Origin of the sequence: Streptomyces sp. NPDC047974 (assembly GCF_040653375.1) — a bacterium.
Taxonomy (GTDB): domain Bacteria; phylum Actinomycetota; class Actinomycetes; order Streptomycetales; family Streptomycetaceae; genus Streptomyces.
Map to the genome: position 1 here is coordinate 69404 of NZ_JBEZNU010000005.1, position 113383 is coordinate 182786.

102 protein-coding genes and 1 pseudogene (1 of these 103 only partly in view) are annotated in these 113383 nt (G+C 72.5%); 48 read left to right on the forward strand and 55 right to left on the reverse strand.

Annotated elements, in window-relative coordinates; translation table 11 throughout:
* Positions 1-983: MFS transporter (locus AB0E19_RS09690; RefSeq protein WP_362175929.1), on the reverse strand; the 983-nt coding region annotated here is incomplete at its 3' end.
* A 98-nt stretch (positions 984-1081) separates the two neighbouring features.
* Between AB0E19_RS09690 and AB0E19_RS09695 the strand changes: the two genes are divergently transcribed.
* On the forward strand, positions 1082-1534 hold the full coding sequence (locus AB0E19_RS09695) for a helix-turn-helix domain-containing protein (RefSeq protein WP_362175932.1): 453 nt from the start codon (positions 1082-1084) through the stop codon (positions 1532-1534).
* Positions 1535-2145: 611 nt separating this feature from the next.
* Here the strand turns inward: AB0E19_RS09695 and AB0E19_RS09700 are convergent.
* The 4 genes from AB0E19_RS09700 to AB0E19_RS09715 all read right to left on the reverse strand — a co-directional run bounded on the left by AB0E19_RS09700 (position 2146) and on the right by AB0E19_RS09715 (position 5051).
* Positions 2146-2625: a diadenosine tetraphosphate hydrolase gene (locus tag AB0E19_RS09700; protein WP_362175935.1), complete on the reverse strand. Its 480-nt coding sequence runs from the start codon at positions 2623-2625 to the stop codon at positions 2146-2148.
* A 117-nt stretch (positions 2626-2742) separates the two neighbouring features.
* Positions 2743-3180 carry a hypothetical protein gene (locus tag AB0E19_RS09705; RefSeq protein WP_362175938.1) on the reverse strand — a complete coding sequence of 146 codons (438 nt, stop codon included), beginning with the start codon at positions 3178-3180 and terminating at the stop codon, positions 2743-2745.
* A 279-nt stretch (positions 3181-3459) separates the two neighbouring features.
* Positions 3460-4026 carry a GNAT family N-acetyltransferase gene (locus AB0E19_RS09710; protein WP_362175940.1) on the reverse strand — a complete coding sequence of 189 codons (567 nt, stop codon included), beginning with the start codon at positions 4024-4026 and terminating at the stop codon, positions 3460-3462.
* A gap of 74 nt (positions 4027-4100) precedes the next feature.
* On the reverse strand, positions 4101-5051 hold the full coding sequence (locus AB0E19_RS09715) for a MerR family transcriptional regulator (RefSeq protein WP_362175942.1): 951 nt from the start codon (positions 5049-5051) through the stop codon (positions 4101-4103).
* Positions 5052-5583: 532 nt separating this feature from the next.
* Here AB0E19_RS09715 and AB0E19_RS09720 point away from each other — a divergent pair.
* Positions 5584-6096, forward strand: coding sequence for a cupin domain-containing protein (locus tag AB0E19_RS09720; protein ID WP_362175945.1), 513 nt, complete (start codon positions 5584-5586; stop codon positions 6094-6096).
* Complete coding sequence (locus tag AB0E19_RS09725; RefSeq protein WP_362175948.1) at positions 6093-6494, forward strand: VOC family protein; 402 nt, start codon at positions 6093-6095, stop codon at positions 6492-6494. The genes AB0E19_RS09720 and AB0E19_RS09725 overlap by 4 nt, the downstream gene beginning before the upstream one ends.
* Before the next feature lie 193 nt (positions 6495-6687).
* Here the strand turns inward: AB0E19_RS09725 and AB0E19_RS09730 are convergent, their stop codons facing one another.
* From AB0E19_RS09730 to AB0E19_RS09750, 5 genes and pseudogenes are all read right to left on the reverse strand, one after another.
* Positions 6688-7092 (reverse strand): hypothetical protein, encoded by a 405-nt coding sequence (locus AB0E19_RS09730; RefSeq protein WP_362175951.1) that lies wholly within the window; start codon positions 7090-7092, stop codon positions 6688-6690.
* Positions 7093-7247: 155 nt separating this feature from the next.
* Positions 7248-7412 (reverse strand): annotated as a pseudogene (locus tag AB0E19_RS09735) (HNH endonuclease); the annotation flags it as partial.
* A 186-nt stretch (positions 7413-7598) separates the two neighbouring features.
* Positions 7599-8354, reverse strand: coding sequence for a dienelactone hydrolase family protein (locus AB0E19_RS09740; RefSeq protein WP_362175954.1), 756 nt, complete (start codon positions 8352-8354; stop codon positions 7599-7601).
* Positions 8355-8476: 122 nt separating this feature from the next.
* Positions 8477-8998, reverse strand: coding sequence for a redox-sensitive transcriptional activator SoxR (gene soxR / locus AB0E19_RS09745; RefSeq protein WP_362175957.1), 522 nt, complete (start codon positions 8996-8998; stop codon positions 8477-8479).
* Positions 8999-9087: 89 nt separating this feature from the next.
* Complete coding sequence (locus AB0E19_RS09750) at positions 9088-10593, reverse strand: MFS transporter (protein ID WP_362175960.1); 1506 nt, start codon at positions 10591-10593, stop codon at positions 9088-9090.
* Positions 10594-10643: 50 nt separating this feature from the next.
* Here AB0E19_RS09750 and AB0E19_RS09755 point away from each other — a divergent pair, with 50 nt between their 5' ends.
* A complete protein-coding gene (locus AB0E19_RS09755) occupies positions 10644-10949 on the forward strand; it encodes a Ku protein (RefSeq protein WP_362175963.1) in 306 nt (101 codons plus the stop codon).
* A gap of 758 nt (positions 10950-11707) precedes the next feature.
* Here the strand turns inward: AB0E19_RS09755 and AB0E19_RS09760 are convergent.
* On the reverse strand, positions 11708-12106 hold the full coding sequence (locus AB0E19_RS09760) for a hypothetical protein (RefSeq protein WP_362175966.1): 399 nt from the start codon (positions 12104-12106) through the stop codon (positions 11708-11710).
* Between the two features lie 814 nt (positions 12107-12920).
* Here AB0E19_RS09760 and AB0E19_RS09765 point away from each other — a divergent pair.
* The 5 genes from AB0E19_RS09765 to AB0E19_RS09785 all read left to right on the forward strand — a co-directional run bounded on the left by AB0E19_RS09765 (position 12921) and on the right by AB0E19_RS09785 (position 17515).
* Entirely contained in the window at positions 12921-13244 is a 324-nt protein-coding gene (locus tag AB0E19_RS09765; RefSeq protein ID WP_362176578.1) for a hypothetical protein, read from the forward strand.
* Between the two features lie 42 nt (positions 13245-13286).
* Positions 13287-14108, forward strand: a complete 822-nt coding sequence (locus tag AB0E19_RS09770) for a triphosphoribosyl-dephospho-CoA synthase (RefSeq protein ID WP_362175969.1) — start codon at positions 13287-13289, stop codon at positions 14106-14108.
* Positions 14109-14260: 152 nt separating this feature from the next.
* Positions 14261-15337 (forward strand): PP2C family protein-serine/threonine phosphatase, encoded by a 1077-nt coding sequence (locus AB0E19_RS09775; RefSeq protein WP_362175972.1) that lies wholly within the window; start codon positions 14261-14263, stop codon positions 15335-15337.
* 153 nt (positions 15338-15490) lie between these two features.
* The gene (locus tag AB0E19_RS09780) at positions 15491-16462 is read left to right on the forward strand and encodes a DUF2332 domain-containing protein (protein ID WP_362175975.1); all 972 of its coding nucleotides are present in this window, start codon (positions 15491-15493) and stop codon (positions 16460-16462) included.
* Positions 16463-16585: 123 nt separating this feature from the next.
* On the forward strand, positions 16586-17515 hold the full coding sequence (locus tag AB0E19_RS09785; protein WP_362175978.1) for a squalene/phytoene synthase family protein: 930 nt from the start codon (positions 16586-16588) through the stop codon (positions 17513-17515).
* Positions 17516-17691: 176 nt separating this feature from the next.
* On the opposite strand, the gene AB0E19_RS09790 is transcribed toward AB0E19_RS09785, so the two are convergent.
* A complete protein-coding gene (locus AB0E19_RS09790) occupies positions 17692-18270 on the reverse strand; it encodes a class I SAM-dependent methyltransferase (protein WP_362175981.1) in 579 nt (192 codons plus the stop codon).
* Positions 18271-18371: 101 nt separating this feature from the next.
* Positions 18372-19442, reverse strand: a complete 1071-nt coding sequence (locus AB0E19_RS09795) for a GH25 family lysozyme (RefSeq protein ID WP_362175984.1) — start codon at positions 19440-19442, stop codon at positions 18372-18374.
* A 151-nt stretch (positions 19443-19593) separates the two neighbouring features.
* On the opposite strand from AB0E19_RS09795, the gene AB0E19_RS09800 reads away from it, so the two are divergent.
* Positions 19594-20778 (forward strand): helix-turn-helix domain-containing protein, encoded by a 1185-nt coding sequence (locus AB0E19_RS09800; protein WP_362175987.1) that lies wholly within the window; start codon positions 19594-19596, stop codon positions 20776-20778.
* Between the two features lie 316 nt (positions 20779-21094).
* On the opposite strand, the gene AB0E19_RS09805 is transcribed toward AB0E19_RS09800, so the two are convergent.
* The 3 genes from AB0E19_RS09805 to AB0E19_RS09815 form a co-directional block, all read right to left on the reverse strand.
* Complete coding sequence (locus AB0E19_RS09805; protein ID WP_362175990.1) at positions 21095-21553, reverse strand: peptidoglycan-binding protein; 459 nt, start codon at positions 21551-21553, stop codon at positions 21095-21097.
* Between the two features lie 453 nt (positions 21554-22006).
* Entirely contained in the window at positions 22007-22495 is a 489-nt protein-coding gene (locus AB0E19_RS09810) for a hypothetical protein (RefSeq protein WP_362175993.1), read from the reverse strand.
* Positions 22496-22890: 395 nt separating this feature from the next.
* Positions 22891-23484 (reverse strand): ABATE domain-containing protein, encoded by a 594-nt coding sequence (locus AB0E19_RS09815; RefSeq protein ID WP_362175996.1) that lies wholly within the window; start codon positions 23482-23484, stop codon positions 22891-22893.
* 85 nt (positions 23485-23569) lie between these two features.
* Here AB0E19_RS09815 and AB0E19_RS09820 point away from each other — a divergent pair, with 85 nt between their 5' ends.
* The 10 genes from AB0E19_RS09820 to AB0E19_RS09865 all read left to right on the forward strand — a co-directional run bounded on the left by AB0E19_RS09820 (position 23570) and on the right by AB0E19_RS09865 (position 32691).
* Positions 23570-24433, forward strand: coding sequence for an NAD(P)-dependent oxidoreductase (locus AB0E19_RS09820; protein ID WP_362175999.1), 864 nt, complete (start codon positions 23570-23572; stop codon positions 24431-24433).
* Positions 24434-24794: 361 nt separating this feature from the next.
* Positions 24795-26129: a nicotinate phosphoribosyltransferase gene (locus tag AB0E19_RS09825; protein ID WP_362176002.1), complete on the forward strand. Its 1335-nt coding sequence runs from the start codon at positions 24795-24797 to the stop codon at positions 26127-26129.
* Positions 26130-26144: 15 nt separating this feature from the next.
* Entirely contained in the window at positions 26145-27050 is a 906-nt protein-coding gene (locus tag AB0E19_RS09830) for a potassium channel family protein (protein ID WP_362176005.1), read from the forward strand.
* Positions 27051-27091: 41 nt separating this feature from the next.
* Complete coding sequence (locus AB0E19_RS09835; protein WP_362176008.1) at positions 27092-27232, forward strand: hypothetical protein; 141 nt, start codon at positions 27092-27094, stop codon at positions 27230-27232.
* Positions 27233-27236: 4 nt separating this feature from the next.
* The gene (locus AB0E19_RS09840; RefSeq protein WP_362176011.1) at positions 27237-27899 is read left to right on the forward strand and encodes a DUF4389 domain-containing protein; all 663 of its coding nucleotides are present in this window, start codon (positions 27237-27239) and stop codon (positions 27897-27899) included.
* A 220-nt stretch (positions 27900-28119) separates the two neighbouring features.
* Positions 28120-28962 (forward strand): PP2C family protein-serine/threonine phosphatase, encoded by an 843-nt coding sequence (locus AB0E19_RS09845; protein WP_362176014.1) that lies wholly within the window; start codon positions 28120-28122, stop codon positions 28960-28962.
* A 242-nt stretch (positions 28963-29204) separates the two neighbouring features.
* Positions 29205-30233, forward strand: coding sequence for an MASE1 domain-containing protein (locus tag AB0E19_RS09850; RefSeq protein ID WP_362176017.1), 1029 nt, complete (start codon positions 29205-29207; stop codon positions 30231-30233).
* A 542-nt stretch (positions 30234-30775) separates the two neighbouring features.
* Positions 30776-31549 carry a glycosyltransferase family 2 protein gene (locus AB0E19_RS09855; protein WP_362176020.1) on the forward strand — a complete coding sequence of 258 codons (774 nt, stop codon included), beginning with the start codon at positions 30776-30778 and terminating at the stop codon, positions 31547-31549.
* A gap of 49 nt (positions 31550-31598) precedes the next feature.
* The gene (locus tag AB0E19_RS09860; RefSeq protein WP_362176023.1) at positions 31599-31964 is read left to right on the forward strand and encodes a DUF1801 domain-containing protein; all 366 of its coding nucleotides are present in this window, start codon (positions 31599-31601) and stop codon (positions 31962-31964) included.
* Positions 31965-32157: 193 nt separating this feature from the next.
* Positions 32158-32691, forward strand: coding sequence for a hypothetical protein (locus AB0E19_RS09865; RefSeq protein ID WP_362176026.1), 534 nt, complete (start codon positions 32158-32160; stop codon positions 32689-32691).
* An 87-nt stretch (positions 32692-32778) separates the two neighbouring features.
* On the opposite strand, the gene AB0E19_RS09870 is transcribed toward AB0E19_RS09865, so the two are convergent.
* Positions 32779-34035, reverse strand: a complete 1257-nt coding sequence (locus tag AB0E19_RS09870) for an MFS transporter (protein WP_362176029.1) — start codon at positions 34033-34035, stop codon at positions 32779-32781.
* A gap of 138 nt (positions 34036-34173) precedes the next feature.
* Here AB0E19_RS09870 and AB0E19_RS09875 point away from each other — a divergent pair, with 138 nt between their 5' ends.
* Positions 34174-35064, forward strand: a complete 891-nt coding sequence (locus AB0E19_RS09875; protein WP_362176032.1) for a winged helix-turn-helix transcriptional regulator — start codon at positions 34174-34176, stop codon at positions 35062-35064.
* Positions 35065-35148: 84 nt separating this feature from the next.
* Positions 35149-35805 carry a hypothetical protein gene (locus AB0E19_RS09880; RefSeq protein WP_362176035.1) on the forward strand — a complete coding sequence of 219 codons (657 nt, stop codon included), beginning with the start codon at positions 35149-35151 and terminating at the stop codon, positions 35803-35805.
* Between the two features lie 64 nt (positions 35806-35869).
* Here the strand turns inward: AB0E19_RS09880 and AB0E19_RS09885 are convergent, their stop codons facing one another.
* Complete coding sequence (locus tag AB0E19_RS09885) at positions 35870-36400, reverse strand: hypothetical protein (RefSeq protein ID WP_362176038.1); 531 nt, start codon at positions 36398-36400, stop codon at positions 35870-35872.
* Complete coding sequence (locus tag AB0E19_RS09890; RefSeq protein ID WP_362176041.1) at positions 36397-36699, reverse strand: Ada metal-binding domain-containing protein; 303 nt, start codon at positions 36697-36699, stop codon at positions 36397-36399. Before AB0E19_RS09890 ends, AB0E19_RS09885 begins: the two co-directional genes overlap by 4 nt.
* A 226-nt stretch (positions 36700-36925) precedes the next feature.
* Here AB0E19_RS09890 and AB0E19_RS09895 point away from each other — a divergent pair, with 226 nt between their 5' ends.
* Both AB0E19_RS09895 and metF read left to right on the forward strand, forming a co-directional pair.
* Positions 36926-37909 (forward strand): carbohydrate kinase family protein, encoded by a 984-nt coding sequence (locus tag AB0E19_RS09895; protein ID WP_362176044.1) that lies wholly within the window; start codon positions 36926-36928, stop codon positions 37907-37909.
* Positions 37906-38805, forward strand: a complete 900-nt coding sequence (gene metF, locus AB0E19_RS09900) for a methylenetetrahydrofolate reductase [NAD(P)H] (RefSeq protein ID WP_362176047.1) — start codon at positions 37906-37908, stop codon at positions 38803-38805. The genes AB0E19_RS09895 and metF overlap by 4 nt, the downstream gene beginning before the upstream one ends.
* Before the next feature lie 18 nt (positions 38806-38823).
* On the opposite strand, the gene AB0E19_RS09905 is transcribed toward metF, so the two are convergent.
* A complete protein-coding gene (locus AB0E19_RS09905; protein WP_362176050.1) occupies positions 38824-40332 on the reverse strand; it encodes an FAD-dependent monooxygenase in 1509 nt (502 codons plus the stop codon).
* Between the two features lie 127 nt (positions 40333-40459).
* Entirely contained in the window at positions 40460-42106 is a 1647-nt protein-coding gene (locus tag AB0E19_RS09910) for an FAD-binding oxidoreductase (protein ID WP_362176053.1), read from the reverse strand.
* 237 nt (positions 42107-42343) lie between these two features.
* Here AB0E19_RS09910 and AB0E19_RS09915 point away from each other — a divergent pair, with 237 nt between their 5' ends.
* The 4 genes from AB0E19_RS09915 to AB0E19_RS09930 all read left to right on the forward strand — a co-directional run bounded on the left by AB0E19_RS09915 (position 42344) and on the right by AB0E19_RS09930 (position 46668).
* The gene (locus tag AB0E19_RS09915; RefSeq protein WP_362176581.1) at positions 42344-43150 is read left to right on the forward strand and encodes a 2-amino-3,7-dideoxy-D-threo-hept-6-ulosonate synthase; all 807 of its coding nucleotides are present in this window, start codon (positions 42344-42346) and stop codon (positions 43148-43150) included.
* Positions 43147-44256 (forward strand): 3-dehydroquinate synthase II, encoded by a 1110-nt coding sequence (locus tag AB0E19_RS09920; RefSeq protein WP_362176056.1) that lies wholly within the window; start codon positions 43147-43149, stop codon positions 44254-44256. The genes AB0E19_RS09915 and AB0E19_RS09920 overlap by 4 nt, the downstream gene beginning before the upstream one ends.
* Before the next feature lie 67 nt (positions 44257-44323).
* Positions 44324-45709, forward strand: a complete 1386-nt coding sequence (locus tag AB0E19_RS09925; RefSeq protein ID WP_362176059.1) for a class I adenylate-forming enzyme family protein — start codon at positions 44324-44326, stop codon at positions 45707-45709.
* Between the two features lie 77 nt (positions 45710-45786).
* Complete coding sequence (locus AB0E19_RS09930) at positions 45787-46668, forward strand: Ada metal-binding domain-containing protein (protein ID WP_362176062.1); 882 nt, start codon at positions 45787-45789, stop codon at positions 46666-46668.
* A gap of 70 nt (positions 46669-46738) precedes the next feature.
* Here AB0E19_RS09930 and AB0E19_RS09935 read toward each other — a convergent pair whose 3' ends face one another.
* From AB0E19_RS09935 to AB0E19_RS09945, 3 genes are read right to left on the reverse strand one after another with little or no spacing between them, the layout of a single operon-like run.
* Positions 46739-47962, reverse strand: a complete 1224-nt coding sequence (locus AB0E19_RS09935; protein WP_362176065.1) for an MFS transporter — start codon at positions 47960-47962, stop codon at positions 46739-46741.
* A 1-nt stretch (position 47963) separates the two neighbouring features.
* Positions 47964-49544, reverse strand: a complete 1581-nt coding sequence (locus AB0E19_RS09940) for a 4-hydroxyphenylacetate 3-hydroxylase N-terminal domain-containing protein (protein ID WP_362176068.1) — start codon at positions 49542-49544, stop codon at positions 47964-47966.
* Between the two features lie 26 nt (positions 49545-49570).
* Positions 49571-50137, reverse strand: a complete 567-nt coding sequence (locus tag AB0E19_RS09945) for a flavin reductase family protein (RefSeq protein ID WP_362176071.1) — start codon at positions 50135-50137, stop codon at positions 49571-49573.
* Between the two features lie 204 nt (positions 50138-50341).
* Between AB0E19_RS09945 and AB0E19_RS09950 the strand changes: the two genes are divergently transcribed.
* On the forward strand, positions 50342-51004 hold the full coding sequence (locus tag AB0E19_RS09950) for a class I SAM-dependent methyltransferase (protein ID WP_360599798.1): 663 nt from the start codon (positions 50342-50344) through the stop codon (positions 51002-51004).
* Positions 51005-51064: 60 nt separating this feature from the next.
* Here the strand turns inward: AB0E19_RS09950 and AB0E19_RS09955 are convergent, their stop codons facing one another.
* Positions 51065-52735 (reverse strand): BBE domain-containing protein, encoded by a 1671-nt coding sequence (locus tag AB0E19_RS09955; protein ID WP_362176075.1) that lies wholly within the window; start codon positions 52733-52735, stop codon positions 51065-51067.
* Positions 52736-52958: 223 nt separating this feature from the next.
* On the opposite strand from AB0E19_RS09955, the gene AB0E19_RS09960 reads away from it, so the two are divergent.
* The 3 genes from AB0E19_RS09960 (at position 52959) to AB0E19_RS09970 (ending at position 56497) form a co-directional block, all read left to right on the forward strand.
* Entirely contained in the window at positions 52959-53585 is a 627-nt protein-coding gene (locus AB0E19_RS09960) for a cupin domain-containing protein (RefSeq protein ID WP_362176078.1), read from the forward strand.
* 124 nt (positions 53586-53709) lie between these two features.
* Complete coding sequence (locus tag AB0E19_RS09965; protein ID WP_362176081.1) at positions 53710-54516, forward strand: SDR family oxidoreductase; 807 nt, start codon at positions 53710-53712, stop codon at positions 54514-54516.
* Between the two features lie 442 nt (positions 54517-54958).
* Entirely contained in the window at positions 54959-56497 is a 1539-nt protein-coding gene (locus AB0E19_RS09970; RefSeq protein ID WP_362176083.1) for an MFS transporter, read from the forward strand.
* Here AB0E19_RS09970 and AB0E19_RS09975 read toward each other — a convergent pair.
* The gene (locus AB0E19_RS09975; protein WP_362176086.1) at positions 56399-57241 is read right to left on the reverse strand and encodes an AfsR/SARP family transcriptional regulator; all 843 of its coding nucleotides are present in this window, start codon (positions 57239-57241) and stop codon (positions 56399-56401) included. The two genes, AB0E19_RS09970 and AB0E19_RS09975, sit on opposite strands and share 99 nt — an antisense overlap.
* A 134-nt stretch (positions 57242-57375) precedes the next feature.
* The gene (locus AB0E19_RS09980) at positions 57376-59064 is read right to left on the reverse strand and encodes an FAD-dependent monooxygenase (protein ID WP_362176089.1); all 1689 of its coding nucleotides are present in this window, start codon (positions 59062-59064) and stop codon (positions 57376-57378) included.
* A 228-nt stretch (positions 59065-59292) separates the two neighbouring features.
* Between AB0E19_RS09980 and AB0E19_RS09985 the strand changes: the two genes are divergently transcribed.
* The 10 genes from AB0E19_RS09985 to AB0E19_RS10030 all read left to right on the forward strand — a co-directional run bounded on the left by AB0E19_RS09985 (position 59293) and on the right by AB0E19_RS10030 (position 70564).
* The gene (locus AB0E19_RS09985; protein WP_362176092.1) at positions 59293-61011 is read left to right on the forward strand and encodes a class I adenylate-forming enzyme family protein; all 1719 of its coding nucleotides are present in this window, start codon (positions 59293-59295) and stop codon (positions 61009-61011) included.
* Positions 61012-61013: 2 nt separating this feature from the next.
* Complete coding sequence (locus tag AB0E19_RS09990) at positions 61014-62027, forward strand: methyltransferase (RefSeq protein WP_362176095.1); 1014 nt, start codon at positions 61014-61016, stop codon at positions 62025-62027.
* 47 nt (positions 62028-62074) lie between these two features.
* Positions 62075-64036: an FAD/NAD(P)-binding protein gene (locus AB0E19_RS09995; protein ID WP_362176098.1), complete on the forward strand. Its 1962-nt coding sequence runs from the start codon at positions 62075-62077 to the stop codon at positions 64034-64036.
* The gene (locus AB0E19_RS10000) at positions 64033-65436 is read left to right on the forward strand and encodes an adenylosuccinate lyase family protein (protein WP_362176101.1); all 1404 of its coding nucleotides are present in this window, start codon (positions 64033-64035) and stop codon (positions 65434-65436) included. The genes AB0E19_RS09995 and AB0E19_RS10000 overlap by 4 nt, the downstream gene beginning before the upstream one ends.
* Positions 65437-65470: 34 nt before the next feature.
* Positions 65471-66691: a methionine adenosyltransferase gene (gene metK, locus AB0E19_RS10005; RefSeq protein ID WP_362176104.1), complete on the forward strand. Its 1221-nt coding sequence runs from the start codon at positions 65471-65473 to the stop codon at positions 66689-66691.
* Between the two features lie 226 nt (positions 66692-66917).
* Positions 66918-67694 (forward strand): AfsR/SARP family transcriptional regulator, encoded by a 777-nt coding sequence (locus AB0E19_RS10010; RefSeq protein WP_362176107.1) that lies wholly within the window; start codon positions 66918-66920, stop codon positions 67692-67694.
* A gap of 52 nt (positions 67695-67746) precedes the next feature.
* A complete protein-coding gene (locus AB0E19_RS10015) occupies positions 67747-68337 on the forward strand; it encodes an RNA polymerase sigma factor (protein ID WP_362176110.1) in 591 nt (196 codons plus the stop codon).
* Entirely contained in the window at positions 68334-69134 is an 801-nt protein-coding gene (locus tag AB0E19_RS10020) for an MGMT family protein (protein ID WP_362176113.1), read from the forward strand. Before AB0E19_RS10015 ends, AB0E19_RS10020 begins: the two co-directional genes overlap by 4 nt.
* 26 nt (positions 69135-69160) lie before the next feature.
* The gene (locus AB0E19_RS10025) at positions 69161-69709 is read left to right on the forward strand and encodes a methylated-DNA--[protein]-cysteine S-methyltransferase (protein ID WP_362176116.1); all 549 of its coding nucleotides are present in this window, start codon (positions 69161-69163) and stop codon (positions 69707-69709) included.
* A gap of 168 nt (positions 69710-69877) precedes the next feature.
* A complete protein-coding gene (locus tag AB0E19_RS10030; RefSeq protein ID WP_362176119.1) occupies positions 69878-70564 on the forward strand; it encodes a 2OG-Fe(II) oxygenase in 687 nt (228 codons plus the stop codon).
* Between the two features lie 344 nt (positions 70565-70908).
* Here AB0E19_RS10030 and AB0E19_RS10035 read toward each other — a convergent pair whose 3' ends face one another.
* The gene (locus AB0E19_RS10035; protein ID WP_362176122.1) at positions 70909-71847 is read right to left on the reverse strand and encodes a DMT family transporter; all 939 of its coding nucleotides are present in this window, start codon (positions 71845-71847) and stop codon (positions 70909-70911) included.
* A 101-nt stretch (positions 71848-71948) separates the two neighbouring features.
* Between AB0E19_RS10035 and AB0E19_RS10040 the strand changes: the two genes are divergently transcribed.
* Positions 71949-72887: a LysR family transcriptional regulator gene (locus AB0E19_RS10040; protein ID WP_362176125.1), complete on the forward strand. Its 939-nt coding sequence runs from the start codon at positions 71949-71951 to the stop codon at positions 72885-72887.
* Here the strand turns inward: AB0E19_RS10040 and AB0E19_RS10045 are convergent.
* The 4 genes from AB0E19_RS10045 to AB0E19_RS10060 form a co-directional block, all read right to left on the reverse strand.
* A complete protein-coding gene (locus AB0E19_RS10045; RefSeq protein WP_362176128.1) occupies positions 72862-73668 on the reverse strand; it encodes a class I SAM-dependent methyltransferase in 807 nt (268 codons plus the stop codon). The two genes, AB0E19_RS10040 and AB0E19_RS10045, sit on opposite strands and share 26 nt — an antisense overlap.
* Positions 73669-73909: 241 nt before the next feature.
* Positions 73910-74785, reverse strand: coding sequence for a leishmanolysin-related zinc metalloendopeptidase (locus AB0E19_RS10050; RefSeq protein ID WP_362176131.1), 876 nt, complete (start codon positions 74783-74785; stop codon positions 73910-73912).
* 183 nt (positions 74786-74968) lie between these two features.
* Positions 74969-75808, reverse strand: coding sequence for a DUF4344 domain-containing metallopeptidase (locus AB0E19_RS10055; RefSeq protein WP_362176134.1), 840 nt, complete (start codon positions 75806-75808; stop codon positions 74969-74971).
* 18 nt (positions 75809-75826) lie between these two features.
* Complete coding sequence (locus AB0E19_RS10060) at positions 75827-76390, reverse strand: hypothetical protein (RefSeq protein WP_362176137.1); 564 nt, start codon at positions 76388-76390, stop codon at positions 75827-75829.
* A gap of 286 nt (positions 76391-76676) precedes the next feature.
* On the opposite strand from AB0E19_RS10060, the gene AB0E19_RS10065 reads away from it, so the two are divergent.
* The gene (locus tag AB0E19_RS10065) at positions 76677-77297 is read left to right on the forward strand and encodes a hypothetical protein (RefSeq protein ID WP_362176140.1); all 621 of its coding nucleotides are present in this window, start codon (positions 76677-76679) and stop codon (positions 77295-77297) included.
* Positions 77298-77620: 323 nt separating this feature from the next.
* Positions 77621-78928 carry a cellulase family glycosylhydrolase gene (locus AB0E19_RS10070; RefSeq protein ID WP_362176143.1) on the forward strand — a complete coding sequence of 436 codons (1308 nt, stop codon included), beginning with the start codon at positions 77621-77623 and terminating at the stop codon, positions 78926-78928.
* Positions 78929-79026: 98 nt separating this feature from the next.
* Here the strand turns inward: AB0E19_RS10070 and AB0E19_RS10075 are convergent, their stop codons facing one another.
* Positions 79027-80787, reverse strand: coding sequence for an ABC transporter ATP-binding protein (locus AB0E19_RS10075; RefSeq protein WP_362176146.1), 1761 nt, complete (start codon positions 80785-80787; stop codon positions 79027-79029).
* Between the two features lie 322 nt (positions 80788-81109).
* Complete coding sequence (locus tag AB0E19_RS10080; protein ID WP_362176149.1) at positions 81110-82783, reverse strand: cellulose binding domain-containing protein; 1674 nt, start codon at positions 82781-82783, stop codon at positions 81110-81112.
* Positions 82784-83146: 363 nt separating this feature from the next.
* On the opposite strand from AB0E19_RS10080, the gene AB0E19_RS10085 reads away from it, so the two are divergent.
* Positions 83147-84178, forward strand: coding sequence for a LacI family DNA-binding transcriptional regulator (locus tag AB0E19_RS10085; protein ID WP_362176584.1), 1032 nt, complete (start codon positions 83147-83149; stop codon positions 84176-84178).
* 72 nt (positions 84179-84250) lie between these two features.
* Here the strand turns inward: AB0E19_RS10085 and AB0E19_RS10090 are convergent, their stop codons facing one another.
* The 3 genes from AB0E19_RS10090 to AB0E19_RS10100 all read right to left on the reverse strand — a co-directional run bounded on the left by AB0E19_RS10090 (position 84251) and on the right by AB0E19_RS10100 (position 87542).
* Entirely contained in the window at positions 84251-85054 is an 804-nt protein-coding gene (locus AB0E19_RS10090; protein ID WP_362176587.1) for a carbohydrate ABC transporter permease, read from the reverse strand.
* A gap of 68 nt (positions 85055-85122) precedes the next feature.
* Positions 85123-86136, reverse strand: coding sequence for a sugar ABC transporter permease (locus AB0E19_RS10095; protein WP_362176152.1), 1014 nt, complete (start codon positions 86134-86136; stop codon positions 85123-85125).
* Positions 86137-86216: 80 nt separating this feature from the next.
* Complete coding sequence (locus AB0E19_RS10100; protein ID WP_362176155.1) at positions 86217-87542, reverse strand: extracellular solute-binding protein; 1326 nt, start codon at positions 87540-87542, stop codon at positions 86217-86219.
* A 276-nt stretch (positions 87543-87818) separates the two neighbouring features.
* Here AB0E19_RS10100 and AB0E19_RS10105 point away from each other — a divergent pair, with 276 nt between their 5' ends.
* Positions 87819-90218, forward strand: coding sequence for a glycoside hydrolase family 2 protein (locus AB0E19_RS10105; protein WP_362176158.1), 2400 nt, complete (start codon positions 87819-87821; stop codon positions 90216-90218).
* Positions 90215-91261 (forward strand): LacI family DNA-binding transcriptional regulator, encoded by a 1047-nt coding sequence (locus AB0E19_RS10110; RefSeq protein ID WP_362176160.1) that lies wholly within the window; start codon positions 90215-90217, stop codon positions 91259-91261. Before AB0E19_RS10105 ends, AB0E19_RS10110 begins: the two co-directional genes overlap by 4 nt.
* A gap of 167 nt (positions 91262-91428) precedes the next feature.
* On the opposite strand, the gene AB0E19_RS10115 is transcribed toward AB0E19_RS10110, so the two are convergent.
* The 18 genes from AB0E19_RS10115 to AB0E19_RS10200 form a co-directional block, all read right to left on the reverse strand.
* The gene (locus tag AB0E19_RS10115; protein WP_362176163.1) at positions 91429-92736 is read right to left on the reverse strand and encodes a cellulase family glycosylhydrolase; all 1308 of its coding nucleotides are present in this window, start codon (positions 92734-92736) and stop codon (positions 91429-91431) included.
* A 333-nt stretch (positions 92737-93069) separates the two neighbouring features.
* Positions 93070-94260 (reverse strand): mannose-6-phosphate isomerase, class I, encoded by a 1191-nt coding sequence (manA, locus tag AB0E19_RS10120; RefSeq protein ID WP_362176166.1) that lies wholly within the window; start codon positions 94258-94260, stop codon positions 93070-93072.
* A 289-nt stretch (positions 94261-94549) separates the two neighbouring features.
* Positions 94550-95527: an ROK family protein gene (locus AB0E19_RS10125; protein WP_362176169.1), complete on the reverse strand. Its 978-nt coding sequence runs from the start codon at positions 95525-95527 to the stop codon at positions 94550-94552.
* Between the two features lie 173 nt (positions 95528-95700).
* Positions 95701-97833: a PQQ-dependent sugar dehydrogenase gene (locus tag AB0E19_RS10130; RefSeq protein WP_362176172.1), complete on the reverse strand. Its 2133-nt coding sequence runs from the start codon at positions 97831-97833 to the stop codon at positions 95701-95703.
* Between the two features lie 41 nt (positions 97834-97874).
* The gene (locus AB0E19_RS10135; protein WP_362176590.1) at positions 97875-99059 is read right to left on the reverse strand and encodes a sugar phosphate isomerase/epimerase family protein; all 1185 of its coding nucleotides are present in this window, start codon (positions 99057-99059) and stop codon (positions 97875-97877) included.
* A 125-nt stretch (positions 99060-99184) separates the two neighbouring features.
* Positions 99185-100588, reverse strand: a complete 1404-nt coding sequence (locus tag AB0E19_RS10140; RefSeq protein ID WP_362176175.1) for a nucleotide pyrophosphatase/phosphodiesterase family protein — start codon at positions 100586-100588, stop codon at positions 99185-99187.
* Between the two features lie 64 nt (positions 100589-100652).
* Positions 100653-101822: a metabolite traffic protein EboE gene (gene eboE, locus AB0E19_RS10145; RefSeq protein WP_362176178.1), complete on the reverse strand. Its 1170-nt coding sequence runs from the start codon at positions 101820-101822 to the stop codon at positions 100653-100655.
* A gap of 10 nt (positions 101823-101832) precedes the next feature.
* Entirely contained in the window at positions 101833-102681 is an 849-nt protein-coding gene (locus tag AB0E19_RS10150; RefSeq protein ID WP_362176181.1) for a TatD family hydrolase, read from the reverse strand.
* Positions 102681-103376 carry an EboA domain-containing protein gene (locus AB0E19_RS10155; RefSeq protein ID WP_362176593.1) on the reverse strand — a complete coding sequence of 232 codons (696 nt, stop codon included), beginning with the start codon at positions 103374-103376 and terminating at the stop codon, positions 102681-102683. The genes AB0E19_RS10150 and AB0E19_RS10155 overlap by 1 nt, the downstream gene beginning before the upstream one ends.
* Positions 103373-104251 (reverse strand): sugar phosphate isomerase/epimerase family protein, encoded by an 879-nt coding sequence (locus AB0E19_RS10160; RefSeq protein WP_362176184.1) that lies wholly within the window; start codon positions 104249-104251, stop codon positions 103373-103375. The genes AB0E19_RS10155 and AB0E19_RS10160 overlap by 4 nt, the downstream gene beginning before the upstream one ends.
* Positions 104248-105252, reverse strand: a complete 1005-nt coding sequence (locus AB0E19_RS10165) for an SCO3242 family prenyltransferase (protein WP_362176187.1) — start codon at positions 105250-105252, stop codon at positions 104248-104250. Before AB0E19_RS10165 ends, AB0E19_RS10160 begins: the two co-directional genes overlap by 4 nt.
* On the reverse strand, positions 105249-106367 hold the full coding sequence (locus AB0E19_RS10170; protein WP_362176190.1) for an inositol-3-phosphate synthase: 1119 nt from the start codon (positions 106365-106367) through the stop codon (positions 105249-105251). Before AB0E19_RS10170 ends, AB0E19_RS10165 begins: the two co-directional genes overlap by 4 nt.
* Positions 106368-106727: 360 nt before the next feature.
* Positions 106728-107735 carry a sugar phosphate isomerase/epimerase family protein gene (locus AB0E19_RS10175; protein WP_362176193.1) on the reverse strand — a complete coding sequence of 336 codons (1008 nt, stop codon included), beginning with the start codon at positions 107733-107735 and terminating at the stop codon, positions 106728-106730.
* Between the two features lie 35 nt (positions 107736-107770).
* Positions 107771-109003 carry a Gfo/Idh/MocA family oxidoreductase gene (locus tag AB0E19_RS10180; RefSeq protein WP_362176196.1) on the reverse strand — a complete coding sequence of 411 codons (1233 nt, stop codon included), beginning with the start codon at positions 109001-109003 and terminating at the stop codon, positions 107771-107773.
* Between the two features lie 78 nt (positions 109004-109081).
* Complete coding sequence (locus AB0E19_RS10185) at positions 109082-110125, reverse strand: substrate-binding domain-containing protein (RefSeq protein ID WP_362176199.1); 1044 nt, start codon at positions 110123-110125, stop codon at positions 109082-109084.
* A 95-nt stretch (positions 110126-110220) separates the two neighbouring features.
* Entirely contained in the window at positions 110221-111255 is a 1035-nt protein-coding gene (locus AB0E19_RS10190) for an ABC transporter permease (protein ID WP_362176202.1), read from the reverse strand.
* A complete protein-coding gene (locus AB0E19_RS10195; protein ID WP_362176205.1) occupies positions 111252-112781 on the reverse strand; it encodes a sugar ABC transporter ATP-binding protein in 1530 nt (509 codons plus the stop codon). Before AB0E19_RS10195 ends, AB0E19_RS10190 begins: the two co-directional genes overlap by 4 nt.
* Before the next feature lie 265 nt (positions 112782-113046).
* Positions 113047-113383, reverse strand: partial view of an ROK family transcriptional regulator gene (locus tag AB0E19_RS10200; RefSeq protein ID WP_362176208.1) — the end only. The gene runs 845 nt beyond the window's last position; the window shows 337 of its 1182 coding nt (coding positions 846-1182); its start codon lies off the right edge, out of view; its stop codon occupies positions 113047-113049.

Here is a 113383-nt window from a genome sequence, read left to right on the forward strand (position 1 = left end):
TGTGCCCAGAGCGAGGACCGTGTGAAGGCCAGCGGCACCCAGGAGGTGACGAGCAGCGCCAGACCGATGCCGGACGTCCGGCGGGACAGACCTCGGTCGTTCAGGCGGCCCGCGGCCTGCGCGGCGACGGCGCCTACGGCTCCCAGCAGGCCGAACGCCCCGATCGCCGTGTGGGAGAGCCGATACGGGGGCTCGCTGAGCGGCAGCGCGACGCTGCTCCACAGGGCACTGAACGCGGCGAAGATCAGCATGCCGAGCAGAGCCCGGATCCGGAGCAGCCGTTCCGTCGTGAAGAGCGTGACCGTCGAGCGCAGAAGACGGCCGTAGCGCAGTGACGCGGGTGCGGCGGCGGATCGCGGGAGGGCCCGGTGCAGGATCAGCGCGAGCAGGAGGGTGAGCAGAGCGGAGGCCAGGTACACCGCGCGCCATCCGGCGAGGTCGGCCATGAGGCCGGCGGCCGTGCGGGCGAGCAGGATCCCGATGACGACTCCACTGGTCACCACGCCGACGACCTGCCCGCGCCGGGCGGGGCCGGCGAGGGACGCGGCGAAGGCGACCAGTGTCTGCGTGACCACGGCGAGGAGCCCGACCGCGGCCATGCCCGCGAGGAGTACCGGGGCCGTGCGGGCGGTGGCCACGGCCAGGAGGGCTCCCACGAGGAGCAGCAGCTGGGCCGGGACGAGCCGTCCGCGCGCGATCACGTCCCCGAGTGGGACGAGAAGGAGGAGCCCTGCGCCGTATCCGATCTGAGTGAGGGTGACGACGCCGCCGACGAGCGACGGGGTCATCCCGAGGTCGTGTCCCATGGTCACGAGAAGCGGCTGGGCGAAGTAGACGTTGGCCACGGCCGATCCGCAGGTGAGGGCGAAGAGCGCGACCAGGCTCCTGGGCAGGACGGGATCCGAGGCGCCCGCATCCGGGTGACGGGCGCCGCCTCGTCGCGTACGTGACGTGTCGGCCTCGGCGCTGTGGTCATGGACCATTCCGTACCCCTCCCACCCTCTTCGGTTGCATCTTGCTACCAGGTCGGACGGTAATGCGTCTTGGTATCATGTTGCAACCAGAGAGGGGAGGGCCGGACATGGTGAAGAGGACGCGCTTCGACGCCAGCGACTGCCCTGTCGCGCGATCGGTCGACGCCATCGGCGATTGGTGGTCCCTGCTGATCGTGCGGGACGCCTTCGACGGAAGCCGACGCTTCGGGGAGTTCCAGCGCAGCCTCGGCGTGGCGAAGAACATCCTCACCGCACGCCTGCGCGGCCTGGTCGCCGGCGGTGTCCTGGAGACCGTGCCCGCGTCGGACGGCAGTGCCTACCGTGAATACGTACTGACCCCCAAGGGCGAGGCACTCTTCCCTGTCATCGTCGCGCTGCGACAGTGGGGCGAGGCGAACTCGTTCGCACCTGGAGAACCCCACTCCGAGCTGGTCGACCGCAGCCAGGGCCGCCGCCTGCGCCCCCTGACGGTCCTGGCCGAAGACGGAAGAGCCCTGGGTCCCGCCGACACGGTGGTGCACAAGCTCCCCGCCGACTGACGTCGATTCCATCGGGCCGCGCTGCATCGCTTTCCCACTGCTGGCGTCGGGGAGTCCGTCGATGCTGCCGGTACAGCCCCAGCTGCTCAGCCGGCGCTGGACGCCCTGGGCCTGCACCGTGATCAGGCCCAGGTTGTCGGTCGCGAGCGCGCCGAAGGCCTCGGCACCCACCGCCGGCACCTGGGCCGCAGAAGCGGACGCCGCACCTGGCCCAGACCACCGCCACCGAAGCGGCCCTGGCCGCACTCCCCGACGCAGCCGCCGAACTCGGCACCGATCCGGACGTCGCAGAGCAGCTGCGTACCGAGTACGAGACCGAACAAGTCCGCCTGTCCGGCCGCGAGGCAGTCCCATGACCGGCCCGCCGGTCCACCGGGGCCAGACAAGCATGGGCACGATGGAGCCAGTGACGACCTCGCTGTGAACGCCGAGCCCGGCATCCACGCGGCAAGGTCTCGCAGGCGCGGAACATACGCCAAGGACGTGCCACGGCTTGTGAGACAGACTCCCGTGCCTTCACCGTGAGGCAGCGTGAAAGCGGCTGGCCAGCTTCGGCTGACCGTCACGGATCGCCGAGCCCGCGGACCTGAAGGTCAGCACGCCCGCAACAGTCAGGTCATGGAGCGCAGTTGGTCCAGTTCACTGCCGATCGCGTCCCGCAGCAGGTCGTGCTGCGGACCGAGCCTGAACTGCTCGTCGCTCCACCGTTCACGCGGATAGAGCCACACCGGAGCACCCACCACGTCGGGCGGCTCCCACTCGAACCGCGGCCAGATATGCGCATGCAGGAACGGGTCCGTGTTCCCCAGGATCTCCAGGTTCACCCGGCGGAAAGCCGGGTCCAGCCGCCGACAGACACGCTCGACCGCTTCGCCGAGCCGGTCCATGTCAGACAGGAAACCCAGCCGTTTCGCCCTCGGCAGGTCCGACAGACGCTGCACATCCGGTTCGTCCACGAGCAGGACCGAGTAGCCCGGGAGGAACTGAACGTCGCCGATCACCGCGAACCCCGACGTCAGCCGTCGCAGCACGGTCGGGTTCTCGCCCCTCAGCGCAGTCCCGATCCGGTCCATCCGCCAGTCACCGGTCATGGCCGAAACCTCCATTCTGGTGATCGAGGACCGCTCCTCGACCCCACTGACGCAGGTCCGCGCGGGTGCTGCTCTCCGAACCATCCCTGCGGGTGCGGGAAGCAATCCAGGAGAGGGTCAGTCGGCTTCCGTGTCGACGTCGGTGTCGGATTCGACGGGCCGAGCCACGGTCTCGACGGTGACGAGAGACCTGCCGGATGTGCGTGCGGGGGTGTCCGTGTCATCGGGGGTGACCATGTACCAGACCGCGATATCGCCCTTGCCCGCAGCTTCGATGGAAGGCCACGGCACCTCGAACCCGGCCTCGCGCCGGTAGAGGTCGCTCACCGTCAGCTCGTACTCGACGTCCGGGACGGTGGCACCCTCGCCCCAGTACAGGCTGATCCTGTCGCCGACCCCTTGCCACTCCTCGTCCAGAGCGATGACCGCCTTGGGGGCGAGACCGTAGTCCTCCTGGACGAGCTTGTTCTTGTACTCCGAGATCGGCGCCCAGATCTCGGCGAGACTCAGGCCCGGGTCCGGCTCGACCACCGCGGCGTGCTGGGTCTGCGACATTCCCACTCCAATGAGTAGCTGCTGATCAACAACAGGTAACCACTACCCCGGGAGGCGAGCCCTTGCACGTACGCATCGTGGTGTCACACATGACGCACACTTCTTCCTCTGCGCTGAGAGCAGGGACTCGTCCTGTGGAGCCTGGAGCGCCCCGCGGGGCCATCCCCACGGGGCGTGTGGACCATCCCCGCGCAAGCGGGGAGCAGCTCTCCTCGGCGGCGGCCTCTCGCTCGTCCTGGGACCATCCCTCTCAGTCGATCCGCAGAAGCCGGGAGGGTCTCAGGCACTCGTGCGCCGTATGTGCAGGTGGCCGTCGCGGGGGAAGGAGGGCGGCGCCGCGGGCAGGACGCTGTCGAAGTCGTACCGGCTCTTCTGCGCAACCCGGCACGAGGCCTGGTTGTCCACCTGGTGCAGGAGTTCGAGACGCTCCAGCCCGTCTGCTTCGAAGGTGTCGAAGGCCCAGCTGGTGAGTGCCTCCAGAGCGCGCGGTGCCACTCCCCGCCCGCGAGCGTGCGCCGCGGTCCAATAGCCCACCTCGGCCGCCGGTTTGCCGGAGGCGACGTCCTTGAGGACCACGTTGCCCACCAACCGGGCGCGAACTGAACCGGGTTGTGCCTCCAGGACGGCGAAACCGAACCGGTCTCCCGTTGCCCAGCCCTGCTGCTGGGCCTGCACCCAGCGTGCCCCGTCGGCATCGTTGTCCACGGCAGAGCTCGCCCACCGGCGCAATGCCGGATCCCGGCTCAGCTCGACCAGTGCGGGTACATCCTCCATGCGCCAGGGGCGAAGAACGAGAGCGGGAGAGACCGGCGTCGCGGCCACCTGAAGTACGACGGGGGCATTCACCCACCCATGATGTGCGGGGGCGTTCTCACCCGGCGTCGGCCGTGTCCGTCCCACGCCGCCTTGCGGCCACCCCGTCATTGCTGTGTCCGGGCGCGCAGGGCCTGGACGGACCAGTCGAGCACCGGCGCCAGGCTCTCCGGGGCCGGCCAGCCGTTGACCACCGCGAGGAGCTGGAGGTATCGCTCCCTGCGGGGGTCGTTCACGCTCTCCAGCCGAGTGGCCAGCCGGCGGCGAAGCTCGACGTCGTCGGGGCGGCCGAGGAGGTGCGCGTAGTGCGCCGTGAACGCCGCGACGATCGGATCGGCCTGGGGCGAGGCCGGGTCGATGCCGGCGGCCAGGGCGGGCCCGGCCTGGTCACGGACGACTCCGGCGATGTCGCGGCGCGGGCCCCTCGTGTCGCTTCGGGCCTGCTCTGCCGCCTGCTCGGCTGCCTGCTCCTCGGTCATCCGCCGCAGCCTGGCGCGGAAATCCGGGTCCTGGGACATTTCGGCGAGCTCCACCCACGCCTGGACCTGCTCCGCCTCCGGGTTGTCGGGCAGCTCGGGGGTCATCGAGCGCATGACGCCCGCGAATGCGGGGGCGGCGTCGAGACCGCCGAAGACGGCGTCGAGGAAATCGCCGGTCAGACGTCGGCGTTCGTCCTCGGAAAGCTGGGCCAGTCGGTGCATGAGTTCCGTCTCCTCAGGTGTGGACCCGCGCTCGGCCACCGCCGTCAGCACCGCTCGCCGCAAGCGCAGGACGCGGATCTGCACTGCCAGTGCTTCGGCGTGCGCCGCGGCGACCTCGGGAAGCGAGAGCTCGCGGTCCACGACCTTGCGGATCGTGGGAAGGTCCAGTCCCAGCTCGCGCAGGGTCCGCACGAGGTCCAGGCGTGCGACGGCGTCGATGTCGTAGAGGCGGTAGCCGGCCGGGCTGCGGTCCGTCGGCGCCACGATCCCGCGATCGGAGTAGAACCGAATGGTCTTGACCGTGAGGCCGGTCCGCCGAGCGAGTTCGCCGATCGAGTAGAGCGTGTCACCGTCCATGCCCCCACCTTTACGTCTCCCCCTACGGGAGACTCAAGCCCCTACGTCTGCCGGCACCCGACCACGCCCCCGGCTGCACGTCCTGACGATTCCCCTCGTGCGGGTGGTACTCACCGCGTCCGACTCCACCGTCGTAAGCGGTCCGCCGGCCGACCGGGAACTGGGCGCGGAGCCGGAACAGGAGTGGGAGGGCAGCGCCCGCAAAGCACGGATTCCGGCCCGGATGCGCAGATGCCCCCGGACACGGCGCGGGTGGCGACCGACGGACGGACCGCGGTCGACACGACATAGCGCGCGAGCTCGTACGTGCCACCGGATGGCTGGCGAGCGCCTCCGGGGAGGTTCCTCGCCACCCAGAGGAGATTCACCAGCGATGATCCGCCGCCCTCTGCCCAGTCGGGGTGAGACGGGCTGGTCATGAGGCCGGGTCCGGACTACGGACGGGCCTGGTGAACGAGGCGGCTGCTCACGACGAGGGTGCTCCGCAGACGTCGGTGGTGCTCGTGTCGTACTGATCGGTAAGGTTCCGATCATGACTTTGGATCATGGCCTGAACGGCGACATCGCTACGCCGGTACTCACCCGCGGTGGCGAGGCTGAGACCTGCGCCGACCCCAGTGCCGTGATGGCGCTGTTTGCCGATTCGGCGCAGACTGGCGGCGCGTTCACCAGCTACCGCTCGACGTTCGCCGAGGGTGCGAACGGCGCGCCAGCCCACTTCCACACGCGCGCCTGGGAGTTGTTCTTCGTGCTGAGCGGCTCGCTGCAGGTGTTGCTGGGCGAGGAAGTGACCATCCTGCACCAGGGTGACTTCCTCGCCGTTCCGCCGGGCACTCCACACGCCTTCCGTGCCGCCCCGGGCTCGGGCGCCGACGTCCTGTGCGTCTTCACGCCGGGCATGGACCGCTTCGACTACTTGCGGCTGCTGGGGCAGGTCACCCGCGGTGAGGAGCCCCCGAGCCGACTCGCCGAGACTTCGGAGCGCTTCGACAACCACTACGTCGACAGCCCGGTCTGGCGCGCGACCCTGGAGGCCTCAGCGTGATCACCCCGGACACCCGCGTCCGGATCGCCCGCCCCTCCCGGAACCTTGCGGCCGCCGAGCGCTTCTACGTCGAGGGCCTCGGGCTCGACGTTCTGTGGCGCACCACCGAGCGTGTCTCCGGCGAGCATGATCTGGTGATGCTCGGACTCCCGGGCGGCTCCTGGCATTTCGAGCTCACGCACGACCCCGAGCGGCCCCTGGAGCCTGCACCCACGGTGGACGACCTCTTCGTCCTCTATCTCGGTGCCGCGGTCGATGACGCCCTCGTCGACCGCCTCGTCTCCGCGGGCGGCACCCGCGCCGCCGCGCACAATCCCTACTGGGACGAGCACGGCGTCACCGTTGCGGATCCTGACGGCTACCGCCTGGTGCTCTGCTCACGTTCCTGGAGCGCATGAAGTCCGACGCCGCCGACAGGCCGGGCCACGGTCATGGACGGGGATCGGTGAACAAGCCCGGCTCGGGCTCGGCGAGGATGCGGCGGTCGACCGGCCGCTTGAGTTCCAGTCGAGCGTGTCCCGCAGGAGCAGGGAGCGGCCAGGACGGACACCGATGTCCGGCTCAGCCTCGCCCGGCGGTCGCACCGCGCCTTCAGGAGGCACCCGTGCCCGTGCTGCTCCCCGTCGCGGTCGAGACGTAGCAGCCCTTGTGATCCGAAGGGGTGCCCGGGTGGTCGTTCCTGTAGAGCTGGAAGCCGGATCTTCTCGGATCGTTCAAGTACGCGGCATCGTCGAAGGACACGTAGACGCAGAAGGGGTACGCCTCGGGCGGGCCTCCCTCGGACCGGTGGACCAGCAGTGCGCCTTCGTACCGGCCGCTGGAGATGGCCCAGTCCCAGATAGAGAACAGCGCCACGGGCCGCTGCGGCCGGCTACGACTGATCACCATGAGGGTGGGATCGCCGACGACCACGTAGTCGAGGGCGTTGCTCTTCTCCCCGTACTCCCACTTGCCCAGCTCGTGACAGAGGGCTGGGACCGCTCCCTGCGGGCCCACGTCGCGGTGGCCCGGCGCCGCCTGGGCCTGTAACCCGCCTTCGCGTGAACGCGCGGGACGCAGCCCGCCGACCGGTCCGGCGCCCGTCCGGTACCGAACTCATACGCAACCGGCGGACGGCCTGTCGATCACCCACTGATCAAGCCGCGTCAAGGAGCGTCGGGCAGCGGCGGCGGCTCGCGGTCAGCCCTCGCCTGACGCACGCGGTCGGTGACCACGCCGAGCGAGACCGTCGCGTCCTGGTCGTTCGCGTACGCCTCCCGACACCGCGCGGTCCAGGCGCTCGCGCCGGAATCCCACGACCCGGCGAGCGGCACGACGCGCTAGCCCTACCTCTCCAGTAGTGGGCCTTTGCCACGCTGACGGCGCTGAACACGATGCCAGGCCGGGAGGCGCCGGCCCCGGCGATCGGTGAGCATCGTCGCCAAGGACCGGGCGTGTGGGGCGAGGGCGTCGAGGTGCGGGAGCTGCCGGGCGCCCGGTAGGACGGCAGAGAGGCCGAGAGGTCACCTGCTGGTCAGCGAGCCGGCGAGGAACGGCACCAGATGTTGCCAGTGGCGCTGGAGTCCCGAGGGCCTGAAGGCGGCTGTGTCGGCCATGGTGAATCCGTGGACGGTGTCCGGGTAGACCTCGGCGGAGTAGCGGACATCGGCGGCGTCGAGGGTCTTGTTCAGCTCGGCGACGGCCTCGGGGGGCATGGAGTCGTCGTGTTCGGCCAGTCCGAAGAGGAGTTCGGCTTTCAGTTGCGGGGCGAGCAGATGCGGGCTGTCGGGGGCGTCGGTGACCAGGGGGCCGGGGTGGAAGCAGGCCGTGGCGGCCACCTGGCCCGGGCGGGCCGCCGCCGCGCGGATGGCCAGGACGGCGCCCGTGCAGTAGCCGACGGCCCCGGCCGGGCCAGGGCGGACCTCGGGCTGGGCGGCGAGGAAGTCCAGGTAGGCGCCGGCATCGCGGACCGCGCGCTCGACGGTCAGTTCGTCCAGCAGCGGCATGAGACGGGCGAAGAAGGCATCGCGGGCCTCGGCGGTGCTCAGGTCGGGTACGTCGATCACGGGGGCGGGGCCATGACGGTAGAAGATGTTCGGGGCCAGGACGTAGTAGCCCTCGGCGGCCAGCTTCTGGGCCATCTCGTAGATCACCGGCCGCAGCCCGATGGCGTCCGTGTACAGCAGGACCCCCGGGTGGCGCTCGACGTCGTCGGGGAAGGCGGCGAAGGCGTCGGCCGTACCGTCGGGGGTGGGGATCTCGACTGTCCTGGTGCGCATGGGTACTGCTCCTATCGGGTTTCCTGGGTGTGGAGGCTCGCCGGGCAGGGGCGGCCAGGTCTTGGGTCCGCGACGGCCGGCGCCGCGGGCGGGAAGCCTTCCGGCAGATGGTTGCGGAGGGGTCATTCCCGAGTGGCGGGCGGCCGGTCGCCGCGGGATGGGCGGGGGTGTGCCGGCGGGTCCAGGAACCGGTCGACCAGCAGGCGGCGGGGCCCCGGCCCTGCCTGGCCGAGCTGGTCCTTGGGGTTGGCCACCACGCAGCGGTCCAGCGACAGGCAGCCGCAGCCGATGCAGTCGTCGAGCCGATCGCGCAGCCGGGTGAGCTGCTCGATGCGTGCGTCGAGATCGTCCCGCCAGCTCCTCGACAGCTCCTCCCAGTCGTCCTGGGTGGGGGTGTGCCCTTCAGGCAGGCGTGCGAGCGCCTCCTGGACCTCTCGCAGCGAGATCCCGACGCTCTGCGCGACCCGGACGAGCGCGACCTGCCGCAGTGTCGACCGGGGGTAGCGGCGCTGGTTGCCGTAGGTGCGGCGGCTGTGGATCAGGCCCATCGATTCGTAGAAGCGCAGTGCGCTGGTGGCGACGCCGCTGCGTTCGGCCAGCTCACCGACAGTGAGTTCTTTGGCGTTGTAGGGCGGCACCTCCATGGTTCCACCGTAATCCGGACTTCGACATTCCTTGAGGTTTCCGGGGCCGGTGCAGTGAACCGCCCCGCCGGCATCCTGCGGGCGCCGGCTCACCGCCCCGACCGGGAGAGCACCGCGGCGCTGCGCCGCTCCAGGCAGGCGGCGATACCGGCCAGGGCCGCAACGGCGGCGAGGGCGAACAGGACATGGTGCGCCGAGCGGGCCATCGAGGGCGCACCGAAGTTGACGAGGACACCGGCGAGGGCTGCGCCGAAGGAGAAGGCGAACAGTCCGATGGTGTTCATGGCCGCGGACGCCTTGGCAGCCTCCCGGGGATCTGTCGTGCTGCCCATCACGGCCGTCGACAGATGCGGCATGGCCATGCCGATGCCGGAACCGGCCACGAGGTAGGCCGCGGCCCAGGCGGCCACCGTGAGCGGGGAGGCGTTCTCGCGCTGGAGCAGACCGGTGACGGCCAGACCGGCGGCCAGGACGAAGGGGCCGGCCAGGCTCAGGCGGGCGAGTACCGACGGGCGGGCACCGGAGACCGCGACCTGGGTCAGGGCCCAGCCGACGGGCAGCGTGGTGCCGAGGAATCCTGCGGCCACCGGTGGCAGGCCGCCGAGCCGCTGGCCGAACAGCGAGATGAACGCCTCCACCGAGGCGGCGGCTGTGAGGAGGACCCGGGTGAGGTAGAGCCACCGGAGCGTCGAGCGGGGCGAGTAGGTCAGCGCGGGCAGCACCCGGGCCCGGGCGGCCGGGCGGCGCTCGCTCAGGACGAAGACCGTGACCAGGACGAACGCGGCGGCGATGGCCGCGACGGTGAGTCCGGGTTCCGACAGGACGCCTGCCGTGCTGATGAGCGTCGCCGTCGCGGTCAGCAGCAGCAACGAGATCATCGGAAGAGGACTGACGTCCTGGGCCTGGCGGCCGGGGGGAACGGCCCGCGCCACGAGCGGGACCAGCGGCAGCGTCAGGACCATCACCACGGCGAAGGCAAGGCGCCAGGCGCCGAGCTGGGCGAACAGTCCGCCGATCGCGGGGCCGACGAAGAACCCGACCGCCATCATCGCCGACACCAGGCCGGTGCCCCGTGCCCACAGACGCTCGGGCAGCACCGACTGGACGGTGACGTAGCTGAGCCCGGCCAGCAGGCCGGCCCCGAACCCCTGGAGCACGCGTCCGGCCAGCAGTACCTCCATCGTGGGGGTCATGGCGGCGATGCCCGTACCGGCAGCGAACGCCGCGATGCCGATCCGGAATCCGCCCCGCTGCCCGCGCAGGGACAGGGTCCGGCTGACCAGCAGGGCGGCGATCACCGAGGCGATCATGAAGGCGGTCGTGGTCCAGGCATAGAAGCGTTCGCCGCCGATGTCCTCGATGGCCGTCGGCAGCAGGCTGGTGGTCACCCAGGTGCTCGCGCCGTCCAGCAGCATCACGCCCGCGATCAGCAGCGCGGTCGCCCGGTGATCAGGGCCGAAGAGTTCCCTCCAGCTGCCGGGCGAGCCGCTACGCGCGGACACGGAGTCGGTGGTCTCGGTGGTCTCGGTGGTCTCGGTGGTCTCGGTGGTCTCGGTGGTCTCGGTGGTCTCGGTGGGTTCAGTCGGTATTGCCACCCCGGAACCAAACAACTTCAAGAGCTCTTGAAGTCAAACCGGGACGGGCTGTGCCTCTGCCTCTCAGGTTCCGCAAGATCTGCGACCTCGGCAGCCGGAAGCTCAGAGAGGACGAGACCGGCCGCGCCTACGAGGTCAGCCGGGACCACCTCGTCCCCGTCACCGACGCACACCTCAAGCAGATGCCGCCGTCTACCGCCCGGGGCGTCGAGTTCGTCGCCTTCGTCCCGGCCGGGACCATCACGCCCCAGCCGTACGGGGCCGGCGACTCCTACCTACGTGCCGAGGGCGACATCGGATTCAAACCGCACCTCAGGGCGCAGAAGGCGGCGACGCGACAGCCGAGGTCCGCGTAGTCCCTGTTCGGCCCAGGCCGAGCTCCGTCTCAGACATGGGCGTGTGGGTGGCGGCCTTCAGGTCGGCGAGGAGTCCGCACGCTGCTCGGGCTCTGTCCAGCAGTGCGCCGTCCGTGAATGATCATCTGATGGACTCGGGCCCCTGTCCAGGCGTGGCGGAATGGCGGTCGGCGCCACGTCGAGTGAGCGAGGTGGAGCTGATCGTCCGGCGTTCAAGATCGCCGAATGCCCCTCCGTGTCGTCAGGCGGGGTCCGGCCACACTCGGATGTCGTAGGACTCCACGGCGCCTTGCCCCGCCGGTCCCGAACGCCACACCCTCACCCCGTACGATCCGTCATCCTCCAGAACGAGCACCGGGCCAGGCTCCCGCCCCTCGACGTTGACCAGGCGCAGCTCGCGGCCCTCCGTCACGATCGAGGACGATCCCAGCAGAACGCCTGCCCGTCGGGCGGCGCTGCAGCCCACAGCGACAGGGCGACCTCCACGTGACAAACCGGGCTTCTCGTCGGAACCCCTACAGCCTCACCGTTGCCGGCGACGGAGTCCCCCACCGGGATCGCGGTCGAGACATCCACGGAACGGCCGGCCGCAGCCGGCGTCAGCCAGAACTCGCCGTACGACACCCCAAGACCGTCGCACACCACGTCCAACGGCCCATCACCCGGGACCACGCCGTCCTCCACCCCTGCCCCCTCTCCCCTACCGCAGGCCCTGGCCCTGGCCCTCCACGGGGCGCCGTCGCCCGCGCCCGGTTCCGTCAGTTGGAGGACGTGGCGTCCTCGGCCGCCCGGACCTTCTTGACGCAGGCATCGTCATAGGCGTTCAGACTGAGCGTTCGGTTGTCGGAGAACAGGCGGTACTCCATGACTACGGTCCAGCCACGCTTCTTGAACACCGCCCCCACCACGTCGACCGTGCCGTCCGGCGCCTTTCGCTCATTGCGCTTCTTGGCCTCTGTCCACCCACGGCCGGTCAACGCGGCCGCCAGGGCGTTGGTCCGGTCCACGTCCAGCGTGGAGGCGGCTGTGTCGAACCCCTTGTACGTGACGAAGCAGGCAGCCAGCGGGTACGCGGACGAATCCGGCAACGAGACCGCTTCCGGATCGCTCGGCGGCGCCCCGATGTCCCTGGTCACGCCGTCGAGCACCAGGCGCATCGTGGCCTTGGTGATCGGACCGGAGTCTTCCGGCCTCGGCGTAGCCGGGGCGGAGGGAACCGCGGACGTCCCACTCACATCCCGATCGACACCATCGCCCCCGCAACCGGCCACTCCGATCGTCACTGCCGCCAGAGAGACGACAGCCCACCCCACCCTGTTCACACCCATCCCCTTCAGTGCACGGGAGACGAACGCCCCCACGATCAGGGATGGAGTGTGACACGAGGCGCCGACAACCCAGGCTCGGCAGTACGTTTTCCGGTGGACCGCGGAACATCGCAACCGGGAGCGGCGCCACTCGACCATCGGCTCCATCACGCGGCACCAGGCGGGGGTGCGCTGCCATCAACGGCTGGATCATGGGGTCACTTCACGGACCCCGAAGGACACCGGCGCCACCTCCTAGCTGGTACGCCTGACGGAGTCGGGCACGACCGTCACCGCCTGAACGCCCGTCGCCACCACCGGGTCAGCCGCACCGGACTCCCCGGTCCGGCGGCCTACCGACTGGAGGTGAAGGCGGTGGACACCGCCGGAAACCAGTCCCCCGCGGGCGCCGCCACCGCCCTGTGGGGACCGAACCACGTCACGGTGTCACCTTCACCGACATCCCCGGCACCACGGCCTCCGGCATCGGTCCCGTCGGCTCGGCCCTGAACACGGTGCCGACCCGCTTCACCCCCCCTTCACCTCACGCTACGTCCGCCTCGCCGTCACCGGTACGAGCGGGGTCGTCAACGTCAACGTCAACGAGTTCGAGCTCGACGCCGACGAGCCGGCCGGCACCCCCGACCGTGACGCCCGCTCCACCATCGAGGCGGAGACCTTCGGCGCCAGGAACGGCACGGTCCAGGCCGAGCCCTGCGTCGAGGGCGGCCAGAACCTCGGCTCCATCGCCGACGGCAACTGGACCAAGTACGGGGCTGTCGGCTTCGGAACCGGAATCAGCAGCGTGCACCTGCGCGCCGCCACCCGCCGCCGCCACCCGGCGGCAAGGCCGAGATCGGCCACCCCTGACCGCCCGGCACCGGCCGCCCTCGTGCGGCCGGTGTCGACGCGTCGATGGTGGTCGCACATACGGAGTCAATTGCACAAAGGACCTTCGACTCTGAAGACTTTCTTATTGAATTCTTAGGGTGGAGAGTGACACAGCCCACCTCTCGGGAACGGAGTCCTCATGCTGCCGCCGCTACTGTCCGCCGAAACCTCCGACGACACGGCGGCCGGCCAGGATCCCGAGCGCGCCCTCCAGGATCCGGGGCGTGCCGACCAGGATCCGAGGCGTGCCGACCAGGCCCTGTCGGTACTGGTCGAGGTCGCGGGCCTGGCGCCGTGGCACCGCGGAAACGGGATCGAACCCGTCAGGGCCTGTGAGCAGCGGCTCCGCGAACTCTTCCGGCGGGCCACCGCCGCGCGCCGCGAAGGACCCGGAGTGCTGGAGCAGGTACGCCGCGAGGGCCGGCGGCTCCTGGTCGGGCACTCGGCCCCGGAGAGCCTGGAGGAGACCTTCCGGGCCCTGACCGTCCTACTGGGCACCGGCAGCCGGGCGTCCGATTCCCCCGAGGCCGTGTGCCGGGCCGCGGACGACCTCGACGCGCTCCTGCGCACACCCTCTCGCGGCGGGGAGGCCGGCTTCTTCTCCTTCTCCCTCGCCTCCGAGATCGGTCTGCCCGCCCTGAGGGCCGGAAGGGCGGCGGGACGGAGCGAAACCGGCGCCCGGATCGACGCGCTGCTGGCACTGGTGGCCGGAATGGGTGACGAACGAGTTCACCACGCGTACGGAGCACTCGCGGTCCGCATGCTCCGTCAGGACGCCCGCACCGTCCTGGCCGTCGGGGGCAGCGACACGCACGCGGGGCGGCGACTCCTCGCGGACATGGACCGGAGCATCGGCTTCTACGGAATCCAGCCGATGTCCGGCACAGCCGCCCTCGCCACCGTCCTCTTCCTCGAACGGACCACCCGCCCCTCCTCCCCCGCCGACGGCGGCACACCGTGAACACCACACCGGAATGCGGCATCTCGCCCTACGCCCGGCACCGGTTCGTCCGGCAGGTCACCCCACGGCTTCCTACAGTCAGGCACATGCGAAGACGAGAGCCATCCGTCGAACACTCGCCGCGCGTCCCGGGCCGTCTGCTTGCTCGCGTCATGCCCTGGGCGGTGTGGTCGACGGCCGTCGTCATCGCGTTCACGACCGACCGCGAGCTCTCCGCGGGCCCCCTCCTGGCTGCCCTCCCCGCCATCGCCGCCATCTGCCACCGCTGGCCGGGAATCCTCGGATTCGGTGTCCTGGCCCTCACCACCCAGACCGCTCTGCGCTGGGGCATGCACCCACTCGGCAGGACCGGCTTCCCGATGGTCACCGCGTCGATCGTCCTCGTCACCGCGACCTGTCTCGCCGCGGCACTCGCCCGCGAGCGCGGCGAGCGGACCGTGAACCATCTGCGCGACCTGGCGCGCGGAGTCCAGGAAGCCATCCTGCGCCCCCTGCCGCGGACCCTCTGCGGGTACCGGCTGTCCGCGCTGTACCGTGCCGCCGACACCGAGGCCCTCGTCGGCGGGGACTTCTACGAGGCGATCACCACGCCCTGGGGCCTGAGGATCGCCGTCGGCGACGTCGCCGGCAAGGGCCTGCCCGCCGTCGACGCCACCGTCACCCTGCTGGGCGCCTTCCGCGAGGCCGCGTGCGCCGAGCGCGACCTCGGTGCCGTCGCCCACCGCATGGACGCGTCCCTCCGCCGCCGCCAGCAATCCACGGGAGACGACCGGCACGCCACCGTCCTGCTGATCGAGGCGGGCACGCACGGCGACTGCGCCTTCGTGAACTGCGGTCATGTCCTGCCGATCCTGATGTCGGACGGCACGGCAACCGAGATCCCCCTCCCGCCGGGACTCCCCCTGGGCATGCTGGACCTCGACGGGAGCAGCCGCCCCGCCACCTTCCGCCATCCCTTCCCGCCCAAGAGCCGGATCGTGGTGGTCAGCGACGGCGTCACCGAAGCCCGCGACGCCACAGGCACCTTCTACGACCTCGCCAAGGCCCTGCCCCTGCTCAACGGCTACTCGACGACCGGACTCACCCACGCCGTCCTGAGGCTCCTCACCCACCACACCTCCGGAACGCTCCAGGACGACACCACCATCGTGGCCATCACCCGCCAAGCGACCAACCGCCCGCAACCCTCACCCTTCGCCGCAGTGGGGACGGTCGATCGTTCGGTGTGACTCCCGAACCGCGCCGTGAACGACGTCCTCATGCTCGACCGCGACGACCTGAAGGGCCTGCCCGACGTCTGACATGGTCATCGGATCATCGGATCGTCGGCGATGGGGCGGACGGTCGGCTGACGCGGCGGGACGAAGGGCGCGATGGGGCGGATGGCGAGCGAGACGGCGACTCGATACCAGCGGTTCGCCACACGAGAGGCGCGCGGGCACTCCCCGTCGTACGAGCGGCTGGCCGGGGCAGTGGCCGACGATCCCGGCCTCCTGGCCCTGATCGACGAACTCCCCGGCGAGCGGCGGCAGCCCAACCTGCTCCTGGCCGCCGTGCGCTTCCTGGACGGCCCGGTGGGCGGCGACTACGCCGCCTTCCGCGCGTGGACCGTCACGCACTGGACTCGCGTACGGGACACGATGCTGGAGCGGCGGACCCAGACCAACGAGCCGGCCCGTTGTGCCGTCCTGCTCCCCGTCCTGGCCCGCCTGCCCCAGCCGCTGGCGCTCATCGAGGTCGGCGCCTCGGCCGGTCTCTGCCTCTACCCGGACCGTTACGGCTACCGCTACGACGGCGGGGCGGCGTTCGGTGACGCGCAGAGCCCGGTCGTCCTGGACTGCGCCACGACCGGCCCGGTGCCGCTGCCCGAGCGGCTGCCGGAGGTCGTCTGGCGGGCCGGCGTCGACCTGAACCCGCTGGACGTGGCCGACCCGCGGGACGTCCACTGGCTGGAGTGTCTCGTCTGGCCCGAACAGCACGAGCGCCTGGCCCGCCTCCGAAACGCCGTGCGCGTGGCGCGCGCCGAACCCCCGACGCTCGTCCGCGGCGACCTCGTCGCGACGATCCGCGACCTGGTGGCGGCCGCCCCCGCGAGCGCCACGCCGGTCGTCCTCCACAGCGCGGTCCTCGCCTACCTCCCGCCGGAGGAGCGCGAGTCCTTCGCCTCCACCATGCGGGACCTGGCCTGCCCCTGGATCTCGAACGAGGCCCCGGGCGTCCTCCCCGCCGTCGACCGCCGCCTCCCGCCCCTCCCGGACCCCGACAGCCTCCAGTTCACCCTCGCCCTGAACGAACGGCCCCTCGCCCGCACCGGCCCGCACGGCCAGTTCCTCGCATGGCTCCCCACGTGGTGAGCGCGACGCCTCACGGGGACGCGTAGACCAGTAGGGCACTGCGGTCGTGCGGCAGGGGCGCCTCCTCGTCCTCGCACCGAGAGCCATAGGCTCGAAGCCGACGACGACAGGAGACCAACCGGCATGTGGAAGCGGGCTCTCGACCGGGCCGGGGTGCGACCGCCGCGGCTGCGACAGGACTACACCGAGCAACGACGGGCGGTCCGGAGGTTCGCCACGGCCGAATACGCGGCGGCGCGGCTCCTTCTCCCTGCCGCGGTACTGCCGCACGTCGTGGCCGCCGTCGCGTTCATGCACGACACCGACGACCGGATCGACCGCGGCACGCCGGACGATCGCGCGGCCGCGCTCGCCGAGTGGGACGGCCTCGTACGCAAGGCCCTCGCCGGAGGCGACTCCCCTCTGCCCGTCCTTCGTTGCCTGGTCCACACCGCCGGGCGTCACCCCGATGTGCGCACCCACGTGGAAGAGTTCCTGCAGGGCTGCGAACGTGAGGTCGCCTGGCGCACCATCGCCGACGACCGGGAACTGGACCGGTACGTACGGGAATACTCGCTTCCCGCGCTGATGCTCACGGCCTGCCTCCTCGCGCCCGAGGACACGGCCACCCGAGCGGCGTTCACCGAAGGCTGCCACCGGCTCATCCGCGCCATGCAACGCATCGACTTCCTGGAGGACCTGGCCGAAGACGTACGCGCCGGCCGCCACGGCATCCCCACCGACGCGGTGACCCGCCACGGAGCCGACCTCACCCGGCCCGGCCCCGCACTCGGCCGACTCGTCGAAGAACAAGCCGGCCGCGCCGCCGCCGACCTCACAGCCGCCGTTCCCCTCCCGACCCTCGTAACCTCCGCACACCGCCCCTTCATCCGCGCCCTCGTCGGAGTCCAACACCTCCGCCTCGACGCCGTACGCCGCGCCGGCGCCTCCCTGGCCACCTGCCCGTCGGGTCCCTCCGCACCGGCCGCCGCCCTCCTGCTCCTCAAGGAGGCCGCGAGACGGAGCTTTTCCTTCCTCACGCCGGGGCGTGACGAGGGACGAGGACGGCCGTGACCTGCTCGCGGATTGCCCGGCCCGACCGGCTGGGTACCCGAACCCACCGCCGCCGTGCAGGCAGCCTCCGAACCGTGTACGGCTCATCGGCCTGACGGACCCTCTCTGCTCCACCCGCAAAGGAAGCACCGCGAAGGCCGGACTGGACAGTCGGCTCAAGGGTCGGCTCCTGGCCGTCAGGCCATGCGCACCGCCATCAGCACTCCGCTTGCCCATGCCAGGCGGACGCATCGGAAGTCCTCGCGTTCGTCCAGCTCTGCCAGAAGGCGTTCGACGGAGGCTTCGTGGCCCTCCGGCCAGCCGGGCTGAGGCAAGAGATCGTCGATCAGGTAGGTCCCGCCGGGAGCCACGAGGTCCAGGGCGCGGTCGAGGTGTGTGAACTTGCCCGGCCAGGTGTCCGCGAAGACGAGGTCGAAGGCAGCGCCGTCGAACCCCTCCAGCCACGTGCCGCCGTCCCCGGAAACGAAGGTCACCCTCGGGTCGGCGCCCAGCTCTTCCTGGGCGATGGCCTGGACGGCGGGGTCCAGTTCGACGGTGGTCAGGTGCGATGCGGGGTCCATGCCGCTGAGGAGCCAGGCGGTGCCCTCCCCGGCTCCGGTGCCGAGCTCGAGGATCCGGCCCGCGGGCCGGGCGGCGGCGAGTGCTGCCAGAAGGCCTCCTGTTCGGTCTTCGCTGGACATGATGAAGCCCGCGTCGCGCGCCTTGGAGCGCAGCGCGGGCAGGGCGGTCGGGAGGCGGCTCGGCATGTCGTCCATCCGCAGATGATGCGGGGACCTCGCCCGCGCGGGCAAGGATCCCCGTACCTCCTCTCCCGAAGCCTGGGCCGCCTTCGTGCGTGGCCCGGATCGGCTGACCGTCAGCGGTTCGCCAGGCGGTCCAGGTCGGCATGGGTGCCGTTGAAGACGTCTCCGTTCACCGGGGCCTTGATGGCGTCGAAGAGAGCGGACGCCGTGTACTGCCACATGAGCCAGCTCGTGGAGCCGGACGGCAGCGGCGGCCGGGTGATCGACTGGCGGTAGTCCGCGAGCTGGAGGGCGTAGCCGGCGAAGGCCGTCGTCGAGTTCATGCAGTCGTCCAGGAAGGACTTCTGGGTGTAGATGATCGGCTTCCGGCCGAAGGCCGCCTCGACCCGGTCCAGCCACGCCGTGACGTCGGCGACGGAGCCGTGGACCGGGCAGCGGCTCGTGCCGTCGTCCATGCGCTCCAGGTCGAGGACGGGCGGCAGGTCTCCGGGGCGGTGGCCGGTGTAGCCGGTCGCGCGCACGGCGGCGATGAAGCGGTCCGCCTGGGCGGGGCCCGTCGGAGCCGTGGCGGCGGTGTAGAAGTGGTACGGGGCGACCGCGAGCCCGGCCTGCCGCGCCGCCTCCAGGTCGGTGGCGAGGTACGGGTCCGTGACGTTGAGGCCCCGCGTGGCCTTGACCGTCGCGAAGTCGACGCCGTCGGCGCGCAGGTCGTTCCAGTCGATCACCGCGCCTCCGGGGTGCTGGTAGACGGAGGTGTCCACGCCGTCGACGGCATAGCCCGCCGGGCGGGGCGGTTCACAGTAGGTGCCACGAGCGGACCAGTCCTCCAGCGCGGCCCAGGTGTTCGGGCCGACGATCCCGTCCGCGCCCAGTCCGGCGCACAGCTGGAACTGGACGACCCGGTTCTCCGTCCCTCCGCCGAAGTCACCGTCGACGGCCAGCGGCGCGTAGTGGTCGGGCTCCATCGTCAGGTTGAGTCGGCACTGGGCCTCCTCGACTTCCGCGCCGGTCGCCCCGCGCCTCAGGGTCGGCCGCGTGTCGGAGTGTCCGCACGCGGTGGCAGCCGCAGCCCCTTCCGGGGCGGGGCGGCCGGTCGCGCCGGCCGGCGTCGCCGGAGAGGCGAGCATCAGCGCGAGCGCCACCCCGGTGAGGGTGAGCGCCTCGCGGATCTTCCTGCGTCCCATCCGTACCTCCCATGTCTCTTGTGTTCCGATTTCCAGATCTTTGCCCGACAACATGCAGGTCGGCCGCAACGACGAGACTCACCGCGGCAGTTCTGGCACATTGGTCGGCCGGGCGTCGCGGACGTCGCGGCCGGGAACATACGGAGTCGATGTGAAACGATTCACCGAAGCGGAGCGGTTCTCGTCCCGGCTGCGCGAGTTACGGGAGAGAGCCGAGTACAGCTACGAGACGCTCGCCCAGAAGACGGGTGTCAGCCGCTCCAGCCTCCACCGTTACTGTGCGGGGGCCTCCGTCCCTCCGGACTACGGCCTCGCGCACCGCATCGGCGTCGCCTGCGGAGCCACCCCCACCGAGCTGCGCGAGCTGCACCGCCTCTGGGCTCTGGCCGATACGGAACGGAACGAGGAGAGTCCGGAGAGTCCGGAGAGCACGGAGAGCACGGAGAGCACGGAGAGCACGGAGAGCCGGGAGAGCGTCACGGATGCGGAGGAAGCCTCCCCCGCGCCGGTCCCCGCGCCCGAACTCGTGCCTGTACCCGCACCCGTGCCCGAAGTCGTACCCGTTCCCGTTCCTGTACCCGTCCCCGCATCCGCATCCGCATCCGCGTCCGAGGACGGCGGCGAGAAGACGCCGGACGAGGAGGCGGCCGCACGAGGACCGAACCGGCGGCGTCTCGCCGTCATGGCCGCTGTCACCGCCCTCGTCCTCTCCCTCACGGCCTGGGGCCTCGTCTCCACCTTCTCCCCCACCGCCACGGACAACGCGCCGACGGACGGCAGGCCACTGTTCACGGACGCCTGCGGGCCCGTCGTCAGCATGGGCCAGAACGACGCCTGCGTACGCGAAGTGCAGCTGCGGCTCCACGAACACGGAGCCCGCATCGGCGTGGACGGCTCCTTCGGGCCGGAGACCCTGCGCCGGGTCACGGCTTTCCAGGTGCTCACCGGGCTCGTACCGAACGGTGTCGTCGGGGCGCCGACGAAGAAGGCGCTCTACGAGTCGCCGGTGCGGATGGAGACGTGGGCCCCGGAGCGGGTCCGGAACCGCGTCCGGGAGGTGTTCGCGGAGGTTCCCGACGACGCCGTGGCCATCGCGGACTGCCAGTCCTTCCTGGACCCGCTGCACATCCTGCCGAACACCAACGGCACCAGGAACTGGGGGGTGTTCCAGATCTCCGACGCCCGTCTCGCGGAACTCGGCGGGACGCCCCGCCAGGCGCTCGATCCCGAGTGGAACATCCAGGCCGCCCGGAAGCTGTGGAGCCGCGATCGCGACTTCGGCGACTGGCCCCACTGCGAGCGGGCCCTGAGGCCGAGTGCGAAGCCGAGGTCCTGATGCCGAGGTCCTGATGCCCAGGTCCTGATGCCGAGTGCCCCCTCGTCTCCCCCGTGACGAGGTGCAGCAGGCGCGTACGGATCAGATGGCGAGCGAGTCGGCAGGTTCTCCGTGGCGAGCTCGCCGAAGGCCTCGGCGCTCACGGCCGGTCGCGCAACCGGCCGGGCGGCCGGCTCGGATGCCGCGAAGCCGGTGTCCGCGCCCGCGAGGGTGCGGACACCGGCGCGACCACGGCGGTGGCGCTGACGCTCGACCTCGTCATGACGCTCGGTCGCATGCCTTCTCCTCCCTTCACCCGTTCGTTCGTGAGGTGGGGTCAGCCGAGGGCGTCGGCGAACCGCGCGAACGCGGCCCTGGTGCCCGGTCCCGCGATCCCGTCGATCGGACCGTTGTAGTCGAAGGCCTCCGCCAGGAAGCGCTGCAGCGCCCTGATCGTGTCCGGGCCGGGGATACCGTCGATCGGGTCGGTGTAGTCCCAGTACTGCGCCAAGAAGCGCTGCATCGCCTTCCAGCTGTTGGTACCGAGAAGGCCGTCGATGGACCCCTCGTAGCCCCAGACATCGGCCAGTACGCGCTGGACGTTCCTGGCCTGCTTGGTGGTCAGGCCGAAGTTCTGGGTGGCGAGCGCGCCGAAGGACCCGGCGCTCACCTCCGGCGTCCGAGCCACCGGAGCGGACGCCGCGAAGCTCGTACCGGCACCCGCGAGGGTCCCGACCGCCAACCCCACGATGGCGGTGGCGCTGACGATCGACCTCGTCATGACGCTCGGTCGCATGCGTTCTTCCCTTCGTTCGGTGATGCTGCGGTGTCGAACGAGGAGGACGCTGGCAGGACTCTCCGGACCGCCGCAACGAAAGCCGTCCCGCTGGGACGGTGGGATGGTTTCGGCTGTCTGAGCTGGGATGATTCCCCGCCCGGCGGGACGGGGATGGGACGTGGACGCGGGCGAAGGGGGGGACCGGGGAGGAACCACGAAGGCCCCCCGGGGGGCGGACTGCCAGAGGTGGCAGGCGCCGGCTTTGGGCGGCTCGAAGGAGAACCCCTTGGCGCGGCTCGTCCAGGGAACGGCCGGCGACGGCGTCGCCACCTCCGGTCACAAGAACTTCCCAGATCGCCAACTACGTGGATCGGATGCCTTCTTCATGAATCCTCGGGCTGCGCACTCCGCGCCTTCGTCGAGCCGGCCCCGGCCCCCGGTCCCCGGCTCTGACACTGCGCCAAAGGTCGGTTATCCGAAGGGCGCGAACGGGGTCGAGAACGAGGTCAGGTCCGTCACGCGGACCAGGCTGAGCTCGTTCGGGTCGACCCCGGCTCCGGAAAGGATCACGTCGGTGCGCTCGACGCGGCCCCGTGCGACCCAGTGGGGGTTGCTGCTGCTGCGCCAGAGTTCGAACGCCACGGGATTCCCGGCTGTGGTGATCGTGGCCGGTTCGAAGACCGGCAGGCTGGCCGGTAGCGGCTCCTCGGGGTGGTAGAAGGGCTCGAAAGCCCGCTCCAGGGCCTCGGCGGTCTCCGCGTTGCCGGAGGAAGCGCTGAGTACCGTGACGTGTGGGACCTCGGGGTCGAAGCGTGGAGAACCGAACCACAGGTATACGTGGACGTCGCCGGAAGCTCGGGTGTAGCCGTGCCCCGTGACCTGCCGTGTTTCCGGCCAGTCGGCATCGACAGCGAAGACGCCGAAGCCTTCTGCCGATCCAGGTATGCCTTGTTCGGTCATGAGATCCCCCCGTGTTCGCTCATGACCCGGCATCCTGCCACCGCACGAGAGACGGCGGGAAGGCGGGGCGCGTCCACGCGCCGAAGGGCGCCGAGCACGGCGTCCGCGCCGACTGCGTCAGCATGGGGCTGGTCGACACCGAGAGGGCACGCGGCAGCCTCCCCTCCGACTCACATCCCTTGCGCGACGCCACCCGTCGCATCTGTCGGACCCCGTGCATCTGGTGCGGTGTCCCGTGCGGCACGGCGCGCTCTACAACCAGGTCGCCGTCTTCGAGAGCGACCACTACGACCCCGAGGCCGAACTGGAGGAGCGGTACGGGCCGTACGGCGTCGGCTCGCCCGCTCGACCGGCGCCCGGGCACAGTTCCGCTGGGGGCCGCTTCCCGCAGTCGGTCACTTGTTGGCGAGGCGGGCCTTCTTGACCCTGTTGCCGCAGGTGTTCATCGAGCACCAGCGGCGGCTCGCGCCGCGGCTGGTGTCGAGGAAGAGGCCGGCGCAGCCCGGGCCATCGCACGCCTTGATCCGGTCGCGGTCGGGGCCTCCGAGTACGTGAATGGCGTCGGCGGCGAGCACGCCGAGCGCGTCCGGCACCGGTGTTTCCTCGCCGAGGTTCCAGACCGCGAGCCCGTTCTCGTCGAGCGTCGGGCTCGACTGCCCGGCGGCCGCCGCCCTGTTCAGGATCGCGGCGTCGCCCGGATCGGGTCGCCGGCCGACGGTGACGGCCAGTCCGGCACGGTGGATCGCTTCCCTCAGGGTGAGCGCGTCCTGCAGCTCGGCGGGTGAGACATCGGGGACACCAAGGCCCGCAGCGTGCAGCCAGAGCTTCAGTCGGGCAGGGCTGGAAAGCCGCTCCTGGGGCGCCTCGCCCGCCCGGTCGCTCATCGTGGCGGTGAAGCGGAACGCCAGCACCTCGTTGCCCAGCCGGAACAGCTGACGGGCCTCCACGGTCATCATCTTCCCCACCACCATGTGCCGATGTGCTCTCACGGAACCAGCTTAGACGGTTCTACACCGGCGTCGAACGGCGCCACTATGGAACCACCTAAGGTGGTTCACAAGGGGAGGTCGTGGGATGGGCGAGGTCGCCGTCGTCGGTCTGGGCGGAATGGGGCGGGCGATCGCACGCAATCTGATCCGGGCAGGCCACGAGACCGTGGTGTGGAATCGTTCGCCGGAACCTGCGGAAGAACTCGCGGACGCCGGCGCCCTCCGCGTCGCCTCCGTCGCGGAGGCGCTCCAGTGCCCGGTGGTGTTCTCGGTCCTGTCCGACGACGCGTCCGTCGCCGAGGTCTTCCTCGACTCCGGGGTCCTCGGCGAGGCCCGGCAAGGGGCCGTCCACGTCAACATGGCCACGGTGAGCGTCGGGCTGGCCCGCCGTGCCGCAGAGGCACACGCCGCGCACGGGGTCGGCTATGTCGCGGCCCCGGTGTTCGGCAGGGTCGGTGTCGCGGAGGCGGGCGCGCTGAACATCCTCGCCGCAGGAGCACCCGAACTCATCGACCGGGCCCAGCCGTTCTTCGACGTGATCGGGTCCCGCACGTGGCGCCTGGGCGAGCTGCCCGAGCAGGCCGACATCGCCAAGATCCTGGGCAACTACCTGATCGCCTGCGCGATCCAGTCGCTCGGGGAGGCGGTCAGCGTCGCCGAAGCGGCCGGCGCCGACCCTGATCGGTTCGTCGAACTGCTGGGCTCGACGCTCTTTCCCGGTCCCGTCTACTCCGGATACGGGGCGATGATCGCGCAGCGGAGATACCAGCCGGCCGGCTTCTCCATGGCACTCGGACGCAAGGACCTCCACCTCGCCCTTGAGGCGGCAGCCGGCCAAGCGGTCTCCCTGCCGTTCGGAGAGGTGCTCAGTGGCGTGTTCGACCAGGCGATCGCCGAGGGCCGCGCAGGCGACGACTGGGCGGCCATCGCCGAGCAGCAGCCGCGCTGACACCACCGCTCGTACGGCCCAGGGGGCTGGACCCGCCGTGTCCAGCCCCTGGGCAGGGCAGTCCGCATGCCGCAAGGTGTCGCCGCTGGTCAGGCGTGGCGAGGATCGGAGGGCCGCGGCGAGAGCCCGTGTCGGTGTCGTGACCCTGACCGGCGACGTGCGCGACGGCACGCTCATCTCACTCACGCACTCATCTCACTCATCTCACTCATGCCGCTCATGCCGCTCATGCCGCTCATGCCGCTCGCGGAGCGTCCGGCCCCGGCCGTCGAGGGTGTGGGCTCTCGCCCACGCGGCGGGGGGCGAGAACCCGGCGGCCCGTCCCCGTGCGGGGCGCCGGCCGGCCGCGCATGCTCGAAGCATGTCCGAGGTGACGACCACCGACCTGTACGAGGTCACGATGGCGCTCTCGTACCTGCGGGAGGACATGCGGGCGCCGGCGACGTTCAGCCTGTTCGTACGGGACCTTCCGCGGGAGCGGGGCTTCCTGGTCGCCGCCGGTCTGGAGCCGGCCCTGGACTACCTGGCCGGGTTCCGGGTGGGCCGTGCGGACGTGGAGGAGTTCGCGAGGGCGTTGCGGCGTCCCGTGGCGGACCTCGACCCCCTGCGGGGACTCTCCTTCGACGGCGAGGTGCGGGCCGTTCCGGAGGGCAGGATCGTTTTCGCCGGCGAGCCGCTCCTGGAGGTCACCGCGCCGCTTCCGCAGGCCCAGCTGGTGGAGACGTACCTGTTATCCCTGCTCTGCCACCAGACGGCGGTCGCCTCCAAGGCGGCCCGCTGCGTGCAGGCCGCCGCTGGACGCCCTCTGGTGGACTTCTCGCTCCGCCGGGGCCACGGTCCCGGGGCCGGCATGCAGGCGGCCCGGCTGTGCGCCCTGGTCGGTTTCGCGGGCACCAGCAACGTCGCCGCCGCCTGCCGGTACGGCATCCCGGCGGCCGGCACGATGGCGCACTCGTACGTCGAGTGCTTCCCCTCGGAGGAACGGGCGTTCCGCGCCTTCGCCCGTACCCATCCCGGTCCGGTGACGTTCCTGGTCGACACCTACGACACCGGGCGCGGGGTCGCCACCGCGGCCCGCGTGTTCGCGGACCTCGGGCTCGCCGAGGGGTGCGCGATCCGGCTCGACAGCGGCGACCTGGGAGCGCTGGCCCGGCGGGCCCGGGCGGCCCTCGACGCGGCGGGCCTTGCGGACGTCCGGATCATCGCGAGCGGGGGCCTGGACGAGTACGGAGTGGACCGGCTCGTACGGGACGGCGCCCCGATCGACGCCTACGCGGTCGGGACGAAGGTCGGCACGGCCGTCGGCGCGCCGTATCTGGACGCCGCGTACAAGCTGGTCGAGTACGACGGTCGTCCCGTCATGAAGCTGTCGTCCGCCAAGGTCACCGCTCCGGGCCCGAAACAGGTCTTCCGGGGACCGGGGCTGCGCGACGTGATCGCACTGGCGAACGAGGCAGCGCCCCAAGGTACGGAGCCGTTGCTGAGGACCGTGATGCGCGGCGGACTGCGCACCGGGCCTCCGGACACCCTCACGGCGGCCCGGGCCCGCTTCGAGGCGGACCTGGCCGCACTGCCGGAGGAGGCGCGCGCCCTCGACTCCCCGGTCGCCCCCGTCCCTCCGATGTCGACCCGTCTGACGGCGCTGACGGCCGTGGTCCGCCACCGGATCGCCGTCCGGGCCACGGCGACGCCCTAGCGGAAGGGACGACCGATGGCCTGGATCGTGACCCCGCTGGGTGCCCTCCTGGTCCTCGTCATCCTCCGGGACGTCTTCCACACGCTGTGGCATCCGACCCGGCACGGCGGCCTGAGCAGACGCGTGATGCGGACCGTCTGGCGGCTGTCGGCCCATCGCGGATCGCGCTGGCGGCCGGCCGGGCTCGCCGGGCCCCTCGGCATGGCCGGGGTCGTCGCCGTCTGGGCCCTGACCGTGGCCCTGGGGTGGGCGCTCGTCTACTGGCCCCACATGCCGGAGGACTTCTCGTACGCCTCCGGTCTCACCCCGGACCAGCACGCCGGACCCGTGGACGCCCTGTACGTCTCCCTGGTCACCCTGGCCACGCTCGGCCTCGGCGACATCGCTCCGGCCACGGGATGGCTGCGCGTGCTGGCCCCGTTGGAGGCCCTCGTGGGCTTCGTGCTGCTGTCCGCGACCGTCGCATGGATCCTCGGCGTCTACCCCGCCCTCGCCCGCCGCAGAACCCTCGCCCTGCGCCTCTCCCACCTGCGCCGCAGCGCGACCACGACCCGTTCCCTCGACTCCGGCGGCGGCGCGGCGGTCCTCGACGGACTGGCCTCCGCGCTGGCCACCGTCACCGTCGACTTCATGCAGTACGCCGAGTCGTACTACTTCCACGACGCCGACGAGAACACGGCCCTCCCCGGGCAACTCGGCTACGCGCTGGCCCTCGCCGAACGGGCGGCGGACGCGGACCATCCCGACGTGAGGCTCTCCGCGTCGGTCCTGGACAAGGCGCTGGAGGACCTCGCCGTCGTCCTCGACGAGCGCTTCCTGCGCACGGGCGGAGGACCCGGGCAGGTCTTCGCCGCCTGTGCCCGCGACCACGGGCACCCAGAGGCGCCGGACGGCCCTCCCCGCCGAAACGGACGATCCTGAGAGGTGGAGGCGCCCGATCCGTCCACGGAAGGTGAACGGCGATGAGGCACCGGAGCCCGGCCGAGCCGCTGACTCCCACAGTCGTCGGCATCGGGCGGCAGACGACGTCCAAGGGAATCGTCCGGCTCCTGGACGAGTGCGACATCACCGCCGTGTCTCCGGTCTCCGGTCTAGGGAAGTGACGACATGAACGGCTCCCGCACACTCTCCCCGCCCGTCCGGGTGACGGCGGCCCTCGACACCCCGCTCTCCCGCTGGCTGTGGCTGGTCAAATGGCTCCTCGCGATCCCGCACTGGATCGTGCTGTTCTTCCTGTGGATCGCCTTCCTGGTCGTGACGGTGATCGCCTTCTTCGCGATTCTCTTCACCGAGCGGTACCCGCGGCCCCTGTTCGACTTCAGCCTCGGCGTGCTGCGCTGGTCGTGGCGGGTCTCGTACTACTCCTACGGCGCCCTCGGCACCGACCGGTACCCGCCCTTCAGCCTGGGCGAGGAGCCCGGCTATCCGGCCCGGCTGGACATCGCCTACCCGGAGCGGCTGTCCCGCGCACAGGTGCTGGTCAAGTGGTGGCTGCTGGCCATCCCGCACTATCTGGTCCTGGCGTTCTTCACCGGCGGCATGCGCGCCGGCTGGTGGAGCGGTGGTCTGATCACCCTTCTCGCGGTCATCGCCGGCTTCGCCCTCGCGTTCACCTCGCGCTATCCCCGGGATCTGTTCGACCTGGTCGTCGGCCTCAACCGCTGGGTGCTGCGCGTCGCCGCCTACGCGAGCCTCATGACGGACACCTATCCCCCGTTCCGCCTCGACCAGGGCGGCAGCGAACCGACGCCCCCGGAGAAGTCCCTCTGACGGCGACGCCGGGCGCGCCGCGGCGAGCCGGGCGGACCAGGCGGGTTCGACCTGCTCCCGCTCCGGTCGCGGGGTGGGGGCGCGGGACCGATGAGATGCGGACGTCGGCGCCTGCGGCCAGAGTGGGGTAGGACCTTTTCCATCGAGGTGGTCCCCTTGGTACTGCATGCTGGAGATGAGACGCACTGATGCGAGGGCTCTCGTGACGTCGGAGTGATCGATGTTCCGCAGACGGCCGGCCGACAACAGCGAGGACCTCCTGGTCCGGCTCGGGTCGCTGACCGCGAGGGCTCGGGAGCTGGCCGAGACGCAGCGATCCCGTGTCGAACTCGCGGTGGCCCTGCAGCGAGGCATGCTGCCCTCGGACCTTCCCCGTTTCCCGGGCGCCCGGCTGGCCGTCCGCTACGAGCCCGCCAACCACGGGCTCAACGTCGGCGGTGACTGGTACGACGCCTTCCCCCTGCCCGGCGGGCGGATCGGCATGTCCATCGGTGACGTGCAGGGGCACAACATCGAGGCAGCCGCCTTCATGGGGCAGGTCCGCGTGGGGTTGCGCGCGCTGGCCTCCGTCACCGGCGACCCCGGAGAGCTGCTCGGTCGCACCAACGACCTGCTGATCTCTCTGGGCGCGGACCTCTTCGCCACCTGCACCTTCCTTCGCCTCGACCCCGTCGCCGGCACACTGGAGTGCGCCCGGGCCGGTCACATCCCGCACATCTGGGCCACCGTCGACGGCCGCTCCGGCATCGACGACGGCGAGGGCGGGCCTCCGCTCGGCGTGCTCCGCGGCGTCGCCTACCCGACCACGTTCCAGCGGCTCACCGTCGGCGGCGTCTTCGTCCTCCTGACCGACGGGGTGGTGGAGGGGCCCTCGCTCCACCTCGACGACGGTCTGGACCAGGTGATGCGGCTCGCCGGGATCACCGCCGTCGCCGGCCTGGGCGTCGACGCGCTCGCCACCGCCGTCATGAAGATGGCGGCCACGGTGGGTCACGAGGACGACGCCGCCGTCCTGGTCGTCGGCCACGATGGCGGACCGGACCGGTCGCCGGTCGAGGGGTGAAGAGAGGGGGCGTCCCCGGTGGGCCCCTCTCTGGAGGGATGTCTACGGGCCTCCGCCGCTCGATCCGAGCAGAACGGACGGGAGCCGCCCGGGTCCCCGCCGGGGTCCGCCCGGGGTCCGCCCGGGTCCGCCCGGGTCCCGTGCCCCGCGCCGGACCTCGGACCGGTCCGGGCTCGTGCCATACCGCGGCCGCCCGACACGCAGGGGCCCTTGCCCGGCGGTGGCGGCCCGGCCGGTGTCTGATGGCTGACGTGTTGGTGACTCCGCAGTTCCGAAGGTTTGCAGAGGCGGCCCTGGCGTCGCTGGCCGTCGCGGCTTGCTACTACGCGGCCGGGCGGCTCGGCCTGCTGGGCCGCCTCGTCGTCGAAAGCGTGGTGGTCACCCCCATCTGGCCGCCCACCGGCGTCGCCGTCGCCGCCCTGCTGCTGCTCGGCGTGCGGGTCTGGCCCGGGATCGCCCTCGGCTCCTTCCTCGTCATCGCCTCCCTCACCACTCCCGGGCCGACCACTCTGGTGACCGTTGCCGGCAGCACCATCGCGCCGCTCTGCTCCTTCCTGCTGCTGAGACGGGTCGGCTTCCGGCTCGACATGGCGCGGCTGCGGGACGGAGTCGCCCTGGTGTTCCTCGGCGGGTTCGGCGCCATGCTGATCAGCGCGACCGCGGGCGTCGCGCTGCAGGTGGCGACGGGTTCCCTGGACAGCAGCGAGTTCTGGGCCGTCTGGCTGGCCTGGTGGGTGGGCGACACGATGGGGGTGCTGCTCGTCGCCCCGCTCCTGCTCGTCCTCGGGAGGCCGGACGGACGGTTCCGGCCACGACGCTGGAAGGAGGCCGTCTTCCTGGGGCTGGCGACCCTGGTCCTCATGCCCATGGCCGTCCTCAACCCGATGAGCATGCTGTTCCTCGTCTTCCCCCTGCTGATCTGGGCCGCGCTCCGCTTCCAGCTCGCCGGAAGCATGCTGTGCGCGCTCTTCGCCTCCGTGCTCACCACCATCGAGGCGACCTCCGGGCGGGGCGCGTTCCTCCACCTCTCGGACGTCGAGATCATGGTCAAGCTCCAGGCCTTCAACGGCTCCGCCGCCCTGACCGCCCTGCTCCTCGCCGCCGTCATCACCGAGCAGCGCGCGACCCGCCGGTCGGTGCGCCGCGCCTGCCAGGAACTGGCGGAGGTCCTGGAGCACCTCGCGGCGGGCGATCCCCCGCCGGGCCCGCCCGGCATCGCCGGCACGCCCGGGAGCCGGGCGGACCCGTCCGGCGGGCCCCTGGATCCGTGAGCCCCCGCGCCGTGCCGGTCCGCGGGGCCCGGCCGCCGAAGGCGTCTGTACGCGGCCACGCCGGAGCGGCCTGCGGGGACGAGTCCGGGGACCGGGCGGGCGGGGGCGCACACCGCCCGTGTGACCTGCGCTCTGCCCGGGGGCGTCGACGTGCTGTCGCCGACGCACCACGCCGACGGCTACCTCGACGAGGGCGGCGCGGTCGCCACCCGGCCCCTCGCGGGCGGCTCGAAGCGGCGTCCGCGTGTGACGGGCGGAGCCGGGCTGCCCGCATCCCGGACTTCTCCGGCCTCTTCTGCCTCTCCGCCTTCTCCGCCCTATCCGCCTTCTCCGGCACCGCTGCCCGATCCCTTCAGTCAGCGAGCCCCGGTCACCACCACGGAACCGCTCCAGGGCGCTCCGTGAGCCCCACGCGGTCGCGCGCCGCCCGGGCGTGCCCTGTCGACCGCGCTCCGACCTGCGACAATCATCCCTGTGGCGGCTCGTGCTCGCCTGCGGTGCTTGAATGGGCTGTCGTTCCTGGTCTTGCAAGGAGAAGTGCTGTGCCCCTGGTGTCGGTCGTCATGCCCGTGTACAACTCCGCGGCGACCCTTGGACCGGCCGTACGGTCGGTGCTCACACAGACCCACGTCGACCTGGAGCTGCTGGTCACCGATGACCAGTCCTCCGATGGCTCCATGGATCTGCTCCGCGAGTTCGCCGAGCAGGACGAGCGCGTCCTGCCGCAGTCGGCGCCCGAGCGGGGCGGCGCCGGCCGGGCCCGTAATCTCGCGATCTCGCGGGCCCGAGGCGACTACGTCGCCTTCCTCGACAGCGACGACATGTGGCTTCCCGAGAAGACCGAGAAGCAGCTCGCCTTCGCCGCCGAGGGCACTGCGCCGCTGACGTTCACCTCGTACTTCAAGATGGACGCCGACCACGCCGGCGAGAGCACCGACTGGGTCCCGAACGGCCGGGTGATCCGCGCGCGCGGACACGTGGACTACCGCGCGATGCTCGTCCGGGACTACATCGGTGCCCTCACCGCCATGTACGACCGCCGTGCCCTGGGCACGAGGCTGATGCCGGAGATGCGCAAGCGCCAGGACTACGCCCTGTGGCTGTCGATCATGCGGGACGGCGCGGACGCCCGCGGCCTGGCCGAGCCGCTGGCGGTGTACCGGGCCCATCAGGCGAACTCCTTGTCCTCCAACAAGGCGTCCTTGATCAAGTACAACTGGGAGCTGTACCGCGAACACGAGCACCTCTCGGTCCCCCGGTCGGCACGGGCGCTCGCCGGCGCCACGTGGCAGTCGCTGCGCAACTCCCGGATCTAGGTTGTTTGGCATGTTGATGTGGGCCTCGAAGCAGGCATAACCTCACGGAATGGTGCAGAGCAACGCGACCGACGTCGACGGCTACCTGACCGAGGCTCCCGAGGAACGCAGGGGCATGCTGGCCAGAATCCGGGAGCTGTGCCGCGAGGAACTGGTGGGCTTCGACGAGGTCATGGCCTACGGAATGCCCGCGTACGAGCGCGATGGCACCTGCGAGATCGCGTTCGCCAGTCAGAAGCAGTACATCTCCTTCTATCTCATGCGCAGTGACGTCCGTGAGGCGTTCGAGGAGCGGCTGGCCGGGCAGGACATGGGCAAGGGCTGCCTGCGGTACCGCAGGCCGGAAACCATCGACTACGGCCTGTTGCGGGACCTGCTCAAGGCCACTGCCGTCCGGCCCGGCAAGGTCTGCTGACACCGTCGGGCACCGGGGCTGCCGATCCGGTCCGGACGACTCCGGACCGGACCGGCATCAGAGCCGGACGACCACGGTCTCGGGCGCTCGCGAGGCGGCCTGAGCACCAGGATTCCTCACTGTCGACGTGTCCTCCCACCGGCCCCAGGCCACGCCGCCGGCCTTGTCGGTGCCCGGTGTTAGCGTCACGGACATGGCGAACCGTTCATACCTCTACTCCGCAGACTCGATGCCGAGCGAGACGGAGCTCCCGCAGCGGATCCGCTGCATCTCGGAGCACAACTGGGACATCCCGCTCGCGCACAAACTCATGGCGGGCCGGGGGACGACGATCGTCCCGTCCATGATCTGGAACCCGCCGATCGGCATCGCCGCGGAGTACGCGGGCGGGGCGGCGCTGCTCCACGACCTCCTGCGCGCGGTCGGCAAGGGCCTGGAGGACGACGTCGAGTTCGCCGAGTGCGTGGCCGGGACCACGGCCCACCTCGAGAAGCAGCAAGCGAAGTACTTCGTTCTCGAGACCGGGGAGATCGTCTCGATGACCGATGACGATCCGGCGGCGCGCGTCCGGCGCCTGGCCTCCGAGGACATCCCCGACACCGTCGCCCAGGCCGAGGCCGCGATCTCCGGGCAGAACGACGACTGGCTGGCTTCGATCCGAGCCGACTGGCAGAAGCACTTCGCGTCCTTCTACAGCGAGACGCTGTACTTCTCCTTCCCCGGCTGAGGGTCGGGAGCTCGGAGGCCGCGTCCAGCTCGGGCAGCCCGTCGGGGCCGGAGGGCTGTCCGAGCTGCTGGACGAGAGCTCGTGCTGTCAGGCGAGGTCGCGGTGGCGGCCCACGCCGCTGCCGAAGAGGTAGAGCGGGGGCAGGAAGGCGGCGGCGCAGACGATCCAGAGGGCGGTGTGGGCGCCGGTGTAGGTGGCGAGGAGGCCGGCGGTGAGTGCTCCGAGCGGGAGCGCGCCCCAGGAGACGAAGCGGACCGTGGCCATCACGCGGGACAGCAGTTCCGGGGGCGACTGAGTCTGCCGGTAGGTGCGGGTGGTGATCGAGCCGATGACGGTGCCGAAGGCGAAGCCTGCGTTGCCCAGGGCGAACCAGTACGCGTCCCCCGCCGACGTGGTGAGGGGGGCGAGGAGGAGCAGCGCGCCGCCGGCCAGGTCGGCCACGATGATGCCCCACGCGGTGCCGAGGCGTGAGGTCACGCGGACCGCGACGGCCGCGCCGGCGAGCGCGCCGACCCCGTCCATGGCGAGGACGAGACCGAGCTGTACGGAGTCGAGGCCGGCCTCGCGGACCAGGTAGAGGGGGGTGAGGGCGACCAGGGCCGCGTTGAGGAAGTTGGCGGCGGTCGCCCAGATCATGCAGGGCCGCATGACCGGGTGCTTGGTGACGTACCGCCAGCCCTCGCGCATCAGTCGGAGCGCGCTCTCGCCGGTGCGGGGCCCGGGGCGGCTCTCGGGAAGGGTGCGCAGGAGCGCGGCGGAGGCGAGGTAGCTGGCGGCGTCCACGACGAGGGCGCCGACGGGGCCGGTCGCACCGATCAGGATGCCGCCGAGGGAGGGGCCGCCGGTGTCCGTGACGGCGTGCGTGCCGGACATGACGCTGTTGCGGGCGGCCAGCTGCCGGGCCGGGACGACGGCCGGCAGGAAGGTCGAGTTGCCGATGTCGAACAGCACCGTGGCCGCGCCGGTGGTGAGCGCCGCGAGCAGCAGGTGCGGATACGTGAGGGTGCCGAGCCACCACGCGAGCGGCAGCGATCCGAGCGCCGCGAACCGTACGAGGTCGAGCGCGACCTGGAGCCGGCGCAGCGGTACGCGCTGCGCGACGACGCCGGCCGGGAGGCTGAGCAGCAGCCAGGAGACCTGCCCGGCGGCGGCGAGCAGGGCGACCTGGAAGGCGGTGACGTCGAGGACGGTGAGGGCGACGAGCGGCAGGGCGAGGGCCGTGACGGCGCTGCCCGCTCCGCTGACGGTGGCGGCGGCCCAGAAGCGCCAGAAGACTCCTGGCGGCGAGGACTCCTGCTCGTCGTCGCGCCGGTCCTGCTCCTGGATCACTCGTGCCCCGCTCATACGGCACCCACCCCCTGGGATTGCTTAGTCTCTTTTGGGAACTCACTCGTTCCAGGTGAGTTTCTATCGGGAACCGACCCCATGGCGCAAGATGGTCCCGATGAGCGCCGCGGTGCGCGGAGGAGTGGAGACGTTGTGATGAGGTCGGTGCCCGAGCGGGACGCCGCCTGCGCGATCGCGCAGGCCGCGGCGGTGGTCGGCGACTGGTGGAGCCTGCTCCTGATCCGGGAGACCGCGCGGGGGCACCACCGGTTCGACGCGCTCCAGGAGGAGCTGGGCATCTCCCGGAAAGTGCTCACCGAGCGCCTGGCGCACCTGGTGGAGGCGGGGGTCCTGGAGAAGGTCCCCTACCAGGACAGGCCGGTGCGGCACGAGTACCGGCTGACGGAAAGCGGGCGGGGGCTGCTGCCGGTCCTGCTGTCGATGCAGGACTGGGCGGACCGCTGGGTCTTCGGTGACGGCTCGCTCAGCGGCACGGCCGGCGAGGAGAGCACGGAGGCGCGCCGCGTCGCGAGCCTGGCGGGCGAACGGCTGCCGCGCCTGGAGCTGCCGGGCCACCGGGACGGCGCGCCGGTGGACCCGGTGGCCGACGGCGTGGCCACCGTCCTGTTCTGCTATCCGGCGACCGGTCGGCCCAGCCCGCTGCCGGACGACTGGGCGGGCATCCCCGGCACCGTCGGCTGCACCCTGGAGAACCGGCTCTTCCGGGACGCGTACGACGACTTCCGCGCGGCGGGCGCGGAGGTGCGCGGCGTCAGCACCCAACGCCCGGACGAGCAGCGGGTGTTCGCGGTCGAGGAGGGTCTCCCCTTCACCCTCCTCTCCGACGTCGACCTGCACCTGGCCGCGGCCCTGCGGCTGCCCACCTTCCGCGCCGGGCAGCTGCTGCGGCTGAAGCGGGCCGTGCTGGTGGTGGACCGCGACCGCGTGGTGCGGCACGCACGCTTCCCGGTGACGGACATCCCGGCGGCGGTGGAGGAGGCGCTGGCCGAGGTACGCCGCCTGGCGGCGGAGGGCACCCCGAGCTAGCGCGAAATTCTTGATCATCTTGGCGTCGCGGCGCGTTACGGTGATGCCGCACGCATCAACCACCGTTTCGCGAAAGGCAACTTCGTGAGCACATTCGGCGCTTCGCCGTCGTCGTCCACCGCCTCGCCCGTGGACCTTGAGGAGCTGCTGGTCACGGCCTCGGATCTGGCCGATGCCGGGATCGAGGACTTCACCGCGCTGGACGCGCCCTCGTCCGACGAGGACCCGCCCCCGATGACCGGCCCGACCCCGGAGCTCACGGCCCTGCTGAACAGGGCGTTCGCCGGCAAGGGTGAGAGGGAGGTCAGGACGTCGTTCGTGAACGCGGACTCCACGATCGTCGTCGACGAGGGAGTCTCGGAGCGCGCGGCAGGTGCCACCGTGGCCTGGATGGCCGACATGCGGCAGGTCTACGCCCGGTGCCCGGCGTGGACGATGAGCATCGGCGACCAGGACATCACCGTCCAGCTGCTGGATCCCGCCGACGATCCGAGTGAACCGCTGGCCGTGGAGCCGAAGTTCGGTGACGAGGCGTTGATGCGGACGATGCTCGCCGGGCCGACGGGGCAGCAGGCCCGGATCACCACTCTCCTCGTCCGCGACGGCGACCGGGCTCTGGAGCTGACGTTCCGCAGCCTGGCGGCCGAGCCCGGTGGCCCCGAAGCGGCCGGCCTGGCCACCGCGATGTCGGCGTTCCTCGCGCTGGCTCCGGCGAAGTTCCTGGGCCTGCCGCTCGGCTAGAGAGCGCGGGCGAGCCGGTCGGGCGGTCGATGGTGCCGCTCGTCACCGGAGCCGCGAGCGGGGCTCACCCGCTGTCGGATTCGACGATCCAGCCGCGGCGGACCGTCCACACCCTGCCGTCCGCCGTCGCTCCGCGCATCCCGTCCAGCACGCCCGGGCCCACCGCGGCCGGCACGCGCGCGTCGCCCACGGAGGCGAAGCCGAAGGTGCGGTGCGGGTCCCAGTCGGTGCTGTGGCGCAGCCGGCGGCTCATCTGGGCCCAGCCGACCGGGCCCGCGGCCACCACCCAGGCGTCCGGCTCGGGGCTGGTCAGCCGACGGGCCTGGCGCAGCCAGGACGCGGCGTCCTCCGGCCAGTCGACCACGGCGGCCAGGCTCCCGCCGCTCTTCTGCCAGGCGTCGGCGAACGCCTCGGCGGCGTCCTTCGAGGCGGTGTCCCGGCCGTGTCCCAGCGCGACGCTGCCGCCCCGGTGGCCACCGGCTTCGAGCAGCGCGAGCAGCCGCGCGAGTTCGGGGCCGGTGTGCGGGCGGGGAGCGGGCCAGGGGGCGTAGTCGGAGAGGGCCGGTGCGCGCAGCCGGGGCGAGGGCTCGTTCATGCCGGCTCCCCGGTGCGCCAGGCGCGGTGGCGGTCGGGGAGGCAGACCGCGCACGGGCGGTATCCCGCGGCGACCGCGGTCGCCTCGTCCGCGAAGAACACGCGGTGACGCACGTAGTGGCCTCGGGCGATGTGCCGCAGGGCGGAGGGGCAGTCAAGGCGTCCGTAGATCCGTCCGCGCCGGTAGCCGCCGAACCGGCCGGCCACGTCGCTGTGACGGGGCCGCCCGTCGGCGCCGATCAGCGTGTATCCGCGCGGCGCGGCCGCGCGGGCCGTGCCGTCCGTCCGTCGTCCGTCCACGGATCCACTCTGCACGGTCCCGGGTCTGCCGTACCGGCGGTTTCCGGACGTCGACGTCGCGGCCGCCGGCGGGTGGTCTCGATCGGCGCTTCAGCGGCGCGCGGCAGGCTTGCGCGCAGGGCATCCCCGCGCTTCCGGGGCCGGGCCCGGCGGCCCGCGCGACCCGGCCGCCGGCCGCCGTGCACCGGGCCGCACCCATCGACCCCGGGTTGAAGGAGAGACCGTCGTGCGAATCGCCGTGACCGGCTCGATAGCCACCGACCATCTGATGTCCTTTCCCGGTCGCTTCACCGACCAGCTGATCGCCGACCGGCTGGAGCAGGTGTCCCTGTCCTTCCTCGCCGACCGTCTCGACGTGCGGCGCGGCGGTGTCGCCGCCAACATCGCGTTCGGACTCGCGCGGCTCGGCCTGACGCCCTGTCTGATCGGGGCGGTGGGAGCCGACTTCGCCGAGTACGGGGCCTGGCTGCGTACCGCCGGGGTCGACACGGAGTCCGTCCGGATCAGCGAGACCCTGCACACCGCCCGGTTCGTCTGCACGACGGACGAGGCGCAGAACCAGATCGCCACCTTCTACGCCGGCGCCATGGCAGAGGCCGCGGAGATCGACCTCGCGGCCGCGGCGGACCGCCGCGGCGGCTTCGACCTGGTGCTCGTCGGCGCCGACGCCCCGGAGGCGATGCTGCGCCACACCGAGACCGCCCGGCGCGCGGGCATGCGCCTGGCCGCCGATCCCTCGCAGCAGCTCGCCCGCCTGGACGGCGCCCAGGCACGGCGGCTGGTGGACGGCGCGCACCTGCTGTTCACCAACGCCTACGAGTCCGCCCTGCTGCGCGAGCGCACCGGCTGGAGCGAGCGGGACATCCTGCAGCGTGTCGGCATGTGGGTCACCACGCGGGGCGCGGACGGCGTCTCGCTGGAGCGGTGCGGTCGGCCCCGCCTGGACGTGCCCGCCGTCCCGACCTCGGACATCGCCGACCCGACGGGGGTGGGGGACGCGTTCCGCTCCGGATTCCTCGCCGGTCTCGGCTGGGACTGGCCAGAGGAGCGGGCGGCCCAGCTCGGCTGCGCGCTGGCCTCGATCGTGCTGGAGACGGTCGGCACCCAGGAGTACAAGCTGCTGGCGGCGGATCTGGCCGAGCGCGTGGAGCGCGCGTACGGGTCCGACGCGGCCCGTCGGATGGGGCCGCGCCTGGCGGTCCTGGCATGAGCGCCGTGCGCGAGGTACTGGCGAGCGGCGTGCCCTCGTTCTCGTTCGAGTTCTTCCCGCCGAAGACCGGACGGGGCGAGCGCGCCCTGTGGAACTCCGTGCGCCGCGTCGAGTCCCTCTCCCCCGCCTTCGTGTCCGTGACCTACGGTGCCGGCGGTTCGTCGCGCGAGCGCACCGTCGAGGTCACCCGGCGTCTCGCCGCCGAGACCACCCTGCGGCCGGTCGCCCACCTGACGGCCGTCGGTCACTCGGTGGCCGAACTGCGGTACGTCATCGGGCAGTACGCCGACGCGGGGATCCGGGACGTCCTGGTGCTGCGGGGTGACCCGCCCGGCGATCCGCACGGCCCCTGGACGCCTCACCCCTCGGGTTTCACGTACGCCAGGGAGCTGGTCGAACTGGTGCGGTCGCTGGGGGACTTCAGCATCGGCGTGGCGGCCTTCCCGGAGATGCACCCGCGTTCGCCGGACTGGGACAGCGACATCCGTCACTTCGTCGCCAAGTGCCGGGCGGGAGCCGACTACGCCGTCACCCAGATGTTCTTCCGCGTCGAGGACTACCTGCGGCTGCGGGACCGGGTGGCGGCGGCCGGCTGCGACATCCCGATCATCCCGGAGATCATGCCGGCCACCGACGTCCGTCAGATCCGCCGCTTCGCCGAACTGTCCCACGCGGCCTTCCCCGAGGACCTCGCCCACCGCCTGGAGGGCGCCCGCGACGATGCGGCCGAGGGCCATCGGATCGGCGTGGAGCACGCCACCGCCATGGCCGGGCGCCTCCTCGCCGAGGGTGCGCCCGGGCTGCACTACATCACGCTCAACAAGTCCGACGCGGCCCTCGACATCCATCGCGAGGTGCTCGCGTCGGGGATCGCGGAGGGGCTCCGCGTCCGCTGAGTACGCCGGGGATCCCGTCTACGCGGGGTCCCCGAACCAGCAGCCCAGCGCACCGGTCAGCGCGTCCGCGTCCCCGGCGCCGCCCCGGGCCGACCAGGCGATGTATCCGTCGGGCCGGATGAGCAGCGCGTCCGTGCCGAGATGCTCGGACGCCGTCGCCGTCACCACGTTCACCCGGGCGCTCCACGGCTCGGCGGCGGCGAGGAGGTCCTCCGCGTCGGTCAGCAGCAGGAGCAACGGCCGCGCGCTGTGCAGGAGTTCGGCGAGGCCGGTGAGCGTGTCGCCGGTCTTCAGCAGGAGGTCGGGGGCGAAGTGTCCGGCGAGGGGGTCGCCCCGGCCGCCGGTGTCGTACACGACGTCGACACCGCTGATCATGCCGCTGAGGTACTGGTTGACGTCGTCGAAGTGCATCATGCGGGCGAAGAGGGTGCGCAGCGAGTCCATGCGGGGGTCGGGGTCCATCAGGGCGACCTGGGCGCGCACGTTCTCCAGGACGGCCTCGGCGATGGGCGCGCGCTCGGTCTCGTAGGTGTCGAGCAGTCCGGGCGGCGCCCAGCCGTGCACCTCGGCGGCGAGTTTCCAGCCCAGGTTGACGGCGTCCTGAAGGCCGAGGTTGACGCCCTGGCCGCCGGCCGGGAAGTGGACGTGGGCCGCGTCGCCGGCCAGCAGCACCCGGCCGGCGCGGTAGTACTCGGCCTGCAGGGCGGCGTCGCTGAAGCGGGTGAGTCCGCTCGGCGAGTCCATCGGCACGGGGTGGCCCGCGATCCGCTCGACCTCTTCCCGGAACTCGTCGAGGGTGACGGGCGCCCGCCGGTCCGCGTGCGGGCCGCGGAAGTCGTAGGTGCACACCCGGCTGCGTCCGAAGAGGTTGAGCCACACCAGGGTCCAGCCGCGCGGGTTGCGCTGCCAGCCCTGCGGTGCCCGCGCCGGGTCGAGGAGGCGGACCTCGCCGATCAGGGCGCCGACGCGGGCGGGCGTGCCGGTGAACGCGATGCCGGCCAGCCGGCGCACGGCGCTGCGGGCGCCGTCCGCGCCGACCACCCAGGAGGCGCGCAGGGTGTCCGTGGCGCCCCGGGAGTCACGCAGGGTCAGCCGGATCGCGTCCGGTTCCTCGTCGAGGCCGACGACCTCGCTGTCGCGCCGGATGCGCGCGCCGAGCCCTTCCGCCTCGGCCGCGAACACCTCCTGTGCCCATGCCTGCGGGCTGCCCACGATCGCGGGGCCCTCGGTGACGACCCGGCCGAGGTCGAGGTCGAACATGCCGGAGAAGTGGAAGGGCACGCGCCCGGGGCCCACGGGAGGGGCGGGCGGGCCGGGCTGCACGGCTTCGAGGAGTCCGCGCCGGTGCAGGGTCTGCGCGGTGCGGGCGTGCAGCGTGCCGGCCTTGGAGAATCCCGACGGCGAGGGCAGCTTCTCCAGGACGGTGACGTCCACGCCCAGCAGGGCCAGTTCCCGGGCGAGCAGCGTGCCGACGGGCCCGCCGCCGACGACGGCGACCTGGGTGTCCACGGCTGGGCTGTGCGGCATGGGCGCTCCTGCGGGGGTGGTCGGCACGGTCGGCACGCGTACGGATGCTGTACGTGAGGAGGAACACCGGCCCGCTCCGACGGGTTGCACCGGGTGCGCGCCGGGGGGTGTACGGGCGGGCGGCCGCTCAGTTGCCCGGCAGCCGCACCGACTGCCGGTGCCGGAAGACGTCGCCGGGGTCGTACGCCTGCTTGACGCGCTGCAGGCGGCGGTAGTTGCCCTTGTAGTACAGGTCGTGCCAGGGCGTGCCCGAGCGGTTGAACTCCGGCAGGCCGAGGTCGGCGTCGGGGTAGTTGACGTAGCAGCCGTCGGTGACCGCCCCGGGGACCGGGACGCCGCCGGTGTCGGCGTACATGTCGGCGTAGAACTCGCGCAGCCAGCGCACGCAGTCCCGCTCGTCGGCCGGGTCGTCCCACCAGATCATCCAGGCCAGCTTGTACGCCGCGTCCCGGTGGGCGCTCGCCGTGGCGTCCTGGGCGACGGCCGAGACCTGGCCGGCGAAGGAGCTGAGCATGACCGATCCGGTGGGGTTGCCGAGGTCCGTGCGGGTCAGGTGGCGGTACAGGGCGGCCAGCTGGCGCTCGGGGAAGGAGGCCTTCATGTACGCCGACTTGAAGTCGCTCTTCTGGGTCGGGTCGTTGGTGGTGGGGTTGGCCGTGCCGAGGTAGCGGGCCGCCTGCAGCCAGGGGAGGCGGCGCGGGGTGGCGAGCTCCGGCAGCGCGGTCAGCTCGCCCATCCGCGTGGTGACCGGGCCGTACGCGGCGGTGACGCCCTCGGTGACCGCCGCGAGGAACTCGTCGTGGAGGCGGGCGGCGCCGGGTGCGCTCGCGTCGACGTGCGTGATCAGGCCCACGGCTCCGTTGGAGACGTGGTTGAGGGAGAGCAGGCTGCACACGGCGGTCGTCGGGTCGTCGGGGGCGGCGTGCCGCACGTGCCAGTCCGCGTAGTTGCGGACCAGTCGCGCGAAAGACCGCTCGTCCAGTGCGGACCACGGCCAGGAGACGGCGCTGACCAGGACCTCCGGGGGCGGGGCGGGCAGCAGCCGGGCCGGGTCCGTGCCGCTCGCACCGGGGCTGCGGAACCAGTAGCGGGTCACGACGCCGAAGTTGCCGCCGCCACCGCCGGTGTGGGCCCACCACAGGTCCCGGTCCGGATCGTCGTCCTCGCGGGTGGCGACGACGGTGCGTACGGTGCCGTCGGCGTCCACCACCACGACCTCGACCGCGTAGAGGTGGTCCACCACCAGGCCGAGCCGGCGGCACAGCAGTCCCCAGCCGCCGCCGCTGACGTGGCCGCCGGCGCCGACCTGGAAGCACATGCCGGCCGGCACGACGACGCCCCAGGTGCGGTACAGGCGCTCGTAGACGTCGAGGAGCTGGGCGCCGGGCTGCACCACGAAGGCGTTCATGGCCGGATCGAAGTCCACGTCCCGCATCGCCGACAGGTCGAGGACCACCTGGACGTCGGGGCTGAAGACGAAGTCCTCCCAGCAGTGTCCGCCGCTGCGCACCGTGAGCCGCTTGCCGGCCCGGACCGCCTGCCGGACGGCGGTGGCGACCTGGGCGGTCGACCGGGGGACGTGGACCGCCTCGGGCCGGCCGACGTAGCGCTGGTTCCAGCCCCGGACGAGGTCGGGGTAGCGCGCGTCGTCCGGGGTGACGGTCACCAGTGCCTCGGGCCGGGCCTCCTCCGGCCGGGCCGCCGCCGGCCCGGCGGGCAGCAGCACGCCGCCGCCTATCGCGGCGCTCGCCGCGAGCATCCCGCGCCTGCTCACGCTGTGTCCGCCGTACGTCATCGGGCATCCCCTCCCACCGCCGCGTGCGCTCGCCCGCGGATGCCGCCGACGCTAGGGATCCGGCAACCGGCGCCGCACTCCGCATCTTGCGGTCTGTCCGGCCGGGGAGCACCTGGCTCGATTCTTCAGAGGCCACTGCGACAGTTCAGCCGGGACCCGCAGCGGAATCCCATCCGAACCCTGTGCCCAGGAACGAGGAGGGGTGTCATGTCGAACATGCCGCTCACCGGTAAATCGGTGCGCCTCGCGCGATTGTCCCGGCCGGGAGACGGCCGGTTCCTGTTCGTGCCGCTGGACCACTCCGTGTCCGACGGACCCGTCGCGACCGCCGCCGACTTCGGCGACCTGGTCCGCTCCATCGCGGACGGCGGCGCCGACGGTGTCGTCGTCCACAAGGGCCGGGCGCGCATGATCGAGCCGGCGCTGCTCACCCGGTGCTCGCTCCTGGTGCACCTGAGCGCGAGCACCGCGCACGCCCCCGACGTCGACGCCAAGGTGCTGGTCGGGGACGTGGAGGACGCGGTCCGGCTGGGCGCGGACGCGGTCAGCGTGCACGTGAACATCGGTTCCGACACCGAGGCGGAGCAGCTGGCCGACCTCGGGGCCGTTGCCGGGGCCTGCGACCGCTTCGGCATGCCGCTCATGGCGATGATCTATCCGCGTGGTCCCCGGGTGGCCGATCCGACCGACCCGACGCTCATCGCCCATGTGGTGAACATCGCCGCGGACCTGGGGGTCGACATCGTCAAGACGGTGCTCGCCGCCCCGGACGAGCGCATGGCGGAGGTGATCGCCTCCTCGCCGCTGCCGGTGGTGGTGGCGGGCGGCGGCTCGACCGACCGGGACCTCTTCGAGTTCGCGGTCACCGCCATGGACCTGGGATGTGCCGGACTCGCCGTCGGACGGCGGGTGTTCACCGACCCGGAGCCCGAGAAGACGGTCCGGGAGCTGTCCTCAATCATTCACCGCGGCGGGCTCGCGACCGGGCCCGCGCCGCAGACCGAGATGGCAGGTGTGTTGTGAAGTTCGCCTGGATCGACCTCCGGACCGTGCCCGCCGAACACCGCGAGGCAGTCGTCGACGCCGCGATCCACGCGCGGGTCGACGGCGTCGTCGACAGCGACCCGGAACGCCTCGCCCTGCTGCCGAACACCGTCAAGCGCGTCCTCGCGCCGGGCGCACGTGTCGGCGAGGAGCACCCGGACGACCTGATCGTGCTGCGCGAGGTCGAGAACGCGGACGGTCTCGGCGTGCTGGAGAGCCGGCACCGCGGCGGCGAGAAGACCACGGCCGCCTGGGTCAACGTCGTCGACGACCCGACGCTGAAGCTCGCCTGTGACGCCGCGCGCGCACTCCCCTTCACGGTGGTGGAGTTCAAGGATCCGACGAAGATCCCGCTGGAGATCGTCATCGCCGCGGCGGACGCCTCGCCGGGGCAGCTGATCTGCCAGGCCGCCGACATCGAGGAGGCGCGGATCATCGTCGACGTCCTGGAGAAGGGCTCCGAGGGGGTCCTGGTGGCCCCGCGTTCCGCCAACGACGTCTTCGCGCTGGTGGAGATGTTGCGCGAGAAGACGCCGGACCTGCAGCTGCAGACGCTCACGGTCGAGTCGATCGAGCACCTCGGGCTCGGCGACCGGGTCTGCATCGACACGTGCACGCACTTCGAGAAGGACGAGGGCATGCTGGTCGGCTCCTACGCGCACGGCTTCGTGCTGTGCGTCAGCGAGACGCATCCGCTGCCGTACATGCCGACCCGTCCGTTCCGCATCAACGCGGGCGCGCTGCACAGCTACGTGTTCGGGGCGGACAACCGCACCAACTACCTGAGCGAGCTCAAGGCCGGCAGTCCGGTGCTCGCCGTCGGTGCCGACGGCCGCACCCGCCGCATCGTGGTGGGCCGCATCAAGCTGGAGTCCCGCCCGCTGCTCGGCATCAAGGCCGTGTCCGCCGAGGGCGTCGAGGTCAACCTGATCGTGCAGGACGACTGGCACGTGCGGGTGCTCGGCCCCGGTGCGGCGGTGCTGAACGTGACGGAGCTGAAGAAGGGCGACCAGCTGCTGGGTCATGTGGCCACGGACAAGCGCCACGTGGGCTGGCCGGTCGGCGAGTTCTGCGTCGAGAAGTAGGCGGCAGGCGTCCGGGGCCGCCGTCGCGGCGGCCCCGGACGCCGCGGTGAGGGATCCGGTGGAGTCGATGACACGACGGTCCTGGTGGGGCGCCGAGCTGCTCGGCCGCCACGCCGACGACATGGTGTGGGCGCGAGCCGCGGACCGCGAGGTCACGTTCGGCCGGCTCCGCCGCGAGACGGCCTGGCAGGCCGAGGTGCTGGAGCGGTACGGCATCCGGGCGGGGAGCACCGTCGCGCTGTACGGGAACGCGAGCTTCACGAAGCTGTGGACGCTGTTCGCCCTGTGGTCGCTCGGCGCCCGGGTGGTGCTGGCGGAGCCTCCGTCCGGCCCGCGGGCGCGGGGCGTCCCGCCCGCGGCGCGGCGGGCCCGGTTCTCGGTGTCGCTCGGCGAGGGCCGCGGGCTGCCCCACGACTTCGTCGAGGAGTGCGAGGTGCTGGTGCGCCGCCACCCCGGCGGCGGTGCGGACGTGAGCGGGTCCTGCCTCGTGCAGTTCTCGTCGGGCACCACGGGGCGCCCCAAGGCGGTCGGCAGGAGCCCGCGGTCGCTGCTGGACGAGCTGGGGCGGCTGGCCGCCCTGGCGGGCATGCCGCGCCGGGGCGAGCGGGTGGCCGTCCTGGAACCGCTCACCCATTCCTTCGGGCTGATCGGCGGGGTGCTGCACTGCCTCGCGGTGGGCGCGACCCTGGTGCTGCCGGTCGCCCGCACGGCGGAGGCGGCCGTGCGGGCGGCGGGCGACGCGCACGTGGTGCTGGGCAATCCGCACCACTTCCGTGCGCTGACGTGGGCCGAGCCGGGGGCGCTGCCGCGCCTTCGGCTGGCCGTGTCGAGCGGTGACGCGCTGGCGCCCGAGATCCCCGCGCTGTTCCGGAGCCGGCACGGGGTGCGGGTCGGCCAGGCCTACGGCACGACCGAGACGGGCATCGTCGCCGCCGATCTCACCGGCCGTTTCGGCCCGGCGGGCATCGGCACCCCGGTGCCCGGGACCCGGGTGCGGGTGGTCGGCGGCGTGCTGGAGGTGCACGTCCGGGAGTCTCCGTACCCGGAGGACGACACGCCCTGGACGGGCGGCTGGATGTCCACCCGCGACCTGGTCACGCGCGATCCCGGCAGCGGCGCGCTGCGGCTGCGCGGCAGGGTCCAGGGCGTCGGGGACACCTCGGTCGACCTGCTGCGCATCGAGTCGGTGCTGCGGGCCCACCGGCACATCACGGACGCCGTGGTCCTCGGGGTCGGTCCGATCGAGGCGCACGTCGCGAGCAGCGCGGAGCTCGACGGGGACGAGCTGCGTTCCTGGTGCCGCCGGTTCCTCGGCGGGGCGCCGGTGCCGGACCGCTACCACCTGCTGCGGGAACTGCCCCGCACCGCCGGCGGCAAGGCCGTGCGGGACCGCGGGGTGCTCCGCCGGCACCGGACGCACCCGCCCGGGGCGTGCCGCTGCGTCAGCTGGTGAGCCGCCGCGGCGGTCGAGGGTCGCGGCCGCGGGTGCCAGGAGAGACGACCTGCCGAACGAGTGGAGAGAGACGGAGCATGACGGGGACGACGACCGCCGCAACGCTGTACACCGGTGACGAGGCACGCTGGCGGGCCGTGCGGGAGCGGGACGCCGGAGCCGACGGCCACTTCTGCTACGTGGTCACCACGACCGGGGTGTACAGCCGTCCGTCGTGCACGGTGCGGCTGGCCCTGCGGGAGAACGTCCGGTTCTTCCCGACCCCGGAGGCCGCCCGGACCGAGGGATACCGCCCGTGCCGTCGCTGCCGCCCCGACGACTCCGACCGGCACGCGGTGGCGGCCGAGGCGGTGGCCCGGGCGTGCCGGATCATCGACGAGGCGCCGCTGCCGCCGAGCCTGGACGAGCTGGCCCGCGAGGTCGGGTACAGCCGCTTCCACTTCCACCGCCTGTTCAAGTCGTTCACCGGCATCACGCCGCACGCCTACCTGGCGGCGGCGCGGGCCCGCCGGGTGCGCGAGGCCCTGCCGCTGGCGGGGACGATCGCCGACGCCGTGTACAGCTCGGGGTTCAACTCCGGCGGTCACTTCTACGCGGCGGCGCCGGAGATCCTGGGCATGACCCCGAAGGCGTACCGGGCGGGCGGCGACGGCACGGACATCCGGTACACGGTGGCGGGTTCGTCGCTGGGGCCGGTGCTCGTCGCGGCGACGGACAAGGGCGTGTGCGGGGTGCTGACGGGGGACGACGCGCCGGCGCTGCTGCACCGGCTCCGCACCATGTTCGGGCAGGCCAGGCTCGTGCCCGCGGACGACGCCGTCGCCGCGGAGGTCGCCGCGGCCGTGCGCGCGGCGGAGCCGCCGCAGCTCGGCCGTGAGCTTCCCCTGCCCATACGGCGGTCCGCGCTCGCCGTGCGGATACGGCGCACGATGCCGTCGCCCGCCGCCACGGGCAGGTAGCCGCGGGCCGGGGCGACGGGGTCCGGCCGCCGCCCTCGTTCCCCACCGGCGCGCCCGGCCCGGCTCCCGCTCAGCCCGGGGAGCGGGACTCCGCGTCGGCGGCGGCCTGCTTCCGGTCCGCCCCCCGCGGTCGCAAGCGCCCCGACGCCCACGTCGCCGGCAGTGCCACCGCGCACACGAGCAGTCCGGTGAGCACCGCGTCCTTCGCACCGCCGTGCGCGACGGCGGCGCCGCCGGCCACCGCCCCGAGCGCGATGCCGGCGTTGACCGCGGACGCGGGCAGCGTCGAGGCGAGGTCGCGCCCGGGGCCGGCCAGCAGCCCGACCCGGTACTGCAGCGCGGGGACCAGTCCGAACCCGACGACCCCCCACAGCACGAGGGCGAGAGCGACCGCCGTCCGGGAGGCGCCGGCGCTCCACAGCACCGCCAGCGCCGCGACCAGGGCGAGGTTCGCCGCGACGAGCGTGCGCGCCGCGTCCCGGTCCGCGGCCCAGCCGCCCGCGAACGTGCCGGCCGCCGTCGCGGCCCCGTACGCGAAGAGGAAGAGCGTCAGCCAGGCGCCGGACACCCCCGTGACGTCCTCAAGGAAGGGCGTGATGTAGGTGAACGCGGCGAACTGGCCTCCCATCAGCAGGAGGCCGACGCCGAGCACGGCCAGGACCCGGGGCGCCAGCGCGTGCCGGGACTGCGACCACAGGCCGCCCGTGGCGGAGCCGTCGACCGGCGGGAGGCACACGGCCGTGGTCGCCAGCGCCAGCGCGCCGAGGACCACGATGGCCGTGAACGCCGCCCGCCAGCCGAGGTGCTGGGCCGCCAGGGTGCCGAGCGGGACGCCGAGCGCGGTGGAGACGGCGATGCCGCCGAAGACCGCGGAGATGGCCCGGCCGGTCCGCTCGGGCGGCACCAGGGCGGCCGCCACGGTGAACGCCGCGCCGAGGAACAGGCCCTGCAGTGCCCCGGTGACGGCCCGGGCCGCGAGCAGCGTGCCGAAGTCCGGGGCCAGGGCGGCCAGCAGGTTGCCGGCGACGTAGCCGGCCAGGGACGCCCAGGCCAGGGTGCGGCGCCGGATCCGGATGGTGAGCGCCGTCAGCAGCGGACCGCCGGCGCAGATGCCCAGCGCGTACGCGGTGACCAGGGCGCCCGCCGTGTCCACGGACACGTCGAGGTCCCCGGCGACGAGCCTCAGCAGGCCGACGACGACGAGCTCGGCGCTGCCCATGACGAAGGTGGCCAGGAAGAGGGCGGCGAGGGCCGGGCCCGGTCGCCGCCGCACCGTGGAGGGGACGGGGGTCATGTCAGTGCCAGAAGTTCTTCCTGGCGCCGCGCAGGCCGTGGAACGACTCGAGGTCGGGCACGGTCCACCCGTCGAGGTCGTACTCCTGGAGGCACTGCTCGGCGAATCCCTTGTAGGCGTCGAGCTGGCCGGTCTCCATCTGGGTCATGAAGATGTCGCTGCGCACCGACTCGTGGTTGCCGGAGTAGTTGCGCTCGTACAGCTCGTGCCGGCCGCCGAACTCGGTGCCGACCGCGTCCCACAGCAGCTTCATCAGCTTGACGCGGCTGACGGCGTCGTAGCCGTTGGAGCCGCGCACGTACTTGTCGAGGTACGGGCGCACCTCGGGGTTCTTGAAGTCCTCGGCGCTGGAGTTCACGTAGATGAGGCCGCTGGCGACGTCCTGCTCGATGATCTCCTTGATGCGCGGGTAGCCGATGGTCATGAACCAGCGGTAGGCCATGCCGTACTCCAGGCGGGGCAGCAGGGCCCCGTCCTTCCACTCCTCGGGGTTGCGGGCGGCGGCGTCGGTGAGGGCCCAGAACATGTTGCGCCAGGCGAGCACCTCGCCGATGCGGGCCTGGATGCCGCGGAAGTCCTTGGTGCCGGTCATCTCGACGGCCTTGGCGAGCAGCCCGGCGATGAAGTCGATCTTCACGGCGAGGCGGATGCACCCGTGGAAGGTCAGGCGCGGGATGAAGCCGGACTTCGGGGCGAAGCCGTTGACCTGGTCGACGTCGCCGTAGAGGAAGACGTTCTCCCAGGGGATGAGGACCTTGTCGAGGACGAAGATGGTGTCGTTCTCGTCCAGGCGCGAGGAGAGCGGGTAGTCGAAGGGGCTGCCCATGACGGCGGCCGTCGCCGCGTAGGAGGGGCGGCAGATCAGCTTCAGGCCGGGCGCGCCCATCGGGATGGTCGCGACGAGCGCGAACTCCTTCTCCTTGAGCGGCAGTCCGTAGTGCGAGATGAAGTTGTAGTGCGTGATGGCCGAGCCGGTGGCGACGACCTTGGCGCCGCTGACGACGAGGCCGGCGTCGGTCTCCTTCTCCACGTGCACGAAGACGTCCTTGACCTCTTCGGACGGGCGGTGCCGGTCGACCGGCGGGTGGATGATCGCGTGGTTCCAGAACAGCACCTTCTCCTGGGACTCGCGGTACCAGCGCAGCGCGTTGTCCTGGAAGGGCGCGTAGTACGCGGAGTTGGCGCCGAGCGTGCCGAGGAAGGCGGCCTTGTAGTCCGGGCTGCGGCCCATCCAGCCGTAGGTGAGGCGGGCCCACTCGGCGATCGCCTCGCGGTCCTCGACGACGTCCTGGACGCTGCGCGGGGTGCGGAAGAACTTGTGGGTGTAGCCGTCGCTCCCGGTGTCGGTGCGGGTGGTCAGCACGTCGCGGCGGGCCGGGTCGTGCAGGGCGTCGTACAGGCGGGCGGTCATCCGGGCGGGGTTGGCGAACGCCGGGTGCTTGGTGACGTCGTCGACGCGTTCGCCGTAGATGTACACCTCGCGGTCGTCGCGCAGGCTCTCCAGGTACTCCTCGCCGGTCAGGGGGCGGGTGGTGCGGGGAGCCGGTGCGGAGGCGGAGGCCTCGCCCTGCTGCAGCGTCATGGTGTGTCCTTGTCCGGTCGTGACGGTCAGTGGCCCAGGGGGATGTGGAGCGCCGCGGTTCCCGACGACCACGCGCCGTCCGCCGGCCCGTCGAGGGTGCCCGCCCACGCGTGGTGGCCGGGCGCGGTGTCCAGGAGGCGGAAGGCGCCGCCGTGGAAGACCAGCGGCTCCGCGTCCCGGGTCGAGAAGGCCCGTACCCGCCCGACGTGCAGCACGTGGTCGCCGCCGTCGTACGCGGCCCAGGGCACGCAGTCGAGGTGGGCGGCGCAGCCGGCCAGGCGCGGTCCCGCCGCGTCGGGGTCCCAGGACACGGGGGCGTCCGCCGGCCGGGGCCGGCCCGCGAAGTGCAGGGCCAGGTCCTCCTGGTGCGCGGCGAGGATGTTCACGCCGAACGACGGCGCGTCCGTGAGCAGGCCGCACATCCGGCTGCGCCGGTCCAGGGACACCATCACCAGCGGCGGGTCGAGCGAGACGGAGGTGAACGAGCCCACCGTGGCGCCGTGCACCCCGGCGCCGTGCTCGACGGTGACCACCGTGACACCCGTGGCGAAGCGGCCGAGGCAGTCGCGAAAGCGGCGTCGTGTGTCGCTCATCGGCACTCCTCGAAAGAAGGGAAAGGGACCCTCGAATTCGACGCTCTGTCAGGCGCATTGTGCCGTCGGCCGCTAAAGGATCGATCGAAGGGGGTTGCAGGAGTTTTCGCGCAATATCCAGGAGTCCGGAAATGATTGACACCGGTGTCCGCGGACGCCTGTAATTCCTTCTCGGATTCGAGTCCCCGACACGAGGTGGCCATCATGAGACTCCAGGTCGAGTTGACCGACGCACTCCAGGACTACGTCGCCGAGGTCTCGCTGCGCGAGCCCGACCTGCTGCGCGCGCTGCGCGAGGAGACCTCGCAGCTGCCCCTGCACCTGATGCAGATCTCGCCCGAGCAGGGCCAGTTCATGCGGACGCTGCTCAAGGCGACCGGCGCGCGGCGCACGCTCGAGGTCGGCGTCTTCACCGGCTACAGCCTGCTGTCGACGGCGCTCGCGCTGCCCGCCGACGGCCGGGTGGTGGGTCTCGACATCAACGAGGAGTGGAGCGCCATGGCGCTCGACTACTGCAAGCGGGCCGGGGTCGCGGACAAGGTCGACCTGCGCGTCGGCGACGCCCGGGCCTCCCTGGAGCGGCTGCTGAAGGAGGAGGACGCCGCCGGCACGTTCGACTTCGTCTTCATCGACGCGGACAAGGAGAACTACACGGCCTACTACGAGTACGCCCTCGAACTGCTGCGCCCCGGCGGCCTCGTCGTCGTCGACAACGTGCTGTGGCACGGCGCCCTGCTCGACGAGTCCGCCCAGGACTCCGAGACGCGGGCGCTGCGCGCGTTCAACCCGCGGCTGCGCGACGACGAGCGCGTGGAGCTGAGCCTGATCCCGTACGCGGACGGGCTGACGTTCGCCGTCAAGCGCTGAGTTCCGCGCCGCGCGCGGGAAGGCCGCCCCGGGAACCCCGGGGCGGCCTTCGGGCGTGGGTCAGGGCAGGCGGACGGACTGGGCGTGGCGGAAGAAGTCGGTCGGGTCGTACTTCTTCTTCACCTGCTGCAGCCGGGGGTAGTTGTCCTTGTAGTAGAGCTTGTACCAGGGAGCCGACGAGGTGTTGTACGCCGGGTCGTTCAGGTCGTTGTCGGGGTAGTTGACGTAGCAGCCGTCGGTGACGGCGTTGGGCACGGGCACACCGCCGGTGTCGGCGTAGACCTCCGCGTAGCACTGCCGGTTCCAGGCGACGTAGGCGGCGTCCTCGGCCGGGTCGTTCCAGAGGGACATCCACATCATCTTGAAGAACGACTCGCGGTGCGGATAGCCGGTGGCCGCCGGCGCGGGCCGGTTGACCTCGCCGCCGTAGGAGCTGAGCGTGATGGAGGCGCCGGGCAGGGAGGCGTCGGTGCGCGTCAGGTGCTTGTACAGGGCCGCGAGCTGCCGGTCGGGGAAGGCCGCGCGCATGTACGAGGACTTGTACTCCTGCCGGTAGGTCGGGTCGGTGAGGTTGGTGTTGGTGAGGGCGAGGTACCGGGTCGCCTCCAGCCACGGCAGTCTGCGGGGCTCCGCGTAGGCGGCCATCGGACCGAACTCGGCGAACGGACGGGTGACGGCCACCGTCGGCACGTCGACGCCCTCGCCGATCGCGGCGCGGTAGTCGTCGAGCAGCCGGCGGGCGTCCGGGACGGTGGCGTCGACCTGGGTGACCATGGCGATCTGGCCGGCGGACCGGTGGGTCAGCACGAGGAAGCTGGCGAGCGCGAGTTCGGGGGCGCCCGGGGCGCTGTGCGCGGTGAACCAGCGCGCGTAGTTCTGGGCCAGCCGGGAGAACTTCTCCTCCGTCATGCTCTCCCACGGCCAGGCCTGCGCCACCAGGTACACCTCGCGGGGCGGCTTGGGCAGCAGCTTCTTCGGGTCGGTGCCGGTGGCTCCGGGGGTGCGGAACCAGTACCGGGTGACGACGCCGAAGTTGCCGCCGCCTCCGCCCGCGTGGGCCCACCACAGCTCACGGTGGGGGTCGCTCGGATCGTTGGTCGCGACGACGGTGCGGACCTTGCCGTCGGCGCCGACCACGACGACCTCGACGGCGCACAGGTAGTCGATGATCAGGCCGAGCTGGCGGCAGAGCAGGCCCCAGCCGCCGCCGCTGACGTGCCCGCCGGCCGCGACGGAGTGGCAGATGCCGCCGGGCACGGTGACGCCGTACACCTGGTACAGCAGGGCGTAGACGTCCAGGAGCTGGGCGCCGGTCTCGACGGCGAACGCCCGCCGGCCGGCGTCGTAGTACACCTTGTCGAGCAGCGACAGGTCGAGCACCACCTGGACCTCGGGGTTGAAGACCCAGTCCTCCAGGCAGTGCCCGCCGGAGCGCACGGTCAGCCGCTTGCCGGCGGTGACGGCCGCCTGCACCACGCCCGCCACCTGGGAGACGTCGTCCACGATCTGGACGGCCTCGGGGTTGCCGACGTAGCGCCTGTTCATGCCGTGGACGAGTTCGCCGTACTGGACGTCCGCCGGGGTCACCCTCACCGGGGCGAACGAGCGGACGCCCGCGGCCTCCTCCGCCGCCGCCGGCCGGGCGAGGACGCCGCCCACGGCGGCCGTGCCGCCCAGCGCCGCCGCGGTGGTGAAAAGCCGCCTGCGGCCTATCCCTTTACTGTCGTGCACGTCAACGTCTCCCGTTCTCGCCATTTTCGGCGCACTGCAACACCCGCTCTTCTGCGCCGCGACAGTACGAATCAGTCATCGCCGAAAACACTCCGGATCTTGCGGTCGCATCCCTGAACGGCAGATTCCGGGATACGACCGCAAGATGGGGAGTGTCGGAAGGCGCGCAGATCGCCACCATCGGAGGCCAGGCCGAATTCGCATGGTGGAAGGGGGCGCGCCGGTGACGGTCAGCGTCGGTGAGGTGTACGAGAACCCGCGGTGCCGGGAGCGGGTCGTGATCAGGACGCCGTCCTCGCACACGGGCGGGGAGCGCACCGTGATGGACGTGTACTCCGAGCCCGGGGGCGCGGTGTCGGGCGAGCACCTGCACCCGGTGAGCGAGGAGCGCTTCACCCTGGTGCGCGGCAAGGTCGCCTTCCTGATCGGCGGGCGTCAGGTGACCCTCGACGAGCCGGGGCAGAGCGTGCTCATCCAGCCCGGCATCAGGCACCGCTGGTGGAACTGCAGCGGCGAACAGGCCTTCCACATCTGCGAGGTGCGCAAGAACAGCGACCGCTTCGAGCAGCTGGTGCTGCGCCAGCTGTTCGGGCTCGCGCAGGACGGCAAGACGACGCCGGAGGGCATGCCGCGGTTGCTGCAGCAGGCGGTGACCACGCTGGAGTTCGGTGACGTGGTGCGGTTCACCTCGCCCCCGTGGGCGCTGCAGCGCGTGCTGTTCACCGCGCTGGCCCCGATCGCCAGGCTGCTGGGGCACCAGGGGTGCGACCCCCGCTACATGGACCGCAAGCCGTCCGAGATCGCGGAGCTCGAGGAGCTTCCGGAGGAGGTCATGCGCTGGCACCGCTGACCCCGCGGGTCCGGTGGACATCGCCTGCAACACCTTCGGGCACCGCGGTGTTTCCGTAGACGAGAGCACACCGCACCACGCTCCTCCCCTCTCGGGGCGGGGCCGACCATCGAGAAGGAACCTCATGGACCTGCAGCTTTCCGGACGGGTCGCCGTCGTGACCGGCGCCTCCAAGGGCATCGGCCTGGCCATCGTCCGCACGCTCCTCGAAGAGGGCGCGAAGGTCGTGGCCACCTCCCGCAAGAGCACCCCGGAGCTGGACGCGCTGGCCGGCCCGAACCTCGCGCACGTCCCGGCCGACTTCATGGACGACGACGCGCCGGCCCAGGTCGTCGCCAGCGCCGTGGAGAAGTTCGGCGGGCTCGACATCCTGGTCAACAACGCCGGCGGCCCGCCGCCCGGTGTGACCCTGCCGCGTGGTTCGTTCCTGCACGCCTCCGACGAGGAGTGGCGTGCCATGTTCGAGTTCAACCTGTTCTCGGCCGTGCGCGCCATCCGCGCCGCCGTTCCGCACCTGCTGGAGCGCGGTGGCGGCTCGATCGTGAACATCTCCTCCGGCAACGCCCGGCAGCCCTCGCCGATCAACGTCGACTACGGCGCGGCGAAGGCCGCCCTGAGCAACATCACCAAGGTGCTCTCGGGCGAGTTCGCGCCCCAGGGCATCCGCGTGAACACCGTCTCCCCCGGTGTGGTGCGCACGCCGTGGTGGACGGACGAGGGCGGCGTCGCCGACATGATCGCCTCGCAGGCCGGCACCGACAAGGACAGCATCCTGAACACCGTCGTCCCGGAGATGCTGAACCTGTCCACGGGCCGCTTCGTGGAGCCGCAGGAGGTGGCCGACGCCGTCGTCCTGCTGGCCTCGCCGCGCTCCGGCAGCACCACGGGCGCCGAGTTCGTCGTGGACGGCGGGCTCCTCAAGGAGCTCTGAGCAACACCGTCCCGGAGCCCTGGGCGGCACCGTCCCGGGGCTCCGCGCAACACCGTCCTCATGAAGCTCCGCGCAGCACCGTCGTGACGGAGCTCTGAGCAACATCCTGCGGGAGGGCCGGGACGTCCCGGCTCCTCCCGCCCGTGCCCGGCCGACCGGACCGCGGTCGGGCGCACGACGTGGCACGGTCCGCCGTCGGGCCGTCGGGGTTCCCGTCTTCCGAGGAAGCGGGGCTCCGGCGGCGTCGCCGGTCTCCGACGTGCCGTCCACGGTGGCTCCGCTGTCCACTCGCGGGCCTCCGCAGCGCCCCCGCCGTCGCGGGCGCCTCCAGCCGGGCGAAGCCCGCTTCCCCTCTTCCCGCCCCGCCGTGCCGTCGCACGGCCCCGGGGCCACTCGTCCGGATCACCGGGCCCGCCCGCGGCGACGGCCCCCGGGAGTTGTCATGCCCTTGCCATTCACGGCCGCCCGTGCGCGAACCGGCGCGGCGCCCCCGCCGGACCGCCGGCTGCTCGCCCTGGCCGTCCTCGCCCCCCTGCTCGCCAACGCCGACATGGGGATCGTGACGCTCGCCCTCAGCGACATCCGGCGCGACCTGTCGATGTCGCTCGACGCCGTGCAATGGGTCACGAACGTCTACGTGCTCCTGATGGGCGGGCTGCAGCTGCTGGGCGGCCGGCTCGCGGACCTGGCCGGGGCCCGGCGCCTCTTCCTGCACGGCCTGGCCGCCTTCGCCGTGGCCTCGGCCCTGTGCGGCGCGGCCCCCAGCGGCCCGCTCCTCGTCGCCGCCCGCGCCGGGCAGGCGCTGGCCGCCGCCGCGCTCGTGCCCGCCGCGATGTCGCTGCTCGTGACGGCCGCCGCACCACGGCGGCGCGCCCGGGCCCTGGCGCTGTGGGCGGGCGCCGGCGGCGTCGGCTCGGTGGCCGGGGTGGTGTGCGGCGGCCTCGTGGTCGGCGGCCTCGACTGGCGCTGGGCGTTCTGGATCAACGTCCCGGTGATCGCCGTCGCCCTGGCGGTGGCCCGCCGCACCCCCCTGCCCGACCCGCCCCGCACCCCCGGAGTCCGTCTCGACCTGACCGGCGCCGCCGCCCTGACCGGCGCCCTGCTCGCGGCCGCGTTCGCCCTGGTGCGGCTGGCCGAGCACGGCACCGACCGGTACGCGGTGTGCGCGGCCCTCGCCGCTCCGGCGCTGGCGGCCGTCTTCGCGTACCGGCGCGGGTGCCCCCACGCGCTGCTGCCCGCGGCCCTGCTCCGCGACCGGGACCTGGTGTGCGGCGCGGCCGGCGTCCTGCTCGTGTCGGCGGCCGCCGCTCCCGTCGTCTTCCTCGGCGGGATGCGGCTGCGCGAGACCTACGGGTTCGGGGCGCCGGCCGCGGGCGTCGCCCTGCTGCCGATGGTCGGGGGGATCTTCGTCGTGGGCCGGGCCTGCAGCGCGCTGCTCACCCGGTACGGCGCCCGCCTGCCGTGCGCGCTCGGCTGTCTGCTCCTGGGGGCCGGGCTGTGGACGCTGGCGGCCCGCTCCCATGACCCGGGCTACGTCTCGGGCATGCTGCCGGGCCTCGTCCTGGCCGGTGCGGGCCTCCCGCTGATCTGGATGTCGTGCGAGGTCGTCGCCCTGACCCGGTTCCAGGGCTCCGGCGCGGGCCTCGCGGCGGGCCTGGTGCAGTGCGCGGGGCAGTTCGGGACCGCGCTGGGCACGGTGCTGGCGGTGGCGGTGTGCGGCCGTGACACGGGGGTGGCCGCCGGGGCGGGGCAGGCGTTCGGGGCGGCGGCCCTGCTGATGGTGCCGGCGCTGGCCGGCGCCCTGGTCTGGCTGCCCGGCCGGCTGCCGCGCGCCCCGGCACCCCGCGCACCCCGGTCCGGCCCCGCCCCGGCCGGCCGGACGTCAGACCCTGACCAGCCCGTCGTCGCGGACCGGGTCGCACGGGGCGGACAGGCTGCGCTGGGCCAGCAGGTCGAGCGACTGCCGGCCGCGCGCGCCTGAGGGGGGCTCCAGGCGCGGGTGCCCGGAGAGCATGTGGGTGTGCAGGAGCTGCAGCCGCGCCGACGGCTTGGTGTCGAGTTCCTCCCGCAGCCGGGCCCGCAGCCGGTGGTAGGCCATCAGCGCGTCGGCCTGTCGCCCCGACTGGTACAGGGCGAGCATGAGGTGCGCGACGAGGCCCTCGTGCGTACCGTACTGGTGCACCAGCGCGGTGAGTTCGCCGAGGATCTCGTGGTGCCGCCCGAGACGCAGCTCGGCGCCCAGGCGCTGGGGGACGGCGTCGAGCCGGTCGCGCTCGACGACCTCGATCGCGGCCCTGAGCAGCGGCCCGGTGGGCACGTCGACGAGCATCGGCCCCGTCCACATCGTCTCGGCGGCGCGCAGCTGCTCGACTGCCTCGGCGTACTCGCCCGCCACCAGGGTGGCGCGGGCGGCGCGCACCTGCTGCTCGTACCGGTGCAGGTCCAGTTCGCCGCTGTCCAGCTTGAGCACGTATCCCTGATCGCGGGTCTGGAGCCGGCCGGGGCCCCGCCCCGGGCCGCGCCGGGCCCCGTCCAGGGAGCGGCGTAACTGCATGACGTAGGTGTGGACCGCCGCGACCGCGCTCGACGGCGGCCGGTACTCCCAGATCTCCTCGACGATCTGCGCCACGGACACCACGTGGTTCGCATGGAACGCGAGGAGCGACACCAGTTGCCGCTGTTTCGGGGCGGTCGGGGTCCGGTGACGGCCTGCGTCGTCGCACACGCTCAAAGGGCCTAGAACGCGAAATTCCATGTGAATCCCCCATCGTCGCTCAGGTCGGCCTGGGCCGCCCGGGGACGGTCGATCCCCCGCGATGCCCAGTCGTGACGCGCAATTCGTGCGGATGCTATCGCCGCTCAGGCTCCGGGTCCCGCCGCCGCGTCGTACGGACCTCCGGTGATCAGTGCCAGGAGCGCCCCGGCGTCGGCGGGCTCCCGGTCGGCCCGCCAGGCGACGTGCTGATCGGGGCGGACCAGCACCAGATCGCGCTCGTACAGGTCACGCGCGAGCGGATCGTCGAGCGTCAGGGTCCGCAGCGGCACGCCCCGGGCCCGGGCCGCGGCCTCGATCCGTCCGGTCCCCGGCGGGCGCGGGCCGAGTCGGAGCAGGGTGAACCCGGCGCCGAACCGGTCGAACAGCGAACTGCCGTCCGTGCGGCGGTCGTCGAGCCACAGGTGGGGGGCGCGACCGCCCGGCACCGCCGAGGGGGTGTACGCGCCGAAGGAGTCGGGCACCGGCCCGGAGCCGTCCCCTGCGACGATCGGGGAGCCGTCGTAGCGGGCGCCCAGCTGCACCCCCAGGGTGTCCAGGGTGCGCATCCCGTACTCGGCCAGCTCCGCCCCGGTCTTGGCCCGGGCCGCCTCGCCGTCGGCCGAGTCCTCCTCCAGCCAGGCGGGCCGGTCGACGGCGCCGAGCCCCTGGCCGAGCGCGCGGGCCGCCGCGGTGTTCCGGAGGGCGATCGGCCGGCGCTCGACGCCGTACGAGTCCAGGAGCTCCGGGCCCGCCCACCCGCGCACCGCCGCCGCGAGCTTCCAGGCGAGGTTGGCGGCGTCGTCGACCCCGGTGTTCATGCCGAAGCCGCCGTTGGGCGTGAACAGGTGGGCGGCGTCGCCGACGAGCCGGACGCGCCCCGTGCCGAACGACTCGGCGACCAGCGCGGCGCCCGCGGTCCAGGGCCGGTGGCTGAGCACCTCGACCGGCAGGGGTCGTCCCGCCGCCCGCTCCACCAGCCGCACGAGATCCGCCTCGGTCGCCCGCTCCGGGTCGACGGAGCTGGTGAGCAGGAAGAACTCGTCCACCCCGTCGAGCGCGATGAGGTTCAGCGCGAGGTCCGCGTTGACGACCCAGTTGCTCCACGCGCCGCGGTCGCGCAGGAAGTCCCGGTACAGCGTGGGCACCCGCAGGTGGGCGGCGGTGGAGCGGCGCCCGAGGATGTCCTGGTCGAGGGCGCCCTCCCCCTCGTACCGGATGCCGAGGTGGCGCCGGACCGTGCTGTGCCCGCCGTCGCACCCCGCGACGTACGCCGCCCGGAACACGCGCCGGACGCCGTCGCGTTCGGCCACGACGTCGACGTGCCCCGTGCTCTCGTGCAGGGCCGTGACCGTCCAGCCGTAGCGGAGGGTGATGCCCCGCCGGCGGCGGGCGTGGTCGAGGAGGAGCCGCTCCACGTACATCTGGTTGGCCCGGTGCATCGGTTCGGGCGTCGGGTCCGCGCGGTCGGCCCCGGCCCGCCGGCGCCGCACCTCGCCGGTGCCCGGCCAGGGCAGCAGGGCCAGTTCGTGCGCGTCGTAGCGGGTGAAGAAGGAGATGCCGGCCGAGTGGCCGGCGGGCAGTCCGAGGGCGCGGATCCGCTCGGCCAGTCCGAGCGTGCGGTAGTGCTCCATGGTCCGCGCGTTGTGGGTGCTGCCACGCGGCTGGTCGGGCACGTCCGCTTCGGAGTTGAGGACGACGCAGGGCACTCCCTGCCGGTCGAGGAGCAGCGCGAGCATCAATCCGACCGGACCGCCGCCGACGACGGCGACCGGGGTTGTCAGCGGGTCGTCCATGGGACGCGGCCTCCAGCCGAAGTCGAGATCGAACCGGTGCGATCGTTGCAACCCCCTCTGAAGAACGGAGCAAGATCGGCCATCGGGGCTGCTTTCCATCGGCCCTTTAGCAGCCGGTTGGAGACTCCGCCACGAGCCTTTGCCGAACCGCTGGGGTGTCACGGGCCGCGATGTCTCACCGGTGACCGGAGCAAACCGACGTATCACTGCGGAGTGTGAGGTATTCCTATGTTCCTGTTCGGCACACACCGGTCCGCCGCGCAACGCCTGCGCCTCCACGCCGACCGGGAGCTGGGGGCGGGGAACTTCTTCTGGCACGCCTGGCGCGTCGCCCGCGACCGGGACCGCCCGCTCCTCTTCCACCCCGACACGTCCTCCCCCACCTGGGCGACGGAGGAGCCCCGGGGCGTGTCCCTGGACGACCTGCGCATCGCCGTCATCCGCTACGCCCACTGGTACCGCGGCCGCGGGGTGCGGCCCGGCTCGCACGTGGGCCTGCACACCCGCGACGGGCTGCTGGGCCTGATCCACCACATCGCCATCACGTCGCTCGGCGCCGCCGCCGTGCACTGCAACCCCAAGATGGCCCCGGCGACGGCCGCCGAGTACTTCCTGCGGACCCGGACCACGGTGCTCGTGGGCGACGACGACCTGCTCAAGGGGCTCGCGGACGCCTGGCGGCAGGACGCGCCGGGGGCGGCCACGCCCGAGGTCGCGGACATCGCCTCGCTCGCCGTCACCGCTCCCCTGCCGCCCCGGCCGATGCCCGGCTTCCCGCACCGGCACGCCGACGAAGACCTGATCATGATCTCGCACTCGTCGGGCACCACCGGCCGTCCCAAGGCCCCGGTGTTCCACCACGGTTCGTTCTTCGCGGGCAAGCGGGAGCGGCTGTGGTCCTTCCCCTCGCTGCGCTCCGACCGGCTGCTCACGGCGCTGCCGCACAGCCACTCCGCGGGCATCAGCTACCTCAGCCTGGCGATCCTGCTCGGCATCCCGACGCTGATCCTCGACGACGCGAGCGGCCCGGCCGTGGCGCGGGCGGTGAACCTGTTCCACCCCACCACCGTGCTCGGCTTCCCGCTCACGCTCGCCGAGATACCGACCGAGCGGATCGAGCCGGGGGCCGCACGGTCCATCCACACCTGGCACGGCATGGGCGACGCCTCCCACGAGCGGCACATCCGCCCGCTGATCGCCCTGGGCCGGCGCACCGAGGGCGGCCAGGTGCGCAGCGGCTCGCGCTACCTCGACGGGCTCGGGTCGTCGGAGATGGGCATGGTGCTGTTCAAGCAGGCCTACACGCCCGAGACGACCCGCTACGCCCGCCACATCGGCCTCCCCGTCAAGGTGGTGCGCAAGGCGGCGGTGCTCGACGAGCAGGGCCGTGAGCTGCCCGACGGGCAGGCCGGCCGGCTCGGCGTGCAGACCCCCAGCGTCACCGCCGGCTACCTGGACGAGCCGGACCTGACCGCGGACTCGACGGTCAACGGGTACTTCCTCACCGGCGACATCATGCGCCGCGAGAGCGACGGCACCTGGTACCACCTCGACCGCACCCCCGACGTGATCCACACCGTCGACGGACCGGTGCACAGCCTCCCGGCCGAGGAGGTCGTCCTGATGGCGACGCAGGCGCTGGACGCCGCGGTCGTCGCGGTCGACGACCCCGGCGCCCCGGGGCACTCCCGTCCCCTGGCGGTCGTCCTCTTCACCGACGGCACCCGGCACGACGCGGCCCGGCTCCTGAAGGCGTGCGACGCGGCCCTGGCCCGCGAGGGCCTGGCACCGCTCGGCGGGCTGCTGCTTGCGCGCGACCGCTCCGAACTCCCCGTCGGCGTCACGGGCAAGGTCCTCAAGCGCCTGCTGCGCGAACGCCTGCGCACCGCGCTGTCCCGCACCGGCGACCCGGCGCTCGCCGTGTCCGCCCCCGCACGGAAGGTCTGACGATGCCCGGTACCGAGACGACGGCGGCGCGTCGGGTGGTGGATCTGATCACCGGCACCTGGCGGGCCCAGGCCCTGCACGCGGCGGCCGCCCTGTCCCTGCCCGACCACATCGCCGCGGGACACGGCAGCGTGCAGGCGCTGGCCGAACGCACGGGTGCCAGCGAGGACGGGCTCGCGCGGCTGCTGCGGCTGCTCGCGGCACTGGGCGTGTTCACCGGCGACGAGGAGAGCGGCTACGGGCTCACCGACGTGGGCGCGCTCCTCGTCGCCGACGGCGAGCGGTCCATGCGGGACATGGTGCTGCTGTACGGGGAGGAGTTCCACCGGGCCTGGGGCGCGGTGGTGCCCGCGATCCGCACCGGGACCTCCGGCTTCGAGCACGCCTTCGGCACCTCGCTGCACGCCTACCTGCGCGACGAGCCCGACGCGGGGCCGCGCTTCCTGCGCGCCATGAACGCCGGCAACGTCTTCTTCCCCGAGGCCGCGGCGGCCTTCGACTTCACGGGGGCGCGCACCGTGGTCGACGTGGCGGGCGGCAGCGGCCTGCTGCTGTCGGCCGTGCTCCAGGCCCACCCGCATCTGACGGGCACCGTCTTCGACCTGCCGCACATGCTGCCGGTGGCCGAGCGGCACCTGGGCGCCACCGTCGAGGCCCACCGGTACGAGACGGTCGCGGGCGACGTCTTCGACAAGGTCCCCGCGGGCAACGACGTGTACCTGCTGTCCCGGGTGCTGCAGGACTGGGACGACGAACGGTGTGCGACGCTCCTCGCCAACATCCGGGAGGCCATGGCGGACTCGGGGCGGCTGCTGGTCCTCGAACGGGTCGTCGCGACCGACGGGACGGCGCCCGTGCTGCCGCTGCTGTGGGACCTGCATCTGCTGATGGCCGCGGGCGGCCGCGAGCGGACCCTCGACGGATACCGCACGGTCCTGGGCGCCGCGGGCCTGCGCCTGGAGAGCGTGCACCCCCTCGCCCTCGAGACGAGTCTGCTGGTCGCCGCGCCGGCATGAGGCAGCCCCTCCGATCCCGCCCTCCCCTGACCCCATGGAGTACCCCTATGCCCAGCGGTGACCTCGACCTGTGCCTCGTCGGCGCGGGACCGCGCGGTCTGTCGGTTCTCGAGCGGCTGTGCGCCAACGAACGCGGCGCGTCCGCTCACCGGGCGGTCACCGTGCACGTCGTCGACCCCTACCGGCCCGGCGCCGGGCGGGTGTGGCAGGCCGGACAGTCGCGTGTGCTGCTGATGAACACCGTCGCCTCGCAGGTGACCGTGTTCACCGACGCCAGCGTGGAGATGGACGGCCCCGTCGAACCGGGCCCCAGCCTGTACGCGTGGGCGCGCACGCTGGACGCCGGGCACGGCGAGGCCGTGCTCGCCGAGGCGCGCCGGCTCGGCCCGGACGACTATCCGACCCGCGCCTTCTACGGCCGTTACCTGGAGGACGTCTTCGCCCGGGTGGTGTCCGGCGCCCCGTCGCACGTACGCGTGCGGGTGCACCGGGCCCGGGCCGTCGGCCTGCGGGAGCGGGCCGAGGACGGCGCGCAGCAGGTCGTCCTGTCCGACGGGAGGGTCCTCGACGGCCTCGACGCGGTCGTTCTCTCCCAGGGGCACGTGCCGACCGAGGTCTCCGCCGCCGAGCGGCAGCTGTCGCGGCGCGCGCGGGCCCGCGGGCTGCTGCACGTCCTGCCGGCCAACCCCGCCGACCTGGACCTGTCGGACGTGCGGTCCGGCGAGACGGTGCTGGTGCGCGGGCTCGGCCTGAACTTCTTCGACCACATGGCGCTGCTCACCGTGGCGCGCGGCGGCCGCTTCGACCGGGTCGGCGAGCGCCTCGTCTACCGCCCCTCCGGCCGGGAGCCGCGCATCGTCGCGGGCTCCCGGCGTGGCATCCCGTACCACGCGCGCGGCGCCAACGAGAAGGGCGCGCACGGCCGCCACGAGCCGCGCGTGCTGACGGAGAAGGTGGTCGCGGCGCTGCGGGAACGCGCGGTGGACGGTGAGCGCGTGCACTTCGGCACCGACCTGTGGCCGCTGATCTCCCGGGAGGTGGAGAGCGTCTACTACGGGGCGCTGCTGGCCGCCCGGGGCCGGGAGGCCGAACGGGAGGAGTTCGTCGGGCGGTTCGTGTCGCTGCCCGAAGGCACCGGCGCGGCCGGGCCGACGGCCGAGCTGCTCGACGCGTACGGCATCGCACCCGACGAGCGGTGGGACTGGGACCGGATCCTCCGGCCGCACGGCGACGGGGAGTTCGCCGACCGTGCGGAGTTCCGCCGCTGGATGCTGGGGCATCTGCGCCAGGACGTGCGCGAGGCCCGGGCGGGCAACGTGAGCGGGCCGCTCAAGGCGGCCCTCGACGTGCTGCGCGATCTGCGCAACGAGGTCCGGCTGGCCCTCGACCACGGCGGCCTGGACGGCCACTCCTACCGGGACCAGGTGGAGGGCTGGTACACCCCGCTCAACGCCTTCCTGTCGATCGGCCCGCCCCCCTCCCGCATCGAGGAGCTGATCGCGCTGATCGAGGCGGGCGTCCTGGACCTGATCGGTCCGGGCATGCGGGTGCGCGTCGACGACACGGCGGGAGCGTTCGTCGCCGAGTCGGACGGCGTGGCGGACGATCCCGTGCGCGCCCGGGTGCTGGTCGAGGCGCGGTTGCCGGAGCCGGATCTGCGCCGGACCCGCGATCCGCTGCTGCGCGGGCTGCTGGCCACCGGGCAGTGCCGTCCGTTCCGCATCCCCGGTGCGTGCGGCACGAGTTACGAGACGGGCGGCCTGGAGGTCACCGAGCGCCCCTACCACCTGGTCGACGCGTACGGCCGCAGCCATCCGCGGCGCTTCGCGTACGGGGTGCCGACGGAGGCGGTGCACTGGGTGACGGCGGCCGGCATCAGGCCCGGGGTGAACTCGGTGACCCTCGGCGACTCCGACGCCATCGCACGCGCGGTCCTGGCCCTGACCCCCGCCGCGGCGGACGCCTCCCGGCGCCGTTCCGGCAAGACGCTGACGGAGGCACCGGCATGACGGCGGAGCGGGCGGGACTGGATTCCGGGCTGCTCTCCCCGGTGCGGGCGGGCACCCCGGTCGAGCGGGCGGTCGGCGACGAGGCCTGGCTCCAGGCGATGCTGGACGCGGAGGCGGCGCTGGCCCGCGCCCAGGCCCGGCTCGGCACCGTGCCGGCGCGGGCCGCCGAGGCGATCACCGGGGCCGCCCGCGCGGACCTGCTCGATCTGCGCGGGCTCGCCGTCGCCGCGCGGGAGAGCGCCAACCCGGTGGTGGGCCTGGTCCGCGCCCTCACCGCGGTCGTCGCCGAGCGGGACCCGGAGGCCGCCGAGTACGTCCACCGCGGTTCGACCAGTCAGGACGTCTTCGACACCGGCGCCATGCTGGTCTGCGACCGGGCGCTGCGCCTGGTCCGCGCCGATCTGCTGCGCACCGCGGTGGCCCTGGACGGGCTGGCGGCGCGGCACCGGGACACGCTGATGGCGGGGCGGACGCTGACCCTGCACGCCGTGCCGACCACCTTCGGGCTCAAGGCGGCCGGCTGGGGCCTGCTGGTGCGCGAGGCGGCGGACCGCGTGGACCGGCTGCTCGACGGCGGGCTGCCCGTCTCGCTCGGGGGCGCGGCGGGCACCCTGGCCGGCTATCTGCAGTACTCGGCGGTGGACGGCGCGTCGGCCACCGGCGAGTACGCGGCCGCGCTGTCCAAGGCGTTCGCGGCCGAGACCGGGCTCGGCACGGCCGCGCTGCCGTGGCACGCGCTGCGTTCGCCCCTCGCCGACGTGGGCGCGGCCCTGGCCTTCGTCACCGGAGCGCTGGGGAAGATCGCCGTGGACGTGCAGTCGATGGGCCGCACCGAGGTCGGTGAGGTCGCCGAGCCGCCCGTGGCCGGGCGCGGCGCCTCCTCGGCCATGCCGCACAAGCGCAATCCGGTGCTGGCCACCCTGATCCGTTCCGCCGCGCTCCAGGTGCCCGCCCTCGCCGGTGCGCTGACGCAGTGTCTGGTGACCGAGGACGAGCGCTCGGGCGGTGTCTGGCACGCCGAGTGGCTGCTGCTGCGGGAGTGCCTGCGCCTCGCGGGCGGTGCCTCGCACACCGCCGTCGAGCTGTGCGAGGGGCTCGTCGTCCACGAGGACCGGATGCGGGCCAACGCGGCCGCGACCGGCCCCCTGATGTCGTCCGAGCGGATCGCCGCGGTCCTGGCGCCCCTGCTCGGCAAGGCCACGGCGAAGGGACTGCTGTCCGAGGCGGCCGGGACGGCCGAGCGCACCGGACGGCCGCTGGCCGACGTCCTCGCCGAGGATCCCCGGATCGGGTCCGCGCTGGACGCCGGGGAGCTGGCGGAGCTGCTCGACCCCGCCACGTACACGGGCGCGGCCGCCTCCCTGGTGGACCGCGCCCTGGAGCGCCACCGCACGTCCTGATCCACGTCCCGTCGTCCCGACCCCTGGAGTTGTGATGTCTGCCCGGCTCTTCACTTCGGAATCGGTCACCGAAGGCCATCCCGACAAGATCGCCGACCGTATCAGCGACACGATCCTCGACGCCCTCCTCGCCCAGGACCCCGCGGCCCGCGTCGCGGTGGAGACCCTGATCACCACCGGTCAGGTCCATGTCGCCGGCGAGGTCACGACCAGCGCGTACGTCGACATCCCCGCCCTCGTCCGCGAGACCGTCCTGGGGATCGGCTACGACTCCTCCGCCAAGGGCTTCGACGGCGCCTCCTGCGGTGTGTCGGTCTCCATCGGGGCCCAGTCCCCCGACATCGCCCGAGGTGTCGACACCTCCCACGAACAGCGGGTCGGCGGCTCCCCGTCGGCCCCGGAGGACCGGCTGGCCCTCCAGGGCGCCGGCGACCAGGGCCTGATGTTCGGATACGCCTGCGACGAGACGCCCAGCCTCATGCCGCTGCCCATCCACCTGGCCCACCGCCTGTCGCGGCGGCTCTCGGAGGTGCGGCGCGACGGGAGCGTGCCCTACCTGCGCCCGGACGGGAAGACCCAGGTCACCATCGAGTACCTGGGCAGCAGGCCCAAGCGCCTCGACACCGTCGTCGTCTCCTCCCAGCACGCCGGTGACATCGATCTGGACTCCCTGCTCACCCCGGACGTGCGCGAGCACGTGGTCGAGCACGTCCTGGACGAGCTGGCCCAGGAGGGGATCAAGCTGGAGACCGAGGGTCACCGGCTGCTGGTCAACCCCACCGGCCGCTTCGAGATCGGCGGCCCGATGGGCGACGCCGGTCTCACCGGCCGGAAGATCATCATCGACACGTACGGGGGGACGGCCCGGCACGGCGGCGGCGCCTTCTCCGGCAAGGACCCGTCGAAGGTGGACCGCTCGGCGGCGTACGCGATGCGCTGGGTCGCCAAGAACGTCGTCGCGGCGGGGCTCGCCTCCCGCTGCGAGGTGCAGATCGCCTACGCCATCGGCAAGGCCGAGCCGGTCGGCCTCTTCGTCGAGACCTTCGGTACCGCGGGCGTCTCGCAGGCCGCCATCGAGAAGGCCGTGACGGAGGTCTTCGACCTGCGCCCGGCCGCGATCATCCGCGACCTGGACCTGCTCCGGCCCATCTACGCCCAGACCGCCGCGTACGGGCACTTCGGCCGCGAGCTCCCCGACTTCACCTGGGAGCGGACCGACCGCGCCGACGCGCTGCGCCGGGCCGCCGGACGGTAGGCGTCCGACCGGGCTGCGGCCCCGGATCACCCCGTTCCGGGGCCGCGTCGCCATCCCCTCGGGTCGAATAGGATCGGATCGTCTTCCCGAATGCCGAGAAACCGAGCGGCCAACTTGTAAATTTCGCCCGCCCGCCTGTTTGACGCCGATTCGGCACCCACCTATCCTCGGTGCGAGAAATGAGATACCTGTTCGATACGTGATGTCACGGGGATAGGAACTCTTCATGAAGTCGGGTATTCTCGGCCCCCTCTTACTCTCCGACGCCGAGGGAAATCTCGTACCGAGCGCGCCGAAACCGCGCCAGCTCCTCGCATTCCTGATGCTGCACACGCCACAGATGGTGCGGGCCGGGGACTGCATCACCGAGTTGTGGGGGTCGACGCCACCCAAGAGCGCGATGTCGACGCTGCAGACGTACGTGCTCCACATACGGCAGGCCCTGCGCGGCCCCCACCGGGACCACAGCCATCTCCTGCTCACCAGGAACCAGGGCTATCAGCTCACCCTGGAGCCGGCCGGCTTCGACCGCTTCGGGTTCACCGACCTGACGCGTCGGGGACGCCTGGCGGCCGCCGCCGGGGACCACCGGACGGCCTCCGAGCTGTTCACCCTGGCCCTCGCGCAGTGGCGCGGCCCCGCCTTGTCGGACGTCCGGACCGGCTCCCTCAGCTCGCCGCACCTGGCCGAACTGGCGGAGACCCGGCAGGGGGTCCTGGAACAGCGCATCGAGGCCGATCTGGCGCTCGGCAAGCATCGTGAGCTGGTCGACGAACTGAACCTGCTGACGGCGCGCCACCCCACCCACGAGAACATGCACGCGCAACTGATGGTCGCGCTGTACCGCTCCGGCGAGCACCAGCGCGCCGGTGACGTCTTCCACTGCCTGCGCCGGGCACTCGGCGACTCCCTGGGGATCGAGCCCGTCCCCCGCATGTGGCGGCTGTACCAGGCGGTCCTGGTCGGCAGCTCGGAACTGGACGCTCCGGTCGTTCGCGGATAACCGCTCCTCCACGTCCGCAACACCCTGGCCCTGGACGGTGTTTGTTTCAGTGATGGACGACAAGGCCGAGCAGCTGACCGATCTCCTGGCGGCGCACCTCGAAGCCGGCTTCACCGAGCTGGTACGGGTGCACGCCGGGGCGGTCCACGCGTTCCTGTACCGGGTCTCCGGCTCCTCCGCCGAGGCGGACGACCTGGGCCAGGACACCTTCCTGCGCGCCTACACGGCACTGCGGGAGTACGCCCCCGCACGCCGCCGTGAACTGCGTCCGCGTGCGTGGCTGATGACCATCGCCGCGAACGTGTGGCGCAACCACGTCCGGACGCGCACACGGCGTCCGGCCACGGCCGGACTCCCCGTGGAGGAGACCATGGACGTCTGGCCCGACCTGAGCCCCGGACCGGAGGAACGCGCGGCGACCGCGGAGGACCGGTCGCGCCTGGTCACGGCCTTATCGGCATTACCCGAGCACCATCGCATACCGGTCGTGCTCCACCATGTGATCGGAATGAGCTACACAGAGGTGGCCGAAGTACAGGGCTGCGCGGTGGGCACCGCGAAGGCACAGGTCTCCCGGGGTCTGGCCGGCCTGCGGCGGCTGATCGAGCCGGAACCACCGGCGCTGAAGGAGGTGACGACATGAACGAAGGCGACGGCGACGGCGTCACGCGGCGGCTGCCGGAACTCACGGCCGAGGCGCCGGAGGACTTCGCGCTGCGGGTGTTGCGCCGTGTGGGCATCTCCGAGGACCACTACGACACGTACACGCGTCTCGACACGGCCGCGGGCGGACTGTTCGTCGCCGCGAGCCCGCGAGCGGTGACCGGCGCCTGCCTGGACTCGGCGGGGCTGACCCCGACGGGCTTCGAGGAACTGCACCGCGCCCGCACCGGGCGCTCGGCGATCCCGGGCGGCAGGCCGCCGGCCGGACTCGTCCCGGCACTGCGCACCGGCCGGGCCCACCGGCTGCCGATCGACCTGTCCGGCCTGCCGGAGCAGCAGCGCGCGGTCCTGGAGGCCGTACGCCGCATTCCGGCGGGACAGCTGCGGCCGCTCGGCTGGATCGCCCGCGAGGCCGGCACCGCGGTACCGCCCTCGGCCTCCGAGGTCCTGCGCGCACTGGCGGCCAACCCCGTCGCCGTGCTCATACCGTGCCACCGCGTCACGCACGACAACGGATCGCCGTGCGACGCCGCGTACCTGCCGAAGGCCGGCGCGGCCCTGCGCCGGGCCGAGCAGATCGACATGCGCCGGGTGGCGGAGCTGTCCCGGGCCGGCACGGTGTTCCTCGGCAGCGACACCACCTTCATCTACTGCCATCCGACCTGCGCCCACGCCCGCCGGATCACGCCCGCGCACCGGGTGCACTTCCGCACCGCTCAGGACGCCCGCGAGGCGGGCTACCGGGCCTGCAAGAGCTGCCGGCCCATCACGGTATGACCCGGCGCACCACAGAAAGGTCCCCCATGCCCCTCCCCTCCACCGCGGCACTCGCCTCGCACGACACCCCGCTGGGCACCCTGACCCTCGCGGCGACCGACGACGCGCTGGTGCTGTGCGCCTTCGACGACCGCGAGCGGGCGGAGGCCCGGATCGCCCGTGCGGGCCTCACCGCCGTGGACGCCGAGGACGAGGCCACCTCCGCCCAGCTGCGGATCATCGAGGAGACGGGCCGCGAGCTGGACGCGTACCTCGGCGGCCGCAGCCGCGCGTTCACCGTCCGCATGGACCTGCGCCTGGCCACGCCGTTCAGCCGCACGACCATGGAACGGCTGGACGGACTCCTTCCGTACGGGGAGACGAGCACCTACGCCGAGCTGGCCACCGCGCTCGGGCGGCCGCGGGCCGCGCGGGCCGTGGGCACCGCGCTCGGCGCGAACCCCCTGTGCGTGGTCCTGCCCTGCCACCGGGTGGTCGGCTCGGGCGGGCGCCTGACCGGCTACGCGGGCGGCGTCGAGGCCAAGCGGTTCCTGCTCGACCTGGAGTCCGGCCGCACGCCCTCGCCCTCCCTCTGAACCGGCGGGCGCCGGAGCACTACCCCCGCATCCGGCGCCCGTCCCCCATCCACGACCGCGGAGCCGACCCTGACCAGCTACGACACCCCTCACCTGCCGGGCCTGGAACACGACCGCGCGCCCGGCGCGTACGACGCCGGCCTCGACGACGCGCTCGACCTGCCCGCCGTGGACGCGCTGGACTGGCCCGCGCTGACCGGCGCCCTCGACTCCGAAGGGGTCGCCGTCACCCCGCCGCTGCTGTCGCCGAGCGCCTGCGAGGAGGTCCGCGCGCTCTTCGACCGGGACGACGTGTTCCGCAGCACCGTCGACATGGGCCGCCACCGCTTCGGCAGCGGCCGCTACCGTTACTTCGCCGCACCCCTGCCTCCGGTGGTGACCGCGCTGCGCAGGCGGTTGTACCCACCACTGGCCCGGATCGCGAACCAGTGGGCCGAGCGCCTGGACCGGCCCCGGTTCCCGGGCACCCACGCCGAACTGACGGCGGCGTGCGCCGCCGCCGGCCAGCTGCGGCCCACGCCCCTGCTCCTGCGCTACGGCCCGGACGACTACAACTGTCTGCACCAGGACGTCTACGGCGAGCTGACGTTCCCGCTGCAGGTGGCGGTGATGCTGGACCGCCCCGACGTCGACTTCACCGGCGGCGAGAGCGTCTTCGTCGAACAGCGCCCGCGCGCCCAGTCCCGCCCCGTGGTGAAGCGCCCCGGCCAAGGACAGGCACTCATCTTCGCGGTCCACGACCGCCCGGTCCGCTCGGCACGCGGCTGGAGCCGCGTCATGCTGCGCCACGGGGTCAGCGCGATCCACGACGGCCAACGGCACGTCCTCGGCGTCATCTTCCACGACGCCCCGTGACACCGGGTCCGGACGGCGGCGCACGCGTATTCGGAGCGCTTTCATCCGACCCGCTTGCCACCGTCGGGCGCCGGAAATGGATTCTGATCATTCCGTGCGGCTAGTCGCCCCACCGAATAAGGGCGGTATAAACACGTCGATCGGCTTCGTCGAGAGCTTCGTCGAACGGCTTATCCGCCCCGGCCGGCGAGGTCCCGAGAAAGCGGCGATGACGACCGGGCAATGATCGTGACGCCGCGCGCGGGCACGTCCCCATTCCCCATGGTCGCCGGGTACGGGACCGGCCCCGGGATTCTCCCCGGTTTCCCCGCGACAAGTCTCGGCTTCGACCTGGTGAAGAACCCTCATCGTCCCTCGATTCGCCGGGGCTCGGCTGCGGCGACGAGGTGGGCCGCGGGCCGGGGCGCGGGCCTTGCCTGACGGCGCACCAGGCCGACGCCGACCAGCACCACCGCCATCCCGAGGGCGATCCGCAGGCTGAATTCCTCGCCGAGTACGACGACGCCCAGAGTCACGGAGACCACGGGCAGCAGGTAGCCGACCGTCGTCGTGTTGGTGGCTCCCTCGGCAGCGATCGACCGGTAGGTGAGGTGGAACGTGACCCCGGTGGCGATGACGCCCAGAATCACCACGGCGACGAGCGTCGTCGGGCTGACGCTTCGGACCGGTGCGAGACCGCCGGCGGGCAGGGTCGGCGCGGTCAGGGCGGTCGCCGCCACGAGCTGCGCCGCGGAGAGCGAGAGGGTGGGGATGCCGCTGCCGACCAGGAAGCGGCCCATGAAGGCGAAGCCGATGGCGTAACTCGCCGCCGCGACGAGGATGGCCACGGCGGCCCAGCCGCCCGACTCCGTCGCCCGCCAGGGGGCGAAGATCAGCACCACTCCGGCGAACCCGAGCAGCAGTCCCCCCAGCCGAGTGGCCCGGAGTCCCCGCTCGGTTCCGATGACGACCCCGATCAGCAGCGACCACAGGGGGGTTGTCGCGTTCAGGACCCCGGCCACGCCCGAGTCGACGGTCTGCTGGCCGAAGCTGAACAGGGCGAAGGGCAAGGCGTTGCAGAAGAGGGCCGCCACGAGGACACGTCCCCAGATCCGCCGGTCCCTCGGTAGGCGTCGGCCCGAGCACAGACACGCGACCAGCAGCGTCGCCGCACCGAGTACGCACCGGCTGAAGGTCACCTGCACCGGAGTCAGCGCGTCCAGGACCAGGTCGATCCAGAGGAACGTCGACCCCCACAGCAGAGCGAGTGCGCCGATCCGCGCCCCTCCCCGTGTCCTGCCCATGAAGCCTCTCATCCCTCGCTCCCGACCGCTGCGAGGAACGATCCCCCGGATCAATGAGAAGGACAAGAAAAAGATTCTGCACATTTGTTAAGTTGCGCTACATGCTTGATGTGAGACGCATGCAGGTGCTGCACGCGGTGATCAGCCACGGCTCGGTGACCGCGGCGGCGGCCCACCTCGGCTACACGCCCTCGGCCCTCAGCCAGCAGGTGGCGGCGCTGGAGAAGGAAGCGGGGATCGCGATGCTGGAACGGGTCGGCCGGGGAGTGCGGCCGACGGCGGCGGGCCTGCTGCTCGCCCGGTACGCCGCCGACATCGGCGAGCGCCTCGCCGAGGCCGAGGCCGCGCTGACCGATCTGCGCGCCGGGCGCACGGGCCGGCTGACCCTTCACTACTTCGCCTCGGTCGGACCGACCCTCCTCGCACCCGCCCTCGCCCACGTCCGCCGCGAGCACCCGGGCGTGACGATCGATCCCCGGCTGACCGAGCCGGACGACGCGCTGGCCGAGGTGGAGCGCGGCCACGCCGACCTCGCCCTCGTCGTCCGCCGGCCGACCGCCGAACACCACCGGGGCATCCGTGTCGTCCCTCTGCTCGACGACGCGTACCAGGCGGTGCTCCCGGCCGGACACTCCCTGGCCACGCGTCAGGTGATCGAGCTCGCCGACCTCGCGGACGAGCCCTGGGTGGGCAGCGAACCACCGGGTCCCTGTCTGGACCCGATCGTCCACGCCTGCGCCTCGGCCGGCTTCAGCCCGAACTTCGTGGCGAAGTCCGAGGATTACGCCACCGCCCAGGGCTTCGTCGCCGCCGGCCTCGGCATCAGCCTGATTCCCCGACTGGGACTGGGCGCGCTCCATCCCGGCGTCGTCGTCCGCCGGCTCGGCACCCCGGAGCCGGTCAGGACGATCTTCGCGGCGGTCCGGGAGAGTTCCCTGCGGCAGCCCGCACTGCGCACGCTGCTCGACGCGCTCAAGGCCCCCGCCGGGCCGACGGCGGACGTGTCGACGCGGGTCAGGTCTCGGGGCGGGTCGCCGTGACGACGTAGTAGTCCAGAGTGCCCTCCTGGTACGCCTTCAGGAAATTACGGGGCCAGGTGCCCGGCTTCCACTGGTCCGACAGCCAGCGGTCCCAGCCCTCCCACACCTCCGGGCCGATGGAGACGGCCCGTGCGTCCCTCAGGCCCGCCCGGGTGAACGCCTCCGTCAAGAGGGTCACGGGGCGGGCGATGTCCAGGCCATCGGCGTACGTCTCGAGGAGGTCCGCGAGCCGTGCGCCGTGGGCCGGGTCGTCGTCCGGGGTGAAGAAGCTCGCGACGGCCACCCGCCCGCCGGGCGCCAGGACCCGCGCCGCCTCGTGGGCGAAGGCGATCAGGTCGTCGAAGTGCTGGGCGGCCTCGACGCTGTGGACACGGTCGAACTCGCCGTCCCCGAAGGGCATGTCCTCCGCCGCACCCCGGACGAACCGGAGCTTCGACGGGGAAGCCTCCAGCAGAGCCGCGTTGGCCCGGTGGGCGCGGTCCAGCTGCTGCGGGTGAATGTCCATGCCGGTGATGTGCCCGGGGTCGTACTCCCGCAGCGCCAGCGCGCACCCGACGCCGAGCCCGCAGCCGACCTCGAGCAGCTTCCTCCCGGCGAGCGGCCCGACGGCGTCGAGCACGCGCCGGTACAGGTCCTGCTGGCTGCGGACACGGTCGTCGACCGAGATCGCTCCGGCGAGGTCGATCGACCGCCAGTACCCGAAGTTGATGAATCCTCCGGCGAACACCGGGACCGAGCTGAGGTCGGCCGGCCCGTACGACTCCCGGACCGTGGCCCGCATTTCCACCGATTCCGCCACAGGCGTCACCTCCACGGCAAGTGTGACGGCCGGGACCCACCGTGTCGACAACGCCACCGGCCACGTCGGCGAGAGGTGCGCGTGCGGGGCTGCCGGTGGACCGGCCGTCCGACGTCGGGCAGCTCCGCCGTGGAGCATGGCGCCCCGGAGGGGAACGCTCTGGCGGAACAGCGGGGAGCGGAGGTTTCAGGCCCGCGTGCGCGGCGGACGGAGGTCGGGTGCGTCACGGGGCCTCTGCGGGGACGCGGGACGGGATGGTCGGCAGGACGACGCGGCGCGGCTCGGTGGCGAGGACGCGGCCGGAGCGCGCGACCGCCAGGAGGTTCGGCAGCGCGTACGGCTCCGCGGCGTCCAGGTCCACCGTGTAGCCGAGGTCCTGGAGGCTCGCGACCGTCAGCCGGCTCAGCGGGTTGTCGTTGCCGTCGATGTTCGGCGACATCAGTTCGTTGTCGAAGACGGACTCGCGCCAGTGACTGCCCGCGCTCCCCAGCCCGCCGACGTTCGCGACGGGGACGGGTCCGGGCGGTTCGCCGACCAGGCTCCCGAACTCCTTCATGCCCGCCGCTCCGACATACGTCGGGTTGGGGCCGGGGAAGCCCTCGCGCAGTCCGAAGTCGTCCCAGAGGGTGCCGATGCCCAGCACGTGACCCATCTCGTGCGTGATCACGTCGAGAAGGGAACCGTCGGCCTCCATCTCGGCCAGGTCCGCGCTGTCGAACCGCATGCGCCCGGTCACGGGGAGTCGGGCCCCGCTGACCGCGTCCGGCCGGCGGAACCGGGTCGGTCCGGCCTGGCCGAGGATGTTCGGGACCTGGTCGGTGCCGTCGATCGGGACGCCCTCGGCGTCGATGAGGACGTCGTCGACGATGACGGTGCCGCTGAAGTCCCGCACGATCGCGGTCTCCAGGTCGCCGACGATCACCCGAGCCCACCGCTCGGCGGCCTCGGCGAAGACGGCCTTCTGGCCCGGTGTCAGCCCTTGGACGAAGCGGACCTCGATCTGGAAGGGAGAGGTCGTGGCGGCGAGTTCGGCCGCTCGGTCCCCGTCGGCGACCGCCTTGTACGTCTCGAAGGTCGCGTAGTTCTGTCTGCCGACCATGACTCCGACTCCCGTCGCGTGCGGCCGCGTGGTCCTTCCCCACCCCCTCGACCAGCTTAGGCACGTTCCCCGTGACGGACCACCGATCGGGTGGGCCCCCGCACGTTGTTGTCGTTCCTCCGAACGTGGCGCCGAGCTCCGGTCTCCCCTCGCACGGCCTCGGGCGCCGGGTGCGGAGCCGCTCTACTTGAGGTACGGGGCGAGCAGCGTGCTCCAGGACTCCTGCATCTGCAGGTACTCGTCGGGGCAGCCGACCGCACGCGACTCCGGCAGATAGCCGTCCGGGTTCGCCTCGGTGAGGACGACGCCCTGGTAGAGCGCCGGGTTCGAGCCGTAGAGCCAGCAGACGGCGTTGTAGAAGCGCTGTGCGTTGAGGGAGTGCTCTCCGGCGACGTCCTCGCTGATCAGGCCCTCCTCCGTGGCCAGGGCGAGCGCGCCCCAGGCCTCGATGTCGCTCCAGGCGTACTCCTGGTGGACGGCGTCCTGGGAGAGGAGGAGCGTGGCGAGCTGGTCGGCCGCGTCCTCCTCACGGCCCGTGATGGGCAAGTCGTACACGCTGATCAGGGCGTGCCCGAGTTCGTGGAACACCGTGCTGTTGGAGATGCCGATGACATCGTCGTTGGTGGCCCGTTCCCGCTCGACCGCCGTGCCCGAGGTGTTCAGGTCCGTGAAGATCGACCGGAAGAGCGCCGCGTACTCGTAACAGAAGGTGATCACCCCCTCGTCGGGACTCCAGTACGCGTTGGGCTCCTCACAGCTCGCACCGACCAAGGGGATGTCGTGCGGGAGTCCGATGAGCGAGTTCGCGTGGGCGGCCGCGCTCTCCAGGACCTCGTTCTCCTGGAGGAACTGCTGCTCCACCAGGCCCTCCTCGCTCTGGGCCGGCTCATAGCTCACCACGAGCTCCCCGGGACCGGGCTCCGCGGAAGGGGCCGCGGGCGCCGGCAGAGCACCCAGGAAGAGCAGGGACACGGCGGCCACGAGCGCCGCCGCCCCTCTCCAGGGGGTCAGGGGGAAAGGCATCGTCGTCTCCGTTCGGCGTCACCGCGCGCAGCGGCTCGCTTCGAGCGCCCGCATCTGCGCGGTCCAGGGGGCGAGACCCTGCTGGACGGCGGCCAGTTGACGGGACGCCTCGGCGAGGTCGCCGGACTGCAGCCCCTTCGCGGCCGCGTTCAGCGCGCCCGTGATGTCGCTGCCGGTGTCGAGGGCCCGCTGGATGTCGTCCTTCATCGCGTCGGGCTGGTCGATCGCCCGCAGCGAGCCGACGAAGTACTGGAGCGAGTTCGCCGCGGACCTGGTGGCGCTCGCCGTGTGGTCGACGTCGGACGGGGTGGCGCTGCCGGCCGCCGCCTGCCGGGACAGGTGGGCCGCCCACTGCACGGCCGAACTCAGCGCGGCGTCGACGGTGAGCAGCTGCTGCTCGCAGACGGCGTTCGCCTTCTCCCGCCACTCCTCCGCCGTCGGGCCCTCGGGCTCGCACGCCTGCGTGAACCCGAAGATCAGGCCGGCGATGCCCGCCAGTCCGGACAGCGCTCCGATCCACCAGCCCACCTTCTTCTGGGCGGGGTGCTCCCTGCCGTGGGGACTCTCGGTGTCGGGGGGCATGAGCCACCTCTCCGGCGGCTCTTCCATGGGCAGGGGCGAACCGGCCGTACAGAAAAAGCATAGGCCGCCGCCGTTCCGCCGGCAGCTCCGGCAACTCCGGCAGGTCCAGGTGGCCGGCATGCCGGCAGCAGGTCGTTCCGGCCGCGGATGCGCGGAGAGCCGGCCATTCCGGCTCCAGCGGCCCACGGCGGGGCAGAGCGGGTGTCAGGCTGCCCGTGCGGCCCGGCCGAAGACCGTGGGGGCAGGCGGGCCGCAACAGGAACAGCAGCCATCCAGGGGGGAAGTCATGGCGTTGCGTACGCGTGTGCACGGCCTGCTCACCGTAGCTGTCACCACCACACTGCTGGCGGTGGCATCGGGGACCGAAGCGGCGGCCGTGGAGTGGCGACCGCGGCCGGGCATGGTCTACCTGTCCGACATGCCGAAGGACGGGACGACCTGGTACGGGGCACCGGCCGCGCGCGGCTGGAGCAACTTGACGGCCTGCTTCGGGTTCTGGCCCGGGGATCAGGCACCCGAGGTGAACGTGTGGAGTCGTGAAGTGGCCACGTCCGAGACGGCGGCCGGTGTGCAGAACACCGTCGTCTTCGGGACGGAGGCCGAGGCGATCACCTTCGCGGCCCGCGCCCGGCAGGCGTACGCCGACTGCCCGCGCGGCTACGAAGGCCCCCACAGCGTGGTCACCGCGTACGACTACGGAACCGTGAACGTCGAGGAAGGGGCGGCCGTCCTCGGCATGCGCGACGAGTCGGCCTGGGACAGCGGCATCTACCACAACCACCTGTTCGGCGTGGGCCGGGACGGCGACACGGTCACGCTCATCGAGTGGCAGAGCAACTGGAGCGCCCCGCCGGTCGACTACTTCAAGAACACCACGGTGACGAACGTGGTCAACCGCCTGTACTGAGTGCCGGAGAGGACGGACCGGGCGAACCGCCGGTTCATTTCGGCGGGCCGCGGTTCAGTGGACACACGGCCATGACGCGACGACAGAGCGGTGGGAACGGCTGCACGTTCAGCAGTCGTTCCCTGAACCGACTCGACCACCTCATGCCCTCGTCATAAACACGTCCTTCACGCTTGACACGGATCCGGCCACGGGTGCCTCATGGTGGACACCCCCGACACGCAGGCCAGCGGCTCGGCCCTCGCACTCTGACAACGTTGTCTCGTCATCGGAGTGGTGCGTGCGTCGCGGGGCTCCACCCCCCTTCCCATACGAGGAGAGGCATGACCAAGTCATCGCGCAGGACGTGGCTGACGGCCGCCGGAAGCGCCCTCGCCGGCGTCGCCGGGCTGCTGCTGCCCGTCTTCGGCGCCGCCGGAGCCGCCCAGGCCGCCGAGAGCGGCATCCACGTCAGCAACGGCCGCGTCTACGAGGCCAACGGCAACGAGTTCGTGATGCGCGGGGTCAACCACGCACACGCCTGGTACCCGGGCGAGACCGGCGCCATCGCCGACATCGCCGCCAAGGGCGCCAACACCGTCCGCGTCGTGCTCTCCAGCGGCGACCGCTGGACGGAGACCAGTACCTCCCAGGTGTCGTCGATCATCGACGACTGCAAGACGAACAAGGTCATCTGCGTCCTGGAGGTGCACGACACCACCGGGTACGGCGAGGACGGCGCCGCCGCCACCCTCGACCAGGCCGCCGACTACTGGATCGGCGTCAAGAGCGCCCTCCAGGGCCAGGAGGACTACGTCGTCGTCAACATCGGCAACGAGCCCTACGGCAACAGCGGTTACACCGCCTGGACCGGTGCCACGAAGAGCGCCATCGGCAAGCTGCGGAACGCCGGCATCGAGAACGCGCTCATGGTGGACGCCCCCAACTGGGGCCAGGACTGGTCGCACACGATGCGTGCCAACGCCGCATCGGTCTTCGCCTCCGACCCCCGCCGCAACACGATCTTCTCGATCCACATGTACGGCGTGTACGACACGGCCGCCGAGGTCCAGGACTACCTGAACCACTTCGTGAACAACGGACTTCCCATCGTCGTCGGCGAGTTCGGCGACAACCACAGCGACGGCAACCCCGACGAGAACGCGATCATGGCCACCGCCCGGTCGCTGCGCGTCGGCTACCTCGGCTGGTCCTGGAGCGGCAACGGCAGCGGCGTCGAGTACCTCGACATGGTCACCGGCTTCGACGCCGGCTCCCTGACCACCTGGGGCAACCGCTTCTTCAACGGCGCCGACGGCATCTCCACCACGTCCACCCGCGCCACCGTCTACGGCGGCGGGGACACCGGCGGCGGTGACGGCGGCGGCACGGCCCCCAACGGCTACCCGTACTGCGTGAACGGCGCCGCCTCCGACCCCGACGGCGACGGATGGGGCTGGGAGAACAGCCGCTCCTGCGTCGTCCGCGGCAGCTCCGCCGACACCGGATCCGGCGGCGGAAGCACCGGCGGAACGGCGCCGAACGGCTACCCGTACTGCGTGAACGGCACGGCCTCCGACCCCGACGGCGACGGATGGGGCTGGGAGAGCAACCGTTCCTGCGTCGTCCGCGGCGGCTCCGCCGATCACTGAGCGAGGGGCTCTGAGTACTGAGCACTGAGCACTGAGCACTGAGGTGCCCTCCCCCTCCCGCGACGGGAACGGGGGAGGGCACGCTGGTCGTACGGCGGTCAGGCCAGCTGGGTCGCCTGGAGGCGCGCGTAGGCGGCGTCCCGTTCGAGCAGCTCGCGGTGGCTTCCGGACTCCACCACCCGCCCGCGTTCCAGAACCACGATCCGGTCCGCCCGCCTGATCGTGGAGAGACGGTGGGCCACGACGAAGACCGTCCGGCCGGCGACCAGACGGGCGAGGGCCTCCTGGACCTGCGCCTCGGAACGGGCGTCCAGCGCCGAGGTGGCCTCGTCCAGCACCAGGACCCGGGGGTCGCGGATGAGGGCACGGGCGATCGCGAGCCGCTGCCGCTGGCCGCCCGAGAGCCGGGTGCCGCGCTCCCCCACCACCGTGTCGAGGCCCTCCGGCAGCGCGTCGACGAACTCGGCGGCGTTGGCGTCGCGCAGGGCGCGCCGCAGCGTCCCGTCGTCGACGTCCTCCAGGCCGTAGGTGACGTTCTCCCTGATGGTCCCCTCGAAGAGGACGGACTCCTGGGGCACGACGGAGACGGACCTGCGGTAGCTCCGCAGGTCGAGGTCGGCCATGTCCTGCCCGTCGAGGAGGACCCGGCCCGCCGTGGGACGGTGGAAGCCGAGGACGAGGTTCAGCAGCGTGGACTTCCCCGCCCCGGAGCCACCGACGATCGCGAGGGTGGTGCCGACCGGCACGTCGAGGTCGACGTCGCTCAGGGCGGGTTCGCCGCTGTCGCCGTGGGTGAGGCCGGCGCCCTCGAACCGGAAGGCCCCCGCGACCGCATCGACCCGTCGCTTGCCGTCGTTGACCTCCAGGTCGGGCGCCTGGAGGACCTCGCCGACGGACTTGAGCGACTCCACCGCCCTGCCCACGACGGGCGCGAGCGCGAGCAGGCTGGTGACGGCGCCGGTGAGGGTGGAGAAGTAGGCGCTGAGCATGACGACCTCGCCCGCGGTCACCGACGCCCAGCCGTGGTACGCGACGAAGGCCGCGCCGGCGAGGCAGGCCGTGCCGAGCCCGTTGAAGACGACCCAGGACAGGGACCCGAAGCGGGCGTTGAGCAGGTCGAGTCGCGTCCCCTCCCGCCGCACCCGGTCGAGCTCGCGTCCGACGCGGCCCAGGGCCGTGCGCTCCAGGGCGTGGGCGCGGGTGATGGGGATGAGGGTGGTCATGTCGCTGACGGAGGCTGACATGCGCTCCACGGAACGCCGGTACGAGGTGTTCCCCTCGCCCAGCCGCGCGCGCAGCGCGCCGATGAGCAGCACGGCGACGGGGACGAGCAGGAGGAAGACCGGCAGGAAGACCGGGGTGACCACGGCGATGACGGCGAGGCCGCCGGCCAGGGTCGCCACGGCGGTGAGTCCGTTGTCCGCCGTCTGCTGGAGTCCCGTCTCCAGCGTCTCGACGTCCCTGACGACCTTGGCGTGCAGCACGGACGAGCTGGTGCGGCTGTGGAAGCCGATCGAGAGCTGCTGCATCCGGGTCACGAGGGCGGACCGCAGGTCGCGGCCGACCCGACGGATCGCCCCGTGCATCCAGCGGACGTACAGCAGGTGCAGCGGCGGGTTCAGGAGGAGGACCGTGAGCATCACGGCGCAGTTCCACCAGAGTTCGGCGATGGGCCGGTGCTCGACGACGACGTCGATGACGTTCGCCGTCACCGGCGGGAGCAGCCAGACGGGCGCGTGCTTGGCGAAGAAGACCGCGACGGCCCCGGCGAGCCGGGGGCGATCGGGTCCGAAGAGGTAGTGGACGGTGCGGATCGGGTGTTCGCCCCGGTAGCGGTGGTCGAGCGGGCTGTGGTTCATGGCTGATGCGGGCTTCCTTCGTCGGGGCCGGCCGCCCCTTTCGCCGTGGCACGCGTCCGGTGACGGCAGGGGGACGGGGGCGGAGGCCCGCCGCGTACGAGGGCGGCCCGGTCCCGCGGCCGTGGGACGGCCGGGGTCTCCCTGGGGCGAGGACGGCGGCGTGCTCTCGTAGAAGCATGCGGCGCGCGGGCCGTCCGATTCCAGTGCCGACGAGTCCCGGTCGAAGTTTTGCGAAACCCTGGCTGAACCGGCCTCCGATGCGGAACGCCGAGAGGGGTGCCCGCGGAAGCGGGCACCCCTGTGCTGTCTGCCGTGTGCGCGGTCAGGCGGTGGCGCAGGCCTTTCCGTTGAGGGTGAAGGTGGTCGGCACGCCGTTGGTGCCGGCCGGGGACGTGCCGTTGAAGCCGAAGTTCACGGAGGCTCCCGGGGCGATGGTGAGGTGGTAGCCGGCCGGGTTGCTCGCGATGACGGACCGCCCGTCCTGGACGGGTACGGCGTTCCACATCTGGGTGATCCGCTGGTCACCGGGGAAGGCGAAGGCCAGCTGCCAGCCCTCGACGGGCGTGCCGCCGGTGTTGCGGACGGTCACGCTGCCGTTGAAGGTGGTGCCCCAGTCGGAGAGCGTGTAGGTGACGGCGCAGCCGGCCGGAGCCGGGGTGGTGGGAGGGGTCGTCGGCGGGGTCGTCGGCGGGGTGGTGGGCGCCGTCGGCTCCGTGGTGGGCGGGGTCGTGGGGTCGGTCGGCTCCGTGGTGGGCGGCGTGGTCGGGTCGGTCGGCTCCGTGGTGGGCGGCGTGGTCGGGTCGGTGGGGGTCGGGGACGGCGTGGTGCCGGGGAGACCGCTCCTGGCGGCCATGCGGTCGGAGTGCGCCCGGAAGACGGCGAGTTCCGGGGCTCCCTCGGAGACGCCGAACTTCCCGTCGATGTTGCGGTCCTGGTACCACCAGAAGGCGCTGCCGTCACCGCCGGCCTCCTCGAAGGCGGTGTAGATCTCCCGCCACCACAGGGCGCGGTCGACGTTGTGGACGTTGAACTCGCCCATGAAGAAGGGCTTGCCGACGACCTCGTGGGAGTCGCGGATCCAGGCGCGGACGAGGTCCTTGGTCTCCTCGACGCTCAGGTCCGCCCAGTGCTCGGTCGGATAGGGGTGGGCGGAGGTGAAGTCGATGTACGGGGACCTCTGGATGTGCACGAAGGGGTTGCCGGAGTCGCCGCCGAAGCCGTACTTCGTGCCGTGGCCCTCGATGCCGGCGCCGAGGAGGTGGTTCGGGTCGATGGACTTGACGAAGGCGCCCATCTCGTCGACCCAGGCGCGCAGGGTGGTGCCGTCGACGTTCTCGGCGGCGCTCTGGCCCTCGTAGCGGGGCTCGTTCATGAGCTCCCAGGCGAGAATGGCCGGCTCGTCCTTGTACTTCACGCCGCTGTAGTGGTTGGTGCGGTTGAGGGCGTAGGAGACGGAGTTCTTGTAGGAGGCGAAGCAGCCGGGGCAGCGGTTCTTGTCGAAGAAGGCGGCGCGGGCGGGGTGGCCGCCGGAGAGGCCCTCCCAGCGCAGCCGGGTGTCGATGCCGCCGTAGGCCTCCCAGTAGTTCTCGAAGACGGGGATCAGGCGCAGGCCGTGGGCCTTGGCCGACTCGATGAGGTAGTCGAAGGCGGCGTACTGCTGCTCGTTGAACTCGCCTTCGCGCTCCTCGAAGCCGTGCCAGCTCTCGTGGCTGAACATCCAGACCCGGGCGACGTCGACGCCGTCCGCGGCCATGCGGGCGAAGTGGGCGTCGATGCGGGCCTTGTCCATGTACTGGGTCTCGGTGTCGCCCGAGCCGGCCCCGAAGGTGAACATGTCGTAGGCGTTGGCTCCGGCGAAGAAGTACTCCTCGCCGTCGAGACAGAAGCGGATGCCGCAGCGGGTGACGAAGGAGTCGGCGCTGTCGGCGGCGGCCTGGGTGGGACGGGCGACGAGGAGGCCGGTGAGGGCCAGCACCGCCGCGAGCAGAAGGGCCAAGGGCCCCGCGCGTCGTGCCTGTCGAACGGCGTGGGGAGACGTACTCATGGGGTTCCCTTTCGTCCGGAGGGAGCTGGAGGAGGAACCGGTCGTCCGGGGGGCGGCTCACCCCGGGACAGCGATTAACCGGTTAATTTCGAGAGAACCGTAGAGTTGCCGAATCGGCGTGTCAATGCCTTCAACTCGCTTGATTCCATGGGCTGTTGGCGTGCCCTGACGGCCTGTCGGCGTGCTCCCCCGCTGCCCGGGGGGCCGGTCCGCAGCCGGGTCTGCCGGGCCTCACGCCCGGTGGGCCCGCCACCGGGGGCACGGCCTGGCGGTAGGGTCGAGGTGTCGAGAGTTCAGGATGGAGCTGGGGTGGCAGTGAAACGGCCGACGATGGCGGACATCGCACGTCGGGCGGGAGTGTCGAAGGTGGCGGTCTCGTACGCGCTCAACGACCAGCCCGGAGTCTCCGAGGCCACCCGCGCCTCGATCAAGAGCATCGCCGAGGAGCTGGGCTGGCGGCCCAACAGCGCCGCCCGGGCCCTGACCGGCGGGCGGGCGCAGGCCGTCGGGCTGGTCGTGCGGCGCCCGGCCCGGACGCTCGGCGTGGAGCCGTTCTTCATGGAGTTCATCAGCGGCGTGGAGACGGTCCTCGCCGAGCACGCGTACGCGCTGATGCTCCAGATGGTCGCGGACCAGGAGCAGGAGATCGAGGTCTGCCGGCGCTGGTGGGGCGAACGGCGCGTCGACGGCGTCTTCCTCATGGATCTGCACTCCGAGGACGCGAGGGTCGACGCCATCCGCGACATCGGCCTGCCGGCGGTGGCGATCGGCCCGCCGGAGGTGGCCGGAGGCCTGCCGGCGGTCTGGTCCGACGACGGCGCCAGTGTCCACGAGATCGTCCGCTACCTGGCGGCGCTCGGGCACCGGCGGATCGCCCGCGTGGCGGGCCCCGCCGAGCTGGCGCACACGGCGGTCCGCGACGCCGCCCTCGCGGAGGCGTGCCGGGAGGCCGGGATCCCCGAGGCGACGGTGGTGCACACCGACTACACCGGCGACGCGGGCGCACGGGCGGCCCGGGCGCTGCTGATCGCGTCCGCACGTCCGACGGCGATCGTCTTCGACAACGACATCATGGCCGTGGCCGCCCTGTCGGTGGCGCAGGAGCTGAACCTCTCGATCCCCGCGGACCTGTCGGTCGTCGCCTGGGACGAGTCGCCGCTGACGCAGGTCGTGCGCCCGATGCTGTCGGCCGTCACCCGGGACATCCCCGCGTACGGTGCCCGCTCCGCGTCCGCGCTGCTCTCCCTGATCGGCGGGGAGGACGTCGCCAGCGTGCGCGACGGCTACGCGCACTTCGTGCCCCGGGGCAGCACCTCTCCCCCGCCGCCGGAGCCCGCCCCGCGCTGACCACCCGTCCGACGGGGTGCGCGGAGGCCGGACCGTCCCCCGTACGGCCCGGCCTCGACGTGCCGCCCCTGGCTACTTGGTGGCTCCCTGGGCGAAGCCGTTGTAGATCCACCGCTGGAGGAGCAGGAAGACGATCAGCGTCGGGACGATGACGAGGATCGCGCCGGCGGAGATGGCCTCCCAGTGGGCTCCGAAGGGGCCCTTGAAGCGGAAGAGCGCGGTGGAGATCGTGCCCAGGTCCTCGGAGTGCATGTAGAGGAAGGGGATGTAGAAGTCGTTGTAGGTGGTGATCCCCTTGATGATGACGACGGTGGCGATCGCCGGCTTGAGCAGCGGGAAGATGATCTTCCGGTAGATCGTGAAGGCATTGGCGCCGTCGAGCCGGGCGGCCTCGTCGAGCGAGACGGGGATGCCGCGGATGAACTGCAGGAAGATGTACACCGAGACGATGTCGGTGCCCATGTACAGGAGGATCGGCGCCCAGCGGGTGTCGATCAGGCCGAAGCCGTTGATCACCTGGAAGGTCGCGACCTGGGTGGTGACGCTGGGCACGAGGGTGGCGATCAGGAAGCCGGCCATGACGAGCTTCTTGCCCCGGAAGTCGAACCGGTCCACCGCGTAGGCGGTCATCGAGCCGATGACCACCGTGCCGCCGATCGAGAACACCAGGATGAACGCGGTGTTGCCGAAGGCCATCAGCATCTTGCCGTCGTTGAACGCCGTGACGTAGTTCTCGAAGTTGAACCAGTTGCCCGGCAGGGAGAGCGCGCTGCCGTCGCCGACCTCCTCCGAGGTCTTGAGCGAGGTCAGGAAGACCACCGCCAGCGGGAGCAGCACGACCATCGAGGCGACGATCAGCGAGAGGTAGGTCAGCATCCCGCCGACGGGCAGCCGACGGCGCGCGGGGCGGGGCCGGTGCGGGGCGGCGGAGAGGTCGGGGGAGGTCATACGAGGTCCACCTTGTCGTCGGGCACGAGCCGGCGCTGGATCCAGGTGACCAGCAGGATGATCAGGAGCAGCACCACGGCCGCGGCCGAGGCCAGGCCGGTCTTGTTGAACTGGAACGCGAGCTTGATCGTCTGGATCACGAAGGTCTGGGTGCCGGTCGCGCCGCCGGTCATGATGTACGGGATCTCGAAGACCGACAGCGATCCGGAGATCGCCAGGATCGCGCTCAGACTGATCACGGGCTTGATGCTGGGGGCGATGATGTGGCGGAACTGCTTCCACTTCCCCGCCCCGTCCAGCTCGGCCGCCTCGTACAGCTCGCCCGGGATGGACTGGATGGCGCCGAGGAAGAGGACGAAGTTCAGTCCGGTGAAGCGCCAGACGGAGACGCCGGCGAGGGAGACGTTCGCAGAGGTCGGGTCGCCCAGCCAGGGATGGTCGGTGGTCACGCCGAGCCAGGCGAGGACGGAGTCGAGGGTGCCGCCGTCCTGGAAGAAGTACAGGAAGACGAAGCCGATGGCGACGCCGTTGATCAGGTAGGGGAAGAAGAGGATCCCCTTGAAGAAGTTCCGGAACCGCAGGTTGAAGCTGAGGATCACCGCGAAGTACAGCGCGACCACGATCTGCACCACGGACGCCGCGAGGTAGTAGCCGCTGACGAAGAAGACGCGGAAGAGCTCGGGCCGTGTGAAGATCCGGACGTAGTTGTCGAACCCCACGTTCTCCCGGTCCGGACTCACCCCGTCCCAGTCGGTGAAGCTGTACGAGATCATGCTCGCGACGGGGACGTACGTGAACGTGATCAGCAGCGCCAGCGGAGCCGCCAGGAACAGCCAGGGCGTGATCCGCCGTAGCGGCGAGTCCCGCCAGGATCTCGTCCGTCCGGCGGCGGGACGGCGGCGGCCCGCCCGGGCGCGCCGGCTCCCCCTCGTGTCGGCCTTGCCTGTGTCCGTGCTGGATCGCCCTGTCATGGCGGCGCCCTCTGGTGCGGTGTCGGTGGTCTGGGTCATGTCGGCCTTTCGTGTCCGCGCGTGCGGAAGGTCCAGGGGCCCCGGCCGGTGTCGTACGGCCGGGGCCCACTCCGCCGGTATCAGCTACCGACGGTCTTCGCCGCCTCGTCCCACCTCTTGTTCAGGTCGGCGAAGAAGTCCTCGAGGCTGCCCTTCGCGGCTCCACGGGCCGTGTCGATCAGCTTCTGGCGGTAGTCCTGCTTGTTGAGGCCGATCTCGGCCGCCTCGTCGATGTCGTTGACGAGCGCGGTCTTCGCCTCGGAGCGGTCGAAGAACGTGACATCGTTGTCAACGAAGTCCTCGAGCGTGGCGGGCATGGGGGCCGACTTGACCGCGGAGACCACGCCCTCCTTCTCCGCGAAGCCGGACTTCTCGGTGAACCAGTCGACCCAGGCGCGGGCGGCCGGCTTGTTGTGCGAGTGGACGCTCACGGCCTGCTGGTAGTCGGAGACCAGGGCCGCGCAGTGCTTGCCGCCCTTCTGCACGGGGAAGGGCATGAAGCCGATGTCGTCGGCGGCGCCGCCCGCCTTCTTCGCGGCGTCCTGCATCTGCGTGATCGACCAGGAGCCGAGCATCATCGTGGCGATCTTCCCCTCGCCGAGGAGCGCCTTGGAGGTCTCCCAGTTGGTGGTCGTCGGATCCTTCTCCGACAGCCCCTGCTTCACGATCTCGTACAGCAGGCCGTCGGTGGTGCTCAGATCGCCGCCGGCCTTCCAGGGCGAGACCGGTCCGGCGAGGGCGTTGCCCGCCTGGGCGTCGCAGCCGACGACACCGAGGTTGTTGGTCCACTGGACCAGCGGCCAGCCGTCCTTGAAGTTGGTGTAGTACGGGGTGGCGCCCGTCTTCTCCTTGATCGCCGTCAGGCCCGCCAGGAACTCGTCCGGGGTCTTCGGCCACTCGGTGACGCCCGCCTGCTTCCACAGCTTCTTGTTGTAGACGAAGCCGTTGGCGGTGCCGAACTGGGCGATGCCGTAGACCTTGCCGTCCACCTCGGTCTTGTCCGCGAAGCGGTACTTCGACAGCTCCTCGGTCGTGCCGAGGGGGGCGAAGAACGTGGGGTAGTCGTTCTTGGCCACGGCGCCGGGGATGAAGAGCACGTCACCGTACTCCTTGGTGTTCATGCGGATCTTCACCTCCCCCTCGTAGTCGGTGATGCCGTCGAACGTGACCTTCACCTTCGGGTAGACCTTGTTGAACTCGGCCGCGTACTTCTGCAGCGCCCCGTTCTGGACCAGGTCGGTCCGCTGGGTCAGGACCTTGATCTCGCCGGAGACCTCCTTCGGGTCCGACGGCGGAGCGGCCACCTCGCCGGTGGCGCCGCCCCCTCCGCCGCCGCACGCCGACAGCGCGAGCATCACGGCGGCCAGCACAGCGCCCGAGAGCGCGGTCGTCTTCTTGTTCCCCATGGCCCAACTCCTTCAAAGTCACGGCTCAGGTCATCGGTGGGATGACGGCACTATGTCAGCCAGTCGTGAACCGGTAAAGTGCTGATTTCCAGCGTGATGCCTAATCGTTACCCGGATCGACCGCGTCACCCAGGGAAAACGACGTCACATGTCCGGTGCGCTCCGCACCGTGCTGGCTATGCTTCACCGGTTCATGGACAGTTAAGTAAATGTACGGCTAGCTTGTCGGCCCGTACACGCATCCCGCCCACTGCCAGGCGATTGGAGCCGCACACCATGAAGGACGTCACCCCGCTGCACGACGGGTGGAGCCTGCGCCACGAGGACGCACCGCTCCCCGCGCAGGTGCCCGGTTGTGTCCACACCGACCTGCTCGCCGCCGGCGTGATACCGGACCCGTTCCTCGGCCTGAACGAGACGGAGATCGCCTGGGTCGGCCGCCGCGCGTGGTCGTACACGACGGACCTCGCCGCCGACGACGGCCGGCACGAGCGGCGCGAACTGGTCTTCGACGGCCTGGACACCGCCGCGGAGGTCCTGCTCGGCGGCACGTCCCTCGGCTCGACCCGGAACATGCACCGCGCCCACCGCTTCGACGTCACGGGACGGTCGGGGGCGCTGGAGGTCCGCTTCGACTCGGCGTACGACGAGGCCGAGCGGGTCCGCGCCCTCACCGGCGACCGGCCCAACGTCTACCCCGAGCCCTTCCAGTACATCCGCAAGATGGCCTGCTCCTTCGGCTGGGACTGGGGACCGACCGTCGTGACCGCCGGCATGTGGCGGCCGGTGCGCCTGGAGCACTGGTCGACCGCGCGGCTCGCCGAGGTCCGCCCGCTGGTCACCGTGGACGGCACCACCGGCCACGTCGAGCTGCGGGCCGGGACCGCGCGCACCGAGAGCGGGGCGGGCCGCCCGCTCACCCTGCGGGCCACGGTCGCCGGGGTGAGCGCCGAGACCTCCTTCGAGGGAGCGGAGGCGGTGCTCCGCCTGGAGGTGCCCGAGCCGGAGCTGTGGTGGCCGCGGGGGTACGGCTCCCAGCCGCTGTACGGCCTCGACGTGGAGCTCCTGGACGAGGACGGGGCGCCGCTGGACTCCTGGTCGCGGCGGATCGGCTTCCGTACCGTGACCGTCGACCGCTCGGCGGACGAGCGCGGCACCGGCTTCACCTTCGTCGTCAACGGCACGCGGGTCTTCGCCCGCGGGGTCAACTGGATCCCCGACGACGTGCTGCCCTCCCGGGTCACGCCCGAGCGCTACCGCACCCGCCTCACCCAGGCCGCCGAGGCCAACATCGACCTCGTCAGGATCTGGGGCGGCGGCATCTACGAGGACGACGCCTTCTACGACGTCTGCGACGAACTGGGCCTGATGGTCTGGCAGGACTTCCTCTTCGCCTGCGCCGCCTACCCCGAGGAGCAGCCGCTGCGCGGAGAGGTGGAGGCGGAGGCCCGCGACAACGTTGTCCGACTGATGCCGCACCCCAGTCTCGTGCTGTGGAACGGCAACAACGAGAACCTCTGGGGCTTCCGCGACTGGGACTGGGAGGAGCCGCTCGCCGGCGACTCCTGGGGCGAGGGCTACTACCTCGGGATCCTGCCCCGGATCGTCGCCGAACTCGACCCGACCCGCCCCTACACGGCCGGCAGCCCCTGGTCCGGCTCCTGGGACCACCACCCCAACGACCCCCGGCACGGCACCCACCACTCGTGGGAGGTCTGGAACCGGCAGGACTACGCGGAGTACCGGGCCGACGTGCCCCGGTTCTGCGCCGAGTTCGGCTGGCAGGCGCCGCCCGCGATCAGCACCCTCCGGCGCGCCCTGCCCGGCGAGGACCTGGCCCCCGACTCCCCCGGGATGCTGCACCACCAGAAGGCCGAGGACGGCAACGGCAAGCTGAACCGGGGCATCGAGCGCCACTTCGGCCTGCCCGACGGGGACTTCGACCGCTGGCACTACCTCGCCCAGGTCGTCCAGGCCCGCGCGGTGGCGGCCGGCATCGAGCACTGGCGCTCCCACTGGCCGGTCTGCGCGGGCACGGTCGTGTGGCAGCTCAACGACTGCTGGCCGGTCAGCTCCTGGGCCGCCATCGACGGCGACGGGCACCTCAAGCCGCTCTACCACGAGCTCCGCCGGGTCTACGCCGACCGGCTCCTCAGCCTGGTGCCCGCCGACGGGGGCCCCGTGCTCGCCCTCGACAACCAGTCCGGCACCCCATGGCGCACCACCGTCACCCTGCGCCGCGTCGCCGCCGACGGCACCGTGCTGAAGGAGGCCTCGCTCGACCTGGAGGCCGCCGCGCGGACGGTGGTGCGGATGGTCGTCCCGACGTCGCTGCTGCCGGCGGCCGACTCCGGCAAGGAACTCCTCGTCGCCGACGCGGACGGCCTGCGTGCGGTCCACCTTCCCGTGTACGAGAAGGAGTTCGCCCACCCGGAGCCCCTGTACGACGTCCTGGTCGAGCCCGCCGGGGACGGCGACGCGGTCGTGACCGTCACCGCCCGCACCCTGGTGCGGGACCTCCTGCTCCAGGCGGACCGACTGGCCCCGCGGGCCCGCGCCGACCGCGGACTGGTCACGCTCCTGCCGGGCGAGGAGGTCCGGATCGCGGTGAGCGGCTGGGCGGGCGACGACCCGCAGGCCGTGCGGGCGGCCCTGTTCAGCGTGGGAGCGGCGTGAGCGTCCCGGCCTCTCGCATCCCCGGCCGGCGGGTCACGATCAACGACGTGGCCGCGCTGGCCGGGGTGTCCAAAGGCGCGGTGTCCCTCGCCTTCAACAACCGTCCCGGGGTGTCCCCGACGACCCGCGAGCGGATCTTCGCCGCGGCCCGGGAGCTCGGCTGGAGCCCGAACCAGACCGCGCGCAACCTCTCCGGCCGACGGGCGGGCATCGTCGGCCTGGCGATCTGCCGGCCGGCCCGGCTCCTCGGCCTCGAACCCTTCTACATGGAGTTCATCTCCGGCATCGAGGACGTCCTCGCCGAGCGTTCCTGCTCCCTCCTCCTCCGGCTCGTCCGCGACCTGGAGGAGGAGACCGCCCTCTACCAGGAGTGGTGGCGCAGCCGGACGGTCGGCGGGGCGATCCTGGTCGACTTCCACCGGGACGACCCGCGGATCCCGCCCCTGCGGGCCCTCGGCATGCCCGTGGTGGCCGTCGGGCACCCGTCGCTGACCGGCGGGTTCCCTTCGGTGTGGACGGACGACGCCTCGGCGGCGGCGGAGGCGGTACGGTACCTGGCCGCGCTCGGGCACCGGCGGATCGCCCGGGTCGGCGGCCCCACGGGGCTCGGCCACAGCGGCATCCGCGCGGCCGCCTTCGAGGCGACCATGGCGGAGCTGGGGCTGGGCGGCGGGCGCCAGGTGGCGACCGGCTTCGTGGGAGAGGAGGGGGCCCGGGCCACCCGCGGTCTCCTGATGTCCCCGGAGCGGCCGACGGCGATCGTGTACGACAACGACATCATGGCCGTCGCCGGGGCGGCGGTGGCGGCCGAGATGGGGCTCACGGTCCCCGACGACCTCTCCCTGCTGGCGTGGGACGACTCGCAGTTGTGCCGCCTGACCCATCCGCCGCTGTCGGCGATGAGCCACGACGTGCACCGGTTCGGCGAGCAGGTCGCCCGCACCCTGTTCGGGGTCATCGAGGGGACCCGCACGGGCGCCCACCAGGTGCCCACTCCGTCGCTGACGCCTCGCGGGTCGACGGGACCGCCGCGGCGTACGTAGGCAGGGACACGGCGTCGAGGGGCCGCCTCTCCGGGGAGGCGGCCCCTCGACGCCGTGCGTCGTCCCCGCGGGGACGACGGAAACGGACGAGGAGCGGGCTCCGCGGCAGGGACCTGCCGGCGGAACCCGCTCCTCTCGCACCCGGGGCGGCGGGTGCGGCACGGGGGTCAGCTCGTGGCGCAGGGGACGCCGTCGAGGGCGAAGGAGGCGGGCACGGCACCGGGGCCGGCGACGTTGACGCCGAAGCTCACGGCCCCGCCGACCGGGACGGACGCGGTCCAGGACTCGCTGGTGGCCCGCACCTGTCGGCCTGTCCGGGTGACGGACGCGTTCCAGGCGGAGTTCACCGTCGCGCCCTCCGGGAGGTCGAAGTCGAGCTTCCAGCCCTTGAGGGGCTGTTCGCCGGTGTTGCGGACGGTGATGTCGGCGTTGAAGCCGGTGCCCCAGTCGTCGAGGCGGTAGGCGACGGAGCAGCCGCGCCGGTAGACGCCGGCCTCCTGCGAGGTCTGCCGGATGCCGTCGGGACCGTGGAAGAGACGCTCGCCCCAGGGGGTGAGCCGGCTCGCGTCGAAGCCGGTGGCGAGGTCGAGGTACTCGACGCCGCCGCCGTTGCCGCTCCAGGACCAGCCCAGGTAGCCGAGGTCCAGTCGGCGGGCGGTGGCCATGACGGCGTCCTCGTCGGGGTTGCCGTCGGAGTGGTCGTGGCCGAACTCGCCGACGACGACGGGCAGTCCGCGGTCGACGAAGCTGCCGAGGTAGTCCTCGACCTCGGCGGCGGTGTCGTACACGCCGTACATGTGGATCGAGAAGACGGTGTTGCGGTCCGGGTCGGACGCGAAGACGGCGGGGGCGTTCTCGCGCATGGTGTGCGACCAGTCCTGCCCCCAGTTGGGCGCGTCGGCCATCAGCGTGTGGTCGAAGCCGGCCGCGCGCAGCCGGCCGATGGCGTCCTCGGTGTCCTGTGTCCAGGCGCTGTAGCCGGCGTTCCCGTGGGGCTCGTTGCCGAGGTTGACGATGACGTACTTCTCCTGGCCCTTGAGGGCGCTCGCCACCTCCAGCCAGTAGTCGACGGCCTCGGAGAGCGAGGCCGCGCCGCTCTGCTCTCCGTATCCGGTGGTGTCGTGGGCCTCCAGGACGCAGACGAGCCGGTTGGCCTTGCACTGTGCGACGACGGCCGCGACGTCGGCGGCGTCGTTCTTCGTCCAGCGCGTGCCGGTGGAGAGGACCACCCGCACGGAGTTGGCGCCGAGCGCCTTGATGTCGGCGAGGGACTGCCCGGTGCGGTCGGTGTACCAGGTGTGGGCGTGGTTGACGCCGCGGAGGACGAAGTCCTTGCCGGTGGCGTCGACGAGCCGTCCGTCCACGACGCGGAAGCCGTCGGAGCGCTCGGCGGCCTGGGCGGTGACGGGGACCGAGGCGGTCGTGGCGGCGAGGGCGAGCAGCGTCGCCGCCGAGAGGACCCGTGTCCTGTTCATGTGGTGCTCCCAACTCGGACCGCGCCCTCGACGGAAGCGCGGGCGCGGCGGTGCCTGACATGGAGTGAGATCGCGGCGGATCGGGGCCGGTCGCCCCGGGGCCCACGGGTGGTGGGCGGGTCGCCGCCGGCCCCCACTGCCCGGATGGTGCTGCGGCTCGGTTCCGGGCAGTGGGGATTAACCGCAGGTGCGGTTCGGGTCGTCGCCTTCGTGGATCAGCGATTTCCCTGCCGATTCCTGGCGGCCGAATTGAGGCTAGAGGCCGTGATGGCCGATAACAAGAGAAAGAACATAACCGGTTAAGTTTCGTGCGGCTTCTGTCGAGCGCACGATTCACCCGAGGCGTTCGGCGGTGCCCGTCGTGGCGCGGAAGACCGTGCCGGCGCCCTCCAGTCCGGCCTCGGCGCCCGCGGGCACGTACACGGCCTGCCCGGGGCCGATGCCGAGGTGCTCCCCCGCCGAGGAGACGGTCGCGGTCCCGGCGGCGCAGAGAAGGATCTGCGGGGCGTCCAGCGTCACGCGCCGCCGGGGTCCGCCGGCGCGCGGGAGGTACCGCGACAGGCGGAAGTCGTCCACCGGCGCCGGGTACACCTCCTCCGCCCCCTCCTCCCGAGGGGTCAGGACGCGGGCCGGTGGCGCGTCGAAGCGCACCACCCGGGCCAGTTCGTCCGCGTCGACGTGCTTCGAGGTCAGACCGCACCGCAGGACGTTGTCGGAGCTCGCCATGATCTCCACACCGAGCCCGGAGAGATACGCGTGCGGGACTCCCGCGCCGAGGAACAGCGCCTCGCCGGGACCCAGTTCGACGTACCGGAGCATGAGGGCCGTCAGGAGTCCCGGGTCGCCTGGATGAGCCCGTGCGACGCGGTCGTAGGCGGCGACGCGGGCCTCCCCCGCCCCGGCCGCCGCGACGGCCACTCCTCGGGCGACGGCGTCGAGCAGGCCGGCGGGCGGCCGGAGGAAGGCCCGGAACACCTCCGCGAGCCCCTGCCGCTCCGGAGCGACCCGCAGGGTCTCGATGTACGGCCGCAGCGCGGGCACCTCCAGGGCGTCGAGCAGATCGGCGGTGTCCGCCGGGTTCCGAAAGCCGCACAGCCCCTGGAAGGGGGTGAGGGTGACGATCATCTCGGGCTTGTGCTGGTCGTCGCGGTAGTTGCGGTGGGGTGCGTCCAGGGGCACGCCGAGCGCGTTCTCCCGCGCGAATCCGGCCTGGGCCTGGGCGAGGTCCGGGTGCACCTGCACGGAGAGCGGCGCGTCGGCGGCCAGAAGCTTGAGCAGGAACGGGAGCCGGGGCCCGAACCGGCGCACGGTGCCCGCCCCGAGCTCACCCTCCGGATCCCCGGAGACGACCCGGTCCAGCGGGACCGGCGCGTCCCCCCGGGCCACCCGGGAAGGCGCCGCCGGATGGGCGCCCATCCAGAGCTCGGCCTGGGGGGCTCCGGTGGGCGGCAGCCCCATGAGCTCCGGCAGCAGGGTGCGGGAGCCCCAGTCGTAGGGCTGGACGGTGTTGAGGAGGAGATCCATGGCTTTTCCCTGGAGTGCGTACGGGTGGGATCGGGGCAGGGCGCCACGCCTTGAGGGGCGGCCGGTGCCCGATTCGCGGGCAGCGCGGAAGGGCCCCGGCCGTATCCGGTGAAGGTCACGGGACACGGGACACGGGGCAGGAGTCAGAGGTCGGACGTCAGAGGTCAGAGGCCAAAGGCCAAAGGCCAAAGGCCAAAGGCCAGAGGCCAGAGGCCAGAGGTCAGAGGCCAGAGGCCAGAGGTCAGAGGTCAGAGGCCAGAGGTCAGGTCCGCCGATCGTCGGTTCGTCGTCAGCCGGTCGTCAGACGGCCGCCCGCACCCGCGCCCGCGCGGGACGATCCGGAGGCCGCGACACCGGCGGCCGCCGCGCCGATCAGCCCGGCGTCGAGGGCCAGCCCGGCGGGCACGACCGGGAGGTCGCGCGTGAAGTCGAGGACGGCGAACGACGCGAGGTGATGGCGCAGCGGCCCGAACAGCACGTCGCCCGCCTGCGAGACCCCGCCCCCCACCACGACCAGGTCGAGTTCGACGAGCGCGGCGGTGGCCGCGATGGCGGCGGCCAGGGCGCGGCCGGCCCGGTCGAAGGCGGCGAGCGCCCTCGGGTCGCCCGCACGGGCCGAGAGCTCGACCTCGCGCGCGGTGGCGGGAAGGCCGGGCGGGGGCGTCCAGCCCGATTCCAGCGCGTGGGCGGCGATCGCCGTACCGCTGGCGTAGCGCTCGACGCATCCCCGGGCGCCGCAGGGGCAGACGGGGCCGTTCTGGTCGACGGTGATGTGCCCGATGTGCCCGGCGTTCCCCGTCGTGCCGGCGTGGAGGGAACCGCCCAGGATCAGGCCGCCGCCGACCCCGGTCGAGACGACCATGCACAGGGCGTTCGCCGCGCCCTTCGCCGCGCCGAGCCAGTGTTCCGCCGCCGCCATCGCGACCGCGTCGCCGACCAGTACGGGCTCGATGCCGTCGGGGACGGCGGGATGGTTCCGCACCCGCTCCACCAGCGGGAAGGAACGCCAGGCCGGGATGTTCACCGGGCTCACCGTCCCGGCGAAGGTGTCCACGGGCCCGGCGCTCCCGATCCCCAGGCACGACAGCGCGCCCCACTCGGGGTGGGCCGCGAGCTCGTCCACGACCGATGCCACCGCGGCCGTCATCGCCTGGGCGGACTCGCGCGCGGGCGTCGGCCGCTGCGCCCTCACCACGACACACCCCTCGGCGTCGATCAGCGCCCCGGCGATCTTCGTGCCACCGATGTCCAGCGCTCCGTACACCATCCGCCCAACCTCTCCAGAACTGTCATCACCGTGCAGGCACCACTCTGCCGAGCTATGACAACGTTGTCCAGAGAGAAGCGGATCCGGTTAAGTCACATGTCCGGGCCTCGCGCACCGGGCCCTCGGGGCGGCTGAGGCGCCGCCCCGAGGGCCCGGTGGGGACGTGGTGCGTGTCAGTCCGCGGGGGTCAGGGCCACCTCCGCGCTGCCCGCGAGGGAGGGGAGGCCGGCCGGAGGGGTGTCCTTGTAGGAGGCGTTGAAGACGGCCTTCAGGTTGTCGGAGCCGGCGTGGCCGCCGTCCACGAAGGTGCGGAACGAGCCCGCGCAGCCGGTGCTGGTCGACAGGGGGTGGCCGTGGGAGTCGTGGCCGAGGATGAAGGAGACGGTGACCTTGGAGCAGTCGACGGGCTGGTCGTCGGTGATGTCGACCTTCCAGGTGACGGTGTCGCCCCAGTGGAACGCGGTGCCGCCGTGCGGAGCGGGGTCGGTGGTGAGGGAGACGAGCGGTGCCTTGTTCCCGACGACGACCTGGACGGCGGTGGAGGCCGAGCGGCCGGTGCTGTCGGTGACCTTCAGGGTGGCCTCGAAGACGCCGTCGGTCGTGTAGGTGTGGGTGGGGTCGGGCCGGGTGGAGTCCGCGGTGCCGTCGGCGTCGAAGTCCCAGGCGTAGCGGAGCGCGTCCCCGTCGGCGTCCTGCGTGCCGGCGGCGGAGAAGCGGACCGTCAGCGGGTTGACGCCGTTGACGACGTCCGCGGTGGCCTTGGGTTCGGGCGTGCGGTTGCCCCGGACGTAGTCGATGCGCGCGAGCTGCGCCTCGGGCAGTTCCGCGAAGTAGCCGGTGCCGTACTCCAGGACGTAGAGCGCGCCGTCGGGACCGAACTCGGCGTCGATCGGTCCGTCCGTGCGGATGCCGGGGACGGCGTCCTCGATCGCGAGGACCTCGTTGCGCTTGCCGAGGGTGAGGGCCTTCATCTGGTCGCGGGTCCACTCGTAGAACAGGGGCTTGTCGGCGAGGGAGGCGGGCCAGCGGTTCTCGGCGGTGTTGCGCCTGTCGTAGCGGTACGCCGGGCCGCCCATCGGTCCGATGCCGCCCGTGCCGAGCTGCGGGAACCGCGTGGAGGCGTCGTAGCCGTAGACGATCTCGGCGTCCGTGACCGGCGGCAGTTCGGTCAGGCCGGTGTTGTGGCGCGAGTCGTTGACCGGGGCGGCGCAGTCGAAGGCGCCGGCGGACTTCTGGGTGGCGAAGTCGTAGTCCTGGTAGGGCTGGTCGCGGGTCACGCAGAACGGCCAGCCGTAGTTGGCGGGACGGTCGATGACCATCCAGCGGCCCTGCCCGGCGGGGCCCCGGTCCGGGCGTGCGGTGCGGGCGTCGGGCGAGTAGTCGCCGACGTAGACCTCGCCGGTCCGCTTGTCGACCCCGAAGCGGAAGGGGTTGCGCAGTCCCATGGCGTAGATCTCGGGACGGGTCTTCGGGGTGCCGGGCGCGAAGAGGTTGCCGTCGGGGATCACGTAGCCGCCGTGGCGCTTGACCTTGATGCGGAGCACCTTGCCGCGCAGGTCGTCGGTGTTGCCGGAGGTGCGGCGGGCGTCGTAGGCGGGGTTGCGGTCGGGGCGGTCGTCGATCGGGGCGTAGCCGTCCGAGGAGAAGGGGTTGGAGTCGTCGCCGGTCGAGAGGTACAGGTTGCCCCGGTGGTCGAAGTCGATCTTGCCGCCGACGTGGCAGCAGAGGCCGCGGTCGGCGGGAATGTCGATGATCTTCTGCTCGGAGGCGTAGTCCAGCTTGTTGCCGGTGAGCTTGAACCGGGAGAGCCGGGTGTAGCCCTTGTACGGGGCGAAGTCCGCGGGCGTGCCGGTCTGCGGGGCGTCGCCCTCGTTGACGCCCGGGGTGGACGGGTCGTCCATGGGGGTGGTGAGGCGGGGCGAGTAGTACAGGTAGACCCAGTGGTTCCTGGCGAAGTCGGGGTCGACGGCGATGCCCTGGACGCCCTCCTCGTCGTGCTGGTAGAGCCCGGCGGGGCTCTTCTTCATGTCGGCGGCGAGGAAGTTCACGCCGCTCTCGGGGTCGTGGACGCGGATCTCGCCGGTGCGCGCGGTGTGCAGCACGCGCAGGTCGGGGAGGACGGCGAGGGCCATGGGCTCGCCCGGCCGGTCGTTGAGGGTGACCTTCTGGAAGGCGGGCGCGGCGGACGCGGCCGCCGGGGCCGCGTCCGGTGCGGGGGTGGCCTGGACCGGGGCCAGGGGCAGCAGCCCGAGGGCACCGGCCAGCGCCGCCGTGCCCAGGAGGGTGACGATCCGTCTGTTGCGCACGCGGAACTCCTTCGCTACTGGTTCGGGGCGGTGCGTCGCGGTCAGCGGTGGGCGCGGAGGGCGGCGAGGTTGTCGTAGCCGATGCGGGCGTACTCCAGCGACTGGCCGGGGACGGTGGCGCTCGGCGCGGTGTCCTGCTCGACCATCGGGTGGTGGCGGTTCTTCGCCCCGACCCGGGTGAAGAACCGCCGGTAGTCGATGTCGCCGGTGCCGAACGGCACCATGTCGTAGCCCATGCCGCTCTGCGGGTTGATCACGCCGTCCTTGGCGTGGAAGAGCGGGAAGCGGGGCGTGTGGCGGGCCACCAGGCCGGCCGGGTCGAAGATCTGCTCGTGCCGGGAGCCGTCGTGGGCGGTGTAGGCGTGGAACTTGTACTGGGCCACGTGGGCCCAGAAGACGTCCAGCTCCAGGTGGACGCTCCTGGGGTCGCTGACCTGGAGGAAGTACTCCAGCTTCCGGATGCCGGAGCTGCGGGTCGGCCGGCCCTGGGCGTCGAGCGGACCGCCGTCGAGGAGGAAGTCGTAGGCGCTGTCGTGGTTGTGGGTGTAGAGCTTGATCCCTTCCCGGGCGGCGAGGGCGCCCAGGGTGTTCCACTTGTCGGCGGCGACGTCCCAGTCGGCGCGGTAGGGGCTGCCGGTGGGGTCGCCGCCGGTGCCCATGTGCTCCATGCCGAGGATGTTCGCGATCTCCAGGGCCTGCCGGAACGCGTCCAGGTCGGCGGGGGTGAGCGGCCAGGAGCTCGGGATGAAGCCGTGGCTGCCCTGGGCTCGCAGCCCGTACTCGTCGAGCCAGGAGCGCATGAGCCGGGCGCCGTCGACGGTGCCGAGGTCCGCGCCGCCGGGGGCGTTGGCGTGCTGGCGGTACCCGGCGAACTCCACCTGCCGGTAGCCGTACCGGGCCAGCTGCCGGAACACCTCGCGGAAGCCGGACGGCAGGTCGGAGGCGAGCGGGTCGCGGGAGACCGCGTCCCGGACGGTGTAGAGGATCAGTCCGCGCTTGTCCGGGGGGACGAGGGCGGAGCGGCCGCGGTCCCCGGTCCCCTGCGGCTCGGCCTGCGCCAGGGCCGGCGAGGCGCCGAAGACGGGCGCGGCGACGGCCGCGGCCGCGGTGGCCGTGCAGGTGCTGAGGAAGCGGCGGCGGCTGACCCCGAGCGTGCGGCGCAGCGCGTCGCCGGCGGGGGCCGCTCCGGGGGTGGTCGCTTCGCGGGTGGTCTCTTCGGGCGACACGGTCACGGTGTTCTCGCTTTCGTCGTGGTGGGGGTAGGGGGGCAGGGTGCGGCCCGGCGAAGGGCGCGGCGGTGCCGGGCGCGGCGGTACGGGGAACGGCGGTACGGAAGGGGCGCGCCGGGTCGTCAGGTGAGGCCGGCGAGCCGCAGGAGGAGCGGCTTCACCTCGGTGGCCGCGGTGCGGCCGGGCAGGGCGCCGGGGGCGGAGCAGAGGACGAGCGGGCCGTCCGCGTCGCTCGCGGGCAGGCGGCCGTGGCTGCCGCGGACGGGTGACGGGTCCAGGGGCACGACCGCCACGCGGTAGCGGAGGCCGGCCTTCTTGCGGGCCACGGCGGCCGCGGCCTTGAGCCGTACGTAGGGGTCCTGGGGGTCCATGAAGAGTTCGGCCGGGTCGTAGCCGGGCTTGCGGTGGATCTCGACGAGACGCGCGAAGTCGGGGGCGCGCGCGTCGTCCAGCCAGTAGTAGTAGGTGAACCACGCGTCGGGTTCGGCGACGGCGACCAGCTCGCCGGAGCGGGGGTGGTCCAGGCCATGTGCCTTCTTTCCCTCGTCGTCGAGGAGTCGCTCGACGCCGGGCAGGCCCTGGAGGGCGGCACGGGTGGCCGCGAGGTCCTCGGGACGGCGGACGTAGACGTGGGCGAGCTGGTGGTCGGCGACGGCGAAGGCCCGGGAGGCCATCGGGTCGAGGTACTCCATGCCGTCCTGGGTGTGGACGTCGAGGAGCCCGGCGCGTCGCAGGGCGCGGTTGATGTCGACGGGGCGGCTGACGCGGGTGATCCCGTATTCGGACAGGGCGACGACCGTACGGCCCTCGGCGCGGGCGTCGTCCAGCAACGGGCCGATGACCGCGTCGAGTTCGGCGGCGGCGCGGAGCGAGCGCGGGTCGTCGGGGCCGTACCGCTGGAGGTCGTAGTCGAGATGCGGGAGGTAGCAGAGCGTCAGGTCGGGGCGGCGGGTGCGCATGATGTGGCGGGTGGCGTCCGCGATCCACCGGCTGGAGGCGAGGGAGGCGCCCGGTCCCCAGAAGTGGAAGAGGGGGAAGGTGCCGAAGCGGTCGGTGAGTTCGTCGTGGAGCTCCGGAGGGCGGGTGTAGCAGTCGGGTTCCTTGCGCCCGTCGGCGTAGTAGACCGGGCGGGGCGTGACGGTGATGTCGGTGTCGGCGCCCATCGCGTACCACCAGCAGATGTTGGCGACGGTGTAGCCCGGGTGGGCGCGGCGGGCGGCGTCCCAGATCCTGTCGCCGGCGACCAGGCCGTTGTGCTGGCGCCACAGCAGGACGTCGCCGAGTTCGCGGAAGTACCAGCCGTTGCCGACGATGCCGTGCTCGGCGGGGAGGGTGCCGGTGAGGAAGGTGGACTGGACGGCGCAGGTGACGGCGGGCAGCACGGTGGTCAGGGGTGCCCGCGAGCCGGAGTCGGCGAGGGCGCGCAGGCGGGGCATGTGGTCGAGGAGCCGGGGGGTGAGGCCGACGACGTCGAGGACGAGGAGGGGGGTCGGGTGACCGTCTGCCGGGGGCTTCGCTGCGGTCACGGGAGTTCCTTCACGGGAGAGCCTTCACGGGAGGTCCTTGCGGGAGAGCCTTCGCGGGAGGTCCTTACGGGATCTCCTTCAGGCCGAGGTCGGTGAGCAGGTCGCGGGCGAGGGTGAGTTCGGCGGCGATGCCGTCGGCGAGGCGGCCGCGGGTGCGGGGCCGCTCGCCGGGCGGGAGCGCCTGCCAGGTGTACGTCTCGACCTCCAGGTGGCGGGTGCGGGGGTGGGCGCCGCCGACGAGATGGGTGAGGGCGTCCTTGAGGACGGGGAGCGTGGAAGTGAGCGGCGGGGCGGGCGGGGCGTGCAGGGGGACGTGGAAGTGGGAGCGCCAGGGGGCGGTGTCGGGCAGGGTGCCCCCCGCGAGCGCTTCGGGCAGGTCGTCGGTGCCGTGGAGTCCCGCGGCGGTGACCGTGCGGGTCTGGTGCAGGAAGCGCGGTTCGGCGTAGGCGGCGAGGGCGGCGCGCACGTCTGGCCGGTGGGGGTGTTCGGCGTGCAGGGCGGTGGAGAGCTGGGCCTTGGGGACGCCGATGCCGGCGGCGTCGAGTGCGGCGAGGGCCGTGGCCGGGTCCTCGAAGGAGGTCGCGAGGTGGCAGGTGTCGACGCAGACGCCGACGCGGTCGCCGGGCAGGCGGGTGAGCGGACCGATGGCGTCGGCGGTGGTCTCCACCGCGCAGCCCGGTTCGGGTTCGAGGGCGAGACGGACCGACTTGCCGGTCAGCTCCTCCAGCGCGTCGAGCCGTTCCGTGAGGGTGGTGAGGGCGGCTCGGGCGGTGGCGGCGGCGTGCTCGTCGAAGGCGGTGCGCCAGGCGAGCGGCAGGGTGGAGACGCTGCCCTCGGTGACGTCGTCGGGGAGCAGGGCGGCGAGGAGACGGGCGAGGTCGGTGGTATGGGCGAGGCGCTCGGGCTCGGTCCAGTCGGGCCGGTAGACGCGGTGCTTGACCGCCTCGGCGCCGAAGCCCTCGTAGGGGAAGCCGTTGAGGGTGACGACTTCGAGGCCTCGGCGGTCCAGCCCGGTCCGGAGCCCGCGCAGCGCCACCGGGTCGTCGACGAGCGCCCTGGCGGCGCCCCTGGCAAGCCACAGGCCGATGCCGAGCCGGTCGCGGCCGAGGCGCCGGCGCACCGGCTCGCAGTGGTCGCGGAGCTGGGCGAGGACGCCGTCCAGGGTCTCGGCGGGGTGGACGTTGGTGCAGTAGGAGAGGTGGACGAGGGTGCCGTCCGGATGGCGGAAGCGCACGGGTCCCTCCTCACTCTCCGCCGCGGAGAACGGAGTTGCCCTCGTGCAGGGGTTCCGGGGCGGGAACGTCGAGACGGAGCCGGCCGCCGAGTCCGTAGAAGGCGACGGGGTTGCGCCACAGGACCCGGTCGACGTCGTCCTCGGTGAAGCCCGCGACGAGCATGGCGTCGGCGACCTCGCGGGTCTTCAGCGGATCGCTCCTGCCCCAGTCGGCGGCCGAGTTGACGAGGATCCGCTCGGTGCCGAAGGTGCGCAGGACGGTCACCATGCGGTCCGTGTCCATCTTGGTGTCGGGGTAGACGGAGAAGCCGAGCCAGCAACCGCTGTCCGCCGCGGCGGCGACGGTCGTCTCGTTGAGGTGGTCGAGGAGGGTCCACTCCACCGGCAGGGCGGACTCGCGGACGACGTCGAGGGTCCGGCGGAGTCCGGCGAGCTTGTCCCGGTGCGGGGTGTGGACGAGGGCGGGCAGGCCGTGGTCGGCGGCGAGCTGGAGCTGGGCGGCGAGCGCGGTGTCCTCGGCGGGGGTCATCGCGTCGTAGCCGATCTCGCCGACGGCGACGACGGAGTCCTTCACGAGGTAGCGGGGCAGCTCGTCGAGGACGGGCGTGCAGCGCGGGTCGTTGGCCTCCTTGGGGTTGAGCGCGATCGCGCAGTGGTGGGCGATGCCGTACTGGGCGGCGCGGAACGGCTCCCAGCCGAGCAGCGCGTCGAAGTAGTCGAGGAAGCTGGCGGGCGAGGTGCGCGGCTGGCCGAGCCAGAAGGCCGGTTCGACCACGGCGCGGACGCCCGCCGCGTGCATCGCCTCGTAGTCGTCGGTGGTGCGCGACGTCATGTGGATGTGGGGGTCGAAGATGCGCATCACGGCTCCTCGGTCGGTACGCCGGTCAGGGTCAGGGCGTGGCGGAGGTCGCGGGGGATCTCCCGGCCCGCCGCGGTGCGTTCGGCGGCGTGGGCGGCGAGCATGCGGGCGAGCTCCGCGTCGCCGGCGGCCCGCCGCGCCAGGTCCGCCACGGCGGTCAGCGGTACGCCGGCGAAGAGGCACTTGAGGACGGCGTGCCGCCAGGAGTGCGGGGCCAGGTGGGCCGCGGCGTAGGGGCCCACGGCGGCGGCGATCAGCCGGGTGTCGTGCGTGCGCAGGGCGTCGTCGACGAGGGGTGCGGCCTGCGGGCCGTCGACGAGGTGGGGCAGGGCGAGCAGCACCGCGCGGCGCTCGGCGGCGCTGCCCTGCCGGTAGAGCCGGGTCAGCGTCTCGGCGTCGGCCTGGGCCTCGATCAGCAGCAGGGCCCGTACGGCGTCCGCGGCGTCCTGGCCGCAGTGCCGGCCGGCGGTGACGAAGCGGAGCTGCCAGGTGGGGTGGGAGGGGTGCGCGGAGGGGGGCGCGGTGGGTGTCCGTGGCGCTGTCTCCGCACGGGCCGGATCGGGGGGCGAGGGTGCCTGTGCCGCCGGTGCCGCTCGGCCGGCGTCGACCAGGGCCTCGGCGAACCACGCTCGGGCGTGGTCGTCGGGCAGCCGGGCCGCGACGCCGGCTCGGGTCCAGGGCCGTGGTGGCGTCAGCATGCCGGCGCTCCCTTCGCCGCGGCCGCGGCGGCGTCACGGAGGAACGCGACGGACTCCGCGGCCAGTCGCGGGCCCGCGTGCGCGTGGCGGGGCAGTTCGACGACGGTGAGGCCCTGGTAGCCGATGGCGGCGAGGGCGTCGAGGACGGGCGGGAAGTCGATCTCGCCCTCGCCGAACGGCAGGTGCTCGTGCACGCCGCGCCGCATGTCCTCGATCTGCACGTGCCGCAGCCAGGGCGCCGCCGCGCGGACGCACGCGGCGGGCGGCTCCGGTTCCAGGCACTGGCAGTGGCCGATGTCGAGGGTGAGGCCGAGGGGCGCGGGGTCGCCGAGTGCGGCGCGCAGCCGGTGGAAGTCGTCGAGCGTGGCGAGGAGGTGGCCCGGCTCGGGTTCGATGGCGAGCGGCACGCCCGCGTCGGCGGCGGCGTCGAGCACGGGCGCCAGCGCCTCCGTCAGGCGCCGCCAGGCCGTGGCGTCGTCGGTGCCGGGCGGGGTGACGCCGCTGAAGCAGTGCACGGCGTGCGCCCCGAGGTCGGCCGCGACCGCGACCGCGGTGCGCAGCAGGCGGATCCGGGCGGCGCGGTCGCGCGGGTCGGCGTCGAGCAGCGAGGGTCCGTGCTTGCGGCGCGGGTCGAGCACGTACCGTGCCCCGGTCTCGACGGTCGCGGTGAGTCCGAGCGCGGCGAGCCGGCGGGCGACGCGGGCGGTGCGGGCGGCGAGACCGGGCGCGAGGGGGTCGAGGTGCATGTGGTCGAGCGTGAGCCCGACGCCGTCGTAGCCCAGGTCGGCGAGGAGTCCGAGGGCGTCGTCGAGGCGGAGGTCGGTGAGGCCGTTGGTGCCGTATCCGAGGCGGAGTCGCTGCCGTTCGCTCATGTGGCGCTCACCTTCCGTGCGAGGGTACGGGCGAGGGGGGCGAGCCCCAGCAGGCCGATCCCGGTGCCGGCCGCCCCGGCGCGGGCCGCGAGGGCGGCCTGGAGCGGGATCATGGCGCGGATCCCGGCGCCGACGGCGCGCTGGGTGAGCGGCGGGGACGGGTCGAGCGCGGCGTGGAGCAGGGGCACGGCGGCGGTGCCGGCGTAGAGGGCGGCGGGCAGCAGCGGTACGAGTTCCGCCGCGCCGCGCGGCTTCCGGAGTGCCCGGAGGGCGGTGCCGGCCCCGAGCGCGCACGTCGCGGCGAGGGCCCCGAGCGGTGCGCGCGTCGAACCGCCCCGCGCCTCGTGCCGGGACACGGCGGTGACGGCGTACGTGTGCAGGGCGAGCGCGCCGGCGGGCGCCGCGACCCGGAGGACGGCCCGAGCTCCCGCGGCGGCCGGCTCCGGTTCGGGGGCCCGGCGCGGTGCGGAGCCCGTGGCCGTGGCCGTGGCGCCCAGGACGAGGTCGAGGGCGCGGGCGACGGCCATGGCGGCGGGGGCGGCGGGCGTGTGCTTGAGCCGGAGGTCGTAGGCCCATACGGTGCCCGCCACGGCGGCGGCCACGGTGAGGGCAGGTCGGCCCGCGCGGGAGGCGAGGGCGAGTCCGGCGGCGGTCAGGAGACCGGCCGCGCCCAGCGCCGCGGCCGGAGCGATCCGCCCGGAGGGCAGGGGGCGGTGGGGCCGGTCGACGGCGTCCTCCTCGCGGTCGGCCCAGTCGTTCAGCGCCATGCCCGCCTCGTACAGACAGAGCGACGCCCCGATCGCGTACGCCGTCCCCCGGCCGGGCCGCACTCCCACGGCCGCGGCCCCGGCCAGCGCGTCCCCGGGCACGCTGAACAACGCGGACACGCGCAGCAGTTCGGCCCAGGCCCGGAACCGGCCACGGCCTGGGACGCGCCCGGTGGCGGACGTGGTCCCGGGTGTGCCGCGCTCGGCGGGGTTCGGGTGGGTGGGGCGGGTCATGCCGCCTCCCGCAGCCGGTCGGCGAACGCCAGCAGTTCGGCGAACTGCTCCGCGAGGCCGGCGGGACCCCCGTCCGGGTCCTTGAAGTAGAAGCCGAGCTGCGGGAGCGGGCCGCAGACGCCGGCTTCGTGGGCACGGGCGACCAGGCGGGCCAGGTCGAGGACGAGGGGTGCGGCGAGCGCGGAGTCACAGCCCTGCCAGATGGTCTGGAGAATCATCCGCGAGCCGAGGAAGCCCTCGAAGGCGATGTGGTCCCAGGCCGTCTTCCAGTCGCCGAGCGCGGGAACGTCGTCGATGTGGACCCGGCCCTCCGGCCGGTGGCCGAGCGTTTCCGTGAGGACGCGTTCCTTGCCGGCGTTCTTCGCCGCCGCGGCGGCGGGGTCGGCCAGCGTCGCCCCGTCTCCCCCGCCCAGCAGGTTGGTGCCGGACCAGGCCCGTACGTCCAGGGCCCGCTGGACGAACATCGGGGCGAGGACGGAGCGCAGCAGCGTCTGGCCGGTCTTGCCGTCGCGGCCGGCGTGGGGCAGTCCGGCGGCGGTCGCGGCGGCCGTGAGGTCCGGGGTGCGCAGCCCGGTGGACGGGGTGAAGTCGACGTACGGGCAGCCGGCCCGTACGGCCGCGGCGGCGTAGAGGGAGCTGGGCGGCAGGCGTTCGGCGTCGGGCGCCGGCGTCGGTTCCGTGCAGGAGACGTTGACGACGACCACGCGTGCGAGGGCGTGGCGGGCACGGAAGGACGCGAGGTCGGCGGCGAGGTCGGCGATGAGTTCGGCGTCGGTGCGGGGGTCGTCCGGGAGGGGGCCGCCGGTACGTATCTCCTCGTCGGCGGCGGTGAGTTCGGCGTGGACGGCGGCGGCGAGCCCGTGCGGGAGCACGCCGGCGCCGGTGAGGAGTTCGGCGCGCTTGGGAAGCGGGCAGGACGCGATGTCGTGGCCGCCGAAGACGAGTGCCGCCAGGGGCGGCAGGCCGGTGCCGGCGAACGCGGGTGTCTCGGTGACCATCCCGGTCGCCGGGTGGAGTCCGGCACAAACGGCTGCGCATCCTGCCACGGCGGTGGTCGCCACGGAGCCGCGTGCTCCGGCGAACCAGACTCCGGTGCGTGCGTGGGGGTCGGTCACGGGCTGCCTCCTTGCCGGTCGTTGGGTGCATGGGGAAGGCCGGGGAGCTGATGGCGGGGGGGTGAGGTGGTGCGGCGCGGCGGCCGTGCGGGCGGCGGGGCGACGCCGCAGGGCCGGCGGTGCGGGGCGGGCGACCCGGCCCCGTCGGGAGGGGCCGCGGCGCGGGCCGGGGCCGGCGGTGCCGTGGAGGCCCGGGGCCGTGGTGGTGGTGATGTGAGGGGACCGTAGCCCCGTTCGTCCGTGACCGAAAGCCCTTGCGCGGCAACGAGGACGAACTTTCTCCCGCATCAGGACAAAGGCGTGCGCGGGCAGGCCGGACCGCCCGGTGGCGTCCCGCGCCACCGGGCCTGACCTGCGGTCCTACCGGTCGCCGCCGGAGAACGCCGCGTCGAACGACGCGGCCGGCGGGTCGAAGTCGAACCGCTTCAGATGGGCCAGCGCCTCGGGCGCGCCGGTGAGCCGGTCCATCCCGGCGTCCTCCCACTCGACGGACACGGGGCCCTGGTAGCCGATCGACCGCAGCATGCGGAAGACGTCCTCCCAGGGCACGTCCCCGTGTCCGGCGGAGACGAAGTCCCAGCCGCGGCGCGGATCGCCCCACGGCAGGTGGGAGCCGAGCCGGCCGTTGCGCCCGTCGAGGCGCTTGCGCGCCTCCTTGCAGTCGACGTGGTAGATCCGGTCCCGGAAGTCGTACAGGAAGCCGACGGGGTCGAGGTCCTGCCAGACGAAGTGGCTGGGGTCGAAGTTGAGCCCGAAGGCCGGACGGTGGTCCACCGCCTCCAGGGCGCGGCGCGTCGTCCAGTAGTCGTAGGCGATCTCCCCGGGGTGGACCTCGTGGGCGAAGCGGACCCCCTCGGCGTCGAAGACGTCGAGGACGGGGTTCCACCGCTCGGCGAAGTCCTCGTACCCGCGCTCGATCATCCGTTCCGGCACGGGAGGGAACATGGCCACCAGGTGCCAGATGGAGGAGCCGGTGAAGCCGACGACCGTGTCGACGCCGAAGGCGGCCGCGGCGCGCGCGGTGTCCCGCAGCTCGGCGGCGGCCCGCTGCCGCACGGCCTCGGGCTCGCCGTCGCCCCAGATCCGGGCGGGCAGGATGCCCTGATGGCGTTCGTCGATCGGATGGTCGCAGACCGCCTGTCCCGCCAAGTGGTTCGAGATCGCCCAGCATCTGAGGCCGTACTTGTCGAGCAGGGCGTGCCGGCCCGCCAGGTACGACGGATCGGCGAGGGCCTTGTCGACCTCGAAGTGATCGCCCCAGCAGGCGAGTTCGAGGCCGTCGTAGCCGAAGTCGCGGGCGAGCCGGCAGACCTCCTCCAGCGGCAGGTCGGCCCACTGGCCGGTGAACAGCGTGAACGGACGCGGCATGAAGCCTCCAAACGGCGGTGTGCGGTCGGGGTCCTCTACCGGACCTCGGCCGGCACTTCCTCGACGGGTGTGAAGACGGCGTTCTTCCGTGCGCTCTCCTCGACCGCGGCCAGCACCCGCTGCACCCTCAGCCCGTCGGCGAAGGACGGCGACGGGTCGGTGCCGCCGCCGATCGCGACGACCAGGTCGCGGGCCTGGTGGGTGAAGGTGTGCTCGTAGCCGAGGGTGTGGCCGGGCGGCCACCACGCCTCCAGGTAGGGGTGTTCGGCCTCGGTGACGAGGATCCGCCGGAAGCCCGAGGTGGCGGCGGGCTCGCGGTGGTCGTGGAAGGAGAGCTCGTTGAGCCGCTCCAGGTCGAAGGCGAGCGAGCCCCGCTCCCCGTTGATCTCCAGCCGGAGCTGGTTCTTGCGGCCGGCGGCCATCCGGCTGGCCTCGAAGGAGGCGAGCGCCCCCGAGGCGAGCCGTCCGGTGAAGACGGCCGCGTCGTCCACGGTCACCGGCCCGCGTGGGGCGCCGGCGGCGCTCCGACCGGACGGCGCGGCGAGGCCGGCCGCCGCACCGGCGAGCCGGGGCCGTTCCCGTACGAAGGTCTCCGTCTGGGCGGACACCCCGGTGATCGGCTCCCCCGCCAGGTACTGCGCGAGGTCGACGATGTGCGCCCCGAGGTCGCCGAGCGCCCCCGATCCGGCGTGCTCGCGCTCCAGCCGCCAGGTCAGCGGGAAGTCGGGATCGACCAGCCAGTCCTGGAGGTAGCTCACCCGGACGTGCCGCAGGGTGCCGAGCCGGCCCTCGGCGATGAGCCGGCGTGCGTACGAAAGGGCGGGAACGCGGCGGTAGTTGAAGCCGACCATCGCCACCTGGCCGCGGGCGCGGGCGGCCTCGGCGGCCAGGGCCATCGCCTCGGCCTCGGCCACCGAGTTCGCGAGCGGCTTCTCGCACAGGACGTGCTTGCCGGCCTCAAGGGCCGCGATCGCGATCTCCGCATGGCTGTCCCCCGGGGTGCAGATGTCGACGAGCTGCACGTCGTCCCGGGCGATCAGGGCGCGCCAGTCCGTCTCCGCCGCCGCCCAGCCGTGCCGTCGGGCGGCGTCCCGGACCGCATGCTCGTCCCGGCCCGCGATCGCCGCGAGGACGGGCCGCAGCGGCAGGTCGAACACCCGGCTCACATTGCGCCAGCCCTGTGAGTGCGCGGCGCCCATGAACGCGTATCCCACCATGCCGACGCCGAGTCCGGGCGGCGCGGTCGCGTCACTGTCCCGCTGTTCCATACGGTTCCTCCTGGTCGGAGAGTCACTGACTCGTCGGTGTGCTGCGAGGCCGGGCGTCCCCCGGGAGCCCGGGTCCGGTCAGTTGAAGCCGGTGGGCAGGTAGTCGTCGACGTTGTCCTTGGTGACGACGGCGGAGTAGAGCGTCAGCGAGGAGGGGATCTCCAGCTCCGCGAGGCCGCCCACCCCCTTGCCCTGGCCGAGCGCGCGGGCCAGGTCGATGGCGGACGCGGCCATCGTCGGCGGGTAGAGGACGGTGGCCTTGAGGACGCCGGTGCCGGCCTTGATGGCGTCCATCGCGGACTTGGCCCCGGCGCCGCCCACCATCAGGAAGTCGTCGCGGCCGGCCTGCGCGATGGCGCGGAGGGCGCCGACGCCCTGGTCGTCGTCGTGGTTCCACAGGGCGTCGAAGGCGGGCTGTGCCTGCAGGAGTTGGGCCATCTTGGCCTGGCCGGACTCGACGGTGAAGTCGGCGGCCTGGCGGGCGACCTTGGTGATGTTGGGGTAGTTCTTCAGGGCGTCGTCGAAGCCCTGGGTGCGCTGCCGGGTGAGTTCGAGGTTGTCCAGGCCGGCGAGTTCGACGACCTTGGCGTTCGGCTTGTCCTTGAGCTGTTCGCCGATGTAGGTGCCGGCGTTGAGCCCCATCCCGTAGTTGTCGCCGCCGATCCAGCAGCGGTACGCCTGCGGGGAGGCGAAGACGCGGTCGAGGTTGACGACGGGGATGCCGGCCCGCATCGCCTGGAGGCCGACCTGGGTGAGCGCCTTGCCGTCGGCGGGCAGGATGACGAGGACGTCGACCTTCTTGTTGATGAGGGTCTGCACCTGGCCGATCTGGGCGGCGGTGTCGTTGGAGCCCTCGGTGATCTCCAGGGTGACGTCGGAGTACGTCGCGGCGCGGGACTTGGCGTTCTGGTTGATGGCGTTGAGCCAGCCGTGGTCGGCCTGGGGGCCGGCGAAGCCGATGGTGACGGCCCGGCCGGGCTTGTCGGCGGCGGCCGGGGTGTTGCCGGCCGGCTGTTCCTGCTGCTTGGGCTCGTTGCTGGTGCAGGCGGTCAGCAGGGCTCCGGCGGAGACGGCGGCGGTGCCGAACAGAAGTCCTCTGCGGCTGGGGGCGGTTCGTGACATGGCGGATCAACCCTTCGGCTGGACGGGCGGGGCGGGTCGGCGGAAGGCGGGGCGCGGGGGTGCGGGAAGCGGGACTGCCGGGAGCGGGGCGGCGGTCAGGCGTCGCCGCCGCGCAGGGTGCGGCGCTGGACGAGGACGGCGGCGACGATGATCGCGCCCTTGGCGATCTGCTGGACCGCCGTCTCCAGGTTGTTGAGGGCGAAGATGTTGGTGATGGTCGTGAAGATCAGGACGCCGAGGACGGAGCCGACGATGGTGCCCCGTCCGCCGCTGAGGAGGGTGCCGCCGATGATGGCCGCGGCGATGGCGTCGAGTTCGTACAGGTTGCCGTTGGTGTTCTGGCCCGAACCGGCGAGGACGATCAGCATGAACGCCGCGATCCCGCAGCACAGGCCGGACAGCAGGTACAGGTACAGGCGCTGGCGGCGCACGTCGATGCCCGCGAGCCGGGCCGCTTCCGCGTTGCCGCCGACGGCGACGGTGCGGCGGCCGAACGTGGTCCGGTTGAGCAGCAGCCATCCGACGACGGTCACGGCGGCGAAGACGAGGACGAGGGGCGGGACGCCGAGGACGTAGGCGTCCTTCACCCCCAGGTCCAGGACGTCGGTCACGGTCACCATCTGGGTCCTGCCGTCCGTGATCTGGAGGGCGAGACCGCGGGCGGAGGCCAGCATGGCCAGGGTGGCGATGAACGGCACCATGCCGCCGTACGAGATCAGCAGCCCGTTCACGAGGCCGCAGCCGACTCCGACGAGCACCGCGGTGAAGAGGATGCCCGCGAAGCCGAACTCCTGGGTGGCGACCGTCGTCGCCCACACGGACGCGAGGGCCACGATCGCACCGACCGACAGGTCGATGCCGCCGCTGGTGATGACGAACGTCATGCCGACGGTAACGACGCCGATGACGGAGGCCTGGGTCAGGACGAGCTGGAGGTTGCTGGTGGCGAGGAAGGAGTCGGGCTGGGTGATGCCGCCGACGGCGACGAGGGCGAGCAGGACGCCGAGCAGCGACAGGCTGCGCACGTCCCACCGCATCAGCGCCGGCCGGCGGGTTCCCTCCCTGCCGGTGTCGGAGGTGGCGGCGGACGTCGGCGCGTCCTTCCGCGCGGCGGAGGCCGGCTGCGTCATGGCGTCGGGTTCCCTTCCATCACGAGATCGAGTACGCGGTGCTCGTCGAGCTCCCGGGCCGGCGCCGTGTGCACGACGGAGCCCTCGCGGAGCACCAGCACCCGGTCGGCGAGCCCGAGGACCTCGGGGACCTCGCTGGAGACGAGCAGCACCGCCAGTCCTTCGTCGGCCAGCCGGCGGATCACGGCGTAGAGCTCCGCCCGGGCGCCGATGTCGACGCCCCGGGTCGGCTCGTCGAGGAGCAGCACCTTGCAGCCGCGCAGCAGCCAGCGCGCCAGTACCGCCTTCTGCTGGTTGCCGCCGGACAGCGTCCTGATCGCCGCGTCCGGGTCGTCGGGCCGCAGGGACAGCTCGCGGACCGCCCGGTGCGCCGCGGCGCGCTCGGCACGCCGGTCGAGCCAGCCCGCGCGGGCGTAGCGGGAGAGGGTGGAGACCGAGACGTTGCCGCCGACGGACTCCAGCATCAGCAGGGCCTGCGCCTTGCGTTCCTCGGGGGCCAGTCCGATCCCGGCCCGGACGGCGGCGCGGACGCTGCCCGGGCGCAGCGGGACGCCGTCGACGAGGACACGGCCCGCGTCGGGCTTGCGGGCCCCGTAGATCGTCTCCAGGATCTCGCTGCGGCCGGAGCCGACCAGCCCGGCGAGGCCGACGATCTCGCCGGGCCGCAGGGCGAGGTCGAGGGGGGCGAACTCGCCGCGCCGGGCGAGGCCCTCGACCGTGAGGACGGGGTCGCGGGCGGCGGTCGTGCCGTCGGGGCGGTCGGGGCGCTCGGGGAAGACGTGCTCGACGTTCCGGCCGGTCATCAGGGAGACGATGTCGCGGGTCGGGGTGGTGTCCGCGGGCAGGCCGCCGGCGACGGAGCGGCCGTCCTTCAGGACGGTGACCCGGTCGCCGATGCGGCGGATCTCCTCCAGCCGGTGGGAGATGTACACGACGGCGACGCCGTCCGCGGTGAGTTCCGCGACGATGCGGAAGAGGTTGTCGACCTCGTCGGGGTCGAGAGCGGCGGACGGCTCGTCCATGACGATCAGCCGCACCTCGTGGGAGAGGGCCCGGGCCATCGAGACGATCTGCTGCTGGGCGGCGGACAGTGCGCCGACGAGCCGGCCCGGATCGATCTCCGGGTGCCCGAGGCGCGCCAGGAGCCGCCCTGCGGCGGCGCGGGCCCGGGCGCCGCGCACGACGAACCCGGCGGAGGTCGGCTCGTTCCCGAGGAAGACGTTCTCGGCGACGGACAACCCGGCGACCAGGTCCAACTCCTGGTAGATGGTGGCGATCCCGAGCCGCATGGCCGCGATCGGCGAGGTGAGGCGGACCGGCTCGCCGCCCCAGGCGATCTCGCCGTCGTCGGGCTGGTGGGCTCCGGCGAGGACCTTGATGAGGGTGGACTTGCCGGCGCCGTTCTGGCCGAGGAGGCAGTGGACTTCGCCGGCGTGGACTTCGAGGTCCACGCCGTCCAGGGCGCGGACGCCGGGGAAGGATTTGGTGATGCGGTTCATCGTGAGCAGCGGTGGGCTTGTTGCCATCGGGATCCCCTCGGCGGATGCGGCCGTGAGCGGGCAGGGCGAAGCGGGGCACGGTGAGCGGCGTGGGATGGGAGGGCACGGGCGAAGGGCTCAGGGCCCCACGGCCTCGGACGTGCCGGCGCGTGCGGGGTGAGCGGGCATGGCTGACAGCCACGGGACCGTTGCGTGGTGCGGTGGGTCGGTGGTGCGGTGGCGCTGCCTCCGCGCGGGAAGTGGCCGCTGCCGGAGGAGTGGTGGGGCCGGGCCGGGGAGGGCCCGGCCGGGGTCAGGCCGGTGAGAAGACGTGATCGCTGATGAGGCGGGCCGCGCCGATCACTCCGGCGGTGGGCCCCAACTCCCCGAGGACGATGGGGAGATTGCCGGTCGCGAGCGGCAGCGACTGGCGGTAGACCTGGGTGCGGACGCTGGCCAGCAAGGTGTGGCCGAGCCCGGTGACACCGCCGCCGATGACGACGAGTCCCGGGTTGAAGAAGCTGACGAGCCCGGCGATGACCTGGCCGAGGCGCTGTCCGCCCTCGCGGATGAGCTCCAGGGCCACGGTGTCCCCGGCCGCCGCGGCGGCCGAGACGTCCGCGGCGGTGAGCTCCCCGGTCTCCTCCAGC

Excerpts from the sequence above, each read along its gene's own strand:
- metK (WP_362176104.1), top strand. The coding sequence starts at position 65,471 with ATGTCTGCCCGGCTCTTCACTTCGGAATCGGTCACCGAAGGCCATCCC.
- AB0E19_RS10065 (WP_362176140.1), top strand. The coding sequence starts at position 76,677 with ATGGCGTTGCGTACGCGTGTGCACGGCCTGCTCACCGTAGCTGTCACC.
- AB0E19_RS09850 (WP_362176017.1), top strand. The coding sequence starts at position 29,205 with ATGGCTGACGTGTTGGTGACTCCGCAGTTCCGAAGGTTTGCAGAGGCG.
- AB0E19_RS09915 (WP_362176581.1), top strand. The coding sequence starts at position 42,344 with ATGCCGCTCACCGGTAAATCGGTGCGCCTCGCGCGATTGTCCCGGCCG.
- AB0E19_RS09950 (WP_360599798.1), top strand. The coding sequence starts at position 50,342 with ATGAGACTCCAGGTCGAGTTGACCGACGCACTCCAGGACTACGTCGCC.
- AB0E19_RS10185 (WP_362176199.1), bottom strand. The coding sequence starts at position 110,125 with ATGTCACGAACCGCCCCCAGCCGCAGAGGACTTCTGTTCGGCACCGCC.
- AB0E19_RS09930 (WP_362176062.1), top strand. The coding sequence starts at position 45,787 with ATGACGGGGACGACGACCGCCGCAACGCTGTACACCGGTGACGAGGCA.
- AB0E19_RS09860 (WP_362176023.1), top strand. The coding sequence starts at position 31,599 with ATGGTGCAGAGCAACGCGACCGACGTCGACGGCTACCTGACCGAGGCT.
- AB0E19_RS09980 (WP_362176089.1), bottom strand. The coding sequence starts at position 59,064 with ATGGACGACCCGCTGACAACCCCGGTCGCCGTCGTCGGCGGCGGTCCG.
- AB0E19_RS09820 (WP_362175999.1), top strand. The coding sequence starts at position 23,570 with ATGGGCGAGGTCGCCGTCGTCGGTCTGGGCGGAATGGGGCGGGCGATC.
- AB0E19_RS09990 (WP_362176095.1), top strand. The coding sequence starts at position 61,014 with ATGCCCGGTACCGAGACGACGGCGGCGCGTCGGGTGGTGGATCTGATC.
- AB0E19_RS10045 (WP_362176128.1), bottom strand. The coding sequence starts at position 73,668 with ATGCGGGCCACGGTCCGGGAGTCGTACGGGCCGGCCGACCTCAGCTCG.
- AB0E19_RS10175 (WP_362176193.1), bottom strand. The coding sequence starts at position 107,735 with ATGCCGCGTCCGTTCACGCTGTTCACCGGCCAGTGGGCCGACCTGCCG.
- AB0E19_RS09780 (WP_362175975.1), top strand. The coding sequence starts at position 15,491 with ATGGCGAGCGAGACGGCGACTCGATACCAGCGGTTCGCCACACGAGAG.
- AB0E19_RS09785 (WP_362175978.1), top strand. The coding sequence starts at position 16,586 with ATGTGGAAGCGGGCTCTCGACCGGGCCGGGGTGCGACCGCCGCGGCTG.
- AB0E19_RS10160 (WP_362176184.1), bottom strand. The coding sequence starts at position 104,251 with ATGAGCGAACGGCAGCGACTCCGCCTCGGATACGGCACCAACGGCCTC.
- AB0E19_RS09825 (WP_362176002.1), top strand. The coding sequence starts at position 24,795 with ATGTCCGAGGTGACGACCACCGACCTGTACGAGGTCACGATGGCGCTC.
- metF (WP_362176047.1), top strand. The coding sequence starts at position 37,906 with ATGAGCGCCGTGCGCGAGGTACTGGCGAGCGGCGTGCCCTCGTTCTCG.
- AB0E19_RS09700 (WP_362175935.1), bottom strand. The coding sequence starts at position 2,625 with ATGACCGGTGACTGGCGGATGGACCGGATCGGGACTGCGCTGAGGGGC.
- AB0E19_RS09795 (WP_362175984.1), bottom strand. The coding sequence starts at position 19,442 with ATGGGACGCAGGAAGATCCGCGAGGCGCTCACCCTCACCGGGGTGGCG.
- AB0E19_RS10025 (WP_362176116.1), top strand. The coding sequence starts at position 69,161 with ATGCCCCTCCCCTCCACCGCGGCACTCGCCTCGCACGACACCCCGCTG.
- AB0E19_RS09885 (WP_362176038.1), bottom strand. The coding sequence starts at position 36,400 with ATGAACGAGCCCTCGCCCCGGCTGCGCGCACCGGCCCTCTCCGACTAC.
- AB0E19_RS10180 (WP_362176196.1), bottom strand. The coding sequence starts at position 109,003 with ATGGAACAGCGGGACAGTGACGCGACCGCGCCGCCCGGACTCGGCGTC.
- AB0E19_RS09760 (WP_362175966.1), bottom strand. The coding sequence starts at position 12,106 with ATGCGCCTGGTGCTCGACGGCGTGACCAGGGACATCGGGGCGCCGCCG.
- AB0E19_RS09985 (WP_362176092.1), top strand. The coding sequence starts at position 59,293 with ATGTTCCTGTTCGGCACACACCGGTCCGCCGCGCAACGCCTGCGCCTC.
- AB0E19_RS09775 (WP_362175972.1), top strand. The coding sequence starts at position 14,261 with ATGCCCTGGGCGGTGTGGTCGACGGCCGTCGTCATCGCGTTCACGACC.
- AB0E19_RS09940 (WP_362176068.1), bottom strand. The coding sequence starts at position 49,544 with ATGACGCTGCAGCAGGGCGAGGCCTCCGCCTCCGCACCGGCTCCCCGC.
- AB0E19_RS10090 (WP_362176587.1), bottom strand. The coding sequence starts at position 85,054 with ATGCTGACCTACCTCTCGCTGATCGTCGCCTCGATGGTCGTGCTGCTC.
- AB0E19_RS10095 (WP_362176152.1), bottom strand. The coding sequence starts at position 86,136 with ATGACCCAGACCACCGACACCGCACCAGAGGGCGCCGCCATGACAGGG.
- AB0E19_RS10035 (WP_362176122.1), bottom strand. The coding sequence starts at position 71,847 with ATGGGCAGGACACGGGGAGGGGCGCGGATCGGCGCACTCGCTCTGCTG.
- AB0E19_RS09995 (WP_362176098.1), top strand. The coding sequence starts at position 62,075 with ATGCCCAGCGGTGACCTCGACCTGTGCCTCGTCGGCGCGGGACCGCGC.
- AB0E19_RS09840 (WP_362176011.1), top strand. The coding sequence starts at position 27,237 with ATGAACGGCTCCCGCACACTCTCCCCGCCCGTCCGGGTGACGGCGGCC.
- AB0E19_RS09705 (WP_362175938.1), bottom strand. The coding sequence starts at position 3,180 with ATGTCGCAGACCCAGCACGCCGCGGTGGTCGAGCCGGACCCGGGCCTG.
- AB0E19_RS09875 (WP_362176032.1), top strand. The coding sequence starts at position 34,174 with ATGAGGTCGGTGCCCGAGCGGGACGCCGCCTGCGCGATCGCGCAGGCC.
- AB0E19_RS10150 (WP_362176181.1), bottom strand. The coding sequence starts at position 102,681 with ATGCGCATCTTCGACCCCCACATCCACATGACGTCGCGCACCACCGAC.
- AB0E19_RS10060 (WP_362176137.1), bottom strand. The coding sequence starts at position 76,390 with ATGCCCCCCGACACCGAGAGTCCCCACGGCAGGGAGCACCCCGCCCAG.
- AB0E19_RS10125 (WP_362176169.1), bottom strand. The coding sequence starts at position 95,527 with ATGGTGTACGGAGCGCTGGACATCGGTGGCACGAAGATCGCCGGGGCG.
- AB0E19_RS10000 (WP_362176101.1), top strand. The coding sequence starts at position 64,033 with ATGACGGCGGAGCGGGCGGGACTGGATTCCGGGCTGCTCTCCCCGGTG.
- AB0E19_RS09695 (WP_362175932.1), top strand. The coding sequence starts at position 1,082 with ATGGTGAAGAGGACGCGCTTCGACGCCAGCGACTGCCCTGTCGCGCGA.
- AB0E19_RS09935 (WP_362176065.1), bottom strand. The coding sequence starts at position 47,962 with ATGACCCCCGTCCCCTCCACGGTGCGGCGGCGACCGGGCCCGGCCCTC.
- AB0E19_RS09810 (WP_362175993.1), bottom strand. The coding sequence starts at position 22,495 with ATGACCGAACAAGGCATACCTGGATCGGCAGAAGGCTTCGGCGTCTTC.
- AB0E19_RS10040 (WP_362176125.1), top strand. The coding sequence starts at position 71,949 with ATGCTTGATGTGAGACGCATGCAGGTGCTGCACGCGGTGATCAGCCAC.
- AB0E19_RS09830 (WP_362176005.1), top strand. The coding sequence starts at position 26,145 with ATGGCCTGGATCGTGACCCCGCTGGGTGCCCTCCTGGTCCTCGTCATC.
- AB0E19_RS10195 (WP_362176205.1), bottom strand. The coding sequence starts at position 112,781 with ATGGCAACAAGCCCACCGCTGCTCACGATGAACCGCATCACCAAATCC.
- AB0E19_RS10075 (WP_362176146.1), bottom strand. The coding sequence starts at position 80,787 with ATGAACCACAGCCCGCTCGACCACCGCTACCGGGGCGAACACCCGATC.
- AB0E19_RS09925 (WP_362176059.1), top strand. The coding sequence starts at position 44,324 with ATGACACGACGGTCCTGGTGGGGCGCCGAGCTGCTCGGCCGCCACGCC.
- AB0E19_RS10115 (WP_362176163.1), bottom strand. The coding sequence starts at position 92,736 with ATGAACAGGACACGGGTCCTCTCGGCGGCGACGCTGCTCGCCCTCGCC.
- AB0E19_RS09865 (WP_362176026.1), top strand. The coding sequence starts at position 32,158 with ATGGCGAACCGTTCATACCTCTACTCCGCAGACTCGATGCCGAGCGAG.
- AB0E19_RS09835 (WP_362176008.1), top strand. The coding sequence starts at position 27,092 with ATGAGGCACCGGAGCCCGGCCGAGCCGCTGACTCCCACAGTCGTCGGC.
- AB0E19_RS09870 (WP_362176029.1), bottom strand. The coding sequence starts at position 34,035 with ATGAGCGGGGCACGAGTGATCCAGGAGCAGGACCGGCGCGACGACGAG.
- soxR (WP_362175957.1), bottom strand. The coding sequence starts at position 8,998 with ATGGAGGTGCCGCCCTACAACGCCAAAGAACTCACTGTCGGTGAGCTG.
- AB0E19_RS09740 (WP_362175954.1), bottom strand. The coding sequence starts at position 8,354 with ATGCGCACCAGGACAGTCGAGATCCCCACCCCCGACGGTACGGCCGAC.
- AB0E19_RS10165 (WP_362176187.1), bottom strand. The coding sequence starts at position 105,252 with ATGACCCGCCCCACCCACCCGAACCCCGCCGAGCGCGGCACACCCGGG.
- AB0E19_RS09805 (WP_362175990.1), bottom strand. The coding sequence starts at position 21,553 with ATGCGACCGAGCGTCATGACGAGGTCGATCGTCAGCGCCACCGCCATC.
- AB0E19_RS09770 (WP_362175969.1), top strand. The coding sequence starts at position 13,287 with ATGCTGCCGCCGCTACTGTCCGCCGAAACCTCCGACGACACGGCGGCC.
- AB0E19_RS10190 (WP_362176202.1), bottom strand. The coding sequence starts at position 111,255 with ATGACGCAGCCGGCCTCCGCCGCGCGGAAGGACGCGCCGACGTCCGCC.
- AB0E19_RS10105 (WP_362176158.1), top strand. The coding sequence starts at position 87,819 with ATGAAGGACGTCACCCCGCTGCACGACGGGTGGAGCCTGCGCCACGAG.
- AB0E19_RS10100 (WP_362176155.1), bottom strand. The coding sequence starts at position 87,542 with ATGGGGAACAAGAAGACGACCGCGCTCTCGGGCGCTGTGCTGGCCGCC.
- AB0E19_RS09970 (WP_362176083.1), top strand. The coding sequence starts at position 54,959 with ATGCCCTTGCCATTCACGGCCGCCCGTGCGCGAACCGGCGCGGCGCCC.
- AB0E19_RS09720 (WP_362175945.1), top strand. The coding sequence starts at position 5,584 with ATGACTTTGGATCATGGCCTGAACGGCGACATCGCTACGCCGGTACTC.
- manA (WP_362176166.1), bottom strand. The coding sequence starts at position 94,260 with ATGGATCTCCTCCTCAACACCGTCCAGCCCTACGACTGGGGCTCCCGC.
- AB0E19_RS09965 (WP_362176081.1), top strand. The coding sequence starts at position 53,710 with ATGGACCTGCAGCTTTCCGGACGGGTCGCCGTCGTGACCGGCGCCTCC.
- AB0E19_RS09945 (WP_362176071.1), bottom strand. The coding sequence starts at position 50,137 with ATGAGCGACACACGACGCCGCTTTCGCGACTGCCTCGGCCGCTTCGCC.
- AB0E19_RS10020 (WP_362176113.1), top strand. The coding sequence starts at position 68,334 with ATGAACGAAGGCGACGGCGACGGCGTCACGCGGCGGCTGCCGGAACTC.
- AB0E19_RS09845 (WP_362176014.1), top strand. The coding sequence starts at position 28,120 with ATGTTCCGCAGACGGCCGGCCGACAACAGCGAGGACCTCCTGGTCCGG.
- AB0E19_RS09905 (WP_362176050.1), bottom strand. The coding sequence starts at position 40,332 with ATGCCGCACAGCCCAGCCGTGGACACCCAGGTCGCCGTCGTCGGCGGC.
- AB0E19_RS10055 (WP_362176134.1), bottom strand. The coding sequence starts at position 75,808 with ATGCCTTTCCCCCTGACCCCCTGGAGAGGGGCGGCGGCGCTCGTGGCC.
- AB0E19_RS09790 (WP_362175981.1), bottom strand. The coding sequence starts at position 18,270 with ATGGACGACATGCCGAGCCGCCTCCCGACCGCCCTGCCCGCGCTGCGC.
- AB0E19_RS09715 (WP_362175942.1), bottom strand. The coding sequence starts at position 5,051 with ATGGACGGTGACACGCTCTACTCGATCGGCGAACTCGCTCGGCGGACC.
- AB0E19_RS10010 (WP_362176107.1), top strand. The coding sequence starts at position 66,918 with ATGAAGTCGGGTATTCTCGGCCCCCTCTTACTCTCCGACGCCGAGGGA.
- AB0E19_RS10015 (WP_362176110.1), top strand. The coding sequence starts at position 67,747 with ATGGACGACAAGGCCGAGCAGCTGACCGATCTCCTGGCGGCGCACCTC.
- AB0E19_RS10070 (WP_362176143.1), top strand. The coding sequence starts at position 77,621 with ATGACCAAGTCATCGCGCAGGACGTGGCTGACGGCCGCCGGAAGCGCC.
- AB0E19_RS10050 (WP_362176131.1), bottom strand. The coding sequence starts at position 74,785 with ATGGTCGGCAGACAGAACTACGCGACCTTCGAGACGTACAAGGCGGTC.